The organism is Micromonospora parathelypteridis (assembly GCF_014201145.1).
In the GTDB taxonomy this organism is placed as follows: domain Bacteria; phylum Actinomycetota; class Actinomycetes; order Mycobacteriales; family Micromonosporaceae; genus Micromonospora; species Micromonospora parathelypteridis.
In genome coordinates this window covers 5261207-5376549 of the sequence record NZ_JACHDP010000001.1, presented here as the reverse complement: position 1 = coordinate 5376549, position 115343 = coordinate 5261207, and the positions used below count along the sequence as shown (strand labels likewise).

Genomic DNA, 115343 nt, shown 5'->3' with positions numbered 1-115343 from the left:
CACTTCGGGGTACGCCACGCCGACGGCCGCGCCGAAGCAATCCGCCTGCACTTCGACGAGACCCCACCGAGCGAGGAGTCCGTGCTCGCCACCCTGCACCTGATGGCCCGACACATGGACGCGGTGCTCCCGCACGCCGAGCCGGTTCTGGTCGACGTCCGCCGAGGCCAGGCCCACCACATGCCCACCGACGCCAAGCCCGACCAGATCGAGCGCTGGCTGGCCGGCGAAGCCGCCGCCTTCCGCGCCATCTGGTCCACCGCCGCCTAACCACCCCGCACCAACCCACCTGTCCCGCTCGCCGTCCGTCCGCCTCCCCCACCCGCCGCCGCCCGCTCGGCTGCCCGGCCCGCCGCCCGTCCGCCTGCCCCGCCTCCCCCACCCGCCGTCCGTCCGGATGTCGGGCAAGATCACGCTCGATCCAGGATGTAGTGGCCTCGCCCTCTTGGGAGGCCACTACATCCATGTTCGAGCGCGATCATGGGGACAACCGCGCGCACCGCGCCGCGGCCTGGTCGGCGGTTATCCACAGGGGCGGCGTGGCACGAGGGTGATCGGTCAGCCTGGAGTGCATGCCGAAAGCTCCCCGACGGCCGCCGCAGTTGCGCGGTCGAATCTTCCGTGGCTCGATCGCCGTCTCGCGCGGTCTGCTGACCCGAAACGACCTGCGGAGCTCCGCGTGGCGGCCGCTCTTCCGGGACGTCTATGCCGATGCCCAGGTCAGAGTCACACACAGAATCAGGTGCGCCGCCGTCGGGCGCTGGCTGATCCCACCCGGAGCGGCCATCGCGGGGCGCTCCGCGGCGGCGTTCTACGGCTGCACGACGTCCGCGCCGAGCGAGCCGATCGACGTGCTGGTCCCCAACGGCACCCGCATCGGGCCCGCCACGGGCCTCCGGATCCACCACGGGGAGGCCGACCCCGGCGACACTCTGAACAGGGCAGGGCTCAGGGTGACCAGCCCGGCGCGGACCTGCTGGGATCTCGCCCGTTGGCTCGACGTGGTCGAGGCGGTGGTCGTCATCGACACCATGCTGGCCCGCCGGCTCACCGACGTGTCCGCCTTGCGCGACTACGCGCTGAGCCGCGCCGGCCGGCGGGGCTGGCGGTCCCTGCTCCGTGCGATCGACCTGGCCGATGCGGGCGCCGAGTCACCCCAGGAGTCCCGCACGCGGGTGCGGCTGGTGCTCGCTGGCCTGCCCCGACCGCAGACGCAGTGGGTCGTAGCCGACCAGGGCCGATTCGTGGCCCGGCTTGACCTGGCCTGGCCGGAGTTCAAGGTCGCGGTGGAGTACGACGGGCTCTGGCACAACGACCCCGAGCAACTCCATCGGGACCGCCGACGGCTCAACCGACTGCTCGGTGGCGAGTGGATCGTCCTGCACGTGACCGCCAAGCGCCTCCGGGACGACTTCGACGGCTTCCTCGCCGAGGTCAGGGCCGCCCTGCGAGCCCGGTCCCACTCCCCCTCAGCCCGATGATCACCCTCCAGGCGACCACCGCGCTCCCAGCGACCACTGCCCGCCAGCGACTATCGCCCGCCCAGCGAACACCGCCTCCCAGCGACTATCGCCCTCCAAGCGGCGATGATCGCGCTCGAACATGGAAATAGTGGCCTCCCCGTCGGGGGAAGCCACTACTTCCTGGATCGAGCGCGATCATGGCCCGGAGCGCACCGCCGGCGCGGAGCGCGGGCATCGCGCGGAGCGCGGGCACCGCCCGGCGCACGGGCGCTGCGGCGCGGCGGGGCGGGGTGTTAGGCGGCGGGGAGGTACTTGCTCAGGTCGTCGAGGATCTTGTTGGCGGCGCCGACGCCGATGCCGGTCATCCAGACCTCGTCGGCGACGGGGTACGCCTTGCCGGCCTTGACGGCGCTGAGGCCCTTCCAGAGGGTCCCGCCGGCCACCTTGGTCTGCTCGGCGGCGGCCTTGTCGCCGTACGCGGTCACGAAGATGACGTCACCGTCGACCTCGTTGATCCGCTCGGGGCTGACCAGGTCGAAGCGCTTGTCCTCCTTGTTGGCGAGGAGCTGCCGCTCGGGGCGACCCAGCCCGGTGTCGCCGAGGACGATGCCGGAGAAGGAGTCCGGGCCGTACACCCGGATGTTGCCGGGCAGGAACCGCACGATCGACACCTTGCGCGCGGCGGCGTCGCCGAGGGTGGTGCCGAAGTCCTTGGCCCGCTTCTCGTACGCGCCGAGCAGGTCCTTGGCCTGCTGCTCGCGGCCGAGCGCCTTGCCGTCGAGGAGGAAGTTCTCCTTCCAGGTGATGCCCACCTTGTCGGTGAACACGGTCGGCGCGATGGCGGCCAGCTCGTCGTAGAACTTCTCCTGGCGGAACTTGCTGCCGAGGATGAGGTCCGGCTTCAGCGCGTTGATCGCCTCCAGGTCGGGCTCGGCGAGCACCCCGACCTCTTTGATGCTGGCGAGCTTGTCCGCGCCGAAGTAGGTCGGCCAGCTCTTGGCCTCACCGGCGGTGGCGGCGCCGACGGGCGTGATGCCCAGCGAGAGCGCAGTGTCGATCTTGTCGGTGTCGAGCACGACGACGCGCTTGGGCTCGGCCGGGACCTTGGTGGTGCCCATGACGTGGGTGATCTCCCGGGTCTCCCCGGTGGTGGAACCGGCGACCGGGTCGCTCTCACCGCAGGCGGTGAGTCCGACGCCGAGGGCGACGGCCGCGGCGAGAGCGGCGACGAGACGACGCATCAGAGTCCTTTCGAGGGGTACGAGCTGGTGAGCGGGGTGGCCGCGTCACCGGTGGCGGGTCGGGCGTCCGGCACGGACGCCTTCGACGAGTCGGAGTCAGCCGCATCAACAGCAGCAGCCGTGGCGGAGTTGCCCCCCGTGTACGCGGGCACCACCAGCGGCGCGCCGGTCACCGGGCAGGGCACGACCACGCAGGCCAGCCCGAAGACGTCGCGGACCAGGTCGGCGGTGAGGATCTCCCGGGGCGGTCCGGCGGCAACCACGGCGCCGTCGCGCATCGCGACCAGATGGTCGGCGTAACGGGCGGCCTGGTTCAGGTCGTGCAGCACGGCGACCACAGTGCGTCCGCGCTCGACGCGCAGTCGGTGCAGGAGGTCCAGCACCTCCACCTGGTGGGCCAGGTCGAGGAAGGTGGTCGGCTCGTCCAGCAGCAGGGCGTCGGTGTCCTGGGCGAGCGTCATGGCGATCCACACCCGCTGCCGCTGACCACCGGAGAGGCTGTCCACCGGCCGGTCGGCCAGGTCGGTCACGTCGGCCAGGGCCATCGCCTGGTCCACCGCCGTGCCGTCCTCCGATGACCACTGCCGCCACCAACGCTGGTAGGGCTGCCGGCCTCGGCCGACCAGGTCTGCCACGGTGACGCCCTCGGGCACCAGCGGGCTCTGCGGCAGGACGCCGAGCCGGCGGGCGACCTCCCGGGTCGGCAGGTCGCGGATCGCGGTGCCGTCCAGCAGCACCGTGCCTCGGCGCGGAGTGAGCAGCCGGGCCATCGTGCGCAGCAGGGTGGACTTGCCGCACGCGTTGGGTCCGACGATCACGGTGAACGCGTCGGTCGGCAGGTCCAGGTTCAGCCCGTCGAGCACGGTCCGCTCGTCGTAGCCGGCGACCAGGTCGCGGGTGGAGAGCATCACAGGACTCCTTGAGGGCGTCACGACGACCGCCGCCGGCCGCGCAGCAGCAGGAAGATCAGGTACGGGCCGCCGATCGCGGCGGTCAACACGCCGGCGGGCAGTTGGGTGGGTGCGATCAGCCGTCGGCCGGCCAGGTCCGCGAGCACCAGCAGCAGAGCGCCGAGCAGCGCCGAGCAGACCAGTGGTGGCCGTTCGGTCCGTACCAACCGACGGGCCACCTGGGGGGCGACCAGCGCCACGAAGTCGACGGCGCCGACCTGGGCGGTGACCATCGCGGCGACGAGGACGCCGGTGCCGGCCAGGCCGATTCGGCGGGCCACCGGCCGCAGCCCGACGCCTCGGGCGGTGTCGTCGTCCAGGGCGGTGCTGTTCAGCGCCCAACCGGCCCAGGCCAGCACCGGCAGCAGCACCAGCAGGGTGCCGGCGATCCAGGCGGCCTCGGTCCAGCCCTTGCCGGCCAGGGTGCCGATCAGCCAGATCTGCGCGCGCAGCCCGTCGATCGGGTCGGCGGTGAGCATGACCACCTCGGTGAGCGCCCGGAAGGCGAAGGCGACCGCCACGCCGGCGAGCACGAACCGCTGTGCGGCCAGCCCGTGCCGGGCACCGAGGGCGAACAGCAGCACCGCCGCGAGGAGCCCGCCCAGCAGCGCGGTGGGTGCCACCAGCACCGCGGCCATTCCGCTGGTCAGGGCCACGGTGGCGGCGAGGCCGGCACCCTGGGTGATGCCGATGACGTCCGGGCTGGCGAGCGGGTTGCGGGCCACGCTCTGGATCAGCGTTCCGGCCACGCCGAAGGCCGCACCGGCCACCGCCGCCAGCACGACCCGTGGCATCCGAAGATCAAAGACAACCAGGTCGTACGGGGTGCCGGCACCGGATAGCGCGCGCAGCACGTCGGCCGGGGCGACGTACGGGGTGCCCAGCGAGAGGCTGAGCACGACCGCCAGGAGGAGCAGCACGGTCAGCGCGGCGGCCACCAGCAACGCGCGGCGACGGATCAGCAGGCTGACCGGGCCGATGCGCAGCAGCGACCGGCCGGGCAGCGGGGCCTGGCCGGTGCCGGACGAGGCGGCAGGCACCGAGGCCGACAGCACAGCCGCGCCGGACAGGCGGCCGGCCGGGTCGGCGGAACCAGTCGGGTCGGAGGGGCGGTGCGCGGTGGTCACGCGGTCACCACCCGGGCGCGGCGGACCAGGACGGCCAGCAGCGGCGCTCCGATCAGGGCGGTGACGATCCCGGCGGGTATCTCGCCGGGCGGGGCGACGAGCCGGCCGACGACGTCGGCGCCGAGCAGTAGCGCCGGCCCGAGCAGGGCGGAGACGGCGAGGGTCCAGCGGTGGTCCGCGCCGACCAGGGCACGCGCCAGGTGCGGCACGGCCAGCCCGACGAAGGCGACCGGCCCGGCCGCAGCCACCGCCGCGCCGGTCAGCAGCACGGCGGCGAGGCCACCCCCGAGGCGGACCAGGCCGATCCGGTGGCCGAGGCCGCGGGCCACGTCGTCGCCGAGCGCCAGCGCATCCAGGCCCCGGGCCACCAGGGCGGCCAGCACGAGCCCGACGAGGACGAAGGGCAGCACCTGCGCGGTGACCGACAGGTCGCGGCCGGCCAGCCCGCCGACCACCCAGAAGCGGTACTCCTCGAAGGTGCGGGCGTCGATGCTGAGCAGCGCGTACACCCCGGAGGCCAGGCTGGCGTCGAGCGCCGCGCCGACCAGCGCGAGGGTGACCGGGCTGGCGCCCTCGCGGGCTCGGGTGGCGATGGCGAAGACCAGCAGCCCGGCGATCAGTGCACCGGCGATGCCGAACCAGACGTACCCGGCGAGCGTGCCGATGCCGAAGACGGAGATGGCGAGCACCACACCGAACGACGCGCCCGCGCTGATGCCGAGGATGCGGGGCTCGGCGAGGGGGTTGCGGGTGAGCGCCTGGAACAGCACGCCGGCCACGGCGAGCGCGAGGCCGACGGCGAGGCCGAGCGCGGTACGCGGCATCCGCAGCTCGCGGACGATGGTGCTCGCGTCGCCGCCGTCCGGGGCGACGAGCGCGTGCCAGACCTGGTCGACGTCGAGTTGTCGGCTGCCGAGAGCGAAGCTGGCCAGCACGGCGAGCAGCAGCACCAGCGCGGCCCCGACGGTGACGGCCACCCGGCGACCGGTGCGAGTGCCGGACCGGCTGCGGGCCGGGGTCGGCCGGGTGGCGAGGGTGGTCACGAGTCTCCTGCACGTCTGCGCTTAGGTTCGCCTTACCTTAGCCGACCTGCTGAGGGTCACCTAACTCGCGCTCGTCGATCCCGCAGGGGCTGACCAGGGCGGACGCCCGCGCGCGGCGGGCAGCGCGCCTAGGGTGGGATCATGCGATTCGACCAGCACACGGTCGTACTCCTGGTCCGGCCGGCGGACGTCCCGGAGCTGCCGCTCGACGCCATCGACCGGTTGCAGGACGCCCACCTGGCCCACCAGGCGGGTCTGGTGGAGCAGGGCCTCGTGCTCGCGGCCGGCCCGTTCCTGGGCGCCGACGACGATCGCCTGCGCGGCTTCGTCGTGCTCTCGGTGGACCCGGAAGCGGCCCGCGAGCTGTATCACAATGATCCGGCGGTGCGTGCCGGACGGCTGGCCGTGCAGGTGATGAGCTGGATGGTGCCGGAGGGCAACGTGCGGTTCGAGGGTGTCCCGATGCCCCGGTCGATGCTGGAGGCGGCGACCGGCGACTGACGTCAGCCGGGCAGGTCCCCGATCTCGACCACCCGCAGGGCGTCCAGCTCGCCGACGATCACCCGCAGGGACGGGAAGTGGTCGCGCAGCACCTGCCGGCAAGGGTCACACGGCGCGGCGACCTCGCGGCCCCGGTCGGTCACCGTGACGATCGTCTCCAGCTCCGTCACGCCCTGCGTCGCGGCCGTGCCGATCACGATCAGCTCGGCGCAGGACCCCCCGGTGACGTGGTGGACGTTCACGCCCGTGAAGACCCGCCCGTCGGCGGTCCGGGCGGCCGACGCGACGGTGTGCCTCGGGCTGCGGCACCGCAGTTTGGAAACCGCCGTGGCGGCCTGCACCAACGCCCGGTCGGTGTCCCGCATCGTCATCCCGGCCCCCAGCGCTCGACGTCGGCCGCAACTCTAGGTCCCCCGCCCGGCCGTCGAAGGACCGGCCGCGCGATAACCCGGGGGCGGTGCGCCGCCGGGCTGCCTATCCTTGGGCACGACATGCAGAATCCAACCGCCTCCGCCGCGACCGACCCGGTTCGCGAGTTGCACCGCCGTCTCTCTCCACTGATGTTCCGCGACCAGCGTCGGCTCCAGCGGCGGCTGGACGGTGCCCGGAAGCTGCGTGACCCGCAGCGCCGGGAGTCGGCGTTGACCGAGATCACCGCCGAGGTCGAGCGGGCCGAACAGCGCCTGGCCACGCGCCGGTCGGCGGTGCCCGTGATCACGTACCCGGCGGGGTTGCCGGTCAGTGAGCGCAAGGACGACATCGCCGCCGCCATCCGTGATCACCAGGTGGTGATCGTGGCGGGCGAGACCGGTTCCGGCAAGACCACTCAGCTGCCCAAGATCTGCCTGGAGCTGGGCCGGGGGGTGCACGGCCTGATCGGGCACACCCAGCCTCGGCGGTTGGCGGCACGGACGGTGGCCGACCGGATCGCCGACGAGCTGGGCACCGAGTTGGGTGACGTGGTCGGCTACAAGGTGCGCTTCACCGATCAGGTCAGCGAGCGCAGCCTGGTCAAGTTGATGACCGACGGCATCCTCCTGGCCGAGCTGCAGACCGACCGGATGCTGCGTCAGTACGACACGTTGATCATCGATGAGGCGCACGAGCGCAGCCTCAACATCGACTTCATCCTCGGGTACCTGCGGGAGCTGCTGCCCCGGCGACCCGACCTCAAGGTGATCATCACCTCGGCGACCATCGAGACCGACCGGTTCGCCCGGCACTTCGCCGGCCCACCCACCGCCGACGAGCCGGAAGGCGTACCCGCGCCGGTGGTCGAGGTCTCCGGGCGGACCTACCCGGTGGAGGTGCGCTACCGGCCGCTGCTCGAACTCGCCGAGGGCGAGGAGGACGGCGAGGGCGACGAGGAGACCGTCCGCGACCAGATCCAGGCGATCGGCGACGCCGTCGAGGAGCTGGCTGCCGAAGGCCCCGGCGACATCCTGGTCTTCCTCAGCGGTGAACGCGAGATCCGGGACACCGCGGACGCGCTCGGCAAGCTGGTGCAGACGAAACGCTCGCTGCTCGGCACCGAGATCCTGCCGCTGTACGCGCGACTCTCCAGCGCCGAGCAGCACCGGGTCTTCGCCGCGCACAGCTCGCGTCGGGTGGTGCTCGCCACCAACGTCGCGGAGACCTCGCTGACCGTGCCCGGCATCAAGTACGTGGTGGACCCCGGCACGGCCCGCATCTCCCGCTACTCCAGCCGACTCAAGGTGCAGCGGCTGCCGATCGAGCCCATCTCGCAGGCGTCGGCCAACCAGCGCAAGGGCCGCTGCGGCCGCACCTCGGACGGCATCTGCATCCGCCTCTACGACGAGCAGGACTTCCTCTCCCGGCCCGAGTTCACCGACCCGGAGATCCTGCGGACCAACCTGGCGTCGGTCATCCTGCAGATGACCGCGATCGGGCTGGGCGACCTCGCCGCGTTCCCGTTCATCGACCCGCCGGACCGGCGCAACATCACCGACGGCGTCAACCTGCTGCACGAGCTGGGCGCGTTGGACCCGACCGAGGCCGACCCGGCGAAGCGGCTCACCGCGCTGGGCCGGCGCCTGGCCCAACTGCCGGTCGACCCGCGACTGGCCCGGATGGTGGTCGAGGGCGAGCGCAACGGCTGCGCCACCGAGGTGTTGGTGATCACCGCCGCGCTCTCCATCCAGGACCCGCGGGAGCGGCCGGCCGAGAAGCAGGCCCAGGCCGACCAGGCACACGCCCGGTTCGCCGACAAGGAATCGGACTTCGTCGCCTTCCTCAACCTCTGGCGTTACCTCCGTGAGCAGCAACGGACGCTGTCCTCCAGCGCGTTCCGCCGGATGTGCAAGGCGGAGTACCTGAACTACCTGCGGATCCGCGAGTGGCAGGACATCGTCAGTCAACTGCGCCAGGTTCTGCGTACCCCGGCCGACGGCGGGCGCGGCGGGCGATCGGCGCGCGACGCCTCTGGCGACGCGGACGCCGGCCGGGGCGAGAGCCGCCGGGGCGGCGCGGACCTGCCGGAGGAGATCGACACCCCGAAGGTGCACCAGTCGCTGCTGCCCGGCCTGCTGTCCCACATCGGCCTGAAGGACGCGCAGAAACACGAGTACCTGGGCGCGCGGGGTGCCAAGTTCGCCCTCTTCCCCGGCTCCGCGCTGTTCAAGAAGCCGCCGCGCTGGGTGATGGCCGCCGAGTTGGTGGAGACCTCCCGGCTCTGGGGCCGCATCGCCGGCCGGGTCGAACCGGAGTGGGTCGAGCCGCTCGCGCAACACCTGGTCAAGCGCAGCTACAGCGAGCCGCACTGGGAGAAGAAGCAGGCCGCGGTGATGGCCTACGAGAAGGTCACCCTGTACGGCGTTCCGCTGGTCAGCTCCCGCAAGGTCAACTTCGGGCGGATCGATCCGACGCTCAGCCGGGAGCTGTTCATCCGGCACGCCCTCGTCGAGGGCGACTGGCAGACCCATCACCAGTTCTGGTCGGACAACAAGCGGCTGCTCGCCGAGATCGAGGAGTTGGAGAGCCGGGCCCGACGCCGGGACATCCTGGTCGACGACGAGACCATCTTCGGCTTCTACGACCAACGGATACCGGCCGACGTGTCCTCCGGCCGGCACTTCGACAGCTGGTGGAAGACGACCCGCCGGGAACAGCCGGACCTGCTCACCTTCACCCGGGACGTGCTGGTCAACGACGGCCGACCGGGCGTCGACGAGGGCGACTACCCGGACGAGTGGCAGGCCGACGGAGTGAGCCTGCCGCTCACCTACCGCTTCGAGCCGGGCACGCCGACCGACGGCGTCACCGTGGACATCCCGCTGCCGCTGCTCAACCAGGTGCCGGCGGAGAGCTTCGACTGGCAGGTGCCGGGGCTGCGCGAGGAGACCGTGATCGCGCTGATCCGCTCGCTGCCCAAGGCGGTACGCCGCAACTTCGTACCGGTGCCGGACTACGCCCGGGCCGCGCTCGCGGCGATCACCCCCGGTGCGGAGTCGCTGCTCGACGCGCTCACCCGGGAACTGCGCCGGATGACCGGTGTGACCGTGCCGCGCGACGCCTGGGAGCCGGGCAAGCTCCCCGCCCACCTCCGGGTCACCTTCCGGGTGCTGGACGACGACGAGAAGCCGGTCGCCGAGGGCAAGGACCTGCCGGCCCTGCAACGTCAACTCCGCCAGGAGGTACGCCAGGTGGTGGCGGCCGCCGCGCCGGAGGTGGCCCGTACCGGGCTGCGCGAGTGGAGCATCGGCACCCTGCCCCGGACCATCGAGCAGGTCCGCGCCGGATACGCGGTGACCGCGTACCCGGCGCTGGTCGACGAGGGCGCCACGGTGGGGGTGAAGGTGTTCGACTCCCCCGCCGAGGCGGAGGCGTCGCACTGGGCCGGCACCCGCCGGCTGCTGCGGCTCACCGTGCCGTCCCCGGCGCGGTTCCTGCAGGGGCGGCTGAACAACGAGGCGAAGCTGGCGCTGAGCCGCAACCCGCACGGCGGCGTGCAGGAGCTGATCGAGGACGCGGCGGGCGCGGCCATCGACCGGTTGATCGGCGCCGCCGGTGGGCCGGCGTGGGACGCCGACGGGTTCGCCGCCCTGCGCGAGAAGGTCCGCGCCGACCTGGTCGACACCGTGGTCGAGGTGATGGACCGGGTACGCCGGGTCCTCGCCGCCGCGTACACCGTGGAGCAGCGGCTCGGCGCCACCCGCAACCTCGCCGTGGTGGCCGCGCTGGCCGACATCCGCAACCAGCTCGCCGGGCTGGTGCACGCGGGCTTCATCACCGAGACCGGGTACGCCCGGCTGCCCGACCTGCTGCGCTACCTCACCGCCATCGAGCGCCGGCTGGACCGGCTGGGCGGCAACCCGCAGCGGGACCGCCAGCAGCAGGACCGGGTCGCGGTGGTGCAGAAGGAGTACGCCGACCTGCTCGCCGCCCTGGCGCCGGCACGCCGGCAGGAGGCGGCCGTGCGGCAGATCCGCTGGATGATCGAGGAGTTGCGGGTGAACGTCTTCGCGCAGGCGCTCGGCACCCCGTACCCCGTCTCCGAGCAGCGGATCTACCGCGCGATGGACGACGCCGAGGGCCGCTGACCGGGCCGGGCCCGGTCAGCGGCCGTAGTCGCAGCGATCAGTGCGAGTGGACGGTGAGCGCCCGGGCGGCCGGGACGCTGCGGACGGAATTGGTCAGGGCCGCGCCGCGCGACTCCGCGGCGTTCGACGCCCACCAGGCCCAGTTCTCCCGGTACCAGTGGAAGACCTCGGCCAGCCCGTCCTCGAACCGGATCTGCGGCTCGAAGCCGAGCTCGTCGGAGATCTTGCGGTAGTCCAACGAGTAGCGCTGGTCCTGCACCTTGCGGTCCGCCACATGCCGGACCCGGTCCCAGTCGGCACCGGCCAGCCGGAGGATCCGCTCGGCCAGTGCGTGGTTGGTGAGCTCGATGTCGCCACCGATGTTGTAGACCTCGCCGGCGCGGCCCTTGGCCAGCACCAGCGCGATGGCCAGGCAGTGGTCGTCCACGTGCAGCCACTCGCGGACCGCGCTGCCGTCGCCGTGCAGGGTGATGTCCTGGCCGGTGAGCAGACTGGTGACGAAGCGCGGGATGACCTTCTCCACATGCTGGTACGGCCCGTAGTTGTTGGCGCACCGGGTGATCGACACGTCCACGTCGTACGTGCGCCAGTAGGAGCGGACCACGTGGTCGCTGGCGGCCTTGGACGCCGCGTACGGGGAGTTGGGCTCCAGCACGCAGCTCTCGTTCCAGGAACCCTCGCTGATCGTGCCGTACACCTCGTCGGTGGAGACGTGCACCACCCGGCCGACGCCACCGCGGGCGCACGCCGCCAGCAGGTTGTGCGAGCCCATCACATTGGTTTCGAAGAACGGTGCCGGGTCGTCGATGGACCTGTCGACGTGGGACTCGGCGGCGAAGTGCACCACGGCGTCATGCCCCGGCACCACGTCGGCGAGCAACTGTCGGTCGCAGATGTCCCCGCGGACGAACGTCAAGCGGGGGTGCGCAGCCGGCAGATTGGCCCGATCACTGGCGTAGGTCAGCTTGTCGATCACGGTCACGTCGCAGTGCTCGAACCCGACGTAGCGCCCGCCGAGCAGACTCCGCGCGAAATGTGACCCGATGAAGCCAGCGCCACCGGTAACCAGGATTCTCATGTATAGCCTCCCTGCCGGCGGGGGGAACGTCCACCGGTGAGCTCTCCTGAGACGAATGGGGCTTTTGCCCATGCAAGAACCCACCATAGGTGACCGTCATCAACACCGACGGTGATATTGCCGGCTTAAGGACGAATTAACCCAGCGGGTCGAAAACCTGACCGATCAGAGCGGATCCACACCCGGTGGTAGGTCGTCACCGTCGATCGCCGTCTGTATGTAGTCGAGCAGAATCCGCCGGAGTTCCCGACCCGCATGGGTCGGCACGACGTCGCGCCGACGGGCGACCGCGATGGTCCGCTTCACCCCGGGCGGGGCGAGGGGGGTGATCCGCACTCCCGGCCGGCGGGCCAGCACGATGCCCGGCACGAGCGCGATGCCGAGCCCCGCCTCGACGAAGCTGAGCACCGCGTCCATCTCGCCGCCGTCCACGGCGAAGGTCGGCTCGAAGCCCGCCTCGCGGCACGCCTGGATCGTGGCGTCGCGCAGGTCGTACCCCTCGCGGAACATGACCATCGGCTGGTCGCGCAGGTCGGTGATGTGCAGCTCCCCGGCCGCCGACGCGGTCGGCACCTCCCCCACCGAGGCCACCACCAGGCTCTCCCGCAGGATCGGGTCGACGCGCAGGCCCGGGTCGGCGCCCTGGGCCGGCATGATGATCAGAGCCAGGTCGAGGTCGCCGCGGAGCAGGTTGCGCACCAGGTCCTGGGATCCGCTCTCCTCGACGCGGAGGTCGACGGTGGGGTGCGCGTCGCGGAACCGGCGCAGCACCGGCGGGGCGAGCGAGGTGGCCAGGCTCGGGGTGGCCCCGAGGCGGACCCGCCCCCGGCGCAGCCCGACCAACTCCTGCACCTCGCGGGTCGCGGTCTCCACGTCGGCGAGGATCCGGGTGGCCAACGGCAGCAGCACCTCGCCCGCCGCGGTGAGCGCGATGTTGCCCCTTAGCCGCTCGAACAGCGGTGCCCCGAGGTCGGCCTCCAGAGCGTGAATTTGCTTACTGAGAGAGGGCTGAGTTATGCCGACGAGATCGGCGGCTTGGGTGAAATGTCGTACTTCGGCCACCGCAACGAAGTACCGGAGCTGATGGAGCTGCATCTAAATAGCTTACGGCTATCAACACTACGAGTTTGATGCATTGGACGACTGATCGAAGTGCTCCTAGCGTCGGTCCTGTGGTAATCACGAAAACTCGGTCGCCCATCCGCTCCAACGTCGGCCTCAAGGCCGTCATGGCGGTGACGGGCATCATGCTGGCGCTGTTCCTCATCGCGCACATGCTCGGAAACCTGAAGGTGTTCACGGGGGAGACCTCGTTCGACCACTACGCGCACTGGCTACGCGACATCGGCAAGCCGCTGCTCCCCGGCGTCTGGTTCCTGTGGATCCTGCGCACCGGGCTGGTGGTGGCCGTCGTCGCCCACATCACGGCCGCCACGGTGCTGGCCCGGCGTGCCCGCGCGGCCCGCCCGGTCAAGTACGCGCACCGCAAGAAGGTCAACGGCAGCTACGCGGCCCGCACGATGCGCTGGGGTGGAGTGATCATCCTGCTCTTCGTGATCTACCACCTCCTGGACCTCACCACCGGCACGCTGAACCCGGTCGGCGACCCCAGCAAGCCGTACGGCAACGTCGTCGCCGACTTCGCGCCCGAGCGCTGGTACGTCACGCTCTTCTACACGCTCGCCATCCTCGCGGTCGGCTTCCACCTGCGCCACGGCGCGTACAGCGCGTTCCGCAGCCTCGGCCAGCAGACGCCGCGCGGTGAGCGCAGGGCGCGCACCGCGGCGCTGGTCTTCGCCGTGCTGCTCTGCGCCGGGTACCTGGTGGTCCCGTTCGCCGTACTCACCGGATTGGTGTCCTGACATGGAACTCTTCACCGAGGGCGACCCGATCGCCGACACCAAGGCTCCCGCCGGCCCGGTCGAGAAGCGCTGGGACACCCGGCGCTTCGAGGCCAAGCTGGTCAACCCCGCCAACCGTCGCAAGATGACGGTGATCGTGGTGGGCACCGGCCTGGCCGGCGGCTCGGCCGCGGCGACCCTGGCCGAGCAGGGCTATCACGTCAAGTCCTACTGCTATCAGGACAGCCCGCGCCGGGCGCACTCCATCGCGGCGCAGGGCGGCATCAACGCGGCGAAGAACTACCGCAACGACGGCGACTCCGTCCACCGGCTGTTCTACGACACCGTCAAGGGCGGCGACTTCCGCTCCCGTGAGTCGAACGTGCACCGACTCGCCGAGGTCTCGGTCAACATCATCGATCAGTGCGTCGCCCAGGGTGTGCCGTTCGCCCGCGAGTACGGCGGCCTGCTGGACACCCGCTCCTTCGGCGGCGCCCAGGTGCAGCGCACCTTCTACGCCCGGGGCCAAACGGGCCAGCAGCTGCTGCTCGGCGCGTACCAGGCGCTGGAGCGGCAGATCGGCCTGGGCAACGTGGAGATGAACGCCCGGCACGAGATGCTGGAGCTGGTCCTCGTCGACGGCAAGGCCCGGGGCATCGTCGTCCGGGACCTCGTCACCGGCGAGATCAGCACCGAGATGGCCGACGCCGTGGTGCTCGCCTCCGGCGGCTACGGCAACGTCTTCTACCTCTCGACCAACGCCAAGGGCTGCAACGTCACCGCCACCTGGCGGGCGCACCGCAAGGGCGCGTACTTCGCCAACCCGTGCTACACGCAGATCCACCCGACCTGCATCCCGGTCTCCGGCGACCACCAGTCGAAGCTGACCCTGATGAGCGAGTCGCTGCGCAACGACGGCCGGGTCTGGGTGCCGAAGACCAAGGGCGACGACCGCAGCCCCAAGGACATTCCCGAGGACGAGCGGGACTACTACCTGGAGCGGATCTACCCCTCCTTCGGCAACCTGGTCCCCCGTGACATCGCGTCCCGCGCCGCGAAGAACGTCTGCGACGAGGGTCGGGGTGTCGGGCCGACCAAGCTCGGCGTCTACCTCGACTTCGCCGACGCGATCGGCCGACTGGGCCGCAAGGCCATCGAGGCCAAGTACGGCAACCTCTTCGAGATGTACGAGCGGATCACCGGCGAGGACCCGTACGAGGTGCCGATGCGGATCTACCCCGCCGTGCACTACACGATGGGCGGCCTGTGGGTCGACTACGACCTCCAGTCGAGCATCCCCGGCCTGTTCGTGATCGGCGAGGCGAACTTCTCCGACCACGGCGCGAACCGGCTCGGCGCCTCGGCGCTGATGCAGGGCCTCGCCGACGGCTACTTCGTGCTGCCCACCACCATCGCCAACTACCTGGCCTCGGGCCCGTTGGAGAAGGTCGACGCCAGCCACCCGGCGGCGGTCGAGGCCCGCACCGACGTCGAGAACCGCGTCCAGCGGCTCCTCGCGATCAACGGCGACCGGACCGTGGACTCGTTCCACCGCGAGCTGGGCCAGATCATGTGGGAGCACTGCGGCATGGAGCGCAGCGAGGCCGGGCTGCGCAAGGCGATCGACGAGATCCGCGCCCTGCGTGAGTCGTTCTGGGAGCGGGTCAAGGTGTCCGGCACCGGCGAGGAACTCAACCAGTCGCTGGAGAAGGCCGGCCGCGTCGCCGACTTCTTCGAACTGGCCGAGCTGATGTGCATCGACGCCCTGCACCGCGAGGAGTCCTGCGGCGGCCACTTCCGGGCCGAGCACCAGACCCCCGACGGTGAGGCGCAGCGCGACGACGACCGGTTCGCGTACGTGGCGGCCTGGGAGTTCACCGCCACCGGTGAGCCCTCGGTGCTGCACAAGGAAGACCTGAAGTTCGAATACGTCCACCCCACGCAGCGGAGCTACAAGTGAACCTGACCCTGCGCATCTGGCGCCAGAAGGGCCCTGAGGACAAGGGTCGGATGGTGACCTACCCGGTCGACGACGTGTCCCCGGACATGTCGTTCCTGGAGATGCTCGACGTGCTCAACGAGCGGCTGATCCTCGCCGGCGAGGACCCGGTGGCGTTCGACCACGACTGCCGCGAGGGCATCTGCGGCATGTGCGGCCTGATGATCAACGGTGACGCGCACGGGCCGCAGCGCGGCACCACGGCGTGCCAGCTGCACATGCGGCAGTTCAAGGACGGCGAGACGATCGACATCGAGCCGTGGCGGGCCAGCGCCTTCCCGGTCGTCAAGGACCTGGTCGTCAACCGGAGCGCCTTCGACAAGATCATCGCCGCCGGTGGTTACGTCACCGTGCCGACCGGCAGCGCGCCCGAGGCGCACTCCACTCCGGTGGCCAAGGCCAACGCCGACGCCGCTTTCGAGGCGGCGGCCTGCATCGGCTGCGGCGCGTGCGTAGCGGCCTGCCCGAACGGCTCCGGCATGCTCTTCACCGCCGCCAAGCTCACCCAGCTCTCGCTCCTGCCCCAGGGCCAGCCGGAGCGGTACACCCGGGTGATCGGCATGGTCGACGCGCACGACGAGGCCGGCTTCGGCGGCTGCACCAACGCCGGCGAGTGCACCCCGGCCTGCCCGAAGGGCATCCCGCTGAACACCATCGGCCGGCTCAACCGCGACTACCTCGCGGCCACGGCCAAGGGAGCTGGCAACACCCCCGGCTCCTGAGAATCCACCGCGCCATCCAGACCGCCGTACCCCGCACCTCCGGGGGTACGGCGGTCTTGGCGTCGGGGCGCGCGGCGGTAGCCGAACGCATGATCAACTCCAGGTCGCCGATGTTGCGGTGTCCGGTCGCTCGGATACCACCAGGTCGGCGATCTGGAGTCGATCATGCCCGCCCGCAGCGTGGCCCGGTTCAAGCGCCTGAGCCCGGGTAGCAGTCTCCCGAGACGGCGGCGAGAGGGGACGAGGGACATGAAGGCACTGACCTGGCAGGGCAAGCGGGACGTACGGGTCGAGGAGGTGCCGGATCCCCGGATCGAGGAGCCGACCGACGCGATCGTGAAGATCACGTCGACCGCGATCTGCGGCTCGGACCTGCACCTGTACGAGGTGCTCGGGCCGTACCTGAAGGCGGGTGACGTCCTGGGCCACGAAGCGATGGGCATCGTCGAGGAGGTCGGGTCGGAGGTGACCGGGCTCAAGCCGGGCGATCGGGTGGTGGTGCCGTTCAACATCGCCTGCGGCAGTTGCTGGATGTGCCGGCGCCAGCTCTACGCGCAGTGCGAGACGACCCAGGTCAGCGGTGCGGGCAAGGGCGCGGCCCTGTTCGGCTACACCTCCCTCTACGGCTCGGTGCCCGGCGGGCAGGCCGAGTACCTGCGCGTCCCGCAGGCCCACTTCGGCCCGATCACCGTCCCGCAGACCGGGGCCGACGAGCGCTACCTCTACCTTTCCGACATCCTGCCCACCGCCTGGCAGGCGGTGACGTACGCGGACACCCCGCCCGGCGGCACCCTGGCCGTGTTCGGGCTGGGCCCGGTCGGGCAGTTCTGCGCCCGGATCGGCCGCCATCTCGGTGCCGGACGGGTGATCGGGCTGGATCTGGTGCCCGAGCGTCTGGAGCTGGCCCGCCGGCACGGCATCGAGGTGCTCGACGTCCGCGAGTTGTCCGACGTGCCGGGCGCGTTGATCGATCTGGTCGACGGGCGCGGCCCGGACGCGGTGATCGACGCGGTCGGGATGGAGGCGCACGGTTCGCCGGTGGGCAAGCTGGCCCACGCCGTGGGGCTGCTGCCGGACAGGGTGGCCCAGGTGATGACCGACCGGGTCGGCATGGACCGGCTCTCCGTCCTGCACGCCGCGGTCAAGGCGGTCCGCCGCGGTGGCACCGTGTCGGTCTCGGGCGTGTACGGCGGCGAGGCGGACCCGATGCCGCTGATGGAGATGTTCGACCGGGGTGTCCAGCTGCGGATGGGGCAGTGCCACGTGCGCCGGTGGACCGACGAGATCCTGCCGCTGCTGGCCGACGACGATGATCCGCTGGGTGTGGAGGACCTGCGTACCCACCGGTTGCCGTTGGCGCGGGCGCCGCAGGCGTACGAGATGTTCCAGAAGAAGGAGGACGGCTGCGTCAAGGTCGTGCTCGAGCCGTGAGCCGGGTGGTGGTGATCGTCGGCGCGAGCAGCGGGGTCGGCCGGGCGACGGCTCGGGCGTTCGCCGAGCGCGGCGACCGCCTGGTCCTCGCGGCCCGTGCCACCACGACCCTGGCCGAGGTACGCGCGGAGTGCGCCGACGCCGACGTGCTGACCGTGCCGACCGACGTCACCGAGCCGGGCGCGCTGGAGGCGCTCGCGGGTGCGGCGATCGATCACTTCGGCGGCGTCGACGTCTGGGTGCACACGGCCGCGGTGATGGCCTACGGGCGCTTCGACGAGCTGCCCGGGCGGGTCTTCGACCAGGTGGTACGGACCGACCTGCTCGGCACCGCCGACTCGGTGCGGGTGGCGTTGCGGCACTTCCGGGCTGCCGGGGCCGGCACGATCGTCCTCACCGGCTCGCTGCTCGGGCACGTCACCGCGCCGTACATGAGCGCGTACGTGACCAGCAAGTGGGGGTTGCAGGGCCTGGCCAGAACGGTGCAGCAGGAGCTGCGCGACAGCCCGCGGATCCGGCTGTGTCTGGTCAACCCGGGCAGTGTGGACACTCCCGTGTACCAGCAGGCGGCCAACTATCTGGGCCGGGTCGGCCGACCTCCACCGCCGGTCACCAGCCCGCAACGGGTGGCCCGGGCCATCGTGAACTGTGTCGACCGGCCCCGCCGCGAGGTGTCCGTGGGTCGGCTCAACGTGGTGCTGCGAGCCGGCTTCACCGTGCTGCCGGGGGTCTACGACATGTTGGTCGGGCCGTTGATGCGGGTGGCGGGCCTCAGTGGACGGCCGGTCGCCGCACAGGACGGCTCGGTCTTCACTCCGAACCCGGCCGGGGAGGCGGTACGCGGCGGTCATCTTCCCGACCTGCGACAACTCGTGTTCGGACCGTTGGGTGCGGTGGGCGCCGCATTGCGCCGACGGCTCGGCTGACCTGTTCGGGACTGTTCGGTACTGTTCGGGGGCATCGTGGATCGATCAACTCGCCTAGGGTGGTGGGCCAGCGAGCGCTCTGGCGCACCACGATGGGGGAGACGATTGACCATGCGACTGAACCGTAGGACGGCGCTCGGGTTGGGTACGGTGGCCACCGCCGGCACGGTGCTGGGCGCCGCCGCCCCGGCGAGCGCCGCCGAGGCGGCCACCGAGGCCGCACCGACCACACCCGATCGGGCCGCCCGTCGGGTCGCCACCGTCTTCAACAAGCACAGCGCCGAGGCCGGCGGCAACTGGCAGGCGTACGTCAGCGTGGCCGACCCGGCCGGCGCGCCGGTCGTCGCGGTGCAGGCCGACGCGGATCGGCGGATCGAGGCGTACAGCGTCAACAAGATCGCCGTCGCCACGGCGGTGCTCGACAAGGTCGACCGGGGGCTGCTCACCCTGGACCAGCGGGTCGAGGTGACCGCGGAGATCGTGGTGCCGGGCGGTGACGGCGTCTTCAGCCTGGACGGCGCGTACCCGAGCAGTGTGACCCTCGGGCATGTGCTGGCCACCTTCCTGACGCTCTCCGACGACACGTCGGTGCGGCTGTGCGGGCTGGTCTGCCCGGCCGCCGAGATCAACTCCATCCTGGTCGCCAAGGGCTTCCCGAACACCCAGGTCCAGCCGGTCGCCAACCCGAACCGGTACTTCCTCGGCACCAGCACTCCCCGGGAGACGCACGACCTGCTGCGGGCCCTGGTCGGCGGCACCCTGCTCTCCCCCGCCTCGACGACGTACATGCTGGGCCTGCTGCGTTCCCCGATCGCGTTCACCGACGGCATCCGGCGCACCATGTCCTCCGACGAGCGGGCGCGGATCGCCACGAAGGCCGGCTGGTACGGCGACGCCCGGCACGAGGCCGGTGTGATCTTCGACCGGTCCGGTGCGGCGGTACTCACCTACGCGCTGTTCGCCGACGGGCAGGCCAACCCGGAGGACTTCGGCGCCACCCACCCGGCGGTGCAGGCCCGGGCCGCCATGGGCCCCAAGTTCCTGGCCGCGGTGGACCGCATCGCGGGCACGGGCAAGACGTTCCGGATCAACGCGCGGCGCCCCAGCAACGGCGGCTAGGGCACGCCCTGAACCCGTCCCCGGGTCGGTCGCCGTTGGCGCGACCGACCCGGCGTGGCGACCGCCCAAGCACGGGTCGGCCCGGGTGACTACCGTGTAGGGCGGACACGTCGGAGGGACGGCAATGGCGCGAGCGCAGAGCACGGACGTCGAACGGTCGCTCGGGCGACGGATGCGGGGCGCGGCCGGGCTGGCCGCTCTGGCCGGCCTGGCCTGGGCTGCCCGGGATGTCCCGGCGGCGCTCGGTGGCCGGCTCAGCGGGGCCCGAGCCGAACGGGCGGCCCGTTCGCCCCAGTTCCGCGAGGGCACCTTCCACAACCAGGCCGGCACCCGCACCATGATCGCCGAGCCGGGCCGCAACCTGCTCCGCGAGCTGATCTTCGGCAAGCAGAAACGGCGCCCGACCGCACCCGTGCCGCTGCTGCGCCCCAGCGCCTCCGTGCCGCCAGGGCACGCCGGCGCGCCGGAGGCCGCCGACGAGCTCAACATCGTCTGGTACGGCCACGCCTCGACGCTTATCGAGATCGAGGGCCGGCGGGTGCTGCTCGACCCGGTGTGGAGCGACAGGTGCTCCCCCTCGGGTCTGGTCGGCCCCCGACGGCTGCACGAGCCGCCGGTACGTTTGGACGAGCTGCCCCCGCTGGACGCCATCCTGATCTCACACGACCACTACGACCACCTGGACATGCCGACCGTGCGGGCGCTGCTCGCCGGGCAGTCCGCGCCGTTCCTGGTGCCGCTCGGGGTGGGCGCGCACCTGGACCGCTGGGGTGTGCCGGCCGACCGGATCATCGAACTGGACTGGTCCGAGTCGCACCAGGTCGCCGGGCTGGAGATCACCGCCACCGCCGCCCAGCACTTCTCCGGGCGGGGGCTGCGCCGCGACGGCACGCTCTGGAGCTCGTGGGTGGTGGCGGGGGCCCGCCGCAAGGTCTTCTACACCGGCGACTCCGGCTACTTCGACGGGTACGCGGCGATCGGCGCCGAGCACGGGCCGTTCGACGTGACGCTGATGCAGATCGGCGCGTACGACCGGGCCTGGCCGACGATCCACATGTTCCCCGAGGAGGCGGTCAGCGCCCACCTCGACCTGCGGGGCGGGCTGTTCGTCCCGGTGCACTGGGCGACGTTCAACCTGGCCCTGCACGACTGGTCCGAGCCGGTCGACCGGCTGTGGGCCGAGGCGAAGGCCCGCGACGTACGGCTCGCCGTGCCCCGCCCCGGCGAGCGGGTGGTGGTCGACGAGCCTCCCGCCGTCGACGGCTGGTGGCAGGCCGTCGCCTAGCAGGCTTCGCCTGAGTCAGGCCAGAGCAGGCTCGCCTGCGTCAGCTCGGAGCACGAAGGCGTCGGCTCAGAGCACGAAGGCGTCGGTCCAGAGGGCACCGGAGCGGCCGGAGAGCGCGTCCAGCATGGCCACCGCCTGGCCGTCGGTGAGCTGCGCGACGAAATCCACGATGGCCCGTCCCCGGGCTCGACCGATCCGGTCCGGGGTACGCGGGTGCAGCTCCGCCTCGGCCAACTCGACCAGGTCGTGCAGTCGGCGGGGCAGCCGGGACTCCTCCTCCGGGTCGAGCAGCCACTCCCAGAGCGCCTCGACCAGGGTGCCGAGCAGCCGGGCCTGACCCCGCTGGTGCAGGGCGAGATCCGGCCGGGCCAGCACGAAGCGGTGGTGGACGAACTTCAACACCTGGACCTCGTGCCACTGCGCGCAGCCCAGCAGCACGTACCCGGAGCGCACCGAGGGCTGGTCGGTCACCGTGATCGCCTCGACGAACCGGGTGGACCAGCGGGCGGAGAACCGCGCCACGTACTGCTCGGCCTCGATCGAACCGTCGAACGGCATCGCCAGCAGCCCGTCGACCAACTCCTCGCGGACGTGCTCGACGGCCGCGGCGAAGGCGTCGTCGTCGGCGATCCAGGCGTCCTTGCGGTGCAGTTGCCGACGCAGCCGCTCGATCGCCGCCCCGGGTCGTCGGGCCGCGGTGGCCAGCGCCGCGTCGGTGATCGCCCGGAGTTGCCCGCTCTCGCGCTGCCAGGCCATCAGCTCGGCGGAGACCGACCCCTGCTGGAGCACACCGACCCGGTAGAAGTCCTCCACGTCGTGGATGGCGTACGCGATGTCGTCGGCGGTGTCCATCACGGACGCCTCCACGGTCTGCTGCCAGTCCGGGATGCGACCCGAGAACGGCTCCCGCGCCTGCCGCAGGTCGTCGAGCTCGGTGCGGTACGCGCCGAACTTCGACGAGCCGCTCTCGGGATCGTCCGGCGGCGGGGTGGCCCCGCGCGGCGGCGGGTCCATCGTGCGTGGGTGCGGGTCGGGGTAGTCCAGCCGGGTCCACGGGTACTTCAACATCGCCGCGCGGACCGCCGCGGTCAGATCCAACCCGGTGGTGGCGGCGCCGCGGATCTCGGTGCTGGTGACGATCCGGTACGACTGGGCGTTGCCCTCGAAGCCGTCGGTGAGGCCGAGGCGCTGGCGGGCCAGCCGGTCCAGCACCCGCTCCCCCAGGTGCCCGAAGGGTGGGTGGCCGAGGTCGTGGGCGAGCGCGGCGGCCTCCACCACGTCGGGGTCGCAGCCGCCAAGCTTGTTGAGCAGGTCGCGCATTTGCTCGTCGGCCGTCAGCCGTTCGGCGATCGACCGGCCGACCTGGGCGACCTTCAGGCTGTGGGTGAGCCGGTTGTGCACCAGCAGACCGGAACCGACCGGGCTGATCACCTGGGTGACACCGCCGAGGCGGGCGAAGAACGGCGAGCCCACGATCCGGTCCCGGTCGGCGCGGAACGGGTTGGCGGCGAGGTCGCCGAGGGCGCGGGCGCTGCCGCCGAAGAGCCGGCGGGCGCGCGGCTCCGCAGGTGTTTCCATGATCGCCACGCTAGCGCAGGCTCGGCGGAGCCGCCCCGGGGTCGTCCCGGCCGGGCGCGGCGACAGCGGCCGGGGCCGCCCGGCACAATGCAGGGCGGTACCCACTCCCGAAGGCGGATCGAGATCGTGACCCAGTCTGTTCATCAGCGGATCGCCGACGAGCTCGGCGTGGCCGAGCGTCAGGTGCGGGCGGCCGTCGAGCTGCTCGACGGCGGCGCCACCGTGCCGTTCATCGCCCGTTACCGCAAGGAGGCCACCGGCCTGCTCGACGACACCCAGCTGCGCACGCTGGAGGAGCGGCTGCGCTACCTGCGCGAGCTGGACGAGCGGCGGGCCGCGGTGCTGGAGTCGATCCGCGGCCAGGGCAAGTTGGACGAGGCCCTGGAAGCGCAGATCATGGCCGCCGACTCGAAGTCCCGGCTGGAGGACATCTACCTGCCGTACAAGCCGAAGCGGCGGACCCGTGCGCAGATCGCCCGCGAGGCCGGGTTGGCGCCGTTGGCCGAGACGCTGTTGGCCGACCCCAGCCAGGACCCCCGGGCCACCGCCGCCGGGTTCGTGGACGCCGAGAAGGGCGTCGCCGACGCCGCGGCTGCGCTGGAGGGCGCGCGGGCGATCCTGATCGAGACCTTCGCGGAGGACGCCGACCTGATCGGCACGCTGCGCGAGCAGATGTGGTCGCGCGGCCGGCTGGCTTCCCGGGTACGCGACGGTCAGGAGACCGCCGGCGCCAAGTTCGCCGACTACTTCGACTTCTCCGAGCCGTACCCGAAGCTGCCCTCGCACCGGATCCTGGCCATGTTCCGGGGCGAGAAGGAGGGGATGCTCGACCTGACCATGGAGCCGGAGGAGGCTGGCGAGGCCGACGCCGTTCCGACCGGTCCGAGCCGGTACGAGGCGGCCATCGCCGGCCGGTTCGGGGTGTCCGACGCGGGCCGCCCGGCCGACCGCTGGCTGGCCGACACCGTCCGCTGGGCGTGGCGTACCCGGATTCTCATCCACCTCGGCGCGGACCTGCGGATGCGGTTGTGGCAGGCAGCCGAGGAGGAGGCGGTACGCGTCTTCGCCACCAATCTGCGTGACCTGCTGCTGGCCGCCCCGGCCGGCACCCGGGCGACGATGGGGCTCGACCCGGGCCTGCGGACCGGCGTGAAGGTGGCCGTGGTGGACGCCACCGGCAAGGTGCTCGCCACCGACACGATCTACCCGCACGAGCCGCGCCGGCAGTGGGACGCGTCGGTCGAGACCCTGGCCCGGCTGGCCGGAGCCCACGGGGTGGAGCTGATCGCGATCGGCAACGGCACCGCCTCGCGGGAGACCGACAAGCTGGCCGGTGACCTGATCGCGCGGCACCCGCAGCTCAACCTGACCAAGGTGATGGTCTCCGAGGCCGGGGCGTCGGTCTACTCCGCCTCCGCGTACGCCTCGCAGGAGCTGCCCGGGATGGACGTGTCGCTGCGCGGCGCGGTCTCCATCGCCCGGCGGCTCCAGGACCCGCTCGCCGAGCTGGTCAAGATCGACCCGCGGTCGATCGGGGTCGGGCAGTACCAGCACGACCTGTCCGAGGTGAAGCTGTCCCGGTCGCTGGACGCGGTCGTGGAGGACTGCGTCAACGCGGTCGGGGTCGACGTCAACACCGCCTCCGCGCCGCTGCTGACCCGGGTCTCCGGGATCGGCGCCGGGCTGGCCGAGAACATCGTGCTGCACCGGGATGCCAACGGGCCGTTCCGGTCGCGTACCGAGTTGAAGAAGGTGGCGCGGCTCGGGCCGAAGGCATTCGAGCAGTGCGCCGGCTTCCTGCGCATCCCCGACGGCGACGACCCGTTGGACTCCTCCAGCGTGCACCCCGAGGCGTACCCGGTGGTGCGCCGGATCCTCTCCAGCACCGGGCAGGACCTGCGCTCGGTGATCGGCAAGAGCGGGATCCTGCGCGGGCTGCGGGCCACCGACTTCGTCGACGACCGGTTCGGCCTGCCCACCGTCACCGACATCCTCGCCGAGTTGGAGAAGCCGGGCCGTGATCCTCGCCCGGAGTTCCGCACCGCCACCTTCGTCGAGGGGGTGGAGAAGATCAGTGACCTGGTTCCGGGCATGGTGCTGGAGGGCGTGGTCACCAACGTGGCCGCGTTCGGCGCGTTCGTCGACGTCGGTGTGCACCAGGACGGTCTGGTGCACGTCTCGGCGATGTCCCGCACCTTCGTGAAGGACCCTCGCGAGGTGGTCAAGTCCGGTGACGTGGTCAAGGTCAGGGTGCTCGACGTGGACGTACCGCGTAAGCGCATCTCGCTGACCCTGCGCCTGGAGGACGAGCCGGCCGCCGCCGGTGGTGGTCGGACGAGCCAGGAGGGGCGCGGCGGCCCGGCACAGCGCGGACCGCAAGGCGGACGCGGCGGGCAGGACGGTCGAGGCGGTTCCGCCGGTCGCAGCGGCGGCCAGGGCGGGTCCGGCGGCCAGGGCGGGTCTGGCGGCCAGGGTGGATCCGGCGGTCGCGGTGGCCAGGGTGGATCCGGCGGTCGCGGTGGCCAGGGCGGATCCGGCGGTCGCGGTGGCCAGGGCGGATCCGGCGGTCGCGGCGGCCAGGGCGGACGGGGCGGGCAGCAGCGGCAGGGCGCGCCGGCGCCGGCCAACGACGCGATGGCGGAGGCCCTGCGCCGCGCCGGACTGGCCTGATCCGTCAGGCGGCCCGGGCAGACAACCGCGAGACGGTCGAGCTCGGTGCAGATCTTGGACAGTTTCCGTTTCGCACGGACGGAAACTGTCCAAGATCTGAAGTCGTCAGCCGTTCCAGGTGGGCCAGGCCCAGATCTGGGGCAGCTGTCAGACGGCGGCGGAGATCGGCGGCGGGCGGGGAGAATCGGCTCGCGTGCCGGTGAGCCTCTGGGTCATGATCTCGCGGTGAAGATGCATGTGGATCAGGTCGACGTCACGGTGGACGTGGTCACCGCGTTGGTGGCCCAGCAGTTTCCGCAGTGGCGGGCGTTGCCCATTCGCCCACTCGCCTCCACCGGCACGGTGAACGCCCTGTTCCGGGTCGGTACGGAGATCGTGCTGCGGTTCCCGCTGCTACCGACCACCGATCCCGAGCTCCGCGCCGAGCTGCGGCAGGAGCAGGAGTACGCCAGGCTGCTCGCCGCGCACCTGCCGGTCGCGGTGCCCGAGCCGCTCGGCCTGGGTGAGCCGGGTGAGGGGTACGCGGGGCCGTGGACGGCGTACCGCTTCATCCCCGGGGAGCCCGCCCAGCTCGACCGGATCGGCGACCTGGACAGGTTCGCCCTCGATCTTGCCAGCGTCGTGGCCGCCCTGCGCGGCATCGACACCGGCGGTCGGGCCTGGTCCGGGTCCGGCCGGGGTGGCCCGCTGCCCGCCCAGGACGCAGGGGTCCGGTCGGCACTCGCCCTCAGCGGCGGATTGACCGACACCGCCCGGCTGGCCGAGGTGTGGGACCGCTGCCGGGACACCCCCGGGCAGGACGCCGCCGTGTGGATCCACGCCGACCTGATGCCGGGCAACCTGTTGGTCCGCGACGGCCGGCTGGCCGCGGTCATCGACATGGAAACCGTCAACGTGGGCGATCCTGCGGTGGACCTGATGCCGGCGTGGAACATGCTGGACGCCGGGGCGCGAGAGACGTACCGGCGGGCGCTGGGCGTGGACGACGCGATGTGGGAGCGGGGGCGCGGCTGGGCCTTGTTGCAGGCGATCAACGCGCTGCCGTACTACATCGAGACGAACCCGGCGATGGCCGGCATCGCCCAGCGCACCCTCCGGGCCGTACTCGAGTGATTCGGCTCGCGTACCGTCGGCGTCGTGAGTGAGCGGGACGGCCGGGAGTGGCGGGATCAGCAGCGGCAGGCGGTGCGGGCGCACGCCGACGCGGCTGCCCGGCAGCGGGCTGCCGAGCAGGCGCAGGCGGCGGAGCTGGTGGCGTGGTTCGTGGCCGAGGCGATCCGGCGCGGGCTGCGCACCACCCGGCTGGTCGCGCGAGGCTACGACGGGCGCGGGCGTTACCGCACCCGGCTGAACGGCTGGTACGTCGACCGGGCCGAGACGCGGGCGGTGGACGTGGACGGCCGGTTCCATCTGCTGACCGTGCCGGGCGGTCTGCGGGCCCGCCTGTTCGGCGTCGACCCGCAGGCCAGCCCGGCACCGCTGGTCGTCGGGGCGGGTGGACGCGACGGCGAGTCCATCCCGTTGCGCACCCTGCTCACCCGGCTGCTGGACGACGGGTCCGACGAGCCAGGTTCCACCACCAGGCCTGCTGCACCAGGAGCGTGAGCAGTCCGGCGACGACGATCGCACACAGGTTGATCACGAGCTGGAGTGCCGAGCCGCCCGCCTCGTCCCACACTCCGTAGGCGGCGGCGACGGCCACGTTCGCCGCGGCCGGCACCGTGGTCACCGAGATGAGCACGCCGACCAGGCTGCCGGACTTCTTCGACGTCAGGGAGAGCATGCCGGCGACGCCGGCGAGCAGGCCCACCACCCAGGACAGCGCGTCCGGCCGCCAGATGAAGTTGGTGAGCGGTCGCTCGGCGAGCAGCATCTCCTCGGTCACGAGGCCGGCGGCGGTCAGCGCCCAGGTGCTCAGCACGGTCGCCACCATGGCCGCCAGGAAACCGACGGTGAGTGCCTGCACGGACCTGCCGATCACGTCGAGCCGGCGGCGGAACAGCGCCACGCAGAGCGCGGCGAGCGGGCCGAACTCCGGGCCGACCACCATCGCCCCGACGATGAGGATCGGCTGGTCCAACAGCACGCCGATGCCGGCGATCATGGTGGCCACCACGATCAACACCAGGTAGGTGCCGGACAGTTCGGTCTGTTCGCCGGTCTTCGCCGCGATCTCGTCCCAGACCACCGCGTCGGCGCCACTGCCGGGGGCCTCTTCCGCGGCCCGGTCGGCCGACGCGGAGATGGTCAGCTCGACGTCCTCGGCGGCGATACCGCCGCGCGCCTCCACCCCGAGCTGCTGCAGGCTTCGCAGAACGCCGTCGGCGCTCTCGCGGACCACGTCGCAGAGGATCAGGTCGCCCTCCGGCTGCCGGGCCGCACCGGGCAGCACGGCCAGGTGGGTCACCCCCGCCTCAGCGGCCAGTAGGTCGACCACCTCCGAGGACCGGTCCGCCGGAGCGATCACCCTCAGGTGCAGCACTCGTCCTCCCTGTGGTCGATGGCAGGTGGATACGGCCGGCCGCACTCTAGCCCGCTGGCCGCGCGAGGCTACGACGCCACCGGCGGAGTGAGTGGTCGAAGCAGTGAAAAGGGGGCTTAAGTCCCGACAAAGGCGAACCCGGCGTCACTCTGCTTCGTTGAGCCTCCCGGAGGCAGGCGGAGGCGACACCATCGACGGCGGGAGGGCGATGAGCAGTCAAGCGAGGATCTCGGGCTTGACCGATGCCCACTCGCCATCCGACGACCGCTGCCCAGACGTCTACTTCACGCGCGGCTACGGCTCTGCGGACGCCAAGGCAGAGGGTGCCACCTGGCGCATGACCCACTGCGACGACGACGTCCTGGCCCCCTTCCTCGAGCGACGCATCGACGAGCAGTGGACCGACGGGATCAGTCCATACGGTTATGCCGGCATCCATGTCGGGCCGTCGTGCGGCCGGCACGACCTGGAGAAGATGTGGCCACAGCTTGTCGATTGTTGGCGTGCGGCCGGCCTCGTCTCGCTCTTCTTTCGATTCTCACCGCTCGACACTCGTTCAGCGGAGTTCGCCAGCACGCTGCCGGGGTTGAACTTCTCCTGGCAGGGCGAGAATGTCGTGGTGCCGGTCGACCAGGGCGCCGATGCGGTCTGGAAGCAACTCGACGGGCGGGCTCGAACTGCCATTCGGAAGGCCGAGCGAGTTGGTTTGACCGCCGAGGTCCGCTACGCCGATCCGGCCGACCTGGGCCCCGGCAGCAGCTTCCGTCGGCTGTACGAGCAGACCATGACGCGAATTGGGAGCGACCCACGATATTTCTTCACCAATGCCTACTACCAGGCGCTACGTGACGGCCTCGGCAAGAATTTGTTGGTTGCCGAGGTGCGGGACGAGGTCGGTGCGCCGATCGCGTCGGCGCTGGTCATGCGGCACCTTGGGCTGGCCCATTATCATCTCGCCGGGTCCGCCGCCGAAGCTGGCCGGCGCGGGGCGAACAATCTCCTGGTCTGGTCGATTCTCCGCTGGTCCGCCGAGAACGATTGCCGGCGGGTGCACCTCGGCGGGGGAATCAGCGCCCGCGCGGACGACAGCCTCTTGATGTTCAAGCGCTCGTTCGGCGGCACCCGGGCACCATTCTGGACCGCCTCCCTCGTGGTCGACGAGGACGCGTACGAGTTGCTTGTGCAAACGGCAGCAACACGTAGCGGGCGGCCCGCCTCGACACTGCGCGCCTCCGGTTGGTTTCCCGCCTATCGCTCGACCTGAACCCCGATATCACACGCACGGAAGCAACGACGACGGCTAAGGCGAGGGCAGGTCGATGATTACGCAACGTCGGGTGAAGCGGTTGCTGGACATAGTGCTCGCTCTGCTGATCCTGATCCTGGCACTACCGGTCCTGCTGGCCGCTCTGCTGCTGGTCCGGATTCAACTGGGTTCGCCGACTCTGTTCGTTCAGGAACGCACCGGCCGGTGGCAACTACCCGTCCGAATCTTCAAGATCCGCACGATGTCCGACGAACGTGACGCCGCCGGCAATCTGCTGCCGGACGGGCTCCGCTGTGGCCTGGTCGGTCGCGTGTTACGTCGCCTGAGCATCGACGAGCTGCCCCAGCTGGTCAACGTCATCAGGGGAGATCTCAGCCTGATTGGCCCGCGACCACTGCTCCCTCGCTACGACGCCTGGTACACGGAACGGGAGCGGCGACGCTTCGACATGCGTCCCGGAATCACGGGGCTCGCCCAGATCCACGGCCGCAACAGCGTCGTCTGGGACAAACGTCTGGCACTCGACGTGCAGTACGTCGAACAGTGGAGCCTCTGGCTGGACCTGCGAATACTCGTCGCGACGGTCTCCATGGTCCTCTCCGGAAGGGGCGTCGCGGTCGACCCCAGTGCCGAGATGCTCGATCTGGACAAGGAACGAGGATTGAAGTGCGTCTCGACCTGACGGCCATCGCGGTCGACGCACTCGACGACCCCGACGATCCGAGTCTTCTCGAGGCGACGGACCTGCTGGCGTCCTCGGTGCCCGAGACATGCCTCGGGCTGGTCGCGTACCACGCCAGCGGCTACGGGTCGTTCCTGGCCGCGGCGCTGACGCCTCCGGCGGATGCTCGCACGTTGATCCTGCGCGCCGTGCACGGGTCGAACGGGCTGCGGGCCGTGGCCGACTGGCGGCTGCTGCCCGGACACCTGCTCCTCAACGGGATCGCCGTGCAGGAGGACGAACGCGGCCAGGGCTTGGGCAGCCGCCTGCTCCGCGACGGACATGACCTTGCCGTACGGCTGGGCTGCCGGGCGCTGCTGCTCGACGTGTCCCTCGACAACCCCGCCGCCCATCGGCTGTACCGGCGCCACGGCTTCACGGAGGTGACTCGCTCCAGCTGGCGCGAGGTCGTCGGCGTGCGTGCGTCGACGCCGGCCCCCATCCGGCTAGCGAACTGGCCGGCCTTCGCCGCGCACCACACCGCGTACGGCTTCGGTGATCTCACCGTCCGCACGGCGTTGGGAGGAGAGATCGACCTGAGGGTGGTCGGCACGGCCATCCGCGTCCCGGCGGCGCCCGACGCGGCCGCGCTCGCCGCCGCCATCGGCCCGCTGGTCGGAATCGACCGCTGCTTCTCGGCAGCGACCCTCACCGATGGACACCCGGCGGACTGCGGCCCGGAGCTGGCGCGCTTCGTCAGAATGCGCTGCGAGCTGGCGGCGATCGACACGCCGAAAGACGACGTAATGTCGACACAAATACCCCTTATTGGCAAAGATGACGAAACTCTCCGCAGATCGGATCGTTGACTCCTGGTAGGCGACCGACCTGCTGCGAGGAGTTCTTCATGCCCATGCGCGCGCCCATCTACCTGTCCCCTCCCGACGTGGGACCGGCCGAGGAAGCCGCGGTCCTGCGCGCGCTGCGCAGCGGTTGGGCGACGCCGTTCGGTCCGGAGGTGGACGCCTTCGAGCAGGAAATAGCCCAGCGGGTGGGGGTGCCGTACGCCCTGGCACTCAATTCGGGCACTGCCGCCCTGCACCTCGGCCTGCTCTCCTGCGGCGTGGGGCCGGGACAGATCGTGCTGGTACCCACCGTGACCTTCGTGGCGACCGCCAACGCCGTGCTCTACACCGGCGCCACTCCGGTCTTCGTCGACTGCGACCCGGCCACCGGAAATGTGGACGTCGGTCTGCTGGGTGAGGTCATCGCCGACCTGCGCCGGGCTGGACGGCGGATCGGCGCGGTGATGCCGGTCGACATGTTCGGCTCCTGCGTCGACTACGACCCGCTGCTGGATCTCTGCCGGGAGGCGGAGCTGCGCATCATCGAGGACTCGGCGGAGGCCCTGGGTTCGACGTACCGGGGGCGCTGCGCCGGCTCCTTCGGAGACGCCGGCGTGCTCTCGTTCAGCCACAACAAGATGATCACCACGTCAGGCGGCGGGATGCTGCTCTCCCACGACGCGCAACTGATCGCGCAGGCTCGCCATCGCGCCAACCAGGCCCGCATCCCGGCCCAGCACCATGAGCACGACGAGGTCGGCTTCAACTACCGGCTGAGCAATGTCCTGGCCGCGATGGGCCGGGCTCAACTGAGCCGGCTGGACGAGATGACCGCCCGGCGACGCCGGCTGCGGGAGCACTACTCGAAGCTGTTCGCCTCGGTCGACGGCGTCGAGGTGCTGTCCGAGAGCGATCCGGGCACCAACTGCTGGCTCACGGTCATCGTGGTGGACCCGAAGCTCACCGGCTGGCAGGCCGCAGACCTGGCCCGTCATCTTGAGCAGGCCGACATCGAGACCCGGCCGGCCTGGAAGCCGATGCACCGGCAGCCCCTGTTCGCCAATGCCGAGGCACGGCTCACCGGTGCGGCGGACCGGCTCTTCGCCCAGGGGCTGACCCTGCCCAGCGGGTCGTCACTCGACGAGATGCAGATCGACCGGATCACCGCCGAGGTTCAAGGCTTCCTGCACCAACACTCGTAGGCACGAAGGACCGCGCCACCGGTCGGTCTCCGCGACGACTTCGTCGACGGCGGCCACCGGCGGGCGCAGGCGTGCACCCGGCAGGCCTGGCGACTCCGCCTGCCACGTGATTCCCGACCTGCCGCCGACGAGCTGGTCCAGCTGACGTCACGTCCGGCATCGGCCCCGCGCGAAGACAGGAGGCAACGTGATGGGTGACCTCGATCAAGGCGATCAGGTGTCAACAGGTTCGACGTCCGGCCCCGCTCGACGGCCGAAGGGTCCGGACCTGAAGGGCGACCGACCCGACCGGGTCACACTGGTGAGCCAGTGGTTCCCTCCGGAGCCCGCAGCCCTCGCCGAACGGTTCACCACGTCGCTGCGTCACCAGGGCTTCGACGCCGATGTGCTCACCGGCGTGCCGAACTACCCGAGGGGCATCGTGTACGAGGGCCACTCGGCGCGGCGCCGCAGCCTTGAGGTGCAGGACGGGATGCGGGTTCTCCGCACGCCGCTCTATCCGAGCCACGACCGGTCGGCGCTCGGCCGGGCCGCGAACTACGCGAGCTGGGCGGCGTCCTCCTCGCTGCTCGGCGCCAGCGTGCTGCGGGACACGGACGTGGCTCTGGTGTATTCCTCGCCGGTCACCGCCACCGCGGCGGCCATGATGGCGAAACTGCGGTGGCGGACGCCGTACGTGACCATGGTGATCGACCTGTGGCCGGACAACGTGTTCGCGACCGGCTTCCTCACCGAGGGGCCGGCCCGGCGGGTCGCCGAGGCGGTGCTGACCCGTTTCACCGACCGGACCTACCGGTGGGCCGACCACGTGACCGTACCTACGCCGGGGCTACGGGACATCGTCATCGAGCGGGGAGTGCCGGCCGAGAAGGTTTCGCTGGTCTACATCTGGGCCGACGAGAAGATCATGCAGCCGACCGAGCCCGAACCGGGTCTGCGGCAGCGCCTGGGTCTGACCGACGACGACTTCCTGCTGATGTACGGGGGCAACCTCGGCGCGGCACAGCGACTCGACGTCGTGGTCGACGCCATGGCGCGGCTGCGGGACACACCGGACGTGCACCTTGTCCTGGTCGGCGACGGGGTGGAGAAGGACAGGTTGGTCGCCCAGGCGACGCGCGAACGGCTGGGCACCGTCCACTTCCTCGATCCGGTCCCTCCGGATCGGATGGCTGCCCGCATGGCGGTCGCCGACCTCAATCTGATCTCCCTGGCGGACGAGCCGCTGTTCCGGATCACCCTGCCCAGCAAGACCCAGTCCATCCTCGCCTGCGGTCAGCCCATGCTCGCCTGCGCGCCCGGTGACGTGGGGCGCATCGCGCGCGACGCCCAGGCCGGCTTCGCCGCGCCGCCGGGGGACGCCGAGGCCCTGGCCGCGGTCATCCGGTCCGCCCGGGCCACACCACGGCACCGGCTACGGGCCATGGGCGAGGCGGGACGCCAGTACTACCTGACCCACATGAGCGAGGGGAGCAACGCCCCGGTCCTCGCGGACCTGCTCGCCACGGCGGCCCGGCGGGGCAGGATCGCGCATGGGAACAGGAGACGGTGATCACGTCGTCGACCCGGCACTCGCTGGTCGCCTCCTCCACGAACCTGCTGAACGGGCTGCTGAACGCCGCCCTGCTCGCGTTGAGCGCCCGCCACGGCCAGACCGACGAGATCGCGGCGTACGTCGCCGTCACGGCGGCCCTGTCCCTGGTGGCCATCGTCGTGGCCGGGGGCTCTCCGCTGCTCTACATCAGCGGGGATGCCGAGCAACGCCTTGCGGTGCGCAGCCAGTGGGTGTTCGTGACACTGCCGTGCATGGTGCTCGGCACCGTCGCCATCGGATCCTTGTACAGCCGATCCGGCTACGAGTGGCCGACCATGCTGTCGATCGCTGTGGTGACCATCGGCAACCACCACGCCAACTTCCAGCTCGGGGACCTGGCACGCGAACTGCGGTTCGTCAGCACCGCGGTGGTCGTCTGCGGGTGCAAGGTGCCGGCTCTGGTGATGGTCGCCGTCGGGGGGCACCTCAGCACCGCGCTGCTGACCGCGGGGCTCATCCAGTTCCTGGCCGCCGAAGCGTTCCTCGGTGGACGATCCTGGCTGCGCCCCCGCTTCCTGGCCGAGTTGTCACCACGGGGCGCCTTCTCCGCGTTCCGGATGAACCGCCACCTCTACACGTACAGCATTGCCGAGTACTGGGGTGGCCGGTTGACGACGGTCCTGCTGTCGCTGCTGGTCACCCCGCAGGTGATGGGGGCGTTCGGCGCGGTGTTCAGCGTCTACCAGGCGCAGACCAGTGTGCTGACCGCCGCGCTGCGGGTGTCGTTGGTCGGACGGGTACGCCGCCGGCAGGGCCTCGGGAACGTCAGCGAGGGTCGGCAGGGAGAACGGATCGCCCTGCTCGGCGCCATGTTGATCGCGGTGGTGAGCGCCATCGCCGCCCCGTGGATCGTCGGCGATCTGCTCCGACTCCCCCCGCACGGCCCGGCGTTGTGGCTGATCCTCCTGGCAGTCGCACTGCCCTTCATGACGGTCGTCCGGGCGGTGACGCTGAATCAGATCGGCGACGCGAGTTACCGGCAGGCGACCCGGATCATGGTGCTGAACGCGGCTCTGATCACCCCACTGGCTCTCGCGGCGGTGCCGCTGGCGGGTCCGACCGGGGCGGCCACCGCCACCCTCGCCGCCGAGGTGGTCACCGGTGCGGTGCTCGGCCTGGCCCTGCTGCGCAGGCAGGGCCGGCTGTCCGCGTGGTTCTTCGGGCCGGCCGGCGGATCGGCGGCTGGTCTGCCCGCGGTTCCCGCACCTCAGCAGATGGCCAGCACGTCAGCGCCGGGCGGGAACCGCGACTGACCCAACGCCCGCGACGACGGCCGGCCGGGTTCGGTCGTGGCGACCGAACCCGGCGCGGTGTCTACGAGCGGATCAGCGCCGGATGCCGGCCCAGTCGTGGTGCCGGCGCACGGTGGAGAGGATGAAGTCGACCACTCGTCGTGAGGTGTCCGGGACCTGGTAGTCGGCCGGACAGGGAACACCGTCGGCGGCGACCTGGTCGACCACCACCCGGATCGCCTCCAGCACGCCTTCCGGGTCCAGCCCGGTCATCACGATGCCGCCGGCGTCCAGCGCCTCCGGACGTTCGATCGACTCCCGCAGCGTCACCGCCGGGAATCCGAGAATGGCCGATTCCTCGCTGATGGTGCCGCTGTCGGAGAGGGTGCACCGGGCCCGGCTCTGCAGCCGCACGTAGTCGAGCAGTCCGAACGGCTCGTGGAAGGCGATGCCGTCGAGCGCGAGCGCGTCATCGGTCAGCGCCTCCAGCCGCTTCCGGGTCCGGGGGTGGGTCGACACCAGCACCGGCAACGACCAGGTGTCCCGGACCGCCCGCAGGCAGTCCAGCAGTTGACGCAGCCGGTCCGGTCGGTCGACGGTCTCCTCCCGGTGGGCGCTCACCACGAAGTAGTCGCCGGCGGTGAGCCCGAGCTGGTCGAGGATCGTCGACCGTTCGACGCCTTCCCGGTAGTGCTCCAGAACCTCCCGCATCGGGGAGCCGGTGTGCAGGATCCGACGGGGGTGCAACCCTTCGGCCAGCAGATTGCGTCGGGCGTGCTCGGTGTAGACCAGATTGAAGTCGGCGACATGGTCGACCATCCGCCGGTTGGTCTCCTCCGGCACGTTGAGGTCGAAGCAGCGGTTGCCCGCCTCCATGTGGTAGACCGGCACCCGCATCCGGCGGGCCATCAGCGCGGCGATACAGCTGTTGGTGTCGCCGAGCACCAGCAGGGCGTCGGGGCGCACCTCCTCGATCGCCTGCTCCATACCGATCAGCACGCCGCCGAGCACCCGACCCAGCGAGGACGTGTCCACCCGGAGGAACCGGTCCGGTTGGCGCAGCCGCAGCTCGGTGAAGAAGACGTCCGACAGGGAGCGATCCCAGTTCTGGCCGGTGTGGACGAGGACGTGGTCCACGGTCCGGTCGAGCCGGTCCAGGACCCGGGCCAGCCGGATGATCTCCGGCCGGGTGCCGACCACCGTCATTACCCTGGTCATACCAATCCCTCCGTCACGCCAGTCCCTCCGTCACGCCAGCACCGCCGGGACCGGCTCTGCCGCCTCCACCCGTTCCGGGTAGGTGTCGGGGCGGGCCGGGTCGAACAGCTCGTTGACCCAGAAGAGGGTGAAGAGTTCGTCCGAACCGGTGTTGACGATCTTGTGCGCCCACATGGTCGGCATGTCCACCACCACGGGTTCATCCCCGCTCACCTGGAACCGCACCACCGTGTCCTCGCTGACCCGCCGCAGGCTGATCTCGGCGCTACCGCGCAGCACCACGAACCGCTCCACCTTCGCCAGGTGGAAATGCTCACCCCGGGTGATGCCGGGACGGGTGGTGGAGCAGAACGTCTGCCCGGCGGTCCCATGCGCGCGTACCGCCTCGACCAGCTCACCGCGTGAATCGGCGTGCCGGGGCAGCGGTAGCGGGTAGTGCGCCGGGAAGCACTGCGACCGGTAGGTGTTGAACAGCCGCACGTCGTGTCGGTCGACCAGGCGTGGGATCTCCCCGTTGCGGTAGATGTCGGCGAAGGCGGCCAACCGGTTGGCGAGTTCGCGTACGCCGATCCGCAGCATCGGCATCGACGGGTCCCAGGAGCCGTCCTCCGGGACCCCGAGCAGCCGGGCCGCGGCGTCGGTGACATGCACCAACTCCATCTGCCGGTCCTCGTGCACCTGCGGAGCACGCCCCTCGGCGAGCAGCCGGCAGAACGTGGCCACCACCGAGTTGTAGTGCGGCCGGCCGTGTTCGCCGTACAGGTTCGGCAGCAGTACGTCGATCAGGTCGGGTCGGGCCGCCGCGAGGGTCGCCGCGGCGACGGCCTTCGCATCGCCGTACGGCGTGCAGTTTCCGGCCTGCACCGAGTTGGCGAAGACGACCGCGCCGGGCGGCGTGACGCACCGGCGCAGACCACGGGCCAACGCGGCGGCGAGGTCAACGTTCGCGGTGGCCACCTCGACGGGATCGCCCCGGTTGACCCCGGCCAGGTGCAACACGCGGTCGACGCCGTCCAGCCGGGCGGCGAGCGCCGCCTCGTCGAACAGGTCTCCTCGGCTGATCACCACCGGCTCGGGCCACCCGAGCGCCCGGGCCAGGACGCGCACGTGCCAGCCGAGGAACCCTCCGGCGCCGGTGACCGCGATCCTCAGCACGACAGCACCGGGTCGCGCAGAGCCAGCTCGGCCCGGATCTCGGGCAGCGTCTGCAGCAGCTGCACGATCTGCGGTACGTCCAGCCGCCGCGCGTTCGCGGAGTTGAACTCCTCGGCCGGCGTCTCGCCCAACTCCCCCTCGGAGACGTAGAGCGCGTAGTTGAGGTCCCGGGCGTCGACCGGCACCCGGTAGAACTCGCCGAAGTCCTCCGCCTGCGCCAGCTCTTCGCGGCTGGCGAGGGTCTCGTGGTGCTTCTCGCCGTGTCGTACGCCGATGGACTCGATCTTCGACGGCGCGTCGAAGAGTTCGCACACCGCCGCGGCGAGGTCGCCGACGGTGCTCGCCGCGGCCTTGCGGATGAAGATGTCGCCGGGCCGGGCGTGTTGGAACGCGTGCTCGACCAGGTCGACGGAGTCGGCCAGCGACATGAGGAACCGGGTCATCGTCGGGTCGGTGACTGTCGGGGCGCGGCCGGCCTTGATCTGCTCCACGAAGAGAGGGATCACCGAGCCACGGGAGTACATGACGTTGCCGTACCGGACGCAGGAGACGACGGTACGACTGCGCGGGTTGTTACGGGCGTACGCCTGGGCCACCTTCTCCATCAACGCCTTGCTCATCCCCATCGCGTTGATCGGGTGCACGGCCTTGTCCGTGCTGAGCACCACGACCGAACCGACGCCGTTGCGCTCTGCGGCCTCGATGACGTTGCCGCTGCCCAGGATGTTGGTGCGCACCGCCTCCAGCGGGAAGAACTCGCAGGAGGGCACCTGCTTGAGCGCGGCGGCGTGGAAGACGTAGTCGACGTCGCGGGTGGCGCGAAGCACCGAGTCGGCGTCCCGGGTGTCACCGACCAGGTACCGCACCCGGTCGTCCCCGAGTTGCCGCCGCATGGCGTCCTGTTTGGCCTCGTCCCGGCTCAACACCCGGACCTCGCCGACATCGCCGTCGAGCAGGCGACGGGTCATCGTCCGCCCAAAGGATCCGGTACCGCCGGTGATCAAGACCCGGCAACCGGCAGGCACAGCGCTCACAACCACTCCGTTCGTTCATGTTCAAGAAAAAGTCCGGCACTGGGTGGCCGGACGCACTCGTCCGGGTCAACGAGCTATCGAACCCTGGGTAGTGGCAAAAATTGCATTCCAGACAAACGGTCCACTGGTCAGCGGTCGGATCGGCTGGCGACGGCACGCGACTCGGTGTCACGCCCGGTGACGGACCGCTGCGTCGTCACCCCGTGCGTGGCGGACCCGTCCACGAGCCCGACCAGGAAGCCCTGCATCCGCTGACCCTGCACGGCACGGTTGCGGGTCTGAACGACGAAGTCCCGTCCCGCCGCCCCGAGCGCCGCGGCCTCGCCCGCCGGCATCCCGAGAACCTGCTCGATCGCGGCGCGTAGCCCCGCGGCCGTGTCTGTCGCGGCGTAGACCAGGTACGGCCGGTAGTCGTCGGGAATGCCCGGCAGACTCGTCGACACCACCGGCACGCCGTTCGCGAGATATTCGATGATCTTCGAGGGGAACGAGTAGGGGACGAAGTACTGGTCGACGGGGCGAGGGTTGACCAGCACCGCGGCGCCGGCCAGGCGCTGGCCGAGCCGGGCCCGGTCGAGCAGTTGCGGTGCGGCGATGCGCGGATCGGCGGACGCCTGGTCGCGGAGCCACGGTTCGAGTTCACCGCGACCGAAGACGGACAGCCGCAGGTCGGGGTCGGACAGCCCACGAAACGCTTCCACCAGACGGTCCACGCCGTACGAGTGGCTCAACCCGCCGGCATAGATGATCTCCCGGGTCCCGCTGCCGACCTGCGGTCGAGGGCCGACTGCAGGTGGTGGGGTGCAGATGCCCTCCATGATGAGACGGGGACGCCCCGGGGCGAAGTCCTCGGCGAGCGGGAGCGTCAGGGCGATCACCCCCGAGCAGCGCTTCAGGGCCGCCCGGACCAGCGCCACGTCGAGCCCGCGCAGCAGCCGCACCGCACGTCCCTCCCCCGGCTGCCCCACTCCCGGGGGGTCGGTGAGGATCGGCACCACGGGAATGCGGCGCAGGCGGGCCAGCGCCAACCCACACCAGAGGAACGGCGTGTGCACGCCGTGGATCAGGAGGACGTCGACCGGGTCCCGCCTGGTCGATCGACTGCCGTGCCACCAGGCCGAGAAGAACCGGCTGAGGTGCTTGATGCCCAGGACGTTCAGGAAGCCGAGTTGCTGGCCGTCGACCCCGTCGTGGTGGAAACGGCTGGCGCGGAACCGGAGCCGACGGTTGCGCGGGTAGTTCGACACCGGCGCCGCGGAGAGCAGACGTACGGCGCAGCCGGCGTCGCGCAGGCCGTTGACCACGGCCCAGGCGAAGGTGTGGGTCTGCGTGGCATGCGTGGCGTCGCCGGCCATCACCCGCCTGAGCACCTCGTCGGGCAGCGTGAACCCGAGCAGCGCGACGCGCAGGATCCGATCGTCGGACATGGCGACACTCCCCCGGGGCACAGCGGTGCGTCCTGCACGACCGCCTCGGAGCAATAACCCTCGGCGACGGCCGATGGTTATGCAGGCGGAGCCGCCAGGCGAATCAGGAATGTGCGCCTTTTCCACTTTGATGGGTTGCGTGGCCTTATGGTGGTTTGACTGCGGGCTTGAGGAAGGCGACGAATGTTGGACAGGACGACGACCGTGGCGACGCTCGCAACTACCCCGGGACGGCTGAGGTGACGGCGGTCCTGCCCGATCGCGAAGGACGCCACGCTCTCACGCCCTCCCTGGCCGGGGCCCGGGCCGCGACCGGCCGGGCCACCGGACGCCACCCGGTCGGGGCGACGCCCGTGCCCGGGGACCGACCACTGTCGGCACGGCACATTCCCGGGCTCGTGCTCGTCTGCGCGATCGCCTTCGGCAGCCAATGGGCCACCAGCGCCACGAACCGCTATGGCGCGGTCGCCGCCCTCGCGGCCATCCTGGTGAGTGGCCGGGCGCCCCGGCTCCTCCCACCCGACGTGCTGGCCGCCGCCACCGGGTTGTGGGTCTGCGTCACGCTGTTCTGGGCGGCGGACTTCGACGCCGCGCTTCGCATGGCCTATCTGTACGGCGCTGCCTGCGCCATGTTCATCGCCGTCCGCCACGTCGTCCGGACCCGAATGGCGCTCTTCGCCGTCGGCTACGCCTTCCTGGCCGGCTGCATCGCCACCACCGTCAAGCTGATCAACAACCCCGTCCCCAACTCGTTGACGGCTCGCGACTCGGTGTTGGACTTCTCGATCCGGTACGGCGTCGAGGGAGTCAACTACAACTACACGGCGTACAGTCTCGCGGCCGGCGTCATGCTCGCCGGCGTGCTGTTGCTGCTGCGTCCCTCAACGAAGATCGAGATGCTCTGCATCGCCGCGATCGCGGCCGTCCTGTTCTGGGGAGTGCTCCTCACCGGGACGCGGGGAGCGTTGATCGCGATCCTGGTCGCTCTCGGCTTCCTGCTGTTGAGCACCGTGGCGGCGCGGCCGGCGCGGACGTTGGCTGTCGTCGTGGTGCCCATCGTCCTCATCGGGGTGCCGCTCGGTCTCTACCGGGTGCTCGGCTCCGAGATGCTCTGGCTCGATGGCTACTTCGCGGGCCGGGCCACCGGGGACCTGTCCGGGCGGCTGTACATCTGGCCGTACGCGTTGTCGTCCTGGGGCGAGTCACCGGTGCTCGGCATCGGTCCCGGCATGTTGACCGCCACCGGCGATCTGCAGGTGGGAGCGCACAATCTCCTGTTGAGCGTGGGCAACGACCTGGGATTGATCGGGGTCCTCCTCTACGCCGGACTGCTCACGTTCGCGCTGGCCGGCCCCTTCCGGCACTCCTCGCCCACCTGCTTCCGCGTGGCGGGCGTCTTCCTGGTCAGCCAGACGCCGATCTGGCTGACCGGTCACTGGGAGGTCTCGCCGGTGTGTTTCGTGGCCCTCGCGCTCGTGTCCGTCGCGCCAGCGGCGTTGCGCCCTCCGGTGTCACAGAGCGGCCCGAAAACAGCGCCGCCGCACACCGCCCTGGCGGCGGGACGGGTCGGAGCCTGGCCACACCCGGTCGGGCGCCCCCTGAGCAGCGCGAGATCAGCCGAGCGGATGCGACGCCCGGCGACCTACTGACCCGCGAGCACGCGACCGGACATCCAGGCCACGGTCTGCTCGAGACCGGTGCGCAGCGGCACCGGCCCCACCGAGGGAAACAGCTCCCGCAGCCGGGTGCAGTCGGCCTGCGAGTCCCGCACGTCACCGGCGCGCGGCGGTTCGTGCTTCACCGGCAACGGGCGACCCAGGATGCGCTCCATCTCGGCGATCAGGTCGAGCAGCGAGATCCGCGCGCCGAAGGCAAGGTTGACCACGTCGGTGGTGGACACCCGGCGGACGATGGCGTCGACGATCACCGAGGTGACGCTGCCGACGAAGGTGAAGTCGCGGGTCTGCCGGCCGTCGCCGTGCACCCGCAGCGGCTCACCGGCGAGCGCGGCGGTGATGAACCGGGGCAACACCGCGGCGTACGCGTGGTGTGCCGCCTGCCGTGGGCCGAAGACGTTGAAGAAGCGGAACGGCAGCACGCCAATGTCGTAGCAGGAGGCGTAGGCGACCGCGTACGCCTCGGCGGCCAGCTTGGAGACCGCGTACGGCGAGACCGGCATGGGCCGCAACCCCTCCTGTCGGGGCAGCACCGGATTGGCACCGTAGACCGACGAGGACGACGAGAGAATCACCTGCTGTACGCCGTGCCGGCGGGCCGCCTCCAGCACCATCAGCGTCCCGGTGGCGTTGGCGTGGTGGGTGGGCAGTGGCCGGTCGATGGAGCGCGGCACCGAGCCGAGGGCGCCCAGGTGCACCACGGTGGCCGCACCGACGAACGCCTCGTCCAGCAGGTCCGGGTCGAGCACGGTGCCCTGGTACAGCCGGGCCGGCTGGCCATGCAGATTGTCCAGCAGGCCAGTGGACAGGTCATCGACGACCACGACCTCGCTCACCTGTGGGGCCTGGTCCAGCGCCCGCACCAGGTTGGCGCCAATGAAGCCGGCACCCCCGGTCACCACTACCTTCAACGCGTCTCCCTGCTCGGCTCGGCCCCCGAGCGGGCGGGCGGCGTGGAGCCCACCCGACGGCACAGCGGCAGCGACCGCGACGGCCGCCAGTGGGACAACGAGCGCTGGTCCCGCAGGTCACGTGATCGTGCTACTCCTGGATGATCCGCTGGTAGACCCGGTCGAGGGCGCCGAGCATGACGTCGAGGCTGTAGCTCTCGGCTACCACCTTGCGGCCCAACTCGCCCACGTGGCGGCGCTCGGCGGCGTCGTCGAGCAGCGGCGACAGCGCCCCGGCCAGGGCGTCTGGATCACCCGCTGGCACCAGCCGTCCGCCGCCCGCGCGCAGCACCTCGACGTTGCCGCCGACCGCCGACGCGACGACCGGCAGCCCGTGCGCCATCGCCTCCAGCAGCGCGTTGGAAAGGTTCTCGTGCAGGGTCGGGAAGACGAAGACGTCCGCCGCGGCGAGCAGGTCGGGCACGTCGAGCCGGTTGCCGAGCAGCCGCACCTCGACCCCGTCGACCCCGGCCAGGAGGGCCGCGACCGCGTCCCGGTCGGGTCCGTCACCGGCGACCAGCAACACCCGCCGGGCGGCGGACTGCTGCTGCCGCCGGTTGGTGGACGGTGGCAGCCGGCGCAGCGCGTCGGCGAGGACGGCGTACCCCTTCTCCCAGGTCAACCGGGACACCGCGATCATGGCCACGTCGTCGGGGCGCAGGTCCAGTTCGGCACGGACCCGATCCCGGGACGCGCGGGGGCGCGTCGGCAGCGGCACCCCGTTGGGAATCACCCCGACGAACTTCCCGCCCAGGCCGCCGAGGAAGCCCCGGCCGGCGGCGTACTCGCAGACGGTGCCGACGTGGGTGGCCAGCCGCAGGGTCGCGGGCTCGGCGCCGTACACCAGCAGCCGGCGCCGCCAGGGCCGCCCGGACTGACGCAGGTCGCGTACCGTGCCGTGCACGGTCACCAGGACCCGCGGGCAGCCGGCGAGGCGGGCGGCGAGCACCCCGTGCAACCCCTCGTTCTGCAACCCCCGTACGTGCACCAGGGCGGGTCGGACCCGCCGAAGCAGGCGCACCCACTCCCGCAGCAGCGGCACATTCAGGCTTCCGTTGCCCGCGCTCTGGTGCATCCGGACGAACTCGTACCGGTCAGCCAGGGACGAGGAGAGCACCCGCTGCACGGCGGTCAACGGGCCGTTGGCCCCGGGGATGCCGGCCGAGTGCTGCACCACCACCGGCCGGGTCACGTTGCGACTCCGACCGGCTCCGGGTGGCGCGGGCTGTCACTCACGGTCAAACACTGCATGAACCCTCATTCCAACGGCGGCTCAGCGACGACCCGATCCGGGTGCGCTGACCGCGCCACGGTTGGTAACTGCGACCCCGGCGGCGAGGTGACGCGACGCCGCAGGGTGCCCGTTCAGGTGCCCACGACGGGCTCGATCTGGGCGTGCCGGCCGGACACCGGTTCCGCTCCGGCGATCGCACGGCGGTAACCGATGACGGCGGCCGGCAGCACCGTCAACACGTACGTTCCGGCCGATGCCAACGCCACGCCGGGCAGACCCACCCGCGCGGCCAGCACGATCTTCAGGGGTACGGCCAGCAGCAGGCAGGCCGCCCAACCGACGAACTGGGGCCGGAGCAGACCGATGCTGTTCTGCACCATGAACAACGGGGCCGCGACGGCCAGCAGCACCGACCACACGGCGAGCGCGGCAAGCAGGGTGCGTGGCACCGGCGCGAGATCGGTGGAGCGCACCCAGAGTCTCAGCACGTCGTCACCGAAGAGCACGAGCGCAACTCCCGGCACGGCGACCACGGCGGCGGACAGGTAGACCATCCGGGGCGTCGTACGCCGCACCCAGGCCAGGTCACCGCGCGCCAACGCCTCGCCGTTGGCCGGCCACAGCGGCAGGTTCACCAGCGTGATGAAGAGCGTCAGCAGGGCGAACATTCGCAGGACGACCGCGTACGTCGCCGCGGCGGGAAGCCCGAGCACCCGGCTGATCAGGAAGCCGTCGAGGTTGAGCACCACCGAGGAGAGCACCGAGAGCAGGAAGAACCGGGCGCCCAGCCGAAGCAGCCCCCGGGCCACCGCCGCTCGCACGTGCCGCAGGCGGGGTCGCAGCCCTCGGTCCTGCCAGCCGAAGTAGCAGAGGGCGTTGGCGAGGTTGACCAGCGGCACCGCGAGCACCGCGCCGGCGATCACCAGCAGCGGGTCGGCCCCGCCGGCGACCACCACGTAGACCACGACGACCGAGACCAGACTGCCGCCGGCCTGCCAGAGATTGCTCTGGGCCACCTGCTGCTGGGCGTACTGGACGCGCTGGATCAGAGCGAGGGGGATGTTGACCAGGAACGCGCCGAAGCAGAGCAGCACCACCGGGCGGGCGTCGCGGGCGACCGCCGGATCGGTCGCGTTCAGCAGCGCCGGCCAGGGCACCAGCCGCAGGGTCATCGCCAGGAGGCCGAGCAGCAGTACGGACACCGCGCCGAGCAGTGCGTAGGCGCTGGAAACCTCCCGGGCGGCCGCCTCCCGTTCGCCGGTGCCTTGCAGCCTGGCCAGTCGGGTCAGCAGCCCGTTGCCGAGCCCGAAGTCCGCGAAGAGCGCCATGCCGGTGAGGGAGGTGACCGCCATCCAGAGGCCGAACCGCTCGGCTCCCAGGCTGCGGAACGCCAGCGGCGTGATCAGCAGGGGCGCGGCCAACCCGACCATCTTGCCGGCCAGCGAGGACACGATGCCGCTGGCGAGCACCCGGCTCCGGGATTTCGGCGCCCGGTGCGGGGCGACCGGGGTTGATCGCCGTCGGGTTGGTTCGACGCGGTTCGACAGCTGTACGCCGTCGACCGCCCGGTGCCGCCCGACGGCCGATGTCGACCTGGCCTCTCCGACAGCCCCGTGACGGGGAGGCATCAGACCCGCCGCGACGCTGGCCGGCAGAGCCTCACCAGCTCATCGTTCGCGCTGCGCGGTCGGCGGACGGCGGCACACACCTGCCCGGTGATCGGTGGTCGCATGCCGGTGCCGCCTCCATGCCCCGTCGACAGGTCATTCCTACAACGACGGCCACCTGCGGCGGTGACGAATAGTGGCTGATTCGTCACTCGACGCACCGCGACACGACGCATGGACACCGTGTGGCTACAGAGGACAACCTAGACTAAACGCTCAAACCGCCAGGAACCCATTCCCAGGGAGCAGCTTGTGGGACAGCCCGCCACCACCGCGCACCTCATCCCGGCCCTCCTCCGGCCCGGCGCGACGCCGCAGGTGCTGGCCTTGGCCGCGTACCGGTTCCCGCACGGTGACGCGATGTCCAACCGCCTGCTGCAACTGGCGCGGTCCGCCACTCCGCCCGGCGGGGTGACACTGGTGGTCAACGACTGGCCCGACGACGGGTCGCGCCCTGCCGTCGCTCCGGACCTGCCACCGGACGTGCGACTGATCACCCTGCCCCGCCGCCGCATCGGCGGTGGCGTCCTCGGCCGCTGGCTGCACCGGCGCATCCGCCCGCTGCGGGTGCTCGCCGCGCTGCGCCGCGCGGGAGTCCGCCCGAGCGGGCTGGCTGGCGTGTACCTGCCGCTGGGCCTGTGGGACCTGCTCACCTGGGCGGTGCTGCGTGCGGCGGTGCGCTGCCCGGTGACCGTGGACGTGCTCGAACGGCACGACCGGGCGCAGTTCCCCCGGGGCTGGCGCACGCCGTACTTCCTCCGGCACCGGTGGGCGTTCGCCCTGGTCGGCCGGCTCGCCGACCGGGTCATCGCCATCTCCGAGGCGCTGGAGCGGCACTTCGTCGGCCAGGGCCGGCAGACGCTGGTGGTGCCGCCACAGGTGGACTGCGCCAGCTACGACGACCCCGCCCCGCCCTCGCTCGACGAAGGGCTCCGGCTGCTCTACGCGGGCTCGGCCGGCGCCAAGGACCAACTGGCCGTGGTGCTGGAGGCCATCCGCGGCCTCGCGCCCGCCGATCGGGCCCGGGTGCGCCTGGTGATCGCCGGGGTAAGCCGGGAACAGGCCGGCAACCTCTCCGACCTGGACGAGGCCCGCTCCGCCGACCTCGACGACCAGGTGTGCTTCCTCGGCTGGGTGCCGCGCGAACGGGTGCTCGCCGAGCTGGGCCGGGCACACTTCTCGGTGCTGGTCCGCCCGCCGGTCGGGTACGCGCAGGCGGGCTTCCCGTCCAAGGTGCCGGAGAGTCTGGCCGCCGGCTGCCCCGTGCTGCTCAACCACACCAGCGACCTCCGCCGGTACATCGTGGACGGCCGGGAGGGCATCGTGCTCGACGGTTCGGGCGCGGACGACGTGCGGCGTGGGCTGGAGCGGGCGCTGCTGCTCGACGATCCGGGCTGGGCGGCGATGAGCCGGGCGGCCCGCGAGCGGGCACACTGCTTCGACTACCGGGCCTGGCGGCCGGTGGTCAGCGACTTCGTCACCGGCGCCGGCCGCGGCTCGGGCACCGGCAGCCCGGCCAGGCCGGCGAGTTCGGCGGAGGTCAGTCGGCGCTCCGGCGGGTAGAGCTGCCGCTCATGGTCCTGGATGGTCTCCAGCGGCCAGCGCAGTCGGATCACCCGGGCCGGGTTGCCGGCCGCCACCGCGTACGGTGGCACCGACCGGGTGACGACCGCGCCGGCACCGATCACCGCGCCCCGACCGATGGTCACGCCGTGCAGGATCACCGCCCGGGTGCCCACCCAGACGTCGTCCCCGATGACGACCCCCCGGTCGTGGGTCTCGTCGTCGGGGTCCTTGTCGACCGCGATCATCGGTACGCCGACCTGGTCGATGCGGTGGTTGCCACCCCGGATGGTCACCTCGGGACCGAACATGACGTTGTCGCCGATCCGGATCCGCGCCCGAGCCGCCATCAGGACCGGCCGGTACCCGAGGTCCACATTGCGCCCAACCTCGATCGTCTCGCAGGTGTAGACGCCGTCCGGGTCGAAGGTGAAGTTGTCCCCGCGGGCGGCGAACCGGCCGGCCAGGGCGAGGCCGCGGACAGCCCGACGGGCCCGGGCACCGGCGCACAGGAGACGATCCAGCGCCACGGCCGCCGGGCCGAGGAGGGCGCCGGGCCGACCGGCGGCGACGCGCATCAGACTCCCGCCCTGCCGGCGCCGGCCTGCTCGGGCACCCCGTAGATCTGACGGATCACCGCGGCCTTCTCGGCCGCCGGCAGGTGCCCGCACCCCAGCGATCGGGCGCGCATCCGGTCGAGATAGTCGTCGACGCTGCGGATAACCCGGGCCGGAACGCCAGCCGCGACGCTGTTGTCCGGGATGTCCCGCGTCACCACCGAGCCGGCGCCGACGATGCAGCGGTTGCCGATCGTCACCCCGGGCAGGATGGTCGTCCGCACGCCGAGGTAGACGTCGTCCCCGATGCTGATCGGCGCGGTCCACTCCAGGTCCGGCACCTCCTTGCGGAGGATCAACGTGCCGCCGTCGTGGGTGATGAACTGGACCCCCGCGGTGATGTAGACGTTGTCGCCGAGGGAGACGAGCCACGGCTCGGAGCCGAACATCGCCCGGTCGATGCCGTAGAAGCGGACCCGGCCCCGCAGGTTGACGCCGAGGGACCGGGCGAATCCCTCCGGGTCCCGGGCGGCGGCCCGCCGGTCCCGCAGGGCTCTTGCCACGCCGCGCACCATGCTGAGCAACGCTGACCCCCGGTTCTCTGGGTGGGACTGATCGCGCGGTCCGAATTGTAATTCGACCTACTCGCCAGCATTGCCGCAATCGCCGAAATGGCGGACAGAGGATGGCAACCATCGCAATGTGAATAACGCACACCTTGGGATTTGTGGCGTTATGCCCTATTTGTACATGTTGTACTGGCCGGCGTCCTGCCCATCGGATCGCCCGCAGCGCGCCCCCGGCCGAGAGCCTTCGCCAGCAGAGAGACCGACATGACCAGAATTCTGCTCCTGACCGACTACCGCGGCACGTTCTACTCCACAGCCCGCACAAGGCACGGTCTGTGCACGATGGACCTCGACAAGATCACCGCGTACCTCACCCGCGCCGGCCTCGAACCTGAGGTCGTCCGGTTCGCCGACCTGGACCTGAGCGACGGCCTGCACGGCGTGCCGGTGCTCTACACCTCGTCCGAGGACCGCGGGCTGCACTACAAGAGCTGGATCGAGGATCTGGTACTCGCGCTGGAAACCGCCGGCGCGCGGGTCATCCCGGGTTACCGCTACCTGCGCGCGCACCACAACAAGGTGATGATGGAGGCGCTGCGCGCCCAACTCTTCCCGCAGGACGCCCGCCGCCTCGGCACCCGCACCTTCGGCACCTACGAGGAACTCGCCACGACGAAGCTGGACGGGCCGTGGCCGAAGGTGGTCAAGTCGGCGTACGGCGCTGGCTCCCAGTTCGTGGCCCGCGCCGCCGACCGACAGGAACTGCTGCGGACCGCCCGCACCCTCAGCCAGACCCGCGACCGCACCGAGGCCGCCCGCGAACACGGCCGGCGGCTGCTGCGCCGCGACCACCACGCCCACTCACTGCACCGACAGAAGTTCCTGGTGCAGGCGTTGGTTCCTGGGTTGGACGGTGACTTCAAGGTGCTCCGGATGGGCGAGCGGTACTACACCCTGTACCGCCGTAACCGCCCCGGTGACTTCCGGGCCAGCGGCAGCGGCGACTTCGACTTCTCGGACATGGCGGGCGTCGATCCGAACGCGTTGCTCGACTACGCGGAGCAGATTTCCGACATCCTCGGCACACCGCTCACCTCGCTGGACATCGGCTACGACGGCGCGGAGTTCCATCTGTTCGAGTTCCAGTGCCTGCACTTCGGCACGGTGACCGCGGAGAACTCGACCGGCTACCACGTCCGGGCGGGCGGCAGGTGGCGGTACGTCGAGGAGGAGTGCGACATCGAGGCGGTGTTCTGCGAGGCGATCGTCGGGCACCTGCGGCGCTCCGGGCCAGCACTTCCCCGGCCATCACACCAGGCAGTGGCAACGACACGGACAGCAACCTCTCGCCCATAGAACTATTGACATCGATAACGCCACGCCGAAGGCTCGCGCCTACAGGTCCTTCACCCAAGGAGGCGCGATGAGACCGAGACGACTGGCGATCGCCAGCGTGGTCACCCTGCTCGGCGCACTGGCGATAGCCCCGCCGGCAAGCGCGAAGCCACCGTCCGACCCCGGCGCACGCGACGGCCTGGAGGTGTACGTCGGCACGGTCGACGCGAAACAGCGGGATCAACTACGCGCGGCGGGGGTCGACCTCGGCCACGACGCGAAGACGGACTCGGCCGGCCGCACGACGGTCGAGACGGTGCTCAGCCGCCGGCAGGCCAAACGGTTGACCGACAAGGGCGTCCCGCTGTCGGTGAAGAAGGTGCACGGCAAGGACGCGTCACAGGCGCTGCGGGAGCAGGCCGCGGCAGGCTGGACGGCGTTCCGCCCCTACGGGGAGCCGGGCGGCCTCCGGGACGAGCTGAACGCCACCGCCGCGCGGTTCCCGAAACTGACGAAGGTCGAGACGGTCGGCCGCAGCCAGCAGGGCCAGCCGATCCTCGCCCTGAAGGTCACCAAGAACGCGCGGACCGTCGCGGACGGCAAGCGACCGGCGGTCCTCTACGCGGGTGCGCAGCACGCCCGCGAGTGGATCACTCCGGAGATGACCCGCCGGCTGATGCACCACGTGCTGAACAGCTACGGCACCGACAGGGAGATCACCCGCCTTCTGGACTCGACCGAGCTGTGGTTCCTGCCGGTCGCCAACCCGGACGGCTACGACCACACCTTCACCCCCGGCAACCGGCTCTGGCGCAAGAACCTGCGCGACAACAACGGCGACGGGCAGATCACCTCGGGCGACGGCGTCGACCTCAACCGCAACTTCAGCTACAAGTGGGGGTACGACAACGAGGGCTCGTCACCCGAACCGAACAGTGAGACCTACCGTGGCCCCGGCCCCAACTCGGAGCCGGAGACCGTAGCCCTGGACCGGCTCTTCAAGCGGGTCGGTTTCGAGTTCTTCGTCAACTACCACTCGGCGGCCGAGTTGCTGCTCTACGGCGTCGGCTGGCAGGTGAGCACCCCGACCCCGGACGACGTGATCTACGAGGCGATGGCCGGTGACGACGCGCACCCCGCGGTGCCCGGCTACGACCCGGACATCTCCGCCGAGCTGTACACCACCAACGGTGACACCGACAGCCACGCCACCGTCAAGTACGGCACGTTGGGCTTCACCCCGGAGATGTCCACCTGCGAGGCCGCCTCGGCGGTCGACCCGGACGACGAGTGGCGCCCGGAGGACTGCGTCAGCGGCTTCATCTTCCCCGACGACGAGGCCCTCATCGCCGGCGAGGTGAGCAAGAACCTGCCGTTCGCGCTGGCCGTGGCGAAGTCGGCGGCGGACCCGGACGAGCCGGTGTCGGTCGTCGGTCGGAGCACCCCGGACTTCGAGGTGGACACGTTCGACACCTCGTACGGGCGCACCCAGCAGGTCGCCTCGATCACCCGTCGTTCACTCAAGAACGTCCGGATGCACTACCTGATCAACGGCGGGCGGCCGAAGACGGTCGCGGTCCGCGAATGGCGCGGCGGCGAACGGTACGGCGACACGCACGACGACTACTACGCCGAGCTGCGCGGCACGGTCACCGGCGCGAAGCCGGGTGACCGGGTGGAGGTCTGGTTCACCGGGAACAAGCCGCGTGCCGGCGTGGTCGCCAGCGAACACTTCACCTACCGGGTGCACAGCGACATAGGCGGCGACGTGCTCGTCCTCGCCATGGAGGACGTCACCGGCCTCAGCCCGGCGCAGACCGGGACCACCGCGAAGTACGCCGACGAGGTCGCGGCGTCGCTGAGGGCCGCCGGGCGCAGCAGCGACGTGTACGACTTCGACGCGATGGGCCGCAAGGCGCCACACCCGCTCGGCGTGCTGTCGCACTACAAGGCGGTGGTCTGGGAAACCGGCGACGACGTGATCCTGCGCGGCCCCGGCCAGGTGGCCGGCACCACGGCCAAGGCGGCGCTGGACACCGAGCTGGCCGTCCGGGACTACCTCAACGAGGGTGGCAAGCTCCTGATCAGCGGCCAGTACGCGCTGTTCGCGCAGGGCGCCAACGGGTCGTACGTCTATCACCCCGACGCGCCGCCGGAGTGCACCGACGCCGAGGCCCTCAGCTGCCTGCCGTTGTTGAACGACTTCCAGCAGTACTGGCTGGGCGCGCACACCTACGTCAGCGACGGCGGAACCAGCCCGGACGGCGACCCGTACCCGGTCGCCGGGACCGCCGCCCCGTTCACCGGCTTCAGCGGGCAGCTCAACGCACCCGGGTCGGCGGAGAACCAGGCGCACACCGCGTCGTTCCTGACCACGTCGAGCTTCCTGCCACCGGACGAGTTCCCACAGTTCGCCAGCTCCGCGCCGGTGGGCTGGACCCGGCCGGGCGGCGCGCCGTTCGACCCGCGTACGGGTGAGTGGTACCTGCACAGCGGGCAGGCCGACGAGTCGTACAAGCGGCTCACCCGCACGGTGGACCTCACCGGGGCGAGCAGTGGTGAGTTGCGCTTCTTCACCTCGTACGAGATCGAGCAGAACTGGGACTTCCTCTTCGTCGAGGCGCACGAGGTGGGCACCGACAACTGGACGACCCTGCCGGACACCAACGGCAAGACCGGCACGGTCACCGGGGAGAGCTGCACCAGCGGCTGGGACGAGCTGCACCCGTTCCTCGCCCACTACCAGGGTGCGGACTGCTCCCCCACCGGAAGCACCGGCGCCTGGAACGCCGCGACCGGGACGTCGAACGGCTGGAAGGAGTTCGCGGTCGACCTGTCCGGCTACGCCGGCAAGCAGGTGGAGGTGTCGATCACGTACGCCTCGGACTGGTCCACGCAGGGTCTGGGCGTCTTCGTGGACGACACGCGGGTACTCGTCGACGGTGCGACCGTGGCGGAGACCTCGTTCGAGTCGGCCGACCTGGGCGGCTGGACGGTGGCCGGGCCACCGGCCGGGTCCGGTGGCAACGCCAACGACTGGTCACGCAGCCAGCAGGCGTTCGAGGAGGGCTCGGTGGTGGTCACCGGGGACACGGTGTACCTGGGCTTCGGGCTGGAGGGTCTGCCCCCGGCGGCCCGCGATGACCTGGTCGCCCGCTCGCTGACCCATCTGACCGGTCGACCCCGCCGCTGACGGCGACGAAGGTGCGCCGGTGGTCTCCGGACCGCCGGCGCACCTTCTGTGTACGCCGGGTGCGGTCACCGCCGATGTGATGAGCTGTACGGGTGTCGGGGCTGGGACTTGTGCTGCACCCCACCCGGGATGTCACCGAGGTGGTCGGGATCATCGAACGGTGGGCGACGCGCCACCACAAGACGTTGATGGTGCGTGAAGAGGACCAGCACCGCGTGCCGTCCTTCGTCGAAACGATGCCGGCGGACGAGGTCGCCATCCGCGCCGACGCGTTGATCAGCATCGGCGGCGACGGCACCATGCTGGGTGCGCTGCGCTCCGCCGTCCGGGATCCGAAGCCGGTCCTCGGCGTACACCTGGGTCGTCTGGGTTTTCTCGTCGAGATCGAGCCGCCGGAGCTGCCCGAGGCGCTGAGCCGGTTGCTGTCGAAGGACTTCACCATCGAGTCGCACGCCTGCCTCGAATGTGACGTCTGCGGTGACGACATCGTGGCGTTCAACGACATCGCGCTGGTCCGCCAGCCTGGCTCCGGCTTCGTCAACCTCACCCTCGCCATCGACGGCCAGCAGTACGGCTACTACCGCAGCGACGCCGTGGTGGTCAGCACCCCGATCGGCTCGACGGCGTACAGCTACGCCGCCGGAGGCCCGCTGGTCTCCCCCGCGGCCGACTCGGTGGTGATCACCCCGTCGGCGCCGATGGCCGGCATCTCCCGGTCGGTGGTGCTCTCGCCGGACGAGAAGATCCGGCTGGAGCTGCAGCCCGAATCGTCGGCGGTCGTGGTGGAGATGGACGGTCTGGTATTCCGCGACGCGGCGACCGAGGGGGCCGTGGACATCAGCTACCGCCGCAACGCCGGCCTGGTGGTCCGCCTGGACCCGCTGCGTTACCAGGAACGCAACCAGCTGAAGATGAGCCTGCTCGACCTGCCGTTCCTACCCGACCAGCTCAGCGAACTACTCCCCAAAGAGCTCCTACGCCGAACCCAACAACAACTACCCCCACCCTGCTAACCCCCACCCCGCCCGGCCCCCGCCCCCGCCCGCGCCGTTGATCATGAAGTTATTGCCACCTGGAGCGGCGTGTCGTGGCAATAACTTCATGATCAACGCGGGGTCGGGGGGTTCAGGGTGGGGGGGTTGGGGTTAGGGGTTCGTTAGGGCTTGGTCTACCAGGTTTTTGGCTTCTTCCTGGATCTGCTTGAGGTGGTCGGGGCCCTGGAAGGACTCTGCGTAGATCTTGTAGACGTCCTCGGTGCCGGAGGGCCTCGCGGCGAACCAGCCGGACTCGGTGCTGACCTTGAGGCCGCCGATCGGTGCGCCGTTGCCGGGGGCGGTGGTCAGCGTCGCGGTGATCGGCTCACCAGCGAGCTCGGTCGCGGTGACCTGCTCCGGGGAGAGCTTGGCGAGCACGGCCTTCTGCTCCCGGCTGGCCGGGGCATCGATCCGGGCGTACGAGGGCGCGCCGAACTTCTCGGCCAACTCGGCCCAGTGCTCGCTCGGGCTGCGCCCGGTGGTGGCCAGAATCTCGGCGGCGAGCAGGCAGAGCAGCAGGCCGTCCTTGTCGGTGGTCCAGGTGGAACCGTCGCGACGCAGGAACGATGCTCCGGCGCTCTCCTCGCCGCCGAAGCCGACCGCCCCGTCCAGCAGGCCGGGCACGAACCACTTGAAGCCGACCGGCACCTCCAACAGTGGCCGGCCCAGGTCGGCGGCGACCCGGTCGATCATCGAGGAGGAGACCAGGGTCTTGCCCACCGCGGCGGAGGGACCCCAGTCGCTACGGGTACGGAACAGGTGACCGATCGCCACCGCCAGGTAGTGGTTGGGGTTCATCAGCCCGGCGTCCGGGGTGACGATGCCGTGCCGGTCGGCGTCCGCGTCGTTGCCGGTGGAGATCTGGAAATCGGCGCGAGCGGCGATCAGCGACGCCATCGCGTTGGGCGAGGAGCAGTCCATCCGGATCTTGCCGTCGCCGTCCAGGGTCATGAACCGCCAGGTCGGGTCGACCGTCGGGTTGACCACGGTCAGGTCCAGTCGGTGCCGCTCGGCGATCTCACCCCAGTACGCCACGCTCGCCCCGCCCAGCGGGTCCGCGCCGATGCGGACCCCGGCAACGCGGATCGCGTCGATGTCGATCGCGGCCGGCAGGTCGTCGACGTAGTGGGCGAGGAAGTCGTACTCCCCGGTGGTGTCGGCGGCCCGAGCCCGCGCGTAGGTGATCCGGCGGACCTCCTTGAGCCCGGCGGCGAGGATGGCGTTCGCCCGGTCCTGGATCCACCGGGTCACGTCGGTGTCGGCGGGCCCGCCGTTGGTGGGGTTGTACTTGAAGCCGCCGTCGTCGGGCGGGTTGTGCGACGGGGTGATCACGATGCCGTCGGCGAGGCCGCTGGTACGCCCCCGGTTGTGGGTGAGGATCGCGTGCGACAGCGCCGGGGTCGGGGTGTAGCCGTCGCGGCTGTCCACCAGCACGGTGACGCCGTTGGCGGCGAGCACCTCCAGCGCGTCGACCGCGGCCGGCGCGGACAGCGCGTGGGTGTCCCGGGCGAGGAAGAGCGGCCCGTCCAGCCCCTGCTCCCGGCGGTAGTCACAGAGCGCCTGGGTGACCGCCAGGATGTGGTCGGAGTTGAACGCGTTGCGCAGGCTGGAGCCGCGGTGGCCGGAGGTGCCGAAGGAAACCTGCTGCGCCGGGTCCGCTGGGTCGGGGTGCTCGGCGTAGTAGGCGGTCACCAGGCGCGGCACGTCGACCAGGTCGGCGGGCTCGGCGGGCTGGCCGGCACGGGGGTGGGTCACTGCGGGATCCTCCTCGGGGAGTGCGGAACGGTCACAGCTCGACCTTCTGGCCCTTGCCGATCACCACGATGCCATTGTCGGAGACGGTGTAGCGCTGCCGGTCCTTCTCCAGGTCGACGCCGATCTCGGCGCCCTCCGGGACGAACACGTTCTTGTCCAGGATGGCCCGCCGGATGACCGCGTGCCGGCCGATCTCCACACCCTCCATCAGCACCGAGCCCTCGACGTGCGCCCAGGAGTGCACCCGCACCTTCGGCGAGATGATCGAGTTTTCCACCAGCGACCCGGAGACCACCGACCCCGGGGAGACCATCGAGCCGACCGCCCGGCCGACCCGCTCGCCCCACTGGTGCACGAACTTCGCCGGCGGCCACGGAGGCTGCTCGGTGTAGATCGGCCAGTCGAAGTTGTAGAGGTTGAACACGGGGTGGACGTTGATCAGATCCATGTGCGCGTCGTAGAACGAGTCGAGCGTCCCCACGTCGCGCCAGTAGCCGCGGTCACGGTCGTCGCTGCCCGGCACCTCGTTGTCGCGGAAGTCGTAGACGTTGGCCTCGCCCCGCTCGACGAACATCGGGATGATGCTGCCGCCCATGTCGTGCTTGCTGGTCTTGTCTTCCGCGTCGCGCTCCACGGCCTCGCAGAGCGCCCTGGTGGTGAAGACGTAGTTACCCATCGAGGCGTAGATCTCGTCCGGTGCGTCCGGGAGGCCGACGGCGTCGGTGGGCTTCTCGCGGAACGCGCGGATGCGCTTGCCGTCCTCGCCGACTTCGATGACGCCGAACTGGTCGGCCATGGACAGCGGCTGGCGGATGCCGGCGACGGTCACCCCGGCGCCGGAGGCGATGTGGTCGTCCACCATCTGCCGCGGGTCCATCCGGTAGATGTGGTCGGCGCCGAAGACGATCACGTAGTCAGGCTGCTCGTCGTTGATCAGGTTGAAGCTCTGGTAGATGGCGTCGGCCGAGCCGGCGAACCACCAGGGACCGCGACGCTGCTGGGCGGGGACCGGGGTGACGTAGTTGCCGAGCAGCGTGGACATCCGCCAGGTCTTGGTGATGTGCCGGTCGAGCGAGTGGGACTTGTACTGGGTCAACACGACGATCTTGAGAAAGCCCGCGTTGGCCAGGTTGGAGAGGACGAAATCGACCATGCGGTACATCCCGCCGAACGGGACGGCCGGCTTGGCCCGATCTGTGGTGAGTGGCATCAGGCGCTTGCCCTCACCACCCGCCAGGACGATCGCGAGCACCTTGGCAGCCATGCCCCGACGCTATCCACCCGCGTCCGACTTCACCACTCGTACGGGGACTCTTCTGCACTAGGGTGCGAGGTCATGACGGAACCCACCCCTCTGCGCGTCGACCTTCTCACTCGTGAGTACCCGCCGGAGGTCTACGGCGGCGCCGGGGTGCACGTCGAGTACCTGGCCCGGGAGTTGCGCCGCCACACCGACGTACGCGTGCACTGCTTCGGTCTGCCGCGCACCGAGCCGGGCGTCACCGCGTACGCCGAATCGCCCGGCCTGACCGGCGCGAACGCCGCGCTGCGCACGATGGGCGTGGATCTGGAGATGGCCGCCGGCGCGGCCGGCACCGACGTGGTGCACAGCCACACCTGGTACGCGAACCTCGCCGGCCACACCGCGAAGCTGCTGCACGGGGTGCCGCACGTGGTGACCGCGCACAGTCTGGAGCCGCTGCGGCCGTGGAAGGCCGAGCAGCTCGGCGGCGGCTACGCGCTCTCCTCCTGGATCGAGCGCACCGCGATGGAGGCCGCCGACGCGGTGATCGCGGTCAGCGGGGGGATGCGCAACGACGTGCTCACCGCCTACCCGCAGATCGACCCGTCCCGGGTCCGGGTGGTCTACAACGGCATCGACACCATCCAGTACGCCCCGGACGGCGGCACCGACGTGCTGGACCGGCTCGGCATCGACCCGTCCCGGCCCAGCGTCGTGTACGTGGGAAGGATCACCCGGCAGAAGGGGCTGCCCTACCTGCTGCGGGCCGCCCGGGAGCTGCCGGCGGACACCCAGCTCGTGCTGCTCGCCGGCGCCCCGGACACCGCGGACATCGCCGCCGAGGTGGAGGAGTTGGTTGCCGAGCTGCGGGCCAACCGTTCCGGCGTGGTCTGGGTGGCGGAGATGCTGCCCAAGCCCGAGGTGATCCAGGTGCTCACCCATGCCACCGTCTTCGTCTGCCCGTCCGTGTACGAGCCGATGGGCATCGTCAACCTGGAGGCGATGGCCTGCGAGACGGCCGTGGTGGCGACCGCGACCGGCGGCATCCCCGAGGTGGTGGCCGACGGTGAGACTGGCTTGCTGGTCCCCATCGAGCAGGCCACCGACGGGTCCGGCCGACCGCTGGCCCCGGAGAAGTTCGTCGCCGACCTGGCGGCGGCGATCAACGCGCTGCTGGCCGACCCGACGCGCACCGCGCGGTTCGGCCTGGCCGGTCGGCAACGCGCCGTGGACCACTTCTCCTGGGACGCCATCGCCCGCCAGACGCTCGACGTGTACCGCTCGGTCGGCGCGGGCTCCGGCGCTGGCTTCGGCGCGGGCTGAGGGAGGCGGGCGAGATGCGGTACGACGAACTCGAAGCGGCGATCCTCCAGTTGGTCGTCGCGGCTGACGAGGATCAACTGCGCGTCTTCGGCCTCGAAACAGTCACCCGGCTGGTCCGGGGAGAACTGCTCGACACCGTCGCGGACGACGAGCTGGACGAGGACGGGTGGGCGGCGCTGACCAGCGCCCGCGAGAACGTCCGGACGGCCGACGCGACGGAGCTACGCGCAGAGCTGGAGCGGATCGAGGCGGGCATCCTCGCCGACGGCGACCTGGACCAGGGGCTCCTGATCGTCATCACCGCGCTTGAGCACTGGACCACCTACCTGGAGGAGAACGGGCGCGGAGAGCTCTTCGAGCTCGCCATCCGCTCCGTCGAGGAGGTCGACTTCCAGGTCTCCGCCGATCTGGACGACTTTCTCGGCACCCCGGAGATGGCCTCCGAGTACGAGCGGATCCGGCGCCTGCTCACCGCGTAGCCCGGTCGAGGCCGACCTCAGATCGCCGTCCCCGGCGGAGACTTGAGCATCGGCATCGCGTCGGCAACCCTTCCACCCTGCCCGTTTCGTAGCGCGCTGGCCGCCATCCGAATCAGGTCGATGTTGACCCCCGCGGCGCCACTCGGGTCGTGCACCTTCAGTTTCACGTCGAGGCTCACCGCTGTCTCGCCCCAACCCTGCGCTTCGAGATTGAGGTGCGCCACCTTCTGCGACTTGAGCTGCGACAGGTAACCGAGCGGAGCCAACTGCACCTTGTCGGCGCCCGACAGAGCGTTGAGCTTGGACTGGTGCTTGGAATTCGGGTTCTCGACCAGGTTGCGGAAGTCCTCGGTGCCGCCCAGATTGACCTGGTAGGAACTGACCAGAGTGAGACCGCGCTCCGCGAGCAACCGCAGCAGCGCGTCGTGCAGCACCGAGGTGCCGAACTGGCTCGCCAGGTCGTCGCCGAGCAGCGGCAGACCGGCCGCTTCGAACCTGCCCAGCAGCTCTGGGTCACGGGCTATCGGGTCGGCGGTGGTGTTGATGAACGCGACACCCGCACGGTGGGCGGCTTCCGCGTAGGCCTTGGCGGTCTGCGGCCGGCCACTCGGCGCCGAGTAGAGCAGCACCTCCGCCCCGGCCAGCGCCGCCGCCACCCGGTCGACCCCAGTCGCATCGACAAGCCCCCTGGTCACCGGGACATTCGCCCGGGGGAGTTCGCAGTCGAGCTTTGGGAAATTGTTGGGTGCCAGGAAGATCGCCTCGGTGAGGTCCCTGCCGATCTTCTCGTCCGAGGTGGCGAAAGCCGCGACGAAGTCGATGTCACCCACCCCGAGCCCGTCGATCACCGGCCTGCGGATGCCCACCAGGCTCCCGGTGTGGCGGTGAAGAGCAATTCCCTGCACCAGTGCCGAGGTGTTGTTACCGACCCCGACAACCGCAACTCTCGCCCGTTCGATCATGGGTCGGAGGCTACCCACCTGAGGGTGAATGATCCATAAGAAGTGTCGTACACCTGTTCTATTCTCTGCTGGTGATCGATGCGTTGGAGCAGGCCGAAGCCGCAGTGGCGGCCTGTTTCGACGCGGCCGCCTGGGCCGCTTCCGAGCCTGATCTCGTCGCGGCGTTGGATGCCACGCACCGCCTGGAGCAGCGCCTGGTCGCGGTCAAGCTGACCCTCGTGAGGGAGTTGGACGGTCGAGGCACCGCCACCGCGCAGGGCGCGTCCTGCACGGCGGTGTGGTTGCGAGACCGGCTGCGTCTCGGCGTCGGCGCCGCCCGCCGCCTCGTCGAGCTGGCCGCGACGCTCGATACCGGCCCGGCCGGGGTGCGTGACGCGTTGGCCGGTGGGTTGGTCGACGTGGAGCAGGTCCGGGTCATCGCCGAGACGGTCGAGACCGTCCACACCGCCGCCGGCCCGCAGGCCGCCGACAAGGCCGTCGGTGTACTCGTCGACTGGGCGGCGCAGTTCGACGCCGCTGGGTTGCGCAAGCTGGGCACCCGGATCCTGGACCACGTCGCCCCGGAGGTCGCCGAAGCTGCCACCGAGGCGGCGGTGCGGGCGCAGGAATCGCGGGCCGCCCGGGACCGGCACGTCACCATCAGCGAGCAACCCGACGGCCGACTACGCCTCACCGGCATCCTCGACATCGAGGCCGCCGCCCTGCTGCGCGCCGCCATCGACCCACTCACCGCGCCCACCGGGCCCGACGACACCCGCACACCCGGGCAACGCCGCCACGACGCCCTCGCCGACGTCTGCCGACTCGCCCTGAGCGGCGGCGACCTCCCCGAAAGCGGTGGCGACCGCCCGCAACTCGTCGTCACCACCACCTACGACGTCCTGCGCCAACACCTCACCAGGGGCACCCTCGACACCGGCGGGCAGCTCAGCGCCGACACCGTCCGCCGTCTCGCTTGCGACGCGAGAATCCTGCCCGCCGTGCTCGGCGGCAACGGCCTGGTCCTCGACGTCGGCCGACAACGCCGGCTCGTCACCGGCCCGCTACGCCGCGCGCTGGTCCTGCGCGACCGCGGCTGCGCCTTCCCCGGCTGCGACCGACCACCCCGCTGGTGCGACGCCCACCACATCCACCACTGGGCCGACGGCGGCCCGACCAGCCTCGACAACGCTGTGCTGCTCTGCGGCCACCACCACCGACACCTCCACCACAGCGACTGGGTCGTCCGCCTCGGGGGCGACGGCCACCCGGAGTTCATCCCACCCGCCTGGCTCGACCCCGAACAGGTCCCCCGCCGCAACCACTACCACCGACGCAATTAGCCGAGGACCAACCAACCGGGATACCACCGGGCAAGCAGGTCGCCGAAACTCGCGCCCTCGATCCGGCGCATCAGCGCGTCGTGGAACGCTGCTTCGACCGACTCAACCATTGGCGCAACCCGGCCACCCGATACGCCAAACGGGCATCGCTCTACCGGGCGAGCCTCGTCCTGATCGCCGCGATCATTTGGCTTTCAGAATCGATGCTGGATCCCTAGTCGCCGAACCGCTCGGTGAAGTTATGGATGAATGTCTCGGTCATGCCTCCGGCGAACACCGGGCGAACCGCGCCGAACTTCGCCAGCATGGCGCGGGCCCGGTCCCCCGACAGTGCGAGGCAGACCGCCAGAGTTCCGTACTCGACCTGCGATTTCGGCCGCCCGAACAGGGTTTCGATCACCTTCGGCAACGTCTGATTGCCGCGGGTGGTGTCCGTCGTCTGGTTGACAGCCGGGGTCAGTCCTCCGGTCGTCCCGGGGCGGGTGGGGTGCCGGCTTTGATGATTCCCATGACACCGATTGAAGTTCACGGCCTCCGCAAGACGTACGGGGGCACGGCCGCAATCGACGGAATCGACATGACTGTCGGCAGTGGAGAGGTCTTTGCGCTGCTCGGCCCCAACGGCGCCGGTAAGAGCACCACCATCGAGATCCTCGAAGGGCACCGCCGCCGCGACGGCGGCGACGTTCGGGTCCTGGGCGAGGATCCCGGCACGGCAGGACGCCGGTGGCGGTCCCGGATCGGCATCGTGCTGCAGACGGCTACCGATGCCGCCGACCTCACGGTCCGCGAGACCGTCCGGCATTTCGCCGGCTACTACCCCTCGCCCCGCGACCCGGACGAGGTCATCTCCGCCGTAGGGCTCACGGAGAAGGCTGACTCGCGGATCAGGTCGTTGTCCGGGGGGCAGCGGCGCCGCGTCGACGTGGCGCTGGGCATCGTCGGCCGCCCCGAACTGGTGTTCCTCGACGAACCGACCACGGGGTTCGACCCGGAGGCCCGTCGGCAGTTCTGGGCTCTGATCCGCTCCCTCGCGGCCGACGGAACCACGATCCTGCTCACCACCCACTATCTCGACGAGGCCGCTGCCCTGGCCGGCCGGCTGGCGATCATGCTCGGCGGGCGGATCGTCGCCGCGGGTACACCATCCACCATCGGCGGCCTGGCCCATGCACAAGCGACCGTCACCTGGCGCGACGGCGCCGGCCTGCACGAGGTCCGCACCGACTCCCCCAACACCGTCGTCGCGCAGCTCGGCCCGGACGTGACCGACCTGCAAGTCCGTCGTCCCAACCTGGAAGACGTCTATCTCGACCTGATCGGAGCCCGGTCATGACCATGCCCTCTGTTCTTTCGAACGGCCGCTCCCGGGGCTACCTCGAGGTCCTGCAGCTGATCCGGCAGAAGGACGCGCTCATCTTCACGTTCGCGTTCCCGGCGCTGCTCACGATCCTGCTCGGCCTGATCTTCGACACGCCCGTCATGCCCGGTTCGGAAACCACGCACAGCCAGGTCTTCGCCGCCGGCATGATCGCCTACGGCATCCTGTCGACGGCCTTCATCAGCATCGGCATCGGCATCGCCGTCGACCGCGGGGACGGCACCCTCAAACGCCTGCGGGGTACGCCGGTCACCGCCGGCGCCTACTTCCTCGGCAAGATCGTCCTGGTCTTCTTCGCCGCCGTCTTCGAAGTCGCGTTGCTGCTGCTCGTCGGCGTGCTGATGTTCGACCTGCCACTGCCCGCTGATGTCTCGCACTGGGTCACGTTCACCTGGCTGATGATGTTGTCGGTGATCGCCTGTACCCTGCTGGGCATCGCCGCGAGTTCCCTGGCCAGCTCGGCCCGCAGCGCGCCGGCGGTGCTCAACCTTCCCGTGCTCGTCCTGCAGTTCACGTCCGGCATCTTCGTGCACATCGCCGCGCTGCCCTCGGCGATGGTCAACGTCTCGGCGCTGTTCCCCATCAAGTGGATGGGGCAGGGATTCCGCTCGGTGTTCCTGCCCGACGCCCTCGCTTCAGAGGAGGTGGCAGGCTCATGGGAGCCCGGCAGGACCGCCCTGGTGCTGCTCGCCTGGTGCGTGATCGGCCTGGTGCTGAGCCTGCTGACGTTCCGGTGGTCGCGCCGGTGAAGCTCTCCCTCTGGGATCTGCTCTACGTCGTCGTGGTGGGCGCGGTCGTCGGCTTCATGCTCGTCGACCGGGCCCCCGGCGTCCTGAGCGCTCCGGCCGCCTCGATCCTGCTCGTGCTCTGCCTCGTCTGGTACGCGACGCACCGGCGGTTGCTGCTCTCCCCATGGCTCTTCGCCACCGTCCTCGGCTTGCTGCACCTCACCGCCGTCTGGCTCGACCACACCGCATCGTTCGCCCTGTTCGCCTGGGGGGCGATGTTGTTCGCGGCGCTGCCGTTGCGTTCCGCGATCGCCGCCGTCGCGGCGCTCGACCTGCTGCCGATACCGATCGCCCTGCTCCGCGACGGCACTCCGGCGAAGGTCCACGGTCTGGTGCCCCTCACCGTGCTCGGCCTTGTGTTCGCCGTCGTGGCCGGCACCTCCATCAGCCGCATCACCGCCCAGAACGAGGAACGCGCCGAGATGATCGCCGAGTTGTCCGCCAGCCGCGCCGAGGTCGCCCGCCTCTCCCACGAGGCTGGCGTCGCCACCGAACGGGCCCGCCTCGCCGCCGAGATCCACGACACCCTCGCCCAGGGCTTCACCAGCATCATCACTCTCGCCCAAGCCGCCGAAACCACCACCGACCCGGCCACCGTCCAGCACCGCCTGACACAGGTCGCGGACACCGCCCGCGAGAACCTCGCCGAGGCCCGTGCTCTCGTCGCCGCCCTCAGCCCCGCTGACCTGCACACGTCCGGCCTCGGCGACGCCGTACGTCGGCAGCTGTCCCGGCTCGCGTCGCAGACCGGGCTCCGCACCGCCTGTCACCTCGACCCCCGTCTTGCCGACCTCCCGACCGCGTCGCAGGTCGTGCTGCTGCGCTGTCTGCAGGAGGCCCTCACCAACATCCGCAAACACGCGAACGCCACCACCGTCGACGTTCAGCTCACGACGACCGGCACCGGCGTCGTGCTGAAGGTCGTCGACGACGGCGTCGGTTTCACCGCTCCCGCGCCGGGCGCCGTCTCCGGATTCGGGCTCGCCGGCATGCGCCAACGGGTCGAACAGGCCGGCGGCGTCTGTCGCGTCGACAGCCGCCCCGGCACCGGCACCACCATCAAGGTCGAGCTCTCATGACCCACGCGCCCCGCACCGAAGCCGCCATGATCCGCATCCTGCTGGTCGACGATCACCCCGTCGTCCGCGACGGCCTGCGCGGCATGCTCGAATCCGAACCCGACCTGGCCGTCGTCGGCGAGGCCGGCTCCGGCGAGGAGGCCGTCGCCGCCGCCCACACCCACCACCCCGACGTCATCCTCATGGACCTGCGGATGCCCGGCCTCGACGGCCCCGGCGCCACCGACCGCATCCTTGCCGCGCTGCCACAGACCCGGGTCGTCGTCCTCACCACCTACGACACCGACGCCGACATCCTGCGCGCCGTCGAAGCGGGCGCCTGCGGGTACCTGCTCAAGGACGCCACTCGCACCGACCTCACGGCCGCCATCCGCGCTGCCGCCCGCGGCGAGACAGTCCTCACTCCGTCCGTCGCCGGCCGCCTCGTCGAGCAGGTCCGCAACCCGCCCCGCCCCGCCACCACCCCGATCCTCTCGGCCCGCGAAGTGCAGGTCCTGTCCCTGGTGGCCACCGGCCGCACCAACGCCGACATCGGCCGCATCCTGCACATCACCGAGGCGACCGTGAAGACCCACCTGCTCCGCGCCTTCAACAAACTCGACGTCAGCGACCGCACCGCCGCCGTCACCACCGCGATGGCCCTCGGCGTCCTCCCCCCGGCCCACCCCTGACTTCCCCGGCTGACCCCTTACTTCCCCCGGCCCGCCCCTGACCCCGCTGGACGTCAGCCGTACCGCGAAGATCCACACAACGTCGGCGAAGATGCTGCATCGACGAGCCTTGAAGCAGCAGTTTCACCGAAAGTGTGCGGATCTTGACTCCCGGCCCGGGGGTCTGGCGTGCGACCCCGGCGGCGAGGGACGGACCGGTGCTTGGCCGCGCGCGAACGGATCTCGCGCAGTAGGTTGGCGGGGTGACTGGACGGTTCCCGATCGAAGACGTCTCCCCCGTCGTCTCGTGCGGGCGATACCCGGCCAAGGCGGTGGTCGACGAGCCGATTCCGGTGTCGGCGCGCGCCTACCGGGAGGGGCACGACGCACTGGGCTGCAACGTGGTGTGGGCTGGCCCGGACGGCGCTGAACGCCCCTTCACCCGGATGCGCCCCGGCGAGCCGGGCCAGGACCGTTGGCACGCCATCATCCGGCCGGACGCCGTCGGCTCCTGGACCTTCTCCGTCGAGGCGTTCCAAGATCCATACTTGACCTGGCAGAACGCGGTGACCAAGAAGATCGCCGCTGGGCAGGGGCCGGCCGACCTGGCCAACGACCTGGCCGAGGGTGCCCGGGTGCTCTCCGCCGCCCGGGTCCTCGTCCCGACCGCCGACCGGCCCCGGGTCGCCGCGGCGCTCACCGCGCTGCTCGACACCGATCTGCCGCTGCCGCAGCGGGTCGAGGAGGCGCTGGCCCTGGCCGACCTGCTCTGGGAGCACCCGGTACGGGAGATGATCACCGCCGGTGACACGTACTCCCTCTGGGTGGACCGCAAGCGAGCGCTCTACTCGGCCTGGTACGAGTTCTTCCCCCGCTCCGAAGGAGCGGTGGGCAACGTCTCCGGCACCTTCGCCACCGCCACCGAACGGCTGCCCGGCGTGGCCGCGATGGGCTTCGACGTGCTCTACCTGCCGCCGATCCACCCGATCGGCCGGGTCAACCGCAAGGGCCGCAACAACGCGCTCACCGCCGGGCCGGACGACGTGGGCTCGCCGTGGGCGATCGGCGCCGCCGAGGGCGGCCACGACACCATCCACCCCGATCTGGGTACGCCGGCAGACTTCAAGGCCTTCATCAGCGCGGCGGCGGCGCAGGGCCTGGAAGTGGCGATGGACCTGGCGTTGCAGTGCGCGCCGGACCACCCCTGGGTGACCGAGCACCCGGAGTGGTTCACCACCCGGGCCGACGGCAGCATCGCGTACGCGGAGAACCCGCCGAAGAAGTACCAGGACATCTACCCGGTCAACTTCGACAACGACCCGGAGGGCATCCGGGCCGAGGTGCTGCGGGTGGTGCTGCACTGGGTCGGCGAGGGCATCCGGATCTTCCGGGTGGACAACCCGCACACCAAGCCGTTCGACTTCTGGCACTGGCTGATCGCCGAGGTGAAGAAGGTCGACCCGGACGTGCTGTTCCTGGCCGAGGCGTTCACCCGGCCCGCGATCATGCACGGACTGGGCAAGATCGGCTTCACGCAGTCGTACACCTATTTCACCTGGCGCACGACGGCGGCCGAGATGCGGGAGTACTGCGAGGAGCTGGTGGCGTCGGCCGACTACATGCGGCCCAACTTCTGGCCGAACACGCCGGACATCCTGCACGAGTCGCTGCAGCACGGCGGCCCGCCGATGTTCAAGATCCGGGCGGTGCTGGCCGCACTGCTCTCCCCGTCCTGGGGCCTGTACGCGGGCTTCGAGCTGTTCGAGCACGTGGCCCGGCCGGGCGCCGAGGAATACCTGGACAACGAGAAGTACGAGCTGCGCCCGCGCGACTGGGCCGGCGCCGAGGCGCAGGGCCGCTCGCTGGCACCGTTCCTGGCCACCCTCAACCGGGTACGCCGGGACAACCCGGCCCTGCACCAGCTCCGCAACCTGCGCTTCCACGAGATCGACAACCCGGCGCTGCTCTGCTGGTCGAAGCACGACCCGGAGACGGGCAACACGGTCATCGTGGTCTGCTCGTTCGATCCGCGCGCCGTGCAGTGGGGCAACACCACCCTCGACATGCCGGCGCTCGGCTTCGACTGGCACGAGCGGTTCACCGTGCACGACGAACTCACCGGCACCAGCTACGACTGGGGTCAGCGCAACGCGGTCCGGCTCGACCCGTACCTGCAACCGGCGCACGTGCTGACCGTGCGCCGCCCGACCCCGCCGACCGAGCCGCAGCCGGCGGGCGCCGAGCCGGCGGACCTCACCGTCGCCGACGTGCCGGACGACCTCTCCGGCGGCACCGCACCGATCGTCCCTGTTCCGACTCCGCCCCGAAGGTCGGCCCCCGTTCCGACCCCTCCGCGCCGGTCGGCCGCCCGCCGGTCCGCCCCGGCACCGACCGACGCCGCCCCGAAGGACGACCGATGGACCAGCTGATCTCCGGCGCGACGCACGACCCGCACGCGCTGCTCGGCGCGCACCCCGCCGGCTCCTCGACGACGATCCGCACGATGCGCAGGGGCGCCGGTGACGTGGTGCTGCTCGTCGGCGACGAGCGGCACCCGATGAAGCGCGTGCACGACGTCGGCGTCTTCGAGGCGCAGGTCGACGGCACCGTGCTCGACTACCGGGTGGAGGTCGACGGCACCGCGCACGACGACCCGTACCGCTACCCGCCGACCCTCGGCGAGCTGGACCTGCACCTGATCCGCGAGGGCCGCCACGAGCGACTGTGGGAGGCGCTGGGCGCCCGGGTCTTCGACGAGGGCGTCGCGTTCAGCGTCTGGGCACCCAACGCCCGCGGAGTACGGGTGATCGGCGACTTCACCGGCTGGGCGCCCGACGACGGCTGGCCCATGCGGTCGCTCGGCTCCAGCGGAGTGTGGGAGCTGTTCGTCCCCAACGCCCGGGTCGGGGCCCGCTACAAGTACCGCGTCCTCGGCGCCGACGGGCAGTGGCGGGACAAGGCCGACCCCCTGGCCGCGTACGCCGAGGTGCCGCCGGCCACCGCCTCGGTGGTGCACCACTCGACGTACCGGTGGTCCGACGCGGACTGGTTGGCCCGGCGGGCCGAGCGGCAGCCGCACCAGGAGCCGATGAGTGTCTACGAGGTGCACCTCGGTTCGTGGCGGCCCGGCCTGGGCTACCGCGAGCTGGCCGAGCAGCTCACCGCGTACGTCACCGAGTTGGGCTTCACGCACGTGGAGTTCCTGCCCGTGATGGAGCACCCGTTCGGCGGTTCCTGGGGCTATCAGGTCACCGGCTACTTCGCGCCGACGTCCCGGTTCGGCAACCCGGACGACTTCCGCTACCTCGTCGACCAACTGCACGCTGCCGGCATCGGCGTGATCCTCGACTGGGTGCCCGCGCACTTCCCCAAGGACGCATGGGCTCTCGCCCGCTTCGACGGCACCCCGCTCTACGAGCACTCCGACCCGCGGCGCGGCGAACACCCCGACTGGGGCACGTACGTGTTCGACTTCGGTCGCAGCGAGGTGCGTAACTTCCTGGTCGCCAACGCGCTCTACTGGTGCGACCAGTTCCACGTCGACGGGCTGCGGGTGGACGCCGTCGCCTCGATGCTCTACCTGGACTACTCCCGCGAGCACGGGCAGTGGGCCCCCAACAAGTACGGCGGCCGGGAAAACCTGGAGGCCATCGCGTTCATGCAGGAGGTGAACGCGACCGTCTACAAGCACCACGCCGGCATCGTGATGATCGCCGAGGAGTCCACCGCCTGGCCCGGTGTCACCCGCTCCACCGCCGAGGGCGGGCTGGGCTTCGGGTTCAAGTGGAACATGGGCTGGATGCACGACACCCTGCTCTACACCTCGAAGGACCCGATCTACCGCCAGCACCACCACCACCAGCTCACCTTCTCCCTGGCGTACGCCTGGAGCGAGAACTACGTGCTGCCGATCAGCCACGACGAGGTGGTGCACGGCAAGGGCTCACTGGCCGGCAAGATGCCCGGCGACACCTGGCAGCGGCTGGCGAACGTGCGGGCCCTGCTGGCGTACATGTGGGCGCACCCGGGCAAGCAGCTGCTCTTCATGGGCAGCGAGATGGCCGACGACCGGGAGTGGAGCGAGGAACGCGGCCTCGACTGGTACCTGTTGCACGACCCGGCCCGAGCCGGAGTGCAGCGACTCGTCGCTGACCTCAACCGGGTCTACCGGGACACCCCGGCGCTCTGGGCACAGGACACCGCACCGGCCGGCTTCCGCTGGATCGCCGGCGACGACGTCGCCAACAACACCGTGTCGTTCGTCCGGATCGCCCCGGACGGGTCCACGCTGGTCTGCGTGGCGAACTTCTCCGCGCTGCCGCTGCACGACTACCGGATCGGCCTGCCGGCCGGCGGCACCTGGACCGAGGTGCTCAACACCGACGCCCACCACTACGGCGGGTCCGGGGTGGGCAACATGGGCGCGGTGCACGCCGAGGACGTGCCCTGGCACGGCATGGTCGCCTCCGCCCCCCTCCAGGTGCCCCCACTGGGTGCGGTCTGGCTCCGCCAGGGCTAGGGAACGGTCAGACCAGGCCGGCGTCGCGCAGCAGTTGCCACAGGCCGGCGCCGTCCGGCGCGGAGAGCCACTTCTGCCCCACCGGCCCCGACGACGGGCGACCGGCCGGGGCCGGCAGGGTGCCGGCCAGCACCGACTGCGTCGGGGAGAGCCGGCGGATCGCCACCCCGGCGACGTTCTCCGGGTGGGCGGCGGCGAACTCCCGGTAGATCTCCTGGTCGTGCTGGCCGTCGTCGCCGACCAGCAGCCAGCGCACCTCGGGGAACTCCCGGGACAGCCGGGCCAGCGTGGACCGTTTGTGTTCCATTCCGCTGCGGAACCAACGGTCGGCGGTCGGGCCCCAGTCGGTGAGCAGCAGCGGCCCGGCCGGGTAGAGGTGTCGGGACAGGAAGCGGGTCAGGGTGGGCGCCACGTTCCAGGCGCCGGTGGAGAGGTAGAAGACCGGAGCGCCGGGGTGCGAGGTGACCAGCCGCTCGTAGAGCACCGCCATGCCGGGCACGGCGGCTCGGGCGTGCTCGTCGAGCACGAACGTGTTCCATGCGGCGAGCAGCGGCCGGGGCAGCGCGGTCACCATCACGGTGTCGTCGATGTCGGAGATGATGCCGAACTTGACCTCCGGGTCGAGGATGCGCACCGGCGCGTCGACCGGATCGGCGTCCGGGACGCTGAGGCGGACCGTGCCCCACCCCGGTGGCAGGTCAGCCTCGACCAGCGTGTCGACGAAGCCGCTGCGGTCGGCCTGCGTCTCGTGCCGCACCCCACCGGCCTCGATGGTCACGGTGACGTGCTTGTTGGGCAGGGTGGTGAAGCTGCGCCAGCCGCGGACCTTGTCCAGTCGGCCCCGCTGGCGGGTGTCCGGACGGCCCAGCAGCACCCGGCACATCACCCGCACCCAGCCCGGCGCGCCATAGCCGGTGTACGCGACGATGTTGACCCGCCACCCGGTGCGCCGCAGCCGGCGCTGGACGAGCTGGTGGACGGCGTCCTCGATCCGTGCAGCCCGATGCAGGTTCGGAACGGCTAGCTGGCCGGCGGGAGTGGGTGGCACGCGCCAACCCTGCCACACGTCGACAGTCACGGCCACGCGAGCCGGCCCCGGCTGAGCCGATCGACCTCGGCGGCCCCACCAAACGTGAAACACTCCGTCGGGACGACGACGGGGGCGTGGTCGTGTCACATCCAGAGCAGCACCGTGGGCGGTGGCGCCCACGACTCGACCGGCCGGCGCTCGTCGCGCTGCTGTTCGGGCTGGCCGGCATCGGGTATCGGCTGGTCCTGACGCTCTACACGGTGCCGGTGTCGAACAGCGACGAGGCGACCTTCGGCCTCGCCGCTCTGCACATCGGGCAGGGCCGGGAACGCCCGGTCTTTCTGTACGGCCAGCACTACATGGGGATGTTGGAGTCTTATCTGGCCGCTCCCCTGGTGGCGGTGGCCGGGCCGAGCTGGCCGGTGCTGCGGTTGCCGATGCTCGCGTTGTACGCGTTGTTCCTCTATCTCATCTACCGGCTGACCCGCCGGCTCTGCGCCCCCTGGTTCGCCACCTTCATCGTGGGCCTGCTCGCGCTCGGAGGCGAGCGGGTGGTCCGCGACCAGCTCACCGTGGTCGGTGGCCGACCCGAGGTGAAGCCGGCGGTGCTGCTGATGCTGCTGATCACCGTGGGGCTGGCCGCCGGCACCATCCACCGCCGACGGCTCGCGGTCGCCCTGTTCGGCCTGCTCGTCGGGGTGGCCGTCTGGTCGGACTGGCTGATCCTGCCGTACCTGGCGGTGGCCGGGCTCGCCCTGGTGTGGGCGGTGCGTCGCGAACTGCTCGGCTGGTCCGGCCTGCTGCTGGTGGCGGGTGCCGCCGTCGGGGTGGCGCCGATGATCGTCGACAACCTGCGGGCTGGGCCCGGTGAGGACTCGCTGTCGGTGTTCCGCGACGTCAGCACCAAGGCCGGGCCGCTGCCGCCGTGGTCGGACCGGGTCCGGGGCGGCCTGCTCGAAGGGGTGCCGCTGGCGCACGGTCTCTGCCCGGTGGACGGCTGCGGACGCTGGCAACAGTGGTTCGGCGTGTTGTACCCGGTGCTGCTGGTGGCCGGCGCGTTGCTCGCGGTGCTCGCGTACCGCCGCGCCGCCGCCGGGCCGCGCGGAGAGCGGGTCGGGCCGGTGGTGCAGCTCGCGCTGGTCGCCGGCGCCGCGTTGACCCTGTTGTCGTACGTCCGCAGCCCGCTCGCCGCGACCAGCCCACTGGACAACGCCCGGTACCTGTCGGTGCTGCAACTGTCGCTGCCGGCGGTGCTCTGGCCGCTCTGGGTGGCGGCGATGACCGCCTGGCGGGGCACCCGCAGCGCGCTGGGACGACTCACCGGCGCGGTGACCGCCGCCGTGTTGACCGCGTTGACCGTGGCCACGCTGGTGATCACCGTGCTCTTCGCGGCCACCGGCACCGCGGCGTCACGGACCGAGGAACGCCAGGCCCGGGAGTTGGCCGCCGCGCTGCGCGCCAACGGCCCCCACGAGGTGTACGGGGACTACTGGACCTGCAATCGGTTGATCTTCAACACGGACGAGACGGTGGTCTGCGGGGTGCTCGACAATGAGCTGACCCCCGGGCAGAACCGCTACCGCCCGTACTGGCGGCAGGTCGGGAGTGCCCAGCGACCGGGCTACGTGGTGGAGGTCGACTCCCCGATGGATCGGCGGCTACGGAAACTGCTCACCGACCGGGCCGACGCCGCACCGGTGCGGGAGGTCGGCGGCTATCGCGTGTACCACCCCGACACCCCGGTGCGGCCCTGGCGGTAACGGCGGGTCGTACGCTGGCCGGGCCGCCGTCCCGCCCGTCGAGGAGACCAGATGCTCATCCTGCTGCCACCCTCGGAGGGCAAGGCCGACGCCGGCACCGGGCGGCGCTGGTCCCCGGACCGGCTCGCGCTGCCCGAGCTGAACCCGGCCCGCGAGCGGGTGTTGGACGCCCTCACCGCGCTGAGCGCCGGACCGGACGAGGCGGAGGCACGGGCGGCGCTCGGCCTCAGCGAGGGCCAGCGGGGCGAACTGCGCCGCAACGCCCGCCTGCGGGAGGCCGCCACCGCGCCGGCCGAGCGGCTCTACACCGGGGTGCTCTACGAGGCGCTGGAGTTCGCCTCACTGCCCGCTGCGGCGCAACGCACGGCCCGCCGGTCGATCCTGATCAGCTCCGGGCTGTGGGGCGCGGTCCGACTGGCCGACCGGATCCCCCCGTACCGCTGCCCGATCGGCGCTCGCCTGCCGGGTGTCGGGGCGTTGTCGGCGTACTGGCGCAAGGAGCTGGCACCGGTGATGGACGCCGCCGCCGGCAGGGGCCTGGTGCTGGACCTGCGCTCCGGCGCGTACGCGGCCACCTGGACGCCGCGCGGGGAGTTGGCCGAGCGGACCGTCACCGTGCGGGTGCTGCACGAGCGGGAGGTCGACGGCGTACCGGTCCGCTCGGTGGTCAGCCACTTCAACAAGGCGACAAAGGGGCGGCTGGTCCGTGACCTGCTCCTCGCCGGTGCCCGACCGCGCACCGCCGCGGAGTTGGTCGGCACGCTGCGGGAGTTGAAGCACACCGTCGAGGAGCAGGCCACCGCGCCCGGCCGGACACGGCAGGTGGACCTGGTGGTCACCGACCTGTAGTGGCAGGGCAGCCGCAATTTTTGCTCAAGGCTGGGCCGGACCAGTTCCGTAACGGCGACGCAGGGGCCACGGTAGGGGAACCCAGACTCCGACAAGGGAGCCTTCGTTGACCCGCGAACCCGCCCTGCTCGACCGGCCCCGCTCCCCGACGCCGCCGCCCCCGCTGGACTGGCTGACGCTGGGCGACGCGTTCGAGGCCGCCTGCCTGCTGCGCTGCACACCGCCACCGACCGCCGCCCGGCCGAGCGCGGCACGCCCGGCGCACGCACCCGGGGTCGAGTTCAACCGGGAGGACGCCGCCCAACGGATGCGGCAGTTGCTCGCCCGGCTGGACATCCCGGTCACGCACGAGGTGGCCGTCGGCGGCCTGCGCCGCCGCTACGAACTGCACCGGCTCTGGGTGCCCCAGGAGCACCACGGCGCGTACGCCCGGATGTTGGACGCGGGCTGGTGGCAGGGGCGGCGCGAACTGCTCGGCGGACCGCTGCCCGGTGCCTCGCCGGCGCGCCGACGGTTGGTGTCCCGCCTCGCGGCGGCGGCCTGGCGCTCGGCGCTGCTGGCGGCCGGACGGCACGTCCGCCGACACATCCTCGGCGTGCGGCTCACCGACCGGGAGCTGGCCGCGGTACTGATTCGGGGCGCTGCCGTGCTCGACGTGCCGGCCCGGCTCCACCCGGGCACCGGCTGCTTCCTGGTCAGCGTGGCCGACGGCCCGGACCGGGCGCGGATCCTGAGCAGCGCGGCGCTGGAGCCGGCCCGCGCGGCAGCGCACGGGGCGACGGCGACGCACGGCACGGCCGTGTTGTCGGCTCGGGGCGTGAGCGTGCCGCCGGCCCGTCGCCCCGCCTGCTGATCGGTGCCCGGGCCGCATCCGCCCGGCACACCACCTCGAAGGAGCTTGCGCGCACCGGCCTGACGGCGCACAGTGCACCGCGTGAGTCGTACCTCGTCCAGCCGGCCCGGCCGCCACCGCGCGGGGACGGCTGCCCTGTTGACGGTGCTGCTGACCGCGACCCTGAGCACCGCCGGCTGCCAGGACGCCCCGCCCGAGCCGACGTCGATCCGGATCGCCACCGGCAGCCCCACCGCCGTCTACTACGCGTTCGGGCAGTCCCTGGCGGCCATCCTCAACCGGGAACTGCCCGACGTCCAGGCCAGCGTGGTGATCACCGCCGCCTCGGCGGAGAACGTCCAACTGGTCGAGTCCGGTGGGGCCGAGCTGGGCTTCACCCAGGCCGACGTGCTGCCGACCAACACGGCGGGAAGCCCTTCGGTCGAGGCCGTCGCCCGGGTGTACGACGATCAGCTGCACCTGGTCACCACGGGCGGCGGTCCGGTCCGCACGGTCGCCGACCTGCGGGGCCGGCGGGTCTCCGTCGGCGCGGCCGGATCGGGCACCGAGATCACCGCGACCCGGCTGCTGGAGGTGGCCAACCTCGGCGGCGACGAGGTGCGTCGCGAGCGGCTCGGGCTGGACGACTCGGTGACCGCGCTGCGCTCGGGGCGGATCGACGCGTTCTTCTTCTCCGGGGGCCTGCCGGTGCGGGGCATCGAGGAGTTGGCCTGGCGCAGCGCCACCCGGATCGTGGACCTCAGCGAATGGACCGAGCCACTGCGCTCCCGCTACGGCCAGGTCTACGTCTCCCGGGACATCCCGCGCTCGGTCTACGGGGTGGACGCGGTGACCACGGTGGCCGACCCCAACTACCTGATCGTCCGGGCCAACCTGCCGGAGCGGCTGGTCCGGGAGGTGACCCGGTTGCTGATGGAGCGCCGGGCCGAGCTGGCCGCCGCGCATCCGGCGGCGGGACGGATGAGCCCTCGCTCGGCGATCGTGACCGCGCCGCTGACGCTGCACCCCGGGGCCGCCGCCTGGTACCGCGCGGCGAAGCCCTGACGGCCGGGCGCTACCGCGCCGGGGCGGACCTCAGGTCGGCGGCCAGTTCGTCGTCCATCGGCTCCGCCGACGGGTCGGGCTCCGGCGCGGGAAACCAGAGGGCGGCGATCAGCCCGCGCGACTCCCCCGGGCGCATGGTGAGCCGCCCGTCGGACGCGTCCACCAGCACGGCGGCGATGGTCAGGCCGAGCCCCGCGCCGTCCACGTTCTGCGCGTCCGGCGCCCGCCAGAACCGTTCGGTCGCCTGGCCGAGCTGACTCTCGGTCATGCCCGGGCCGGAGTCGCGCACCTCCAGGGCCACCCCGTCGTCGCGGCGCGCCACGGTCACCGTCACCGCGCCGCCGGCCCCGCTGAACTTCACCGCGTTGTCGATCAGCGCGTCCAGCGCCTGGTCGACGGCGGTCGGCACCGTCTGCGCGTACGCCGGGGCGTCGGTCGTGGCCAGCCGCAACGCGACCGAACGGTGCCGGGCCAGCGGCGCCCACGCGGCCACCCGGGACGCGGCCACCGCGGCGGCGTCCACGGTGACCCGCTCGTTCTCCTCCCGTTCGGCTCGGGCAAGGGTGAGCAGCGCGTCGAGCACCAACGCCAGCCGGTCGGTCTCCTCCAACGCCAGCCGGTGCTCGGATCGACCCTCCGGGTCGGTGAGGCTGGGACCCAGCTCCTCCACCCGCAGCCGCAGTGCGGTGAGCGGGTTACGCAGTTGGTGGCTGGCATGTGCGACGAAGGCGCGCTGCCGGTCCATCACGTCGGAGACCACGTCGGCCATGTGGTTGAAGCTGGCCGCGAGGCGACGTAGCTCCGGCGGGCCCAGCCGGTGCTGCACCCGAGCGCCCCGGTCGCCCTCGGCGATCTCGTGGGTGACCGCGTCCAGCTCGGTGACCGGGCGCAGCACCCAACCGGCCAGCCCGAACGCGGTGAGCACGCAGGCCAGCACCGCGAGCAGACCGGCCAGGGCGAGCAGCAGCCACCACGCGACGACCGCCCGGCGGATCGGGGCGGCAGGGGTCACGATCACCACCGCGCCGAGCACCTCACCACCGTCGTTGATCGGCACCGCCACCACCACCGGGCCGGTGGTCCACGGCCAGACCGACTCCGGGGCGCTGGTCTGCTGCCCGGACAGCGCGATGTCCAGAACCGCCGCGGTCCCCGGGCCGGGCTGCCAACGCGGCGACGCGACCGGGGTGCTCCGGTCCCGGTCGACGATCGCGGCGCCGATCCCGTACAGGTTGTCGTAGCTGCTCAGCTCCGACTCGATCGGGCCCGGTTCACCGTCGCGCAACGCCGGCCCGGCCAGTGAGGCGAACCGGGTGGCGTCGGCGAGCCGGTCGGCACGGACCTGTTCGGTTTCGCGGCTGGCCATGGTGGCGGCCAGCGGCGTCTCCAACGCGATGAGGACGAGCACCATCAGCAGCAGGTAGCTGATCACCAGTCGACGGCGCATGTCAGCCCCTCACGCGTCGCGCAGCCGGTAGCCGACGCCACGGACGGTCTCCACCAGGCGCGCGTCGCCGAGCTTGCCGCGCAGCGACCCGACATGCACCTCGACCGTGTGCCGGTCGGCCCAGGTGGTGCCCCAGGCGTCGAGCAGGATGCGATCGCGGGGCACCGCCACCCCGGGCTGGCGGGCCAGCGAGAGCAGCACGTCGAACTCCTTGCGGGTCAACGTGACAGCGCGGCCGTCCACGGTCACCGTCCGCGCGGCCACGTCGATGTGCACCGACCCGGCCTCGATGAGGTGCCGCTCCGGTGCGGCGTTCGCGGCCCGGCGCAGCACCGCCTCGATCCGGGCCTGCAACTCCACCATCGAGAACGGCTTGACGACGTAGTCGTCCGCGCCGAGGCGCAGGCCCAGCACCCGATCACGTTCCTCGCCCCGCGCGGTCACCGCGATGATGCCGAGCTGACTGCTACGCCGACGCAGCTCCCGGCACAGGTCGGTGCCGTCCCCGTCGGGCAGGGTCAGGTCGAGCAGCACCAGGTCGCACGGGGCGGCGGAGAGCGCGGCGGCGACGGTGGCCGCGTGCTCGACCTCGTACCCACGGCGGGTGAGGGCGGAAGAGAGCGCAGCGGCCACCCGGCGGTCGTCCTCTACCAGCAGGATCCGCACCCGTGCCCCCGTCCGTCGCAGCGCCGTTCTGCGAATGGTGGCAGAAGCGCGCGCGCAGCGGGAGGCCGCCCACCACGACGGGCGGCTAGAGGCCGAAGACGTCGTCGGCGGTGGCGTCCCGGACGCCGTCGGTGAAGCCGCGGAAGCCCGGGTCCTCGTGGCTGGCTGGCACGCTGGTGACGTTGACCCCGCTGGCCTGGGTGACCGCGTCGACCAGGGGCGGGTAGTCGATCTCCGCGTCCTGGAACGCGTCGTCGTCCGCCTCGGCCAGGTTGATCACGTGCTGTACGTCATCGGACGGAGTGTCCGGGTCTTCGGCCCACTCGCCGCCAGCCCGGTAGCACTCGTCGTACAGCGCACGCTGGCTGTCGGTCCAGTCGTCGTCGTAGCTCTGCATCGCCCATCCCTCCGCGGCCCTTGACCTGAGCATGCCCGGCGGGGGGCGACGGGCGCGGCGGTACCGACGAAAACCGGGCGAGCCCGCCGACGGCACCCCCGTAGGCTGCCGCTGTGATCTACAAACTGCTGTCGAGCGCCGAATGGGACGCCGCCCTCGCCGCCGGCGCTTTCGCCGGCACACCGTTGGACCACGAGTCCGGTTTCATCCACCTCTCCGGCGCTGACCAGGTGGTGGAGACGGCGCGCCGGCACTTCGCCGGGGTCACCGGGTTGACCCTGCTCAGCGTGGAGGACGAGCGGCTGGGCGACGCGCTGCGCTGGGAGCCGTCGCGCGGCGGGCAACTCTTCCCGCACGTGTACGGCCCGCTGCCGGTCGCGGCGGTGGTGGCGGCGCAGGCGTTGCCGGCGGACACTCCGGCCGCCGACGCGGTGGCCGCCCTGCTGGTCTGACACGTTCGCGCCCGACCCGAAAGGTCTCGGGCCGGGCGCGCGGCACCATCCGTGCGCCGGGAGCGCAGCACCATCCGTGCGCCTGAGGCGCAGCGCCGTAGGTGATGCTCAGCCGCAGAGCCGGTCGATCTCCTCCTGGAACCGGTCCATCGGGTTCGCCTCGGCGGGGCCGAGCAGGTAGGTCTTCAACTCCCGGCGGGCCTCGGTCATCGGGTCGTCGCCGGCCCGGGTCACCGTCACGATCTTCTCCAGCTCGCCGCAGTCCTTGGAGAGCAGGTACGCGGCCCGCGCCGTCGGGTACTCGCGGCGGAAGTCGTCCTCGGACAGGCCGGCCGGGTTGGCCACCACGTACGGGCGCTGGCTCTGCACGAAGTCGGAGACCACACTGGACACGTCGCTGATCAGCAGGTCGGTCTGGTTGAAGCAGTCGAACAGCGCCGGCGTACGGCCGGTGACCACCAGGTGCGCGGTGCCGTCCAGAGAGGACGCGTTCGGGTTGCCGCCGGCGGCGCGGATGGCCGCGACGATCCGGTCGTGCACCGACCTGGCCGCGCTTGACCGCGACCCGGTGAGCGGGTGCGGCTTGTAGATCAGTCGCAGCCGAGGGCTCGCGGCGAGCATGCCCTTGACGATCCGCTCACCCATCAGCACCAGTGAGGTGTGGTACGGGTCGTCGTCGAGCCAACCCTCCCAGGTGGGGGCGTAGAGCACGGTGAAGGGCCGGTCCACCGACTCGGCGCCGAAGGTGTGCACCCCGGCGAGCTGCGGTCGGCCGATCTCGACGATGTCCTGGTCGAGAACCCCCACACCGGCCCGGGCGTAACGCTCCCGGCCGGCCAGACCGGCGACCCAGACCTCGTCGTACACCTTGCTGTACGGGTTGACGCTGGCCTGCTTGTCGCTGTCGCCGTGCCCGACGAAGACGTGCTTGGTGGTGGGCTCGCGGAGCATGTGGATGTTCGCGCCGACGTTCGCCGAGTAGAGCGCCGCACGAATGCCGCTGAGTTCGAGGTTCATGAAGTCGACCCCGGCCGGTACGCAGATCACCGGCAGCCGGGTGTCGGCCAGCTCCAGGAACGCGTCCCGGCTACGCAGCAGCACCACCGCGCGCTGCTGGAGCGCCTCGGTCGGGGCGAGCCACATGTTGGCCTGGTAGACGTCCTTGGCCGGGCCGGCGAAGTAGAGCGCCACCTCGGGCTGGTAGCTGTCCAGCCAACGCTGGACGGCGGGCAGCAGTGTGCCCTCCTTCGCGCCCCGGCCCCGAAGCCAGGTCAGCGCGAGGATGGCGCCCACCAGACCGGTCGCCACGACCCCGACCGCGGCGGCGACGAAGAAGGGCGTCGGCTCGTGCTGCACCGCGGCGGCCACGGCGGCCGGCACCAGCAGCAGGTTGAGCAGCGGCATCCGGTCGCCGGCGACCGCCGCCGCCCAGGCCGGTGGTTGGGTGGCAGTGTGCAGCGGACCCAGCTCGATGTTGCGCACCATGGCGGAGAGCGGGTTACGACGCTCGATCATGATGGAGAACGCCCCGGCGAAGACCGACACGACCCACACCGCGGCCGGCAGCACCAACAGCAGCGTCAGCTCGCCGCCGCTGAGCCGCACCTCGGCGGCGACCAGCAACACGGCCGCGAGATCGCGGGTCAACTGCCGGTACGACCAGTGCAGGCCCACTTTCTCCAACAGCAGGTGTGACGGCTGCGACCAGCGGGCGACGGCGAACTCGCCGATGATGGCGGCCAGCCCGGCGACGGCGAACAGGCCGACCCAGCCGAATACGCCACCGACGAGCATGACCAGGTAGGCCAGCACCAGCAGCGCGGCGCTAGCGGCCACTCCGATGCGACCTGAGAACGTGCCGAACAAACGAGTTCGCTCCCTACGAGATTTCGTTGCGGGCGGTGCCCGTAATGGACCGACGTCACTCCCCCGTCGCGCAGCGGGTCGATCGCGGCCGGCTGCGTGTGACTGCGACCTTAACGCGAGGGGACAGCTCGGTGTCGCTCGGGTATCCGGCACCATTTCGGGCAAAGCTCCGTGCCGTGGTGCGCCCGGCCCCGCTGCGAGGTCGGGCGTTCGGTGCGGAAAAGCGTTCAGCCGACCCGCCGGAAGCAGGTCATCGCGCCGGGCGCCTTGCGCGTGGCGAACTCCTGGTAGCCCAACTGCGGCGCGGTGTCGCGGGCGTACTGGTTGCCGTTGTATACGCAGATGGTGCCAACGTCCAAACGGTCCAGTGCCGGCGTCAGCTCGGCCGGCGCCGGGCTGGCGGTGCCGTCCGCGAAACTTGCCAGCAGCAGCCGGTCCATGGCGAATTGGGAACTGAGGTCGTATTCGACGAGGTAGAAGTCACGGGGCAGGACAACCCGGACCTCGCTGGTGACGATCGGCGTCGTGCGCATGATCGTCTTCGGGGCGAGCAGCATGCCCTGCGGGCGGTCCAGGCCCTTGATCCAGAACGCGATCGACTGACGCTGCTGCGGAAGCTTCCAGGTGGGGCGGCTGTGCACGTCGACCCAGCTCTTCGGCGACCACATCGGGGTGGCGAACAGCGCGAACGAGGCGACCAGCAGCACCGCGATCCCTCCGGACGCCGCCCGGCGCAGCGCCCGGGTCGGCGCCGGCACGCGCACGGTGCAGAGCAGACCGATCAACGTCGGCAGGGCGAGCAGCCACGGCACGCGCCAGAGCACCACCGAGATGCCACTCAACGCGCTCAGCACCTCCAGCACCCCGGGGACGAACATCACGCTCAACGCCAGGGTGGCACCGGCGACGAGCAGCGCGGGCGTACGTCGCCTGGCGAGCAACGCACCGCACCACAGCGCCAGACCGCTGATCACCCCGACCACACCGAACAGCAGGGTCCGCCGGTAGGTGTACGCCGCGTCGAAGAAGGCGTCGTCCGCACCGGTCGCGGTCATCCCGCCGAGCACCAGGCGGGAGACCACCAACGAGCCGATCGGGTACGCGAGGGCGGCGACCGCCGCGACGATGGCCGCCTTCCACCGGCCGACCAGCAGCATGGCGAAGCCGGCGGCGCCGACCAGCATCGGCAGGATGATCGCCGCGGTGTTGGTGAGGCCGATCGCGGTGATCGAGAGCGCCACGATGAGCACCAGGCTGCGCCGCGACCGGTTGTCGAACCACTCGGTCAGGTAGAGCCACATCAGCGGGATGACCGCCGAGACGAACATGCCCTTGCCCTCGTGCAGGCGCGGGAGGTGGAACGTGCCCAGTGCGGCGTCCCCGCCCGCGACGAGATACAGGTACGCGATCGCCACGGTGAAGGCCAGTACCGGACGGCGCGGGGCCCACCGGTGCGTCAGCCGCCACAGCGCCAGCGCCGCGAGCATCGCCATGATCGGCAGCAGCACGTACCAGAGGGCCGAGCTGGCGTGGATACCGACGACGTTGGCGAACGCGCCGTCGAAGACCTCGATCGACGGGATGGGCGGCTGCGAGCCCATGGCCGGCAGCACGTTCTCGGAGAACAGGAAGTCGTTGAGCGGGATCAGGTCACGCTCGGCGATCCACACCGACTTGCCGACGTAGTAGACGTCGTCCGGGGTGTTGCGGGCCATGAAGAACGAGGAGATACCGACCAACACCGAGAGGACCAGCGCGTACGCCGACTGCCCCGCGGTGGACGCCGGGGCGGCCGGGGTGGGCACCGGGCCACTCAGCCAGGCCTGGCGCGCCAGCAGGAGCCCGCCGACCGCCGCGAGCAGGCCGGCCACGGCCGGGATCCACCACCAGACGCTGACGCTGGTGTCGGCCGCCAGACCGGCGGAGATGGCAGCCACGGCGGCGGCGACCGGAACCCCGATCAGCAGGCGGCGGTCGGCGGCGGGCCGGGCGTTGCCGGGCTCATCCTGCGCCACCGGCGCACTGCCGACCGGGGTGCCGGCGAGGCGGCGGCGGGCGCGCAGCAGGGCCACGACCGCGAGCACCGCACAGGCGAGCAGCCAGATCTTGAAGGTCACCGACGGACGCAGGTCCACCAGAAAGGCCGCGTGGTAGAGCACGGTGAAGAGCGCGAACGCGATCACCGCACCATCGGTGAGCATCGCCGGGGCGACGGCCACCAGCGCGCGTACCCGGGACAGCCCCGCGCGTTCGTTGGCGGGCCGGGATGCCTGCCCGGTCCGCGGCGTCGGATCCGGTTCGGTGGGCGCTACGGCGATGCTGTCGACGTTGGCCACGGGCGTCCTTACTCGTCAGGCGGATGAGGGGTGTCGGCGCGGTGACAGCCGGGTGTCAAGGGGGCAGCTTAGCGGAATCGGACAGCGGGACCGCTGCTGCGGGCGGCGGGGTGTCGAGTGCCTGGTCAACCCGAGATCGGAGCGGCCCGAGGGCGGGACAGGGCGCTGTCGGCCCCGAGCCCGGCAGCCACGGATTCGACCAGATTGTCGAGGTAGCTGTCGGTGAGCGGGAGACGGGCGATGGCGAGCCGCCAGTAGAGCGGGCCCACGATGAGGTCGATCGCCGCGTCCAGGTCGGTCTCGGCGGGCAGCTCACCGCGCTGCACGGCGCGGGTGACCAGGCGACCGCCGATCTCCTGCTGGCGGGCGTGCAGCACCTGACGCAGGGTCGCGTCGATGGTGGGGTTGCGGGCTGCCTCGGCCAGCAGGTCCGGGATGATCTGCGACGCCAGCGGATGGCGCAACGCGTGCGCCACCGCCTGGAACAGCAGCGTGAGGTCGCCGCGCAGGGTGCCGGTGTCCAGTGCCGGCAGCTTGCCGTGCGCCGCCGCGGCGACGATCTCCAACACCAGGTCGAGCTTCGAGTTCCAGCGCCGGTAGATTGCCGTCTTGCTGACGCCGGCGCGGCGAGCCACCGCCTCGATGGAGAGCCGGCCGTAACCGACCGCGGCGAGCTCCTGCATCAGCGCGCGTCGGATGGCCGTGGTGATCTCGCCACGGAGCACCGCCGCACCGGCCGGGGCACGCCTCTTCTCAGTCGTCACCGGGGACTCTTCTCGCAGCTCACGGTGCCCAGGGTAGCGCAACGACGATACGGTTGCGTCCCGACGTGTTTCGGACTACTGTCCTCGCAGCGACGAGGCGGCGCCCCGCGCACGTATCCCACTAGGATTCCATCGTCGCGAGCCACCCGTCTGCACAAAGATCGGAGCGCCATTTCCATGGCCACCACCGCGCTGGTCGACCCTGACACGGGCCGGACCCAGGCGCAGCTGGCCGCTCGGCACGGGCTACGGGTCGCCGGTGAGCGCCCCTCCCTCGTCGGGTACAGCCGCCAATTGTGGGCCTACCGGCACTTCATCGCCGCGTACGCCAACGCCAAGCTGGTCGCCTCTTACAGCAATGCCAAGCTGGGCCAGCTCTGGCAGGTGCTGACCCCGCTGACCAACGCGGCGGTCTACTACCTGATCTTCGGGGTGGTGCTGGCACAGAACGACATGCAGAACTACATCGCCTACCTCACCACCGGGCTGTTCATCTTCAACTTCACCCAGAGCGCGGTCCTGGCCGGCACCCAGGCGATCAGCAGCAACCTGGGGTTGATCCGGGCGCTGCACTTTCCCCGTGCCAGCCTGCCGCTGTCCACGACGTTGACGCAGTTCCAGCAACTGCTGGCGTCGATGGTGGTGCTGATCGGCATCGTGCTGGTCACCGGGGAACCGCTCACGCTGGAGTGGCTGCTGCTGGTGCCGGCCCTGTTCCTGCAGGCGGTGTTCAACGCCGGCGTCGTGCTCGTGGTGGCCCGGTTGGGCAGCAAGTCGAGCGACCTGAAGCAGGTCATGCCGTTCATCATGCGCACCTGGATGTACGGCTCCGGCGTCCTCTACAGCGTCAGCCTCTTCGAGCGGCTGCCGAGCTGGGCGACGACGCTGGTGCAGTACAACCCGTTGCTCGTCTACATCGAGCTTGCGCGGTACACGCTGCTGGAGGAAGCACCGCTGCTCAACGAGTCGCTGACCCAGCTCTGGCTGGTCGGCGGCGGGTGGGCACTGCTCGCCGGCTTGGGCGGTTTCATCTACTTCTGGCGCGGCGAACAGGAGTACGGCCGTGGTTGAGCATTTCGACGCCTCCATCGAGGCGAGTGCAACGATGACGTCGACGCAGGAGCGGATCCCGACCGTGGTCGTGGACGACGCGCACATCATCTACCGGGTGCACCAGGGCGCCGCCGGTGGCACCACGCCGGTGGCCGCGCTGCGCCGGCTGGTCAAGCGCACCCACGCGCCGAACATCCGGGAGGTGCACGCGGTCAAGGGCGTCTCCTTCACCGCGTACCGGGGCGAGGCCATCGGCCTGATCGGCAGCAACGGCTCCGGCAAGTCCACCATCCTGAGGGCCATCGCCGGCCTGCTGCCGGTCAACCGGGGTGCGATCTACACCCAGGGGCAGCCGTCACTGCTCGGCGTGAACGCCGCCCTGCTCAACGACCTCTCCGGGGAACGCAACGTCACCCTCGGTTGCCTGGCCATGGGGATGCACCCCGACGACGTGGCCAAGCAGGCCGCGGGGATCATCGACTTCTCCGGCATCAACGAGCGGGGCGACTTCGCCAGCCTGCCGATGCGGACGTACTCCTCCGGCATGGCTGCCCGGCTGCGGTTCTCCATCGCCGCCGCGAAGAAGCACGACGTGCTGCTCATCGACGAGGCACTCGCCACCGGCGACAAGGGCTTCCGCAAGCGCAGCGAGCAGCGGGTGCGGGAGCTGCGGGAGGGCGCGGGCACAGTGTTCCTCGTCAGCCACCAGCTCTCCTCCGTACGGGACACCTGCGAACGAACGATCTGGCTGGAATCGGGCGTCCTGCGGATGGACGGGCCCACCGACGAGGTCATTCGGGAATACGAGGCGTACGCGAACAGCAAGTAGAGTGCCGGCGAACACCCGGCATCGACACGGCTTCACGGACCGCGTCGCCCGCGTTGGGGCGGCGCGGTCCGCGCGTTAAGGTTCATTCCGTCGCCGCTCGGGCGGAACCTTCCGTTAACGCATCCCTGAGAGTGAGGATCCGGCAATGACGCAGGACCAGACCGCTGGCCCGGACGCCGCAACGGAGACCTCGGTGCCGTGGCGGCCCTCGCGGACAGTGGCGGTGGTTCTGGCCGGAGGCACCGGGACCCGGCTGGGCCTCGGCATCCCGAAGCAGCTGCTGAAGATCGCCGGCAAGCCGATCATCGAGCACACCCTGGCGGTCTTCGAGACCGCGCCGGAGATCGACGAGATCATCGTGCTGATGGCCACCGGCCACGTCGACGACGCCCGGCAGATCGTCGAGAAGGCCGGCCTGCGCAAGGTCACCAAGGTGATCGAGGGTGGTGACACCCGCAACGCCACCACCCGGATCGCGTTGGACGCGGTCGGCCCGGCGGACTGCAACATCCTCTTCCACGACGCGGTGCGCCCGCTGCTCAGCGGCAGGATCGTGCGCGAGTGCGTCAACGCGCTCTGGACCTACGATGCCGTGGACGTGGCCATCCCGTCCGCCGACACGATCATCCAGGTGGACGACAACGACTGCATCACCGACATCCCGGTGCGCTCCCGGCTGCGCCGCGGGCAGACCCCGCAGGCGTTCCGGTCCCCCACGATCCGCGAGGCGTACCGGATCGCCGAGGACGACCCGGACTTCGCCGCCACCGACGACTGCGGCGTGGTGCTGCGCTACCTGCCCGGCACCCCGATCAAGGTGATCGACGGTTCGGACGAGAACATCAAGGTCACCCACCCGGTCGACGTGCACCTGGCGGACAAGCTCTTCCAGCTCGCCGCGGCGCAGGCGCCCCGGCTGACCGACCACCGCAGCTACAGCGAGGAGCTGACCGGCCGCACCATCGTGGTGTTCGGCGGCAGCTACGGCATCGGCCACGAGTTGACCGAGCTGGCCCGGCGCTACGGCGCCCAGGTCTTCCCGTTCAGCCGTTCCAGCACCGGCACCCACGTGGAGCGGGCCGAGGACGTCGAGGCCGCGCTGACGACCGCCTTCGAGGCCACCGGCCGGATCGACCACGTGGTGGTCACCGCCGGCATCCTGGAGAAGGGCGCCCTCGCCGAGATGGACGAGGAGACCATGGACCGGCTGCTCCAGGTCAACTTCGTCGGCCCGGTGACCATCGCCCGCCAGGCCCTTCCGTACCTGCAGCAGACCAAGGGCCAACTGCTGCTCTACACGTCCAGCTCCTACACCCGGGGCCGGGCCCGCTACGCGCTCTACTCGGCCACCAAGGCGGCCCTGGTCAACCTCACCCAGGCGCTCGCGGACGAGTGGGCCGACGTCGGTGTCCGCGTCAACTGCATCAACCCGGAGCGGACCGCCACGCCGATGCGGACGCGGGCGTTCGGCGAGGAGCCGGAGCACACCCTGCTCGCCGCGGAGGCAGTCGCCCAGTCGTCGCTGGACGTGCTGATCTCCGACCTGACCGGCCAGGTGATCGACGTACGCCGGGCACCCGGCGACGGGCCCACGCCGACCGTGCCAGGCCAGTCCGGGCCGAGTCAGGTCGAGGCGCCGGCCAGCACGGCGTCCGCGAACTGACGCCGACGGCTGCGGAACCACGAACGGAGCGACATGCGCGGCGATCTGGTCCGAAAGCTGGCTGCCCGGTGTCTGAGCACCGGGCTGGCTGTGCTGGCCTTTGTCGTGCTGGCGCTCACCGGCGCCACCGGCTGGGGGCTGGTGCTGGCCGTCGCCGCGCTGGTCGCCTCGGCCGCCGAGCAGCGGATCCGGCCCAACGCTGACCTCGTCGCGGAGACCGCGCTGATCGCCGCCGCCATCCTGGTCGGCTACTCCCGGCAGTTGAACGACGGACTTCACCTCACGCTGGTCGCCACCGCGCTGGTCCTGCTGGGGTTGGTGCTGCTGGTGGGGCCGCTGCGCACCGCCGGCAACCTGGAGATCCGGGCCGCCAATCTGCCGGTCCGGGCCTGGACACCGCTGATCGCCGACCGGCTCGGCACCGCCCTGCTCGGGCTGCTCGCCGTGGTGGCGCTCGCTGCGGCGCTCGCGCTGCCGGCTGGCATGGCGCTGGCGGCCAGTCTGCTGGTCGGCGCGGGCACCGGTGTGGTCGCGCTGGACCTGGCCCGACGGCGGTTCCGGCCGCAGGCCGGCGGTGGGCCGGTGGCTCGCGCGCTGCGCCGGCACCAGCCGGAGTTCGTGCTCTACTTCTCCGCGCCTCCCGGCTCGGAATACCAGGTCACCATGTGGCTTCCGTACCTGGAGCGGATCGGCCGGCCGTTCCTGGTCGTGCTGCGCGAGCCGGAGTTCCTGGCTCCGATCGCCGCGGCCACCGACGCACCGGTGGTCTACTGCCCCACCCTGCGGGCGATGGACGAGGCGCTGGTGCCGAGCCTGCGGGCGGCGTTCTACGTCAACCACGGGGCGAAGAACAGCCACTGCGTCCGCTTCACCCAGCTCACCCACATCCAGCTGCACCACGGTGACAGCGACAAGGCGCCGAGCGCCAACCCGGTGTCCGGGATCTTCGACCGGATCTTCGTGGCCGGACCGGCGGCGATCGACCGGTACGCCCGTGCCGGGGTGCAGATCCCGGCGGAGAAGTTCGTGGTGGTGGGCCGCCCGCAGGTCGAGTCGATCGCGGTACGCCCGGAGCCGGCGCGGGGCTTGGCGCAACCGACCGTGCTCTACACCCCGACCTGGACCGGGCACCACGCCGACGCCGACTACTGCTCGCTCCCGGTGGCCGAAGGGCTGTTGCGTCGGCTGCTGGAGCGCGGCGCGACCGTGATCCTGCGAGCCCACCCGTACACGGCGCAGAACCCGGCGTCGGCCCGCCAGCTCGGCCGGTTGACCGAGCTGCTCGTCGCCGACCGGGCCCGCAGCGGACGCCAGCACGTGGTCGGCGCGGCCGCCCGGGAGCTGAGCCTGACCGAGTGCGTGAACCGATCGGACGCGCTGATCTCCGACGTGTCCGGGGTGATCTCGGACTACCTCTACTCCAGCAAGCCGTACGCGGTCACCGACATGGGCGACGAGGGCGACCGGTTCACCGAGCGTTTCCCGCTGGCCACGTCGGGCTACGTGCTGCGGCGGGACATGTCCAACGTGGACGATGTGCTGACCGCCCTGCTGGACACCGACCCGCTGGCCGCGGAGCGCTGGGCCACCCGCCGGCGTTACCTGGGCGACTTCCCCGCCGAGTCCTACGCCGAGGCGTTCCTGACCGCCGCCCGCCGGGAACTGGCCCCCGCGAAGGAACTGACCGCGTCCGCACAGGCATAACCGCTCAGCGGTACGCGTCCAGCAGCGCCAGCACGGCCGCCGGGTCCTCCACGTGCGCGTTGTGCCCGAGACCGGGCAGCGTGGCGACCGGTACGCCGTACTCCTTGAGCTGAGCGTCGGTGACCATCGGGTCGTGTTCGCCACGCGCCAGCACCACCGGCACGTCGGTCGCCGCCAGCAGCGCGGCCAGGTCGGGTTCGCCGACGGCGAAGGCGGTCGGGTCCATGGCGAGGCGCCACCGGCCGTCGACCTGGCGCAGCCCGGCGTCCACCACCGGGTGGTCCGGCGGGATCAGGCCGGCCAGCCCGGCGACGCGCAGGTAACGGCGGGCCGCCTCGGTGCGGCTGGCGAACCAGCTCACCGGTCGCGCGGCCAGCTCGGCGGCGCGGGTCAGCTCGGCGGGTGACCAGAGCGCCTTGATGCCCAACCCGACCACCGCGTCCACCGGTATCCCGGCGGCGCGGGCGGCCAGCGCGAGGCCGACCACCCCACCCAGCGAGTGCCCGAGCACGACGACGCGGTCGTCGGAGGCCAGGCCCTGCGTGATCTGCCGGGCGAAACCCTCGAAGGAGTACGACGGCAGCGGCGCCGCCCAGCCGTGGCCGGCGAGGTCCGGTGCCAGCCACCGCCCGGGCCAGTGCTGCTCCAGCAACGGCGCCCAGGGCAGCCAGACGTCCCCGGTCGCCCCCATCCCGTGCAGCAGCAGCAGGACCGGCCTACGGTCCGCCTGACCAACCGATTCATCCACCACGGCCGCAGTCTGCCACGGTTCACCGCCCCGGACGAGAGTCGTCGATGGCGGCGCACGGCGAACCACGTCGGAAAGACACCGCGGGCGCCGGCCCCTCGTGAGGGACGGCGCCCGCGGCGGTCAACGTGCCTGTGTCAGGCGGAGTAGCCCCGGCTGGCGATCCAGTTGGCCAGGTCGATCGTGGTGATCCAGTACGACGGGTCGGCCGGGTTCGCCGAGTCGGCGATCCGCACGGTCCGGCCGTTGTCCTTGTAACCCACGACGGCGATGTAGTGCCCGCCGCCGTAGGAGTGCCAGCCACCGTCGGTGTCGGTGGCGTCGCCGACGACGTTGGCCACCACGCCCCGGCCATCGGTGATGGCCTTGACGACGTCGGCCTGGAGCCGGTCCATCTGCGCCGGGCTGGGGGCGCCGGCGAACATCCGGGTCCGGTACGGGGAGCCCTTCACCTCGGCGTTGAGGACCCGGGTGGTGTCCTCAGCCGAGTTGGTGCCCATCTCGGTGGTGCCCAGTTCGGCACCGAGCTCCTCCTGGGTGCGGTCGATGCCGGTGGCGCTGAGCGCGTTGCGGGTGGCCGCCGGGCCGCAGTTGTAGTACGTGTTCTGCGCCTCGTAGTCGTAGTCGAGCACCTTGGTCGCCGGCGGCTTCGGCCGCTCCGGCTTACGGGTCAGGTCCGGGTTGCTGCTGGCCTTGGCGGCGGGAGACGCGGCGCTGGTGGCCGGAGCGGCGGTGGTCGGCGCGGCGCTGGCCGAGGGGGACGCGTCGTTCGCCTCACCGAGGGAGGCGACGGTGTCGCTGCGCATCTCGGCGACCGTGGTCGCGGTGCGCTGACCGGCCGGGGCGTCGTCGGCGCCGGCGAGCAGGGCGCCGGTGGTGGTGGCGATCACGAGGGCCGCGGCGGAGGCAGCGACGATCTGGTACGGGCGCTGGGTGGCGAAGCGTCGGAGTTGACGCTGCATGGTGTGCTTCACGGGTCCTCCACGGATCGGGGGGAGAGCGGCACACCGGGGCCGGACCGGTATCCGGGCAGGCGTCAGCGCACGGACCGTGGTCCGCGGATGGTGAACCGCTCAGGGGAACGCCCGGCGGGGCCGGGCGGGAAAGGCGATGACCCGGGGGGTCAGCTCACCGTCACTGGACGAATGAGCGGGGGCACCGCTGCGCCGTGGAGGCGAGGGAACAACCGAGGGGTGGAAAGGTGCTGCACGAGTTTGGAACTCCTTCCGACACCGCCTACCGGGTTAGCTGACGGATTCGGGCGGGAAGATCGCCCTACCGCAGGCCGTGGCTCGCGGATTCACCCCGGACTTACTGATGGGTCCCCGGTTCGTTGATCACGATTGAGCGGGTCGGCGCGGCGTCGCCTCTTGCGATCGGTTACCGCACCGGACGGGACGACACTACTGGCCTGTTCGCACGCTGCCAAGCAAGGTTCACCTGCGTAAACCCGATTTGCTGCGGCAATTTCTGCGCGTATTGCCGATGATGTGACTCGATGGGACAACCGGTTACGGTGACGCCTGTGGGCGACAACCGGACAGGCCGCCGATAATGCGGCCAGAATCACGGGAAAGATCGAGCCGATCGCGCCGGACGCCCGATTTTGGAATGGCGTGACGGGGCTCACGTAACGGATCGGGCTCAACCCGCGCGAGCGGGGCGCCACCGTGTCACGAGGGCGGGACGGAACGCCCTGCTCGCCGCCCGTTGGGCGGGTGCCCGGCTCGGCCGCAACCGGGCCGCTGCCGCGTACGCCTCCTCGGCGAGGGTGCGCGCCGACTCGGCGGCCAGTTCCGCGTCCCGCCAGGCGGCCCGCTCCTCGGTGGCGGCAGCCTGGTAGTCGGCCAGCCTCGCGTCCCGGATCGTCCGGCTGAGCAGCGCCTCCTGCTCGACCGGGTGCCGTCGGGGATCCCAGCCGTGCCGGTGGGAGAACACGTCACCGAGCTGCGCCATGGTCAGGTCGCCTCGCCAGTACGCCGCCGTCGCCGCGCGGTGCAGGTAGCGCTCCCGGGATGCGTACTCGGCGGGGGTCCGGGGTGTGTGCGGGGTGGGCAGCGCCGCCGACCCCGCGAAACGGTGGGCGGCGGTGTCCGCCTCGTCGTACCCCGCCCAGGCCTTCTCCAGCTGCTCCTGAGCGGTGAGCCAGGCATCGCGTCGCCGCCGTGCCGTCCTGGCCGCGCCAGCCGCGGCGACGGTCACCTCCTCGGCGTACCGGCGCAGGTCGATGGCCTCGGCTGCGGCCACCTCGCGGGCGGTCGGCGCGGCCGGGAGCGGATCGTCCGTCGGCCGTTCCCGCTCGGGGCGGGCGACCAGCACGGCGAGCACGCCCATTGCCAGCAGGAACAGGGTCGACCAGATGGCAGCGGCCTGCGGCACCTCGGTCACGAACTGGTAGAAGACGATGGTCTCCATGGTCGGCACCTCGGGGAGAGAGCAAAGCGATGGGGAGCCCCGCCGGCCGGTTGGCCACGGCGGGCCACGGATCGGCGGGGTGCGGAGCTGGTGGGTCGACAGGCGCGGCGACGGGACAGTGCGTCCCGGTGACTCAGCGCCCGGGTGGGCCCCGGGGAGCCCAGCCGCGCGGACCGTCGACGAGAGGCAGCCGGTCGGCCCCGGCCGCGCACACCGGCAGCACGTCGGTCGCGGCGGCGCCCACGCCTGCGGGCGGCGCCGGCTTCGAGCCGACCGACCCTGCCGGGGAGGACTCCTCGACGACCCCCACGCGGACCGCCTGGGCCGGGTGCACGGCACCCTCTGGCGAGGCCGGCCGGCAGGACGCCACCAGCGACCCGGGCACGAACGACGACGGCACGGCGCTCGGTGCTGACAGGGCGCTCGGTGCTGACACGGCGCTCGAGGTTGGCACGGCGCTCGGGCTGGGCACAGCGGCCGAGGCCGGGCCCGCGCCAAGCGCCAGGGCCGCCAGCACGGCGAGGCTGGTCAGCACCCGCGTTGCCCAGCGCGCCACCCACCACAGCGGACAGGTGAGCGCGACGGGAAGCACGTCCCCACGCTACCGCCGCGCCGACCCGGGCGCACCGGCCACGGGCGTGTCGGCGCACGCCGCGCCGACCCTGCTGACCAGGGTGGACGGTGTCAGCGCGAGTCGACGTACGTTGATCGGCTGTCGGCCTGGTCGGCCCCGCCGGCGGCGTCGCCGGCCTCGGCTCGCGTCCCGACGCCCTCGGTCTGGTGGACGTCGTCGCCGGCGGCCTGGTTTCCGGGCGCGCGTTGCTCGGGGACGGGCGGCCGGGCCGGACGACGCGGCGCGAGTCGGCGCATCAGCGGGGTCTCGACGAAGCGGTGCAGCAACCCGGCGAGGACCAGGTTCACCAGCAGGAAACCGAGCACCGCGGCCGGGCCGCGCCAGCCCTCGAAGCCGGTCCCCCAGTCACCGCTGAGGCGCAGCACGCTCGTCATCACCAGCACGTGGACCAGGTAGAAGGCGAAGGACACCTCACCGAGCCAGACCAACGGCCGGGACCGCCACGGCGAGCGCTTACCCCGCACGTCGGCGTCCGCGGCGGCGGCGATCACCAGCAGGTACGCGACCGCGAGCAGAGTGGTCCACAGCTCGGCACGGATCCACTCCGCGGCGGCCACCCACGTGCCCACGAAGATGAGGCTGGCCGCCGTCAGCCCCGGACCACGCCAGAGGCCACGGCGCATCAGCTCGGCCGCCACCGCGCCCAACCAGAACTCCAGCGACCGTACGGGCGGGAAGATCTGGGTGAACCACCACCGGCTCACCTCCGGCACCAACTGCTGGGCCGGCCAGAGCGCGAGGATCAGCAGCGGCAGCGCGACGATCAGCACCCAGAGCAGCTTCGGCCGGGCCCGACGCAGCAGCGGCAACGCCAGCGGCAGACACAGGTAGAAGAAGAACTCGCAGGAGAGCGACCAGCTCACGGTGTTGATGCTGTAGAACCAGCCCGGCCGGGGATCCCAGGCCTGCAACAGCAGCAGGTTCTCCAGCGCGACCGTTGGCAGGATCGGGTCGGCGAACCACCAGGCGACCAGCAGCGCCGCCCCCCACAGCACCAGATGGTTCGGGTAGATCTTGGCAACCCGACGCCGCCAGAAGACGCGCCGGGAGTCACCCGCGCGGGCCGACCAGACCAGCACGAACCCGCTGAGGATGAAGAAGAACTGCACCCCGGACAGGCCGAGGGTGAACAGCGCGTCGACCACGGCCTTGTAGTCCGGCTCGGCGATGATCCGCATGGTGCCCGCGTGGAAGCCGAAGACCAGCAACGCGGCGATCCACCGCAGCCCGGTCAGCGAGGGCAGGCGGGCTGGTGCGGGGGCGGGCCGGGCCGTTGACACCGCTGCGGCGCTCGTCATGCCGGGCCTCCGAAGCTCGGCAGGGTCACCAGCACGTCCGTATCCTCCTCGGCGCGGCGACGGACGGCGCGACGGCGACGCCCGCGACGGCCCGGCAGGGCCGCACCCGGGGCACCCTACCGGGTCACTCCCGGGTGAACCGGACGCGTCCCACCGGCCGATTGCCGGACGGGCAGGCCACCGTCTCCCGGGTCCGAGAACCGCCCGGCGAACGGCGTTAACCTTCTGCTGGGCGGGAGTTCAGAGACTTCACCATCAGCGGCCACGTGAGGTTCCGGGGCCGGCCACCCGGGTCGTCAAAGGTGGCGGGCGTGGTCAATGAGCCGACGCACGCACCGCTGCTGAGCATCGTCGTGCCCGTGTACGGCGTCGAGGCGTACCTGTACCAGTGCCTCGAGTCGATCCGGGCCGACGTCCCGGTGGGCGAGTCGGAACCGGTTGAGTTGATCGCCGTCGACGACGCCTCCCCGGACGGCTGCGGGGACATGCTCCGCTCGTACGCCGCCGGCCGTGACGGTGTGCGCGTCGTGCACCTGAGCAGCAACGTGGGCCTGGGGCTGGCCCGCAACGCCGGGCTCGACGTGGCCACCGGCCGGTACGTCTGGTTCATCGACAGCGACGACTGGTTGCCGCCGGGCACGATCCCCGCGGTGCTGGACCGGCTGCGCCAGCACCAGCCCGACGTGCTGATGCTGGACCACCTGCGGGTGCACGAGGACGGCCGGCGGGAGGTCGACGCCAGCAGTCACCTGCTGCGCGGAATTCCCGCCGTGACCCGCCTGGACGACCAACCGCAGCTACTGCGGGTACAGCACACCGCCTGGAACAAGGTGGTCCGCCGGGACTTCCTGGACGAACTGGAGCTGTGCTTCTTCCCCGGCTGGTACGAGGACATCCCGTTCAGCCATCCGCTGCTGATCGGTGCGGAGAAGATCTCCGTGCTGGACCGGGTCTGCTACCTGTACCGGCAGGGTCGGCAGGGCGCGATCACCTCCACCCGCAGCGGCCGGCACTTCGACGCGTTCGACCAGTACGAGCGGCTGTTGGACTGGGTCGAGCGCAAGCACCCGGACGAGGGGTTGCAGGCCGAGCTGTTCCAGCTGATGATCAGCCACTACCTGGTGGTCGTCGGCAACGACGACCGGCTGCACCCGCACCTGCGGCGGGACTTCTTCCACCGGGCCGCCGAGCACTACCGTCGGTACCTGCCCACCGGCGGCTACCCGCTGCCCTCGGGCGTGACCGGGCTCAAGCACCGCCTCGTCGGGCGCGGTGACTGGCTGGCGTACTCGGCGTTGCGCCAGGCGCACCGGGTCGCTGGTCGGCTCCGTCGGAGCGGCCCAGCGGTTGGCGCCGGCACCGCCCCGGTCAACGCCGACGAGGACCCGGGCCGAGGGGCGGGCGCCGCGACGATGCGGGACGACGGGCTCGCCACGACCGAGCGGCGCGACGCGCTGGCCGGGGGCCGCCTGCAGTGACCGCCCCCACCGCACACCACGCCGGGAGCCGGGTCGGCTCCCGGCGCCCTGGTTTTCCAGGTCGTCCGCCCGCCGGGTGGACGACGACAGCACCACCGCACCCCGGTGCGGGCGTACCTGAGCAGAGGTCGGAATGACGGCGACAATCAAGATCGGACCGCACGTGGTCGGTGCCGGGGAGCGACCGTTCGTGGTCGCCGAGATGTCCGGCAACCACAACGGCGATCTGAACCGGGCGCTGGCCATCGTCGACGCGGTGGCCGAGAGCGGTGCGCACGCGCTGAAGCTCCAGACGTACCGGCCGGACACCATCACGATCGACGTCGACACCCCGGCGTTCCGGATCTCCAGCGGGCACGAGCTGTGGGGCGGGGAGAACCTGTACCGCCTCTACGAGCGCGCGCACACCCCGTACGAGTGGCACGCCCCGATCTTCGAGCGGGCCCGCGAACGTGGCCTGACCGTCTTCTCGTCGCCGTTCGACGCCACCGCCGTGGAGCTGCTGGAGTCGCTGGACGCGCCCGCGTACAAGATCGCCTCTTCGGAGCTGGTCGACCTGCCGCTGATCCGGCTCGTGGCCAGCACCGGCAAGCCGATGGTGATCTCCACGGGGATGGCGACGGTCGCCGAGATCGACGCCGCGGTGCGCACCGCCCGTGACGGAGGCGCGGCGGGCATCGTCCTGCTGGCCTGCACCGCGTCCTACCCGGCTCCGCCGGCCGACAGCAACCTGCGCCGGCTTCCGGTGCTGGCCGGCGCGTTCGACGTGCCGGTCGGGCTCTCCGACCACACGCCCGGCATCGGGGTGGCGGTCGCCTCGGTGGCGCTCGGCGCCTGCTTCATCGAGAAGCACGTCACCCTGGACCGGGCCGACGGCGGTGTCGACTCGGACTTCTCCCTGAACCCGGCCGAGCTCGCGGCCCTGGTCGCCGAGTCCGGTCGCGCGTACGCGGCGCTCGGTGGCACCGCGATCGGCCCGACCCCGGCCGAGCAGGAGGGGCTGCGGTTCCGCCGTTCCCTCTTCGTGGTCGAGGACGTCCGCGCCGGTGACCCGGTGACAGCGCAGAACGTGCGGTCGATCCGGCCCGCCGGCGGCCTGCCGCCCGTGGAGATCGACCGGGTGCTGGGCCGCACCTTCGCCACCGACGTCCCGCGCGGGACCCCCCTCAGCTGGGACCTGATCTGACCGGCAGCCCGGGCTGCGCTGGCCGAGCGGGCACGATCGGCCCGCCCCAGCCAGCCCGGTAGGGCAAGTCGGGTGGGCCAGCGCCTGTAGAGCTGCCCCGCACATGGGGCGGGCAGCCCGCTACCGCTGAGCGCACGGGTTCGGGGCGGACGTTCCGGGCAGCCCTCGCGGTCGGACGTTCGGGGCGGACGTTCGACCGCGAGGGCTGCCCCATATCGGGGGCAGCTCTACAGGCACCTACTGGACAGGCCACCCGAGCTCGTCAGAGGTCGTGCTACCCAGCCACCTGGTGACTCAGCCGCGCCATCGGCACGGTGCCCGGTGCCGGGACGAAGCCGACGGTGACCACCAGGTCGGCCAGCCAGAGGGTGCGCCAGACGGCCGACCCGTCGGCCGGCGTACTCAAACCGTGGCGACGCCACCATGCCGCCACCGGGACGTCGGCCAGCTTGCAACAGCACTCCGCACGGGTCCACCGCGCCCAGAAGTCCTCCACCCCGAACCGACGGGCCAACGCCGGGGGCACCGGGGCATCCGCGCGTTCGGCGTCGACGGCCACCCGCCACCCCGGCGTCCGCGGGCCGTACCAGCCGACGCAGCGCCCGTCGTCGAGGTGACTGCGGGTCATCGCGTCGGTCAGGTCGGCGGGGGCGCCGATACGCAGGTGCCGTTCGGCGACGGCGAGCAGCCCCGGCACCGGACGGGGCCGGACCAGCCGGTCCAGGTCAGATGGAGGCGGCACCGTCCACCACGATGACCTGGCCGTTGATGTTGGTGTGCTGAAGCAGCAGCATCCGCACCACCGGCGCGACCTCCGCCGGCTCGGTCAGATGACCGGTCGGGGTGCGGCGCACGATCTGGTCGAGCTGGGTGGGGCCGAGCACGGCGGACATCTCCGAGGCGAAGAAGCCGGGCGCGACCGAGTTGACCAGCATCCGGCCGCCCAACTCCCGGGCGAGCGAACGCGTGGCGGCGTCCATGCCGCCCTTGGTGGCCGAGTACGCGACCAGGCCCGGGAAACCGCGCTGCCCGCAGATCGAGGTGATGTTGACGATCCGCCCGCGCAGCCCCTTGGCGAGCATCCGGCGGATCACCAGCCGGGTCAGCTGCAGCGGGGCGGTCAGGTTGGTCTCGATGATCCGGGCGATGTCGTCGGTGGCGGTGTGCGCGTGCAGGGAGTCCTGCCCCATGGCGGCGTTGTTGACGATGCCGTCGATCGGGCCGAGGTGCTGCTCCACCTCCCGGACGAAGCTCTGCGCGGCGCGCAGGTCGGTGACGTCCACCGACCCGACGTGCACCCGGTCCGGGTGCTCGGCGGCGAGCTTCTCCAGCTCCGGGGTGACGGTACGGGCGAACGGAGCCACCCGTACGCCCGCGTCGAGCAGGTCGTTGACGATGGTCAGGCCCAGCCCCCGGGAGCCGCCGGAGACGAGGACCACGGAGCTGGGCGGAACGAGCTGGGTGTCGGCGGGGTCAGACATCGCTCTTCAGGGTCTCCTTGACGGGAATCTCGGTCAGTACGCGGATCCGGCGTGGCACCGCGTGCTCGGGAAGCTGGTCGGCACACCAGCGGACCAGCGCGCCCTCGTCGGGCACGCTGGTGTCGGCGGGACCGGCGGGGGTGAGGACCACCTCGGCGACCACCATCCGGCCGAGCACCGGGGCGCGTCGGCCGGTCACGCGGGCCCAGGCCACCGCCGGATGCCCGGTCAGCACGCCGCGGACCACGCCGGCGGAGACCTTGCTGCCGCCGACGTTGATCTCGTCGGAGTCCAGTCGGCCGGTGATCAGCACCCGGTCGTCGAGCACCTGGACCCGGTCCCCGGTGCGGATCGGGCCGGCCAACCCGGCGCCGTGGTACGGGGAGGTGATCACCAGCTCGTCGTCGCGTACGGAGAGCGTCGGCCGACCAGGTATTTCCCGGTCCAGCCAGTCGACCGGGAAACCGGCCCGCCCGTCGTGCACCACAATGGACGCCCCCACCTCGGAGGAGGCGTAGATCCAGGAGATCCGGGCCGTGGGGAAGACCTCCCGCAGCTGGTCCAGGATCGCCTGGTCCACCGGCTCCCCGCCCAGGGTGATCTGGCGCAACGGCACCTTGGCCAGCGCGGCGGCATCCCGGTAGAGGGTGCGGCGCCAGAAGGTCGGGGTGCCGGACGCGGCGTCGACCCCGTGCGCGGCCGCGACCGTGGGCCAGTCGTCCAGCTCGTCCGGCTCGACCACCACCAGGTGCTGGCCGGGCTGGGTCAGCGACAGGGTGACCACCTGCCACCAGGCGTACGTGCCGGGGGCGTACGGGCAGAGCCAGGTCCGATCGGGCTGCTCGGCCCGCACGGTGGTCAGCGTGTCGAGGGTGTGCCCGACCCGCTTGGGACGCCCCGTCGAGCCCGAGGTCAGCAGCCAGAGTCGGCCGGGCTCGGCGGCTCGCGGCCGGGCCGGGACGCTCAGGTGCACCCCGTCGTCGTCCAGGACGCCAACGGTGAAGCCGGCCTCCAGCAGCTCCGTACGCATCGCCGCGTCGACCCGACTCGGGGTGCTGAGCAGCAGCTCAGTGCCGTGCACGGCGTGCTGCCGAGCGGCGGTGAGCGCGTGCACGGCGGAGTGGGCGAGCACCGCCGCGGGGTCGGGCAGCGTCGGCGTCGGCAGCGAACGCCAGGTCAGCGCGGTGCCACCGACGACGACCCGGTTGTCGACACCGGCCGGCTCCGGGTGCGCGGATGCGGGGTTACGCGCCGTCGCGACGGTCACTGGTGCTGAAGCTCGACGAGGAAGTCGAGAACGTCTCCGACGGTGGCGATGCGGCGCAGGCCGGGGGCGTCGAAGTTGAGCTCCTCCCCCGTCTCGTCCTCCACCCGAAGCGCCAGCTCGGAGAAGTCGAGCGACCGGAAGCCGATCTCCCGCAACTGCGCCGCGTCGTCCGCGGGCAGCTCCTTGTCCTGGTTCTCCAGCACCTGAGCCATGAGGTCGCGGATCTGCGCGCGACTCAATTCGTTCATGCGCCGCAGTCTACAACCCAACGAATGCATATCTGATTTCCCGGTAGGCCCGGGTAAGGTGCCGGGACCCGACGTGAACAGATAAGAAAGCGAGACGCACGTGCTGCGCGAAGCGACGGCGGACGACGTTCACCTGATGTTGTCCTGGCGTAATCAGGAAACCAACCGCCAGGTCAGCAAGACCAGCCACGAGATCACCGCCGAGGAGCACGCCCGGTGGTGGTCGGCGGTCCGGGACGACCCGTCCCGGCGGGTGCTGATGTATGTCCGCGACGACCTGCCCTGCGGTGTGGTCACCTTCTTCGACCTGCGGCTGGACGGCCCGCGTACCGGCGCGTGGGGCTTCTATCTCGACGCCGACGGGCTGGACGAGCGGGGAGAGACGCTGCCCGCCTGGCTGGGCGTCATGCGGGAGGCCGTCGAGTACGCCTTCGACGGGCTGCACCTGGACCGGCTCGACGGCGAGGTGCTCGGTCACAATACCGTCGTACGACAGATGAACCGGCGTTTCCGATTCGTCGAGGGCACGCCCCGGCAGGAGTTGTCCAACGGCCGGGAAATCACCGTCATCCCGATTTCCCTGGCTCGGGCAGACCGCCGTCAACGCTGATTGTCGAACCCATTTCCGCAATGGACCGGAGTCATTAACCGCCGGTGCTCCCGGTGGACATCCGCCGTTCACGGATAGCGGTGTCCACCGGGCTGCGGCGGCTCAGGCCCGACGCCAGGCCGCCCAGTGCTGCACCGGGTTGCCGCCGAGCCGGACGAAGCCGTACGCCGTGCCGTCCCAGTCGTCAACCTCGCCGGGCGCCCAGCGGGCGAACACCACCTGCGCCGCGGCCGGCGGTTGCCCGATGCCGAACCACCGAACGTCGGTCCAGGTCACCTGGTGGCTGAGGTTGAACCGCAGGACGTAGTGCACACCGGTCGAGGCCCACACCCGCTCGCCGGGGCGTACGCCGACGTCGGCCACCCCGGGCGTCGGCGCGCTGCTGGCGATGGCCGGCCGCACGACGTGTTGGTCGATCACCTGCATGGTGGCGAGGTTGACCACGACGAGGACGCCGAGCACCGGCAACCGCAGTCGGGGCACCAGGACCGCCGCGACGAGCAACAGACAGCCTGCGATGCCGACCAGCGACCCGACCACCGGCCGCATCTCCCGCCAGCCCGCGGTCAACGCCACCAGGTCCGGCGCGCTGAAACCGCCGTAGCGCAACCGGTGGCCCTGGCTCGCCACGTACGCGAGTCGGACGGCGATCAGCGCACCGCCGCCGATCAGCAGGGCCACCGCGACGGCCGCCCGGCGCAGCACCACCCGCCGTCCGGCGGTGAGCAGCACCCCGAGCCCGACCAGCAGCCAGAACGGCGCCAGCATCTGCACGTAGCGGCCGTAGATCGCGTCCAGCGGCTTGCCGGTGATGCCGGCCAGGATCACCGACGCCCCGCCGGCCACGCCGACGGTCACCACCAGCGCCACGCCCATCGTCCAGCGGGCGGCGTCGCCGTGCCGTGGGCGCCACAGCTCGCGGACGGCGGCGGCCCAGGCCACCCCGGCCATCCCGAAGGTGATCACCACGAGGTACCAGAGCTGGGTGCCGACGCCCGCGCTCACCCGGACCACTCCCTGGATGGAGGCGACCGCCTCGACCGTGCCGCCGCCGGGGGTGCTGCCGAGCAGGTAGACCTTGTTGCCGAGGTAGCGGATGGCGGCCTCGTTGACGAGCGCCATGGCGAGCACCGGCAGCAGCGCGGCGAGCACCGCGGGCGGGCGGATCCGGCGGCGGACGAACAGCAGCAGGACGAACCCGGCGTGCACCCCCACGATCACCAGGCCGCGGGAGTGCAGCAGATGGAACCCGCCGACCAGCAGACCGACGGTGGCGGCGGCGAGCGGCCCGGGCCGTCCGATCCAGCGGTGCACGGCGAGCAGCCAGGCGACCACCAGCGGCGCCATCACCGTGTCGATCATGGCGATGCCCGCGTAGAAGACCGTGGCCGGGAGGGTCGCCGCCGCGAGGGCGCTGAGCAGCGCGTGCGAGCGGCGCAGCCGGAGGAGGCGGCGACCGAGCAGGTACGCCAGCGGCAGCAGCGCCGAGTTCACCATCGCGTTGATCAGCTGGACGATCCGGTAGCTGTCGCTGAAATCGCGGTCGCCGAGGAACGCCGGCGAGATCAGCATCGGGTAGCCGACCCGGCGCAGCAGGTCGTTCTCGCTGCTGAAGCCGCCCGGCCCGCCAGCCAGCGCGCGGGCGGTGTTCAGGTAGCTGTCCTCGTCGGTGTGCGCGATCGGCAGCAGGATGTGCCGGGACAGCCACATCCGCCAGGCGACGCTGAGCACCCAACCGACGACCAGCAGCACCGGCACCAACCAGCGCCGCGCGGGCGCCGAGTCCGTCGACTCCGCCGCAACCGCCGGCCGTTCGATCACGTCGCTACCGGATGCCATCAACGCCTCCAGAATTGCCGGCCGGACCGGGCCCGCGCAGACCCGGCGGGCACGTCGGCCCGCGCCGGTGACGCTCGGGGTGACCCGCTCGCACCGAGTCGGTGCGGATGTCGGGTGAACGCGGGAACCGGCTGCGGACAGGGCTGCCGGGTCACTCGCGCGGTCACTGTAACGGCCCGATCCGACCTGGTCAGGCCCGTTACGGGTTGGTCGAAAGTGTTTGCCTACGCGGTGCTCGCCATTCACAGGAGCAGGGGCCGTGGTTAACCCACGAGCGTCGGGGAGTTAACCCGCCATGGCTAGCGTGTCACCCCGGTCGGCCGGCCGAGGGCCGCCGGTTCATCCACGATCACGGGAGCACCAAATTGAGTGAGTTGAATGGATCGTCCATTCTGATCACCGGGGGAACGGGTTCCTTCGGCAGGACCTTCCTCCGGCACATCCTCACCGAGGCCGACCCGGCCCGCGTGGTCGTGTTCTCCCGCGACGAACTCAAGCAGTACGAGTTGCGCCAGCAGCTCGGCGACGACCCGCGGCTGCGCTGGTTCATCGGCGACATCCGGGACCGGCACCGCCTCACCCGGGCCATGCACGGCGTGGACCACGTGGTGCACGCCGCCGCGCTCAAGCAGGTGGACACCGCGGAGTACAACCCCTCCGAGTACATCGCCACCAACATCACCGGCTCCCAGCACGTCGTCGACGCCGCGATCGAGGCCGGCGTCAAGAAGGTCATCGCGCTCTCCACCGACAAGGCGTCCAGCCCGATCAACCTGTACGGCGCGACGAAGCTGGTCGGCGACAAGCTGTTCGTCTCGGCCAACCACTACGCCGCCCAGCACCCCACCCGGTTCGCCGTCGTGCGCTACGGCAACGTGGTGGGCAGCCGCGGTTCGGTCGTCCCGCTGTTCCGGCGGCTGGCCGCCGAGGGCAAGAGCCTGCCGATCACCGACAAGCGGATGACCCGCTTCTGGATCACACTCGACCAGGCCGTGCAGTTCGTCATGGACTCGTTCGACCAGATGCAGGGTGGCGAGCTGTTCGTGCCGCGCATCCCGAGCATGCGCATCCTCGACCTGGTCGAGGCCGTGGCCCCGGACGCCACCACCCACGAGATCGGGATCCGGCCGGGCGAGAAGCTGCACGAGGAGATGATCGCGCCCGACGACAGCCGGCGGACGCTGCGCGCCGACGGCCGGTTCATCGTCCAGCCGACCATCGCCACCTGGGGCTACCAGCCGCCGGTCGGCTGCGACCCGGTGCCGGACGGCTTCGCCTACCAGTCGGACACCAACGACGAGTGGCTCACCGTCGAGCAGCTGCGCGACATGCTCGGCATCACCGCATGACGGGAATGCTCCCGTACGGCCGGCAGTCGGTCACCGAGGACGACATCGCCGCCGTCGCCGACGTGCTGCGCGGCGACTGGCTCACCACCGGGCCGCAGGTCGACGCGTTCGAGGCGGACCTCGCCACCTGGACCGGCGGGGTCGGCGTCACCGCCGTCTCCAACGGCACCGCGGCGCTGCACGTGGCGTACGCGGCCGCCGGGGTTGGTCCGGGCGACGAGGTGGTCGTCCCGCCAATGACCTTCGTGGCGACCGCCAGCAGCGCGGTCGCCCTCGGGGCGAAGATCGTTTTCGCCGATGTCGAGGACGAGACCTTCTGCCTCGACCCGGCGGCGGCCGCCGCCGCGGTCACCTCGCGGACCAAGGTCGTCTCCGCGGTCGACTACGCCGGCCACCCTGCCGACTACGACGCGCTCCGCAAGTCGGTCGAGGGCAGCGACGCGCTGCTGCTCGCCGACGCGGCGCACTCGATCGGCGGGACCTACCACGGCCGGCCGGTGGGCTCGCTCGCCGACCTGACCACGTTCTCGTTCTTTCCCACCAAGAACCTGACCACCGCCGAGGGTGGCGCGGTCGCCGCACTGGACCCGCGGGTCCTGGAGCGGGCCCGTCGGTTCCGCAGCGTCGGGATGGTCCGGGAACGCGACGAGCTGCGCCACCCGGACGAGGGCGGTTGGCACCAGGAGGTGCACGAGTTCGGGCTGAACTACCGCCTGCCGGATGTGCTCTGCGCCCTGGGCCGCAGCCAACTGCGCCGGCTCGGCGAGTTCAAGGCGCGGCGGGCCGCCCTGGTCGCCCGCTACGACGAGGCGCTGGCCGATGTGGACGGCGTGCTGCTGCCGACGCGCAAGTCGTGGGCCGACCCGGCCTGGCACCTCTACCCGATCCGGGTGCTCGACGGGCGTCGCCGCGAGGTGTACGACCGGATGCGGGCCGCCGGCATCGGCGTCCAGGTCAACTACATCCCGGTGCACTGGCACCCGGCCTTCGCCGACCTCGGTTACCGGCGCGGGTCCTGCCCGGTGGCCGAGTCGTTCTACTCCCAGCAGCTGTCGCTGCCGCTCTACCCGGACCTCAGCGACACCGACCAGGATCGCGTCATCGACGCGCTGACCGCGGCCCTGCGGGTCGGCTCGGTGCGTACCGCCGCCTGATGGGAACCTGATGCACCACGCCAACCACTTCTACGGCCACGCGCACGTGCTGGCCCGCTATGCCGGTCTTGGCGACCGGCACCCACCGCGGATCAACGGGTACGTGCAGCACGGCTGGAACATCGGTGACGGCCTGGCCCCCGGTCACCCGTACGCCGAGCGCACCCCGAGCCTGCTCTGGTCGGAGCAGACCCGCCGACGGGCCTGGTCGGTGGGGCGGCGCAACGTGGTCGTCATCGGAGCCCCGTTCATCTACCTGCTGGCCATGCGCCCCGAGGAACCGCCGGCCGAGGAGCGGGTGGGCACCATCTGGTACCCGTTCCACGGCTGGGAGGGTCAGCACGTCAAGGGCGACCACCGGAAGTTGATCGCGCTGATCCAGGAGACCGAGCCCGGCCCGGTCACCGTCTGCCTCTACTGGCACGAGTACCGGATGCGCAGCGTCCGTCGGCTCTACGAGCGCGCCGGCTTCCGCGTGATCTGCCACGGCTACCGGGGACACTGGTGGAAGGACACCGACCCGGAGTTCCTCGACAAGCAGTTGACCGAGCTGCGTCGACACCGCCGGGTAGCATCCAACCGGCTGACCAGTGCGATCTTCTACGGCATCGCGGCCGGCTGCGAACCGGCGGTCTACGGCGACCCGATGATCCTGTCCAACGAGGACCCGACGTTCGGCGGGACGGCCCGCATCCGCCGTCAGTGGCCGGAGCTGCACGGCGCCGAGGTCGACCTGCCCACCGCGGTCGAGATCGCCCGCGCCGAGCTGGGCATCGACCACCGCTGCACGCCGGCAGAGCTGCGCGAGCTGCTCGGTTGGGCGAACCTCCAGGAGGAAGAGGACCACCGTGACGACTGAGACGGCACCCGCCGACCGGATCACCCTGCCGGGCGGCGAGATGCTGGCCTGGTCCGACCTGCCGCAGGAGCGCCTGGCCGACGGTGGGCCCGTCGCCGCGCTGGCCGCCCGGCTCGTGCCGCCCGGCGCCCGGGTCCTGGTGGCCGGGCCGCACGACCCGGCCCTGCTCGACCAGCTCGGCCACGCCGAGGTGACCTGCCTGCTGCGCAGCCACCCGGACGCCGTCGCGCTGGCCCAGCGAGCCGCCCACGTGGTGGTGGGTGGCCCGGCCGGGTTGCCCGACGACGAGACGTACGACGTGGTGATCGCCGCAGCCGGGCTGGACCCGGTGGAGTCGGTGGAGGGCACCCGGCTCGGCTGGGACCGCGTGCTGGCGCGACTGGTCGCCGCGGTACGGCCGGGTGGCGCGCTGCTGCTGCGCCTGGACAACCCGCTCGGCCTGCACCGACTGGTCGCCACCACCCCCTGGTACGCCGGCCGTGACGATTCCGCCTGGACGATCGGCGGAGTGCTCGATCGCACCCACCCGGCCAACCGGGACCAGTTGCGCGAACGGCTCACCGCGGCGGAGCTGCAGCCGGTCGCGTGCTGGGCCGCGTACCCCGACGCCAGCACCCCGACGGCGCTGCTCGACACCGACCACCTCGACCGGGATGCCGGCTCCGGCCTCTTCGACGCGGTGCTGCACGGCGCGTGCGCCGGAGGTTTCACCAACGACACCGTGCTCCAGGACCCGGCCCGGCTGGCGGTGGACGCGCTGCACGCCGGACGCGCCGCCGACCTCGCACCGGGCTGGCTGATGCTCGCCCACCGGCCCGCCGACCCCGCGGCCCCGACCACGCCATCCGTCGACCGGGACCTACCGGTGGCGCTGGTGCAGACCGGGCGCCCCGGAATCGGCGTACTGGAGGTGCTGCACGGCCCGTCGGGATGGCGGTGGGGGCTCACCGCGGCCACCGGCACGACCGTGCCGGCCGCCGCGCCGTTCGCCAGCCGCGAGGCCGCGTACCGGGACGCGGACGCGCTGTCCGGGCCGGTGCCGTCCGGCCGGCTGCTGCGTACCCTGCTGCTCGACGCGGCCCTGCGCCGCGACCTGGCGACCCTGCGCACGCTGCTGCACGGGTACGCGGGCTGGCTCGCCGACCAGGCCGACACCGACGGCCGGATCGCCGGCGCCGCGGCGCTGGCCGGCACCGACAACGTGGTCGTCGACGGCGAGCGGTACGCGGTGCTCGACCCGAGCTGGCGGGCCACCGACGCGCTGCCCACCGACGTGGTGCTGGCCCGCGGGCTGTGGCGCTTCGCGGCGGGCCTGCTCACCGGCGGATACGCCCACCCGTGGTCGTCCACCCTCGACGTCGCCGGTCTGACCGTGGTGCTCGGCGGGCTCACCGGCCACGACGTGGACCGTGCGACCGTCGCCGAGGCGGTGGAGGCCGAGGCGGCCATCGCCGCCGCCCTGCACGGGCTGGACCACGACGGCAGGGTCAACCTCGCCACCGAGCTGCACGCCGTGGCGCCGACCGACCCGCCGGTCGGCGCGGACAGCTACCAGCAGCTGCGCGAGGCGTGGCTGCGACAGCGTGAGGAGCTCACCCGGCTGGCGGCACTGACCGCATGGACCGAGGAGCTGCTCACCTCGCGGGAACGGGCGCTGCGTCGCGCCGAGACGACGATCGGCCTGCTCAGCGGGTCGCTCAGCTACCGGGTGGGCCGGCTCGCCATCACCCCGGCCCGGCTGGCCAAGCGCGGCGCCCGCGCCGCCAAGCGCCGGGCCGTCGCGGCGCTCGCCCCGCCGCAGCAGGAGGAGCAGCAGTGACCGGCGTACCGGCGCACGGGTTGGCCCCGACCGACGGCGCGGAGCCACGGATCGTCGGCATCGTGCAGGCCCGGATGGGCTCGTCCCGGCTGCCCGGCAAGGTGCTCCGCCCGCTCGCCGGGCGTTCCGTGCTGGGCCGGGTGGTGCGTGCCGCGCGTGACAGCGGCGTCCTGGCCGACCTGGTGGTCGCGACCAGCACCGACGTGGTCGACGACGCCGTCGTGGCCGAGTGCGAGCGGCTGGGCGTGCCCTGCCACCGCGGGCCCGTCGACGACGTACTGGACCGGTTCGTGGGTGCTCTCGCGGCGCACCCGGGAGACGCGGTCATGCGGTTCACCGCCGACTGCCCACTGCTCGACCCGGAGATCATCACCCTGGTCGCGTCGGTGTACCGGGCGGTCCCCGGGCTGGACTACGCGAGCACGTCGATCGCCCGCACCCTGCCCCGAGGGCTGGACGTCGAGATCATCCGAGCGGAGACGCTGCGCACCCTGGGCCGGCTCGCCACCGACCACCACCGGGTGCACGTGACCTCGTACGCGTACACCCATCCGGAGCTGTTCCGGGTGCTCGGCGTGACCCTCACTCCGGACCGCTCCGCGCTGCGGCTGACCCTCGACACCGAGCAGGACTGGGCACTGGTCAGCGCCGTCATCGACCACTTCGGGGACGTCAACGTGCCGCTGGCCAAACTCGCCGACTGGCTCCACGGGCAACCCCGACTGCGCGCGCTCAACGCGGACGTACGTCAGAAGCAGCTGGAGGAGTCCTGAGCACCCTCCGGGTCGGGTTGCGCTGCGACGCCGGGCCGCAGCGCGGCGTCGGCCATCTCGTCCGCTGCCTCGCGCTCGCCGAGGAGTTCCTCGCGCGCGGCGCCCACGTCGCCGTGTTCGGCACCGTCGAACGCCTCCCCTGGGCCACCGCAGAGCTCACCGCGCGGGGCATTCCCCTGCACCCGGGCCCGGAAACGCCGGCCGAACTGGTCGAGGCAGCCCACCGCCACGAACTGGACGTGCTGGTCCTCGACTCCTACGAGCTGGACCCGGCCGGGGCGGGCGCCCTGCGCGCCGCCGGCGTGTTCACCCTCGCCGTGATCGACGGAGACAGCCGAGGCCAGGTCGCCGACCTCTACCTCGACCAGAACTTCGGAGCGGAGCTGCCGGGGCCGGCTTCCGCCGCGGAGCCCCCGGTGTTGCCCGGTCGGCTGCTCGCCGGCAGCGGGTACGCCCTGCTGCGTGACTCCGTGATCACCGCCCGGCCACCGGTTCCGCCGCCCGCCACGACGGTCAGCCGACCCCGGGTGCTGGCGTTCTTCGGCGGCACCGACGCGGTCGGTGCGGCGCCGGTCCTGACCCGGGTGCTGGTGGCCACCGGCCATCCGATGGACCTCACGGTCATCGTCGGTCGACCCGAGATCGAGGCGGAGGTCGAGGACGTCGCCCCCGGCCGCGGGCAGATCATCCGGCCGGTCCCGCCCACCAGCGCACTGCCGAAACTGATCACCGAAGCCGACCTGGTGGTCAGCGCCGCCGGCACCTCGACCTGGGAACTCTGCTGCCTCGGCGCACCCGCCGCGCTGGTCTGCGTGGTCGACAACCAACGTGAGTCGTACGGCCGGGTGGTGCGGCACGGCCTGGCCGCCGGCCTCGGCGAGCTGCCGGAGCTGACCGCCGCCGGGGTCGCCGGACGAGCCGCCCGCGCGACGGCGGCGCGGACCCTGCACGGGCTGCTCAGCTCGCCGCAGCGGCGCGCAACGCTCGCCGCACAGGCCTGGTCAACCGTTGACGGGCAGGGCCGGGCACGGGTCGTGGACGCGGTACTCGACGCCGTACGCGCCGCCGCCGTCTCCGACTGACCGCAGAAGGTCAAGGTCACGCTCGATCCTGGAAATAGTCCCCTCGAACGCACGGGAGGGCACTGCATCCAGGATCGAGCACGATCTTGCCGAGTAGCAGCGGGCCGGCGCGAACCACTCCTAGCACGGGTGTACGAAAGTGCTGCTAGGGTGGCCGCATGACGCAGGCCGCCTACCAGCCGTCGATGCTCGACCTGACCGACGCCGGGCCAACCCTGGGGCCGCTGCCCGGCGTGATCCGCCGACACCAGCTCAGCCGGAGCGCCTGGGTCGACCACCTCCCCGGCTGGGTGCACGGCTCCGACACGATCCTCGACACCCTGCTCACCGAGGTGCCCTGGCGGGCCGAGCGGCGCACCATGTATGACACCGAGGTCGACGTACCCCGCCTGCTCTGCTGGTACGACGGCGAGGCTCGACTGCCCCACCCCGTGCTCACCGAGGCACGGGCCGCGCTGACCCGGCACTACGCGCCCGAGTTGGGCGAACCCTTCGTCACCGCCGGCATGTGCCTCTACCGTTCCGGCCGGGACAGCGTCGCCTGGCACGGCGACACCATCGGCCGCTCCGCGCACACCGACACCATCGTCGCGATCGTCTCCTTCGGAGCACCCCGCCCGCTGCTGCTCCGCCCACGCGGCGGTGGCGACAGCCTGCGCTTCCCGGTGGGCCACGGCGACCTGATCGTGATGGGTGGCTCGTGCCAACGCACCTGGGAGCACGCCATCCCGAAGACCACCCGCCCGGTCGGCCCCCGAGTCAGCGTCCAGTTCCGCCCACACAACGTCGCCTGACCCCACCCCGCCCCACGTCGACCCCAGCCCAGCCCAGCTCGTCGATCTTGCACATTCGGACGTCGTTGTGCCCCTTTTGGGGCGCACTGTCGGGGCAAGAACTGCAAGATCGGCGAGGGCAGGGGGCGAGGGGCGAGGGCGGGGCGGGGTGGCGGCTAGAGGAGGCCGGCTAGTTTGTAGAGGACCAGGGAGCCGGCTACCGCGACGTTCAGGCTGTGGCCCTGGCCCACCATGGGAATCTCCACCGCCGCGTCCAGATGGTCGAGCGCCTCGGGCGGGATGCCGGTCGCTTCGTGCCCCAGCAGCACCACGGTGCGGCCCCGAGCGGCGGGCAGATCACCGAGCCGGACAGCCTCGTCGGCCAGTTCCACCCCGAGGACCCGAGTCCCGGCGGCCCGTTCGGCGGCCAGCCAGCGCAGCGGACTGCCGACCCGGTGGACGCAGCCCGGCCGGCGCAGCGTGTTGCCCCGGGCCACGGCCTCGTCCACCCAGGGAAACGGAGGCACGGCGAGGCAGGCACCGACCGCGTCGCACGTACGTAACAGGGTGCCCAGATTCGCGCCGTGCATCGGCCAGAGTGGGGCGGCGATCAGGTGACCCCAACAACGGTGTGGCCGGGGACGGCGGGCGGCGCGCAGCTCACGCCTCGGCCGGACCCGGATGGCGGCGCTCACGCCGCGCCGGCGACTCCGCCGGACAAAGGAGAAATCATGTTGAGGGGTGCTTAGCGGCGCACCCGGACCCTCACCGACAACAGAGCCCTCACCATACCGCGTCGACGAACGCCCCACTCCGCATGATCGCGCTCGATCCTGGATCGAGTGGTATCGCCACGTCGGTGATGCCACTACTTCCGGGATCGAGCGCGATCTTCGGCGGATCTCAGGCCGGGCCTGCCGGGCGGGTGGGGTCAGTCGCGTTCGATGACGTGGCCGACCACCGTTGGGCCGAGCATCACCGCGAAGCCCGAGCCGTCGCGGCGTGGGTCCGCCGCGGGCAGCTCCACCGGGTCACCGGTGCCGGTCGCGCCGACCGGACGCGGACCCACCCACGCGACGGCCACATCCGTCTCACCCTTGAGGAAGCGGTGCGCGCGCACCCCGCCGGTGGCCCGGCCCTTCGCCGGGTACGCCTTGAACGGCGTCACCTTGACCGTCGCCCCGGTGGAGGTGACCACCATCGGCTCGCCATGCCCCGGGTCGTCGGTGCGTACCGCGCCGAAGAACGCCACCCGCGCCCCGGCCGGCAGACTGATGCCGGCCATGCCGCCACCCTTGAGACCCTGCGGACGGACCAGCGCGGCGGGGAACCGCAACAGCGACGCCTCCGAGGTGACGAAGGTCAGCGTCTCGTCGCCGTCGGTCAGCCAGGTCGCCCCGACCACCTCGTCGCCCGCACGCAGACCGATCACCTCGAACTCGTCGGAACGCACCGGCCACTCCGGCGCGCAGATCTTCACCACGCCCTGCCGGGTGCCCAACGCCAGCCCCGGTGAGCCCTCCGCCTGCCCACCCAGCGGGGCCAGGCCGACGACGGTCTCCCCCGCCTCCAACGGCACCAACTCGGCCGCGGACATGCCACCCCGCAGCGACACCGTGCCGGCCTGCTCGGGCAGCACCGGCAGCGGCAGCACGTCGACCTTGAAGGCCCGACCGGCACTGGTCAGCAACAGCACCCGACCACGGGCGGTGGAGTGCACGATCGCGCGTACCGTGTCGTGCTTGACCCGGCCGTTGCGCCGGCGCCCCTCGGCGCTCTCCTCCGACTCGGCCGCGGTCCGGGCGACCAGCCCCGTCGCGGAGAGGATCACCTGGCACGGGTCGTCGGCGACCTCCAGCGGGCCAGCCGGCGCGGACGCGGCCAGCACCTCCTTGAGGTCGCCGTCGACCAGCGTCGTCCGCCGTTCGGTGGCGAACTGCTTGACCACGGCCGCCAACTCGTCGGAGACCACCTTCTTGAGTACCCGCTCGTCGTCGAGGATCGCGCTCAGCTCGGCGATCTCCGTGCGCAGCCGCTCCTGCTCGGCCTCCAGTTCGATCCGGTCGAACTTGGTCAACCGGCGCAGCGGAGTGTCCAGAATGTAGGTGGCCTGGATGTCGGAGAGACCGAAGCGGCTCATCAGCCCGTCCTTCGCGGCCTGCGCGTCGTCGCTGCCACGGATCAGCCGGACCACCTCGTCGATGTCCAGCAGGGCGATCAGCAGACCGTCGACCAGGTGCAGCCGCTCCTGCCGCTTGCGCCGGCGGTACGAGGTGCGCCGGGTGACCACCTCGTACCGGTGGGCGAGGAACACCTCCAGCAGCGCCTTCAACCCCAGCGTGCGGGGTTGCCCGTCGACCAGGACCAGGTTGTTGACGCCGAACGACTGCTCCAGCGGGGTCAGCCGGTAGAGGTCGGCGAGCAGCGCCTGCGGGTTGACCCCGACCTTGCACTCGACGACGAGTCGGGTGCCGCTCTCCCGGTCCGTGAGGTCCTTGACGTCGGCGATGCCGGTCAGCCGCTTGGTCTTGGTGACCTCGTTGGTGACCGCCGCGATGACCTTCTCCGCGCCGACGCCGTAGGGCAGCTCGACCACGGTGATGGCCTGGCGACCCCGGCTGCCCTCGATCGGGCCGATCTCCACCTTGCCGCGCATCCGCACCACGCCGCGCCCCGTCTCGTACGCGCGGCGCACCTCGTCCAGGCCCAGCAGCACGCCACCGGTGGGCAGGTCGGGGCCGGGAACGAACTCCATCAGCTTGTCGAGACTGGCGTCCGGGTGGTTGATCAGCCAACGAGCCGCCTGGACCACCTCGGCCAGGTTGTGCGGAATCATGTTGGTGGCCATGCCGACCGCGATCCCGGACGCACCGTTGACCAGCAGGTTGGGGAAGGCCGCCGGGAGCACGGTCGGCTGGGTCAGCGACCCGTCGTAGTTGGGCTCGACGTCGACGGTGTCCTCGCCCAGCTCACCGACGAGCAGCATGGCCTCGCGCGACATCCGCGCTTCGGTGTAGCGCGACGCGGCCGGTCCGTCGTCCGGAGACCCGAAGTTCCCATGCCCGTCGATGAGCGGCACGTTGAGCGAGAAGTCCTGCGCGAGGCGGACCATCGCGTCGTAGATCGCCGTGTCGCCGTGCGGATGGTACTTACCCATGGTGTCGCCCACGATGCGGGCGGACTTCACGTGCCCACGGTCGGGACGGTAGCCCTGCTCGTACATCGACCAGAGGATGCGCCGGTGCACGGGCTTGAGGCCGTCACGGGCGTCGGGCAGGGCGCGGGAGTGGATGACCGAGAACGCGTATTCCAGGTAGGAGTCGGAAACCTCGGTGACCAGTGGATTGTCGAAGACCCGCGCGCCGGCCTGGTCGAACGAGGAGAGGTCGACCTTGTTTTCCTTGCGCCGTGCCATGACTCAGCTCTCCACTCGAACGGAACGGGTGCTCATGCGTCGATCGCTTCCCGGTCGACCCGGTCCGCGGAGTCGATGAGCCAGTTGCGGCGTGGCTCGACCTTCTCACCCATCAGCAGCTCGAGGATCCGCTCGGCGGCGTCGACGTCGTCGAGGGTGATCCGGCGGACGGCACGGGTGGCGGGGTTCATCGTGGTGTCCCACAACTCGTCGGCGTCCATCTCACCGAGGCCCTTGAAGCGCGGGATGGGCGTGACGATCTGCTTGCCGGCCTTCTCCAGCTTGCGGACCGTCGTCTCCATCTCGGCCTGGGTGTAGGTGTAGACGGTCTGCGGGTTGCGCCCCTTGGTAGTGATCTTGTGCAGGGGCGGCATCGCGGCAAAGAGCCGACCGGCCTCGATCAACGGACGCATGTAGCGGGCGAAGAGGGTGATCAGCAGCGTCCGGATGTGGGCGCCGTCCACGTCGGCGTCGGCCATGATCAGTACGCGGCCGTAGCGCAGCGAGGCGAGGTCGAACGTACGCCCCGAGCCCGCCCCGAGGACCTGGACGATCGCGGCGCACTCGGCATTGTCCAGAACCTGCTGGAGGTTGGCCTTCTGCACGTTGAGGATCTTGCCCCGGATCGGCAGCAACGCCTGGTATTCGGAGGATCGCGCCATCCGGCTCGTGCCGAGCGCGCTGTCGCCCTCCACGATGAACAACTCGCTGCGGTCGATGCCGGTGGCTCGACAGTCGACCAGCTTCGGCGGCATGGACGCGCCCTCCAGGGCGGTCTTGCGCCGGGCGGCGTCCTTCTGCTGCTTCTGGGTGAGCCGCACCCGTGCCGCGTCGACGATCTTCTGCAGGACGGTGCGCGCCTCGGCCTTGGTGCGCCGGTCCTCCAGCCAGGCCTTGACGTGCGCGTCGACCAGCCCCTGGAGCACCTTGGTGATGCCCGGGGTGGAGAGCTCGTCCTTGGTCTGCGAGGTGAACTGCGGCTCGGGGATCCGCACGTGCACCACCGCCGTCATCCCCTCCAGGACGTCGTCCAGGGTGGGCGGCTCCTCCTTGGCCTTGAGCAGACCGCGGGTGTTGCGGACCGCGTCGGCGAGGGCGCGGACGAGAGCCCGCTCGAAGCCCTTGCGGTGGGTGCCGCCGTGCGCGTTGCGGATGGTGTTGGTGAAGCACTCGACGGTGCGCTCGTAGCCGGTGCCCCAGCGGAACGCCACCTCGACCTCGGCGCGCCGTTGCACGTTGGACTGCATGACGCCGTTGGCGTCGGCGGCGTTCTCCCGGTATGTCCCTTCCCCGTTGACCAGCAGGGTGCCGGAGACCGGCCGGTCGCCGGCCGGCGCGAGGAACTCCACCATGTCGCTGAGCCCGTTGGGGTAGTGGAACCGCTCCTCGGCGGGGACCTCGCCGGTCAGGTCACGCAGCAGGTAGGTCACGCCGGGGACCAGGAAGGCGGTGTTGCGCAGCTTCGTGCGGACCGCGTCGACGTCGAGTGCGGCGCCGGTCTCGAAGTAGCGGGCGTCGTGCCACCAGCGGATCGAGGTGCCGGTGCGCTGGCCGCGCTTCATCGCCCCGGTGACCTGCAGCCCGGGGCCGGCGGTGAAGGGCGCGGCCGGACCGTCGCCCTCGAAGATGCCCGGGACGCCGTGCCGGAAGGACATCGCGTGCACCTTGCCGGCCCGGCGGACGGTCACGTCGAACCGGTGGGACAACGCGTTGACCGCTGAGGCGCCGACGCCGTGCAGGCCGCCGGAGGTCTTGTAGCCGGAGCCGCCGAACTTGCCGCCGGCGTGCAGCCGGGTGAGCACCAGCTCGACGCCGGAGATGCCGGATTTGGCGTGCACGTCGGTGGGGATGCCCCGGCCGTCGTCGTCGACCTGCACCGAGCCGTCGGCGTGCAGGGTCACCTCGACGTTGCTGGCGTGACCGGCGACACCCTCGTCGGTGGAGTTGTCGAGGATCTCGTTGACGAGGTGACCCACGCCACGGCTGTCGGTGGAACCGATGTACATGCCGGGCCGCTTGCGGACAGCGTCCAGCCCCTCAAGGTGAGTGAGGTCATCGGCCCCGTACAGGGTGTCAGGCTCTGCGGTCAACTGGTCGTACTCCCCGGTCTCGGCGGTGTGCAGCCGGTCACCGGCGACTTCAGCCGGCGTGGCGCGCCGGAGCGAGCCTAGCCCGAGGCTAGGACAACTCCCTTGGCCCCCGCTCCGACCCGCCGCGCGTGAGCCTGCGGACGTGAGCCAACAAACAGCCCACCGGTGATCACGGGACCACGCAGAGACACCTCCACCGTTACGCTGACCCATGATCGCGACCGATTGACACCGGCCGGATGCCGCTGACGCATCGACTGGAGGCGATTGTGGTGGACGAGACGACGCGGAGCCCTCTCCGGCGCGCCATCGGGACGCCCGCCCGCCGGTGGCTGCTCGCGGGCACCCTGCTGGCCGGGCTGCTCGTGGCGGTGGCGCTGACGGCGGCGGCGGCTCCTGCCGACCGGACGTTCGCCGCACTCTCGGACACCGTTCAGAGCCTGATGTCGGTCGCGACGCCGCTCTTCGGCGTCCTGCTGGTGCGCGACCTGCGGCGGGCGGCTGACGCCGTCCGGGTCGGGCCGACGGTGCTGGCGGTGTGCCTGCCGGCCGCTGTCATCGGCGTCGTGGGGGTGCTGATCTGCGCCACGACGCTCGCCCTCACTCCTGCTGACATCGCCGATGACCCGTGGCGGCACGCCGGGACGATCGCGGTGGGCAGTGTGCTGGTGCAGATCGTCGCCGGTCTGGTGGGCACCGGGCTAGGCCTGCTGCTGCGCTCGGCGGTGGTCGCGTTCCTCGCCACGATCGTCCTGCCGTTGGGCCTGTTCGCGTTGCTGGGCGGCGTGGATGCCCTCCGTCCCGCCCAGGCCTGGCTGACTCCGTTCGGCAGCGTCCGCAACCTGCTCTCGGGGGACATGAGCGTGCTGCGCTGGGCGCAGTGGTGGTGCGTCCTGCTGATCTGGGGTGTCGGTCTGAACACCGCTGGCGCGGCCGTGCTGAAGCGCCGCGACCGGGCGAACGGGTCCACTTCGACGAGGTGAACCGCACGCCGACGCGTGCATGTCTTTCATCGAACGAATCTGTTACGGGCCATTGACGCCCGTCGCACAGGGGTGATCTGATCGCGCTCTCAGAGAATCTTTCATCTTTCGATGGATGGGAGCCCCCATGCCCAGGTTCCGGCGTACCGCGCTCGCCGCGGGACTAACGATCGCCATGGCCGCGCTGACGACCGCCGTCG

General features: G+C 71.4%; 96 protein-coding genes, 2 pseudogenes and 1 riboswitch (2 of these 99 running past the window's edge). Of the genes and pseudogenes, 56 read left to right on the top strand and 42 right to left on the bottom strand.

The annotated features are described in order from the left end of the window. Together HNR20_RS24330 and HNR20_RS24325 are read left to right on the top strand one after the other, a co-directional pair. Positions 1–270: the end of a hypothetical protein gene (locus HNR20_RS24330; RefSeq protein WP_184184070.1), read on the top strand. The gene continues 375 nt to the left of window position 1, outside the view; the window shows 270 of its 645 coding nt (coding positions 376–645); its start codon lies beyond the left edge, outside the window; the stop codon is at positions 268–270. A 302-nt stretch (positions 271–572) separates the two neighbouring features. Next, entirely contained in the window at positions 573–1481 is a 909-nt protein-coding gene (locus HNR20_RS24325) for a type IV toxin-antitoxin system AbiEi family antitoxin (protein WP_184184067.1), read from the top strand. Between the two features lie 275 nt (positions 1482–1756). Here HNR20_RS24325 and HNR20_RS24320 read toward each other — a convergent pair whose 3' ends face one another. From HNR20_RS24320 to HNR20_RS24305, 4 genes are read right to left on the bottom strand one after another with little or no spacing between them, the layout of a single operon-like run. Next, the gene (locus tag HNR20_RS24320; protein WP_184184065.1) at positions 1757–2704 is read right to left on the bottom strand and encodes an ABC transporter substrate-binding protein; all 948 of its coding nucleotides are present in this window, start codon (positions 2702–2704) and stop codon (positions 1757–1759) included. Beyond that, positions 2704–3612 carry an ABC transporter ATP-binding protein gene (locus HNR20_RS24315; protein ID WP_184184062.1) on the bottom strand — a complete coding sequence of 303 codons (909 nt, stop codon included), beginning with the start codon at positions 3610–3612 and terminating at the stop codon, positions 2704–2706. The genes HNR20_RS24320 and HNR20_RS24315 overlap by 1 nt, the downstream gene beginning before the upstream one ends. Before the next feature lie 20 nt (positions 3613–3632). Continuing rightward, a complete protein-coding gene (locus HNR20_RS24310; RefSeq protein ID WP_229687346.1) occupies positions 3633–4781 on the bottom strand; it encodes a FecCD family ABC transporter permease in 1149 nt (382 codons plus the stop codon). Then, positions 4778–5824, bottom strand: coding sequence for a FecCD family ABC transporter permease (locus HNR20_RS24305; protein ID WP_184184059.1), 1047 nt, complete (start codon positions 5822–5824; stop codon positions 4778–4780). Before HNR20_RS24305 ends, HNR20_RS24310 begins: the two co-directional genes overlap by 4 nt. A gap of 141 nt (positions 5825–5965) precedes the next feature. Here HNR20_RS24305 and HNR20_RS24300 point away from each other — a divergent pair, with 141 nt between their 5' ends. After that, positions 5966–6325, top strand: coding sequence for a YciI family protein (locus HNR20_RS24300; protein ID WP_184184056.1), 360 nt, complete (start codon positions 5966–5968; stop codon positions 6323–6325). 2 nt (positions 6326–6327) lie between these two features. On the opposite strand, the gene HNR20_RS24295 is transcribed toward HNR20_RS24300, so the two are convergent. Further along, on the bottom strand, positions 6328–6696 hold the full coding sequence (locus tag HNR20_RS24295; RefSeq protein ID WP_184184054.1) for a cytidine/deoxycytidylate deaminase family protein: 369 nt from the start codon (positions 6694–6696) through the stop codon (positions 6328–6330). Positions 6697–6816: 120 nt separating this feature from the next. On the opposite strand from HNR20_RS24295, the gene hrpA reads away from it, so the two are divergent. After that, positions 6817–10884, top strand: coding sequence for an ATP-dependent RNA helicase HrpA (gene hrpA, locus HNR20_RS24290; protein WP_184184051.1), 4068 nt, complete (start codon positions 6817–6819; stop codon positions 10882–10884). Positions 10885–10921: 37 nt separating this feature from the next. Here the strand turns inward: hrpA and rfbB are convergent, their stop codons facing one another. Both rfbB and HNR20_RS24280 read right to left on the bottom strand, forming a co-directional pair. Next, positions 10922–11962, bottom strand: a complete 1041-nt coding sequence (gene rfbB / locus HNR20_RS24285) for a dTDP-glucose 4,6-dehydratase (protein ID WP_184184048.1) — start codon at positions 11960–11962, stop codon at positions 10922–10924. A 165-nt stretch (positions 11963–12127) separates the two neighbouring features. Continuing rightward, positions 12128–13057, bottom strand: coding sequence for a LysR family transcriptional regulator (locus tag HNR20_RS24280; RefSeq protein WP_184184045.1), 930 nt, complete (start codon positions 13055–13057; stop codon positions 12128–12130). A gap of 83 nt (positions 13058–13140) precedes the next feature. Here HNR20_RS24280 and HNR20_RS24275 point away from each other — a divergent pair, with 83 nt between their 5' ends. The 7 genes from HNR20_RS24275 to HNR20_RS24245 all read left to right on the top strand — a co-directional run bounded on the left by HNR20_RS24275 (position 13141) and on the right by HNR20_RS24245 (position 21285). Beyond that, positions 13141–13824, top strand: a complete 684-nt coding sequence (locus HNR20_RS24275; protein WP_311736898.1) for a succinate dehydrogenase cytochrome b subunit — start codon at positions 13141–13143, stop codon at positions 13822–13824. A gap of 1 nt (position 13825) precedes the next feature. Continuing rightward, a complete protein-coding gene (locus HNR20_RS24270) occupies positions 13826–15763 on the top strand; it encodes a fumarate reductase/succinate dehydrogenase flavoprotein subunit (RefSeq protein ID WP_184184042.1) in 1938 nt (645 codons plus the stop codon). Then, entirely contained in the window at positions 15760–16524 is a 765-nt protein-coding gene (locus HNR20_RS24265; protein ID WP_184184039.1) for a succinate dehydrogenase/fumarate reductase iron-sulfur subunit, read from the top strand. The genes HNR20_RS24270 and HNR20_RS24265 overlap by 4 nt, the downstream gene beginning before the upstream one ends. Positions 16525–16773: 249 nt before the next feature. Continuing rightward, on the top strand, positions 16774–17955 hold the full coding sequence (locus HNR20_RS24260) for a zinc-dependent alcohol dehydrogenase (protein ID WP_184184036.1): 1182 nt from the start codon (positions 16774–16776) through the stop codon (positions 17953–17955). Further along, positions 17952–18881, top strand: coding sequence for an SDR family NAD(P)-dependent oxidoreductase (locus tag HNR20_RS24255; protein WP_184184033.1), 930 nt, complete (start codon positions 17952–17954; stop codon positions 18879–18881). Before HNR20_RS24260 ends, HNR20_RS24255 begins: the two co-directional genes overlap by 4 nt. A gap of 111 nt (positions 18882–18992) precedes the next feature. Next, positions 18993–20000 carry a serine hydrolase gene (locus HNR20_RS24250; protein WP_184184030.1) on the top strand — a complete coding sequence of 336 codons (1008 nt, stop codon included), beginning with the start codon at positions 18993–18995 and terminating at the stop codon, positions 19998–20000. A 124-nt stretch (positions 20001–20124) separates the two neighbouring features. Beyond that, a complete protein-coding gene (locus HNR20_RS24245) occupies positions 20125–21285 on the top strand; it encodes an MBL fold metallo-hydrolase (protein WP_184184027.1) in 1161 nt (386 codons plus the stop codon). Between the two features lie 66 nt (positions 21286–21351). Here HNR20_RS24245 and HNR20_RS24240 read toward each other — a convergent pair whose 3' ends face one another. Further along, positions 21352–22863, bottom strand: coding sequence for a deoxyguanosinetriphosphate triphosphohydrolase family protein (locus HNR20_RS24240; RefSeq protein WP_184184024.1), 1512 nt, complete (start codon positions 22861–22863; stop codon positions 21352–21354). 126 nt (positions 22864–22989) lie between these two features. Here HNR20_RS24240 and HNR20_RS24235 point away from each other — a divergent pair, with 126 nt between their 5' ends. From HNR20_RS24235 to HNR20_RS24225, 3 genes are all read left to right on the top strand, one after another. Beyond that, positions 22990–25533, top strand: coding sequence for a Tex family protein (locus tag HNR20_RS24235; RefSeq protein WP_184184021.1), 2544 nt, complete (start codon positions 22990–22992; stop codon positions 25531–25533). Positions 25534–25764: 231 nt separating this feature from the next. Beyond that, on the top strand, positions 25765–26646 hold the full coding sequence (locus HNR20_RS24230; protein WP_184188903.1) for an aminoglycoside phosphotransferase family protein: 882 nt from the start codon (positions 25765–25767) through the stop codon (positions 26644–26646). A 24-nt stretch (positions 26647–26670) separates the two neighbouring features. Beyond that, positions 26671–27138: a hypothetical protein gene (locus HNR20_RS24225; RefSeq protein ID WP_184184018.1), complete on the top strand. Its 468-nt coding sequence runs from the start codon at positions 26671–26673 to the stop codon at positions 27136–27138. Here the strand turns inward: HNR20_RS24225 and HNR20_RS24220 are convergent. Further along, the gene (locus HNR20_RS24220) at positions 27068–28015 is read right to left on the bottom strand and encodes a DUF389 domain-containing protein (RefSeq protein ID WP_184184015.1); all 948 of its coding nucleotides are present in this window, start codon (positions 28013–28015) and stop codon (positions 27068–27070) included. The genes HNR20_RS24225 and HNR20_RS24220 overlap by 71 nt on opposite strands. Before the next feature lie 235 nt (positions 28016–28250). On the opposite strand from HNR20_RS24220, the gene HNR20_RS24215 reads away from it, so the two are divergent. From HNR20_RS24215 to HNR20_RS24190, 6 genes are all read left to right on the top strand, one after another. After that, positions 28251–29279 carry a GNAT family N-acetyltransferase gene (locus tag HNR20_RS24215; RefSeq protein WP_184184012.1) on the top strand — a complete coding sequence of 343 codons (1029 nt, stop codon included), beginning with the start codon at positions 28251–28253 and terminating at the stop codon, positions 29277–29279. A gap of 55 nt (positions 29280–29334) precedes the next feature. Next, on the top strand, positions 29335–29964 hold the full coding sequence (locus HNR20_RS24210) for a sugar transferase (protein WP_184184009.1): 630 nt from the start codon (positions 29335–29337) through the stop codon (positions 29962–29964). After that, complete coding sequence (locus HNR20_RS24205; protein WP_184184006.1) at positions 29949–30812, top strand: GNAT family N-acetyltransferase; 864 nt, start codon at positions 29949–29951, stop codon at positions 30810–30812. The genes HNR20_RS24210 and HNR20_RS24205 overlap by 16 nt, the downstream gene beginning before the upstream one ends. A 38-nt stretch (positions 30813–30850) precedes the next feature. Then, positions 30851–31990: a DegT/DnrJ/EryC1/StrS family aminotransferase gene (locus HNR20_RS24200; RefSeq protein WP_308425477.1), complete on the top strand. Its 1140-nt coding sequence runs from the start codon at positions 30851–30853 to the stop codon at positions 31988–31990. Between the two features lie 301 nt (positions 31991–32291). Beyond that, complete coding sequence (locus HNR20_RS24195) at positions 32292–33542, top strand: glycosyltransferase family 4 protein (RefSeq protein WP_184184003.1); 1251 nt, start codon at positions 32292–32294, stop codon at positions 33540–33542. Then, positions 33539–34837 carry a hypothetical protein gene (locus HNR20_RS24190; RefSeq protein WP_184184001.1) on the top strand — a complete coding sequence of 433 codons (1299 nt, stop codon included), beginning with the start codon at positions 33539–33541 and terminating at the stop codon, positions 34835–34837. The genes HNR20_RS24195 and HNR20_RS24190 overlap by 4 nt, the downstream gene beginning before the upstream one ends. Before the next feature lie 72 nt (positions 34838–34909). Here the strand turns inward: HNR20_RS24190 and wecB are convergent, their stop codons facing one another. The 4 genes from wecB to HNR20_RS24170 all read right to left on the bottom strand — a co-directional run bounded on the left by wecB (position 34910) and on the right by HNR20_RS24170 (position 39650). Further along, complete coding sequence (gene wecB, locus HNR20_RS24185) at positions 34910–36034, bottom strand: non-hydrolyzing UDP-N-acetylglucosamine 2-epimerase (protein ID WP_184183999.1); 1125 nt, start codon at positions 36032–36034, stop codon at positions 34910–34912. A gap of 30 nt (positions 36035–36064) precedes the next feature. Continuing rightward, a complete protein-coding gene (locus HNR20_RS24180; RefSeq protein WP_229687347.1) occupies positions 36065–37189 on the bottom strand; it encodes a polysaccharide biosynthesis C-terminal domain-containing protein in 1125 nt (374 codons plus the stop codon). Next, a complete protein-coding gene (locus HNR20_RS24175; protein ID WP_268240358.1) occupies positions 37183–38214 on the bottom strand; it encodes a polysaccharide biosynthesis protein in 1032 nt (343 codons plus the stop codon). Before HNR20_RS24175 ends, HNR20_RS24180 begins: the two co-directional genes overlap by 7 nt. A gap of 137 nt (positions 38215–38351) precedes the next feature. After that, positions 38352–39650 carry a glycosyltransferase gene (locus tag HNR20_RS24170; protein WP_184183996.1) on the bottom strand — a complete coding sequence of 433 codons (1299 nt, stop codon included), beginning with the start codon at positions 39648–39650 and terminating at the stop codon, positions 38352–38354. 167 nt (positions 39651–39817) lie between these two features. Here HNR20_RS24170 and HNR20_RS24165 point away from each other — a divergent pair, with 167 nt between their 5' ends. Then, positions 39818–41299, top strand: a complete 1482-nt coding sequence (locus HNR20_RS24165; RefSeq protein WP_184183993.1) for an O-antigen ligase family protein — start codon at positions 39818–39820, stop codon at positions 41297–41299. On the opposite strand, the gene HNR20_RS24160 is transcribed toward HNR20_RS24165, so the two are convergent. From HNR20_RS24160 to HNR20_RS24150, 3 genes are all read right to left on the bottom strand, one after another. Next, the gene (locus HNR20_RS24160) at positions 41293–42228 is read right to left on the bottom strand and encodes an NAD-dependent epimerase/dehydratase family protein (RefSeq protein WP_229687387.1); all 936 of its coding nucleotides are present in this window, start codon (positions 42226–42228) and stop codon (positions 41293–41295) included. The genes HNR20_RS24165 and HNR20_RS24160 overlap by 7 nt on opposite strands. Positions 42229–42367: 139 nt before the next feature. Continuing rightward, positions 42368–43468: a glycosyltransferase family 4 protein gene (locus HNR20_RS24155; protein ID WP_184183989.1), complete on the bottom strand. Its 1101-nt coding sequence runs from the start codon at positions 43466–43468 to the stop codon at positions 42368–42370. Positions 43469–43641: 173 nt separating this feature from the next. Continuing rightward, positions 43642–44979: a lipopolysaccharide biosynthesis protein gene (locus tag HNR20_RS24150; protein ID WP_184183986.1), complete on the bottom strand. Its 1338-nt coding sequence runs from the start codon at positions 44977–44979 to the stop codon at positions 43642–43644. Between the two features lie 558 nt (positions 44980–45537). On the opposite strand from HNR20_RS24150, the pseudogene HNR20_RS32445 reads away from it, so the two are divergent. Then, positions 45538–46599, top strand: a pseudogene (locus tag HNR20_RS32445) (glycosyltransferase); the annotation flags it as partial. A 20-nt stretch (positions 46600–46619) separates the two neighbouring features. Here the strand turns inward: HNR20_RS32445 and HNR20_RS32775 are convergent. Continuing rightward, entirely contained in the window at positions 46620–47318 is a 699-nt protein-coding gene (locus HNR20_RS32775) for an acyltransferase (RefSeq protein ID WP_184183983.1), read from the bottom strand. Beyond that, entirely contained in the window at positions 47318–47860 is a 543-nt protein-coding gene (locus HNR20_RS24140) for a DapH/DapD/GlmU-related protein (RefSeq protein ID WP_229687350.1), read from the bottom strand. Before HNR20_RS24140 ends, HNR20_RS32775 begins: the two co-directional genes overlap by 1 nt. 270 nt (positions 47861–48130) lie before the next feature. Between HNR20_RS24140 and HNR20_RS24135 the strand changes: the two genes are divergently transcribed. The 3 genes from HNR20_RS24135 to HNR20_RS24125 all read left to right on the top strand — a co-directional run bounded on the left by HNR20_RS24135 (position 48131) and on the right by HNR20_RS24125 (position 53407). Beyond that, on the top strand, positions 48131–49222 hold the full coding sequence (locus tag HNR20_RS24135; RefSeq protein WP_184183978.1) for an ATP-grasp domain-containing protein: 1092 nt from the start codon (positions 48131–48133) through the stop codon (positions 49220–49222). A gap of 67 nt (positions 49223–49289) precedes the next feature. Beyond that, positions 49290–52394, top strand: coding sequence for a M14 family metallopeptidase (locus HNR20_RS24130; protein WP_184183975.1), 3105 nt, complete (start codon positions 49290–49292; stop codon positions 52392–52394). 101 nt (positions 52395–52495) lie between these two features. After that, positions 52496–53407 (top strand): NAD(+)/NADH kinase, encoded by a 912-nt coding sequence (locus tag HNR20_RS24125; protein ID WP_221310984.1) that lies wholly within the window; start codon positions 52496–52498, stop codon positions 53405–53407. A gap of 132 nt (positions 53408–53539) precedes the next feature. On the opposite strand, the gene pgm is transcribed toward HNR20_RS24125, so the two are convergent. After that, a complete protein-coding gene (gene pgm, locus HNR20_RS24120) occupies positions 53540–55183 on the bottom strand; it encodes a phosphoglucomutase (alpha-D-glucose-1,6-bisphosphate-dependent) (protein WP_184183969.1) in 1644 nt (547 codons plus the stop codon). A 31-nt stretch (positions 55184–55214) separates the two neighbouring features. Then, the gene (gene glgC, locus HNR20_RS24115; RefSeq protein WP_184183966.1) at positions 55215–56447 is read right to left on the bottom strand and encodes a glucose-1-phosphate adenylyltransferase; all 1233 of its coding nucleotides are present in this window, start codon (positions 56445–56447) and stop codon (positions 55215–55217) included. A 72-nt stretch (positions 56448–56519) separates the two neighbouring features. Between glgC and glgA the strand changes: the two genes are divergently transcribed. Both glgA and HNR20_RS24105 read left to right on the top strand, forming a co-directional pair. Beyond that, positions 56520–57749, top strand: coding sequence for a glycogen synthase (gene glgA, locus HNR20_RS24110; RefSeq protein WP_229687351.1), 1230 nt, complete (start codon positions 56520–56522; stop codon positions 57747–57749). 14 nt (positions 57750–57763) lie between these two features. Then, complete coding sequence (locus tag HNR20_RS24105; protein WP_184183963.1) at positions 57764–58228, top strand: hypothetical protein; 465 nt, start codon at positions 57764–57766, stop codon at positions 58226–58228. A gap of 17 nt (positions 58229–58245) precedes the next feature. Here the strand turns inward: HNR20_RS24105 and HNR20_RS24100 are convergent, their stop codons facing one another. Then, the gene (locus HNR20_RS24100) at positions 58246–59190 is read right to left on the bottom strand and encodes an inositol-3-phosphate synthase (protein ID WP_184183960.1); all 945 of its coding nucleotides are present in this window, start codon (positions 59188–59190) and stop codon (positions 58246–58248) included. Positions 59191–59261: 71 nt separating this feature from the next. On the opposite strand from HNR20_RS24100, the gene HNR20_RS24095 reads away from it, so the two are divergent. Both HNR20_RS24095 and HNR20_RS32945 read left to right on the top strand, forming a co-directional pair. Continuing rightward, positions 59262–60512, top strand: a complete 1251-nt coding sequence (locus HNR20_RS24095) for an HNH endonuclease signature motif containing protein (protein WP_184183957.1) — start codon at positions 59262–59264, stop codon at positions 60510–60512. Next, a pseudogene (locus HNR20_RS32945) lies at positions 60512–60730 on the top strand (hypothetical protein); the annotation flags it as partial. The gene HNR20_RS24095 and the pseudogene HNR20_RS32945, both read left to right, overlap by 1 nt. Here HNR20_RS32945 and HNR20_RS24085 read toward each other — a convergent pair. Further along, a complete protein-coding gene (locus HNR20_RS24085; protein WP_184183953.1) occupies positions 60727–60912 on the bottom strand; it encodes a hypothetical protein in 186 nt (61 codons plus the stop codon). The pseudogene HNR20_RS32945 and the gene HNR20_RS24085 sit on opposite strands and share 4 nt — an antisense overlap. Before the next feature lie 108 nt (positions 60913–61020). Between HNR20_RS24085 and HNR20_RS24080 the strand changes: the two genes are divergently transcribed. The 6 genes from HNR20_RS24080 to glgB all read left to right on the top strand — a co-directional run bounded on the left by HNR20_RS24080 (position 61021) and on the right by glgB (position 68929). Continuing rightward, positions 61021–61848, top strand: a complete 828-nt coding sequence (locus tag HNR20_RS24080) for an ABC transporter ATP-binding protein (RefSeq protein WP_184183950.1) — start codon at positions 61021–61023, stop codon at positions 61846–61848. Further along, positions 61845–62642, top strand: coding sequence for an ABC transporter permease (locus tag HNR20_RS24075; RefSeq protein ID WP_229687352.1), 798 nt, complete (start codon positions 61845–61847; stop codon positions 62640–62642). Before HNR20_RS24080 ends, HNR20_RS24075 begins: the two co-directional genes overlap by 4 nt. Next, a complete protein-coding gene (locus HNR20_RS32770; RefSeq protein ID WP_184183947.1) occupies positions 62639–63760 on the top strand; it encodes a sensor histidine kinase in 1122 nt (373 codons plus the stop codon). Before HNR20_RS24075 ends, HNR20_RS32770 begins: the two co-directional genes overlap by 4 nt. Before the next feature lie 26 nt (positions 63761–63786). Further along, positions 63787–64431: a response regulator gene (locus tag HNR20_RS24065; protein WP_184188892.1), complete on the top strand. Its 645-nt coding sequence runs from the start codon at positions 63787–63789 to the stop codon at positions 64429–64431. A gap of 242 nt (positions 64432–64673) precedes the next feature. Beyond that, positions 64674–66839 carry an alpha-1,4-glucan--maltose-1-phosphate maltosyltransferase gene (locus tag HNR20_RS24060; protein ID WP_229687353.1) on the top strand — a complete coding sequence of 722 codons (2166 nt, stop codon included), beginning with the start codon at positions 64674–64676 and terminating at the stop codon, positions 66837–66839. Next, complete coding sequence (gene glgB, locus HNR20_RS24055; RefSeq protein WP_184183944.1) at positions 66827–68929, top strand: 1,4-alpha-glucan branching protein GlgB; 2103 nt, start codon at positions 66827–66829, stop codon at positions 68927–68929. The genes HNR20_RS24060 and glgB overlap by 13 nt, the downstream gene beginning before the upstream one ends. Before the next feature lie 7 nt (positions 68930–68936). Here the strand turns inward: glgB and HNR20_RS24050 are convergent, their stop codons facing one another. Continuing rightward, positions 68937–69977 (bottom strand): App1 family protein phosphatidate phosphatase, encoded by a 1041-nt coding sequence (locus HNR20_RS24050; RefSeq protein WP_184183941.1) that lies wholly within the window; start codon positions 69975–69977, stop codon positions 68937–68939. 122 nt (positions 69978–70099) lie between these two features. Between HNR20_RS24050 and HNR20_RS24045 the strand changes: the two genes are divergently transcribed. From HNR20_RS24045 to HNR20_RS24030, 4 genes are all read left to right on the top strand, one after another. Then, entirely contained in the window at positions 70100–71719 is a 1620-nt protein-coding gene (locus HNR20_RS24045; protein ID WP_184183938.1) for a hypothetical protein, read from the top strand. A gap of 51 nt (positions 71720–71770) precedes the next feature. Next, positions 71771–72568: a peroxide stress protein YaaA gene (gene yaaA / locus HNR20_RS24040; protein ID WP_184183936.1), complete on the top strand. Its 798-nt coding sequence runs from the start codon at positions 71771–71773 to the stop codon at positions 72566–72568. 106 nt (positions 72569–72674) lie between these two features. Continuing rightward, on the top strand, positions 72675–73421 hold the full coding sequence (locus tag HNR20_RS24035; RefSeq protein ID WP_184183933.1) for a hypothetical protein: 747 nt from the start codon (positions 72675–72677) through the stop codon (positions 73419–73421). A gap of 81 nt (positions 73422–73502) precedes the next feature. Continuing rightward, complete coding sequence (locus tag HNR20_RS24030; protein ID WP_229687354.1) at positions 73503–74465, top strand: TAXI family TRAP transporter solute-binding subunit; 963 nt, start codon at positions 73503–73505, stop codon at positions 74463–74465. A 10-nt stretch (positions 74466–74475) separates the two neighbouring features. Here HNR20_RS24030 and HNR20_RS24025 read toward each other — a convergent pair whose 3' ends face one another. The 3 genes from HNR20_RS24025 to HNR20_RS24015 form a co-directional block, all read right to left on the bottom strand. Next, the gene (locus tag HNR20_RS24025) at positions 74476–75912 is read right to left on the bottom strand and encodes a sensor histidine kinase (RefSeq protein ID WP_184183927.1); all 1437 of its coding nucleotides are present in this window, start codon (positions 75910–75912) and stop codon (positions 74476–74478) included. A gap of 9 nt (positions 75913–75921) precedes the next feature. Next, positions 75922–76578 carry a response regulator transcription factor gene (locus tag HNR20_RS24020; RefSeq protein WP_184183924.1) on the bottom strand — a complete coding sequence of 219 codons (657 nt, stop codon included), beginning with the start codon at positions 76576–76578 and terminating at the stop codon, positions 75922–75924. An 85-nt stretch (positions 76579–76663) separates the two neighbouring features. Continuing rightward, positions 76664–76975, bottom strand: a complete 312-nt coding sequence (locus HNR20_RS24015; protein WP_088947217.1) for a hypothetical protein — start codon at positions 76973–76975, stop codon at positions 76664–76666. A gap of 113 nt (positions 76976–77088) precedes the next feature. Here HNR20_RS24015 and HNR20_RS24010 point away from each other — a divergent pair, with 113 nt between their 5' ends. Continuing rightward, on the top strand, positions 77089–77427 hold the full coding sequence (locus HNR20_RS24010; protein WP_184183921.1) for a DUF952 domain-containing protein: 339 nt from the start codon (positions 77089–77091) through the stop codon (positions 77425–77427). Positions 77428–77535: 108 nt separating this feature from the next. On the opposite strand, the gene HNR20_RS24005 is transcribed toward HNR20_RS24010, so the two are convergent. The 3 genes from HNR20_RS24005 to HNR20_RS23995 all read right to left on the bottom strand — a co-directional run bounded on the left by HNR20_RS24005 (position 77536) and on the right by HNR20_RS23995 (position 82354). Beyond that, positions 77536–79293, bottom strand: coding sequence for a CDP-glycerol glycerophosphotransferase family protein (locus HNR20_RS24005; protein WP_373291099.1), 1758 nt, complete (start codon positions 79291–79293; stop codon positions 77536–77538). A gap of 227 nt (positions 79294–79520) precedes the next feature. Then, complete coding sequence (locus HNR20_RS24000) at positions 79521–81629, bottom strand: DUF6077 domain-containing protein (protein ID WP_184183918.1); 2109 nt, start codon at positions 81627–81629, stop codon at positions 79521–79523. Between the two features lie 125 nt (positions 81630–81754). After that, positions 81755–82354: a TetR/AcrR family transcriptional regulator gene (locus HNR20_RS23995; protein WP_184188888.1), complete on the bottom strand. Its 600-nt coding sequence runs from the start codon at positions 82352–82354 to the stop codon at positions 81755–81757. A gap of 216 nt (positions 82355–82570) precedes the next feature. Between HNR20_RS23995 and HNR20_RS23990 the strand changes: the two genes are divergently transcribed. The 4 genes from HNR20_RS23990 (at position 82571) to HNR20_RS23975 (ending at position 87642) form a co-directional block, all read left to right on the top strand. Beyond that, a complete protein-coding gene (locus tag HNR20_RS23990; protein WP_184183915.1) occupies positions 82571–83464 on the top strand; it encodes an ABC transporter permease in 894 nt (297 codons plus the stop codon). A 34-nt stretch (positions 83465–83498) separates the two neighbouring features. Beyond that, entirely contained in the window at positions 83499–84275 is a 777-nt protein-coding gene (locus HNR20_RS23985) for an ABC transporter ATP-binding protein (protein WP_184188886.1), read from the top strand. 145 nt (positions 84276–84420) lie between these two features. Continuing rightward, positions 84421–85938 carry a bifunctional cytidylyltransferase/SDR family oxidoreductase gene (locus tag HNR20_RS23980; protein ID WP_184183912.1) on the top strand — a complete coding sequence of 506 codons (1518 nt, stop codon included), beginning with the start codon at positions 84421–84423 and terminating at the stop codon, positions 85936–85938. Positions 85939–85971: 33 nt separating this feature from the next. Further along, positions 85972–87642, top strand: coding sequence for a CDP-glycerol glycerophosphotransferase family protein (locus tag HNR20_RS23975; RefSeq protein ID WP_184183909.1), 1671 nt, complete (start codon positions 85972–85974; stop codon positions 87640–87642). A 4-nt stretch (positions 87643–87646) separates the two neighbouring features. Here the strand turns inward: HNR20_RS23975 and HNR20_RS23970 are convergent, their stop codons facing one another. From HNR20_RS23970 to HNR20_RS23950, 5 genes are all read right to left on the bottom strand, one after another. Beyond that, positions 87647–88393, bottom strand: a complete 747-nt coding sequence (locus tag HNR20_RS23970; RefSeq protein ID WP_184183906.1) for an alpha/beta fold hydrolase — start codon at positions 88391–88393, stop codon at positions 87647–87649. 134 nt (positions 88394–88527) lie between these two features. Further along, complete coding sequence (locus HNR20_RS23965; protein WP_229687356.1) at positions 88528–89364, bottom strand: C39 family peptidase; 837 nt, start codon at positions 89362–89364, stop codon at positions 88528–88530. 244 nt (positions 89365–89608) lie between these two features. Next, a riboswitch (cyclic di-AMP (ydaO/yuaA leader) is annotated at positions 89609–89750 on the bottom strand. Positions 89751–90034: 284 nt separating this feature from the next. Continuing rightward, positions 90035–90805, bottom strand: coding sequence for a hypothetical protein (locus HNR20_RS23960; protein ID WP_184183903.1), 771 nt, complete (start codon positions 90803–90805; stop codon positions 90035–90037). Positions 90806–90938: 133 nt separating this feature from the next. Beyond that, complete coding sequence (locus tag HNR20_RS23955) at positions 90939–91397, bottom strand: hypothetical protein (protein ID WP_184183900.1); 459 nt, start codon at positions 91395–91397, stop codon at positions 90939–90941. A gap of 92 nt (positions 91398–91489) precedes the next feature. Continuing rightward, entirely contained in the window at positions 91490–92737 is a 1248-nt protein-coding gene (locus tag HNR20_RS23950) for an acyltransferase family protein (protein ID WP_184183897.1), read from the bottom strand. A gap of 311 nt (positions 92738–93048) precedes the next feature. Here HNR20_RS23950 and HNR20_RS23945 point away from each other — a divergent pair, with 311 nt between their 5' ends. Together HNR20_RS23945 and pseI are read left to right on the top strand one after the other, a co-directional pair. Then, positions 93049–94215 (top strand): glycosyltransferase family 2 protein, encoded by a 1167-nt coding sequence (locus HNR20_RS23945; RefSeq protein ID WP_184183894.1) that lies wholly within the window; start codon positions 93049–93051, stop codon positions 94213–94215. A gap of 133 nt (positions 94216–94348) precedes the next feature. Next, complete coding sequence (gene pseI, locus HNR20_RS23940) at positions 94349–95401, top strand: pseudaminic acid synthase (RefSeq protein WP_184183891.1); 1053 nt, start codon at positions 94349–94351, stop codon at positions 95399–95401. Between the two features lie 274 nt (positions 95402–95675). Here the strand turns inward: pseI and HNR20_RS23935 are convergent, their stop codons facing one another. From HNR20_RS23935 to HNR20_RS23920, 4 genes are read right to left on the bottom strand one after another with little or no spacing between them, the layout of a single operon-like run. After that, positions 95676–96143, bottom strand: a complete 468-nt coding sequence (locus HNR20_RS23935) for a hypothetical protein (protein WP_229687357.1) — start codon at positions 96141–96143, stop codon at positions 95676–95678. Continuing rightward, positions 96127–96882: an SDR family NAD(P)-dependent oxidoreductase gene (locus tag HNR20_RS23930; protein WP_184183888.1), complete on the bottom strand. Its 756-nt coding sequence runs from the start codon at positions 96880–96882 to the stop codon at positions 96127–96129. The genes HNR20_RS23935 and HNR20_RS23930 overlap by 17 nt, the downstream gene beginning before the upstream one ends. Next, a complete protein-coding gene (locus tag HNR20_RS23925; protein WP_184183885.1) occupies positions 96875–98149 on the bottom strand; it encodes an AMP-binding protein in 1275 nt (424 codons plus the stop codon). The genes HNR20_RS23930 and HNR20_RS23925 overlap by 8 nt, the downstream gene beginning before the upstream one ends. Continuing rightward, positions 98146–98397 (bottom strand): acyl carrier protein, encoded by a 252-nt coding sequence (locus HNR20_RS23920; RefSeq protein WP_184183881.1) that lies wholly within the window; start codon positions 98395–98397, stop codon positions 98146–98148. Before HNR20_RS23920 ends, HNR20_RS23925 begins: the two co-directional genes overlap by 4 nt. A 100-nt stretch (positions 98398–98497) precedes the next feature. Between HNR20_RS23920 and HNR20_RS23915 the strand changes: the two genes are divergently transcribed. Continuing rightward, positions 98498–99007: a GNAT family N-acetyltransferase gene (locus tag HNR20_RS23915; protein WP_184183878.1), complete on the top strand. Its 510-nt coding sequence runs from the start codon at positions 98498–98500 to the stop codon at positions 99005–99007. A gap of 102 nt (positions 99008–99109) precedes the next feature. Here HNR20_RS23915 and HNR20_RS23910 read toward each other — a convergent pair whose 3' ends face one another. Next, a complete protein-coding gene (locus HNR20_RS23910) occupies positions 99110–100846 on the bottom strand; it encodes a glycosyltransferase family 39 protein (protein WP_184183875.1) in 1737 nt (578 codons plus the stop codon). Positions 100847–101211: 365 nt separating this feature from the next. On the opposite strand from HNR20_RS23910, the gene pseB reads away from it, so the two are divergent. The 7 genes from pseB (at position 101212) to HNR20_RS23875 (ending at position 108676) form a co-directional block, all read left to right on the top strand. Further along, positions 101212–102195 carry a UDP-N-acetylglucosamine 4,6-dehydratase (inverting) gene (gene pseB, locus HNR20_RS23905; protein ID WP_184183873.1) on the top strand — a complete coding sequence of 328 codons (984 nt, stop codon included), beginning with the start codon at positions 101212–101214 and terminating at the stop codon, positions 102193–102195. Continuing rightward, a complete protein-coding gene (locus HNR20_RS23900) occupies positions 102192–103349 on the top strand; it encodes a DegT/DnrJ/EryC1/StrS family aminotransferase (protein WP_184183855.1) in 1158 nt (385 codons plus the stop codon). Before pseB ends, HNR20_RS23900 begins: the two co-directional genes overlap by 4 nt. 10 nt (positions 103350–103359) lie before the next feature. After that, on the top strand, positions 103360–104208 hold the full coding sequence (locus HNR20_RS23895) for a hypothetical protein (protein WP_184183852.1): 849 nt from the start codon (positions 103360–103362) through the stop codon (positions 104206–104208). Continuing rightward, positions 104198–106027, top strand: a complete 1830-nt coding sequence (locus HNR20_RS23890) for a class I SAM-dependent methyltransferase (protein ID WP_184183848.1) — start codon at positions 104198–104200, stop codon at positions 106025–106027. Before HNR20_RS23895 ends, HNR20_RS23890 begins: the two co-directional genes overlap by 11 nt. Before the next feature lie 20 nt (positions 106028–106047). Beyond that, positions 106048–106800 carry a cytidylyltransferase domain-containing protein gene (locus HNR20_RS23885; protein ID WP_260322363.1) on the top strand — a complete coding sequence of 251 codons (753 nt, stop codon included), beginning with the start codon at positions 106048–106050 and terminating at the stop codon, positions 106798–106800. After that, a complete protein-coding gene (locus tag HNR20_RS23880; RefSeq protein WP_184188878.1) occupies positions 106797–107882 on the top strand; it encodes a PseG/SpsG family protein in 1086 nt (361 codons plus the stop codon). Before HNR20_RS23885 ends, HNR20_RS23880 begins: the two co-directional genes overlap by 4 nt. A 158-nt stretch (positions 107883–108040) precedes the next feature. Beyond that, positions 108041–108676, top strand: coding sequence for an alpha-ketoglutarate-dependent dioxygenase AlkB (locus HNR20_RS23875; protein WP_184183845.1), 636 nt, complete (start codon positions 108041–108043; stop codon positions 108674–108676). A gap of 155 nt (positions 108677–108831) precedes the next feature. Here HNR20_RS23875 and HNR20_RS23870 read toward each other — a convergent pair whose 3' ends face one another. The 3 genes from HNR20_RS23870 to HNR20_RS23860 form a co-directional block, all read right to left on the bottom strand. Then, complete coding sequence (locus HNR20_RS23870) at positions 108832–109350, bottom strand: TrmH family RNA methyltransferase (RefSeq protein WP_184183842.1); 519 nt, start codon at positions 109348–109350, stop codon at positions 108832–108834. 236 nt (positions 109351–109586) lie between these two features. Continuing rightward, positions 109587–112070, bottom strand: a complete 2484-nt coding sequence (locus tag HNR20_RS23865; protein WP_184183840.1) for a DNA gyrase/topoisomerase IV subunit A — start codon at positions 112068–112070, stop codon at positions 109587–109589. A gap of 32 nt (positions 112071–112102) precedes the next feature. Then, positions 112103–114160: a DNA gyrase/topoisomerase IV subunit B gene (locus HNR20_RS23860; RefSeq protein ID WP_229687358.1), complete on the bottom strand. Its 2058-nt coding sequence runs from the start codon at positions 114158–114160 to the stop codon at positions 112103–112105. A gap of 239 nt (positions 114161–114399) precedes the next feature. On the opposite strand from HNR20_RS23860, the gene HNR20_RS23855 reads away from it, so the two are divergent. Further along, positions 114400–115143 (top strand): hypothetical protein, encoded by a 744-nt coding sequence (locus HNR20_RS23855; RefSeq protein WP_184183837.1) that lies wholly within the window; start codon positions 114400–114402, stop codon positions 115141–115143. A gap of 127 nt (positions 115144–115270) precedes the next feature. Beyond that, a protein-coding gene (locus tag HNR20_RS23850) for an SGNH/GDSL hydrolase family protein (RefSeq protein WP_184183834.1) crosses the window boundary here: on the top strand, positions 115271–115343 show its 5' portion. 1184 nt of this gene lie beyond the right edge of the window; the window shows 73 of its 1257 coding nt (coding positions 1–73); the start codon lies at positions 115271–115273; its stop codon lies beyond the right edge, outside the window.

Excerpts from the sequence above, each read along its gene's own strand:
- HNR20_RS24325 (WP_184184067.1), top strand. The coding sequence starts at position 573 with ATGCCGAAAGCTCCCCGACGGCCGCCGCAGTTGCGCGGTCGAATCTTC.
- HNR20_RS24320 (WP_184184065.1), bottom strand. The coding sequence starts at position 2,704 with ATGCGTCGTCTCGTCGCCGCTCTCGCCGCGGCCGTCGCCCTCGGCGTC.
- HNR20_RS24315 (WP_184184062.1), bottom strand. The coding sequence starts at position 3,612 with ATGCTCTCCACCCGCGACCTGGTCGCCGGCTACGACGAGCGGACCGTG.
- HNR20_RS24300 (WP_184184056.1), top strand. The coding sequence starts at position 5,966 with ATGCGATTCGACCAGCACACGGTCGTACTCCTGGTCCGGCCGGCGGAC.
- HNR20_RS24295 (WP_184184054.1), bottom strand. The coding sequence starts at position 6,696 with ATGACGATGCGGGACACCGACCGGGCGTTGGTGCAGGCCGCCACGGCG.
- hrpA (WP_184184051.1), top strand. The coding sequence starts at position 6,817 with ATGCAGAATCCAACCGCCTCCGCCGCGACCGACCCGGTTCGCGAGTTG.
- rfbB (WP_184184048.1), bottom strand. The coding sequence starts at position 11,962 with ATGAGAATCCTGGTTACCGGTGGCGCTGGCTTCATCGGGTCACATTTC.
- HNR20_RS24280 (WP_184184045.1), bottom strand. The coding sequence starts at position 13,057 with ATGCAGCTCCATCAGCTCCGGTACTTCGTTGCGGTGGCCGAAGTACGA.
- HNR20_RS24270 (WP_184184042.1), top strand. The coding sequence starts at position 13,826 with ATGGAACTCTTCACCGAGGGCGACCCGATCGCCGACACCAAGGCTCCC.
- HNR20_RS24260 (WP_184184036.1), top strand. The coding sequence starts at position 16,774 with ATGAAGGCACTGACCTGGCAGGGCAAGCGGGACGTACGGGTCGAGGAG.
- HNR20_RS24250 (WP_184184030.1), top strand. The coding sequence starts at position 18,993 with ATGCGACTGAACCGTAGGACGGCGCTCGGGTTGGGTACGGTGGCCACC.
- HNR20_RS24245 (WP_184184027.1), top strand. The coding sequence starts at position 20,125 with ATGGCGCGAGCGCAGAGCACGGACGTCGAACGGTCGCTCGGGCGACGG.
- HNR20_RS24240 (WP_184184024.1), bottom strand. The coding sequence starts at position 22,863 with ATGGAAACACCTGCGGAGCCGCGCGCCCGCCGGCTCTTCGGCGGCAGC.
- HNR20_RS24230 (WP_184188903.1), top strand. The coding sequence starts at position 25,765 with ATGCATGTGGATCAGGTCGACGTCACGGTGGACGTGGTCACCGCGTTG.
- HNR20_RS24210 (WP_184184009.1), top strand. The coding sequence starts at position 29,335 with ATGATTACGCAACGTCGGGTGAAGCGGTTGCTGGACATAGTGCTCGCT.
- HNR20_RS24200 (WP_308425477.1), top strand. The coding sequence starts at position 30,851 with ATGCCCATGCGCGCGCCCATCTACCTGTCCCCTCCCGACGTGGGACCG.
- wecB (WP_184183999.1), bottom strand. The coding sequence starts at position 36,034 with ATGACCAGGGTAATGACGGTGGTCGGCACCCGGCCGGAGATCATCCGG.
- HNR20_RS24170 (WP_184183996.1), bottom strand. The coding sequence starts at position 39,650 with ATGTCCGACGATCGGATCCTGCGCGTCGCGCTGCTCGGGTTCACGCTG.
- HNR20_RS32775 (WP_184183983.1), bottom strand. The coding sequence starts at position 47,318 with ATGCGCGTCGCCGCCGGTCGGCCCGGCGCCCTCCTCGGCCCGGCGGCC.
- HNR20_RS24135 (WP_184183978.1), top strand. The coding sequence starts at position 48,131 with ATGACCAGAATTCTGCTCCTGACCGACTACCGCGGCACGTTCTACTCC.
- HNR20_RS24130 (WP_184183975.1), top strand. The coding sequence starts at position 49,290 with ATGAGACCGAGACGACTGGCGATCGCCAGCGTGGTCACCCTGCTCGGC.
- glgC (WP_184183966.1), bottom strand. The coding sequence starts at position 56,447 with ATGGCTGCCAAGGTGCTCGCGATCGTCCTGGCGGGTGGTGAGGGCAAG.
- glgA (WP_229687351.1), top strand. The coding sequence starts at position 56,520 with ATGACGGAACCCACCCCTCTGCGCGTCGACCTTCTCACTCGTGAGTAC.
- HNR20_RS24105 (WP_184183963.1), top strand. The coding sequence starts at position 57,764 with ATGCGGTACGACGAACTCGAAGCGGCGATCCTCCAGTTGGTCGTCGCG.
- HNR20_RS24100 (WP_184183960.1), bottom strand. The coding sequence starts at position 59,190 with ATGATCGAACGGGCGAGAGTTGCGGTTGTCGGGGTCGGTAACAACACC.
- HNR20_RS24080 (WP_184183950.1), top strand. The coding sequence starts at position 61,021 with ATGACACCGATTGAAGTTCACGGCCTCCGCAAGACGTACGGGGGCACG.
- HNR20_RS24075 (WP_229687352.1), top strand. The coding sequence starts at position 61,845 with ATGACCATGCCCTCTGTTCTTTCGAACGGCCGCTCCCGGGGCTACCTC.
- HNR20_RS24065 (WP_184188892.1), top strand. The coding sequence starts at position 63,787 with ATGATCCGCATCCTGCTGGTCGACGATCACCCCGTCGTCCGCGACGGC.
- glgB (WP_184183944.1), top strand. The coding sequence starts at position 66,827 with ATGGACCAGCTGATCTCCGGCGCGACGCACGACCCGCACGCGCTGCTC.
- yaaA (WP_184183936.1), top strand. The coding sequence starts at position 71,771 with ATGCTCATCCTGCTGCCACCCTCGGAGGGCAAGGCCGACGCCGGCACC.
- HNR20_RS24025 (WP_184183927.1), bottom strand. The coding sequence starts at position 75,912 with ATGCGCCGTCGACTGGTGATCAGCTACCTGCTGCTGATGGTGCTCGTC.
- HNR20_RS24015 (WP_088947217.1), bottom strand. The coding sequence starts at position 76,975 with ATGCAGAGCTACGACGACGACTGGACCGACAGCCAGCGTGCGCTGTAC.
- HNR20_RS23990 (WP_184183915.1), top strand. The coding sequence starts at position 82,571 with ATGGCCACCACCGCGCTGGTCGACCCTGACACGGGCCGGACCCAGGCG.
- HNR20_RS23985 (WP_184188886.1), top strand. The coding sequence starts at position 83,499 with ATGACGTCGACGCAGGAGCGGATCCCGACCGTGGTCGTGGACGACGCG.
- HNR20_RS23980 (WP_184183912.1), top strand. The coding sequence starts at position 84,421 with ATGACGCAGGACCAGACCGCTGGCCCGGACGCCGCAACGGAGACCTCG.
- HNR20_RS23975 (WP_184183909.1), top strand. The coding sequence starts at position 85,972 with ATGCGCGGCGATCTGGTCCGAAAGCTGGCTGCCCGGTGTCTGAGCACC.
- HNR20_RS23960 (WP_184183903.1), bottom strand. The coding sequence starts at position 90,805 with ATGGAGACCATCGTCTTCTACCAGTTCGTGACCGAGGTGCCGCAGGCC.
- HNR20_RS23950 (WP_184183897.1), bottom strand. The coding sequence starts at position 92,737 with ATGACGAGCGCCGCAGCGGTGTCAACGGCCCGGCCCGCCCCCGCACCA.
- pseI (WP_184183891.1), top strand. The coding sequence starts at position 94,349 with ATGACGGCGACAATCAAGATCGGACCGCACGTGGTCGGTGCCGGGGAG.
- HNR20_RS23930 (WP_184183888.1), bottom strand. The coding sequence starts at position 96,882 with ATGTCTGACCCCGCCGACACCCAGCTCGTTCCGCCCAGCTCCGTGGTC.
- HNR20_RS23920 (WP_184183881.1), bottom strand. The coding sequence starts at position 98,397 with ATGAACGAATTGAGTCGCGCGCAGATCCGCGACCTCATGGCTCAGGTG.
- HNR20_RS23910 (WP_184183875.1), bottom strand. The coding sequence starts at position 100,846 with ATGGCATCCGGTAGCGACGTGATCGAACGGCCGGCGGTTGCGGCGGAG.
- HNR20_RS23900 (WP_184183855.1), top strand. The coding sequence starts at position 102,192 with ATGACGGGAATGCTCCCGTACGGCCGGCAGTCGGTCACCGAGGACGAC.
- HNR20_RS23895 (WP_184183852.1), top strand. The coding sequence starts at position 103,360 with ATGCACCACGCCAACCACTTCTACGGCCACGCGCACGTGCTGGCCCGC.
- HNR20_RS23875 (WP_184183845.1), top strand. The coding sequence starts at position 108,041 with ATGACGCAGGCCGCCTACCAGCCGTCGATGCTCGACCTGACCGACGCC.
- HNR20_RS23865 (WP_184183840.1), bottom strand. The coding sequence starts at position 112,070 with ATGGCACGGCGCAAGGAAAACAAGGTCGACCTCTCCTCGTTCGACCAG.
- HNR20_RS23855 (WP_184183837.1), top strand. The coding sequence starts at position 114,400 with ATGCCGCTGACGCATCGACTGGAGGCGATTGTGGTGGACGAGACGACG.